This window comes from Hydrogenophaga sp. NFH-34, from assembly GCF_021401345.1.
GTDB lineage: Bacteria > Pseudomonadota > Gammaproteobacteria > Burkholderiales > Burkholderiaceae_C > Hydrogenophaga > Hydrogenophaga electricum.
Map to the genome: position 1 here is coordinate 1 of NZ_JACBGE010000005.1, position 112,063 is coordinate 112,063.

General features: G+C 68.4%; 106 protein-coding genes, 1 other RNA gene and 2 pseudogenes (1 of these 109 cut by a window edge). 65 read left to right on the forward strand and 44 right to left on the reverse strand.

What is annotated here, in order from left to right; all coding sequences use genetic code 11:
- Window positions 1-158 precede the first annotated feature (158 nt).
- On the reverse strand, window positions 159-1,241 hold the full coding sequence (locus tag L0977_RS05850) for an IS110 family transposase (protein ID WP_234263906.1): 1,083 nt from the start codon (window positions 1,239-1,241) through the stop codon (window positions 159-161).
- A 140-nt stretch (window positions 1,242-1,381) separates the two neighbouring features.
- Between L0977_RS05850 and L0977_RS05855 the strand changes: the two genes are divergently transcribed.
- Window positions 1,382-1,678: a hypothetical protein gene (locus L0977_RS05855; RefSeq protein ID WP_234263907.1), complete on the forward strand. Its 297-nt coding sequence runs from the start codon at window positions 1,382-1,384 to the stop codon at window positions 1,676-1,678.
- Window positions 1,679-1,819: 141 nt separating this feature from the next.
- On the opposite strand, the gene rnpB is transcribed toward L0977_RS05855, so the two are convergent.
- The 3 genes from rnpB to L0977_RS05870 form a co-directional block, all read right to left on the reverse strand.
- Window positions 1,820-2,155: RNase P RNA component class A (gene rnpB / locus L0977_RS05860), an RNA gene on the reverse strand.
- A gap of 320 nt (window positions 2,156-2,475) precedes the next feature.
- The gene (locus tag L0977_RS05865) at window positions 2,476-3,840 is read right to left on the reverse strand and encodes an MATE family efflux transporter (RefSeq protein ID WP_234263909.1); all 1,365 of its coding nucleotides are present in this window, start codon (window positions 3,838-3,840) and stop codon (window positions 2,476-2,478) included.
- Window positions 3,841-3,890: 50 nt separating this feature from the next.
- Window positions 3,891-4,487, reverse strand: a complete 597-nt coding sequence (locus L0977_RS05870) for a DUF2239 family protein (protein ID WP_234263911.1) — start codon at window positions 4,485-4,487, stop codon at window positions 3,891-3,893.
- A 122-nt stretch (window positions 4,488-4,609) separates the two neighbouring features.
- Between L0977_RS05870 and L0977_RS05875 the strand changes: the two genes are divergently transcribed.
- A complete protein-coding gene (locus L0977_RS05875) occupies window positions 4,610-6,430 on the forward strand; it encodes an NAD(P)/FAD-dependent oxidoreductase (protein WP_234263912.1) in 1,821 nt (606 codons plus the stop codon).
- 123 nt (window positions 6,431-6,553) lie between these two features.
- The gene (locus tag L0977_RS05880; protein WP_234263913.1) at window positions 6,554-7,144 is read left to right on the forward strand and encodes a glycine zipper 2TM domain-containing protein; all 591 of its coding nucleotides are present in this window, start codon (window positions 6,554-6,556) and stop codon (window positions 7,142-7,144) included.
- 87 nt (window positions 7,145-7,231) lie between these two features.
- On the opposite strand, the gene htpX is transcribed toward L0977_RS05880, so the two are convergent.
- The 5 genes from htpX to L0977_RS05905 form a co-directional block, all read right to left on the reverse strand.
- Complete coding sequence (gene htpX, locus L0977_RS05885; RefSeq protein ID WP_234263914.1) at window positions 7,232-8,101, reverse strand: protease HtpX; 870 nt, start codon at window positions 8,099-8,101, stop codon at window positions 7,232-7,234.
- Window positions 8,102-8,200: 99 nt separating this feature from the next.
- Window positions 8,201-9,586 carry a glutamine synthetase family protein gene (locus tag L0977_RS05890; RefSeq protein ID WP_234263915.1) on the reverse strand — a complete coding sequence of 462 codons (1,386 nt, stop codon included), beginning with the start codon at window positions 9,584-9,586 and terminating at the stop codon, window positions 8,201-8,203.
- Window positions 9,583-10,371: a DUF3025 domain-containing protein gene (locus L0977_RS05895; protein ID WP_234263917.1), complete on the reverse strand. Its 789-nt coding sequence runs from the start codon at window positions 10,369-10,371 to the stop codon at window positions 9,583-9,585. The genes L0977_RS05890 and L0977_RS05895 overlap by 4 nt, the downstream gene beginning before the upstream one ends.
- A 4-nt stretch (window positions 10,372-10,375) precedes the next feature.
- The gene (gene pyrC, locus L0977_RS05900; protein ID WP_234263918.1) at window positions 10,376-11,413 is read right to left on the reverse strand and encodes a dihydroorotase; all 1,038 of its coding nucleotides are present in this window, start codon (window positions 11,411-11,413) and stop codon (window positions 10,376-10,378) included.
- Between the two features lie 9 nt (window positions 11,414-11,422).
- The gene (locus L0977_RS05905) at window positions 11,423-12,370 is read right to left on the reverse strand and encodes a LysR family transcriptional regulator (protein WP_234263919.1); all 948 of its coding nucleotides are present in this window, start codon (window positions 12,368-12,370) and stop codon (window positions 11,423-11,425) included.
- A 120-nt stretch (window positions 12,371-12,490) separates the two neighbouring features.
- On the opposite strand from L0977_RS05905, the gene L0977_RS05910 reads away from it, so the two are divergent.
- Complete coding sequence (locus L0977_RS05910; protein WP_234263920.1) at window positions 12,491-13,837, forward strand: aspartate aminotransferase family protein; 1,347 nt, start codon at window positions 12,491-12,493, stop codon at window positions 13,835-13,837.
- Window positions 13,838-13,858: 21 nt separating this feature from the next.
- Here the strand turns inward: L0977_RS05910 and L0977_RS05915 are convergent, their stop codons facing one another.
- Both L0977_RS05915 and L0977_RS05920 read right to left on the reverse strand, forming a co-directional pair.
- Window positions 13,859-14,290, reverse strand: a complete 432-nt coding sequence (locus L0977_RS05915; RefSeq protein WP_234263921.1) for a GreA/GreB family elongation factor — start codon at window positions 14,288-14,290, stop codon at window positions 13,859-13,861.
- A gap of 285 nt (window positions 14,291-14,575) precedes the next feature.
- Window positions 14,576-15,502, reverse strand: a complete 927-nt coding sequence (locus tag L0977_RS05920; protein ID WP_234263922.1) for a LysR substrate-binding domain-containing protein — start codon at window positions 15,500-15,502, stop codon at window positions 14,576-14,578.
- Between the two features lie 63 nt (window positions 15,503-15,565).
- Here L0977_RS05920 and argB point away from each other — a divergent pair, with 63 nt between their 5' ends.
- The 10 genes from argB to L0977_RS05970 all read left to right on the forward strand — a co-directional run bounded on the left by argB (window position 15,566) and on the right by L0977_RS05970 (window position 27,176).
- On the forward strand, window positions 15,566-16,477 hold the full coding sequence (gene argB / locus L0977_RS05925) for an acetylglutamate kinase (RefSeq protein ID WP_234263923.1): 912 nt from the start codon (window positions 15,566-15,568) through the stop codon (window positions 16,475-16,477).
- Window positions 16,478-16,555: 78 nt separating this feature from the next.
- The gene (locus L0977_RS05930; RefSeq protein WP_234263924.1) at window positions 16,556-17,248 is read left to right on the forward strand and encodes a response regulator; all 693 of its coding nucleotides are present in this window, start codon (window positions 16,556-16,558) and stop codon (window positions 17,246-17,248) included.
- A 19-nt stretch (window positions 17,249-17,267) separates the two neighbouring features.
- Window positions 17,268-18,725 (forward strand): sensor histidine kinase, encoded by a 1,458-nt coding sequence (locus L0977_RS05935; RefSeq protein ID WP_234264124.1) that lies wholly within the window; start codon window positions 17,268-17,270, stop codon window positions 18,723-18,725.
- A gap of 110 nt (window positions 18,726-18,835) precedes the next feature.
- The gene (gene slmA, locus L0977_RS05940; protein WP_234263926.1) at window positions 18,836-19,519 is read left to right on the forward strand and encodes a nucleoid occlusion factor SlmA; all 684 of its coding nucleotides are present in this window, start codon (window positions 18,836-18,838) and stop codon (window positions 19,517-19,519) included.
- Between the two features lie 144 nt (window positions 19,520-19,663).
- Window positions 19,664-20,347 carry a TetR/AcrR family transcriptional regulator gene (locus tag L0977_RS05945; protein ID WP_234263928.1) on the forward strand — a complete coding sequence of 228 codons (684 nt, stop codon included), beginning with the start codon at window positions 19,664-19,666 and terminating at the stop codon, window positions 20,345-20,347.
- 39 nt (window positions 20,348-20,386) lie between these two features.
- Window positions 20,387-22,183: an acyl-CoA dehydrogenase C-terminal domain-containing protein gene (locus L0977_RS05950; protein ID WP_234263929.1), complete on the forward strand. Its 1,797-nt coding sequence runs from the start codon at window positions 20,387-20,389 to the stop codon at window positions 22,181-22,183.
- Between the two features lie 25 nt (window positions 22,184-22,208).
- Window positions 22,209-22,646: a DUF2147 domain-containing protein gene (locus tag L0977_RS05955; protein WP_234263930.1), complete on the forward strand. Its 438-nt coding sequence runs from the start codon at window positions 22,209-22,211 to the stop codon at window positions 22,644-22,646.
- Between the two features lie 25 nt (window positions 22,647-22,671).
- Window positions 22,672-25,071 carry a 3-hydroxyacyl-CoA dehydrogenase/enoyl-CoA hydratase family protein gene (locus tag L0977_RS05960; protein WP_234263931.1) on the forward strand — a complete coding sequence of 800 codons (2,400 nt, stop codon included), beginning with the start codon at window positions 22,672-22,674 and terminating at the stop codon, window positions 25,069-25,071.
- Between the two features lie 9 nt (window positions 25,072-25,080).
- Complete coding sequence (locus L0977_RS05965; protein WP_234263932.1) at window positions 25,081-26,289, forward strand: acetyl-CoA C-acyltransferase; 1,209 nt, start codon at window positions 25,081-25,083, stop codon at window positions 26,287-26,289.
- Between the two features lie 71 nt (window positions 26,290-26,360).
- Entirely contained in the window at window positions 26,361-27,176 is an 816-nt protein-coding gene (locus L0977_RS05970; RefSeq protein ID WP_234263933.1) for an acyl-CoA thioesterase, read from the forward strand.
- Window positions 27,177-27,486: 310 nt separating this feature from the next.
- Here the strand turns inward: L0977_RS05970 and L0977_RS05975 are convergent, their stop codons facing one another.
- A complete protein-coding gene (locus tag L0977_RS05975) occupies window positions 27,487-29,799 on the reverse strand; it encodes a patatin-like phospholipase family protein (protein WP_234263934.1) in 2,313 nt (770 codons plus the stop codon).
- 174 nt (window positions 29,800-29,973) lie between these two features.
- On the opposite strand from L0977_RS05975, the gene L0977_RS05980 reads away from it, so the two are divergent.
- Window positions 29,974-30,738, forward strand: coding sequence for an enoyl-CoA hydratase (locus tag L0977_RS05980; protein ID WP_234263935.1), 765 nt, complete (start codon window positions 29,974-29,976; stop codon window positions 30,736-30,738).
- A gap of 42 nt (window positions 30,739-30,780) precedes the next feature.
- Here the strand turns inward: L0977_RS05980 and L0977_RS05985 are convergent, their stop codons facing one another.
- Window positions 30,781-31,566 (reverse strand): SDR family oxidoreductase, encoded by a 786-nt coding sequence (locus L0977_RS05985; protein WP_234263936.1) that lies wholly within the window; start codon window positions 31,564-31,566, stop codon window positions 30,781-30,783.
- 103 nt (window positions 31,567-31,669) lie between these two features.
- Between L0977_RS05985 and L0977_RS05990 the strand changes: the two genes are divergently transcribed.
- Window positions 31,670-32,581 carry an AraC family transcriptional regulator gene (locus L0977_RS05990; RefSeq protein WP_234263938.1) on the forward strand — a complete coding sequence of 304 codons (912 nt, stop codon included), beginning with the start codon at window positions 31,670-31,672 and terminating at the stop codon, window positions 32,579-32,581.
- 31 nt (window positions 32,582-32,612) lie between these two features.
- On the opposite strand, the gene L0977_RS05995 is transcribed toward L0977_RS05990, so the two are convergent.
- Complete coding sequence (locus tag L0977_RS05995; protein WP_234263939.1) at window positions 32,613-33,005, reverse strand: VOC family protein; 393 nt, start codon at window positions 33,003-33,005, stop codon at window positions 32,613-32,615.
- Window positions 33,006-33,332: 327 nt separating this feature from the next.
- Between L0977_RS05995 and L0977_RS06000 the strand changes: the two genes are divergently transcribed.
- The 3 genes from L0977_RS06000 to L0977_RS06010 all read left to right on the forward strand — a co-directional run bounded on the left by L0977_RS06000 (window position 33,333) and on the right by L0977_RS06010 (window position 36,205).
- Entirely contained in the window at window positions 33,333-34,556 is a 1,224-nt protein-coding gene (locus L0977_RS06000) for an ABC transporter substrate-binding protein (protein ID WP_234263940.1), read from the forward strand.
- 145 nt (window positions 34,557-34,701) lie between these two features.
- Entirely contained in the window at window positions 34,702-35,508 is an 807-nt protein-coding gene (locus L0977_RS06005; protein WP_234263942.1) for an ABC transporter ATP-binding protein, read from the forward strand.
- A complete protein-coding gene (locus tag L0977_RS06010; RefSeq protein WP_234263943.1) occupies window positions 35,501-36,205 on the forward strand; it encodes an ABC transporter ATP-binding protein in 705 nt (234 codons plus the stop codon). The genes L0977_RS06005 and L0977_RS06010 overlap by 8 nt, the downstream gene beginning before the upstream one ends.
- 113 nt (window positions 36,206-36,318) lie before the next feature.
- Here L0977_RS06010 and L0977_RS06015 read toward each other — a convergent pair whose 3' ends face one another.
- On the reverse strand, window positions 36,319-37,182 hold the full coding sequence (locus tag L0977_RS06015; RefSeq protein WP_234263944.1) for an AraC family transcriptional regulator: 864 nt from the start codon (window positions 37,180-37,182) through the stop codon (window positions 36,319-36,321).
- Between L0977_RS06015 and L0977_RS06020 the strand changes: the two genes are divergently transcribed.
- The 5 genes from L0977_RS06020 (at window position 37,181) to L0977_RS06040 (ending at window position 41,708) form a co-directional block, all read left to right on the forward strand.
- Window positions 37,181-38,074, forward strand: coding sequence for a branched-chain amino acid ABC transporter permease (locus L0977_RS06020; protein WP_234263946.1), 894 nt, complete (start codon window positions 37,181-37,183; stop codon window positions 38,072-38,074). The two genes, L0977_RS06015 and L0977_RS06020, sit on opposite strands and share 2 nt — an antisense overlap.
- 122 nt (window positions 38,075-38,196) lie before the next feature.
- Window positions 38,197-39,117, forward strand: coding sequence for a branched-chain amino acid ABC transporter permease (locus L0977_RS06025; RefSeq protein ID WP_234264125.1), 921 nt, complete (start codon window positions 38,197-38,199; stop codon window positions 39,115-39,117).
- 52 nt (window positions 39,118-39,169) lie between these two features.
- Complete coding sequence (locus L0977_RS06030; protein WP_234263947.1) at window positions 39,170-40,000, forward strand: phosphoenolpyruvate hydrolase family protein; 831 nt, start codon at window positions 39,170-39,172, stop codon at window positions 39,998-40,000.
- Window positions 40,001-40,026: 26 nt separating this feature from the next.
- Complete coding sequence (locus tag L0977_RS06035) at window positions 40,027-40,470, forward strand: SRPBCC family protein (RefSeq protein WP_234263948.1); 444 nt, start codon at window positions 40,027-40,029, stop codon at window positions 40,468-40,470.
- Complete coding sequence (locus L0977_RS06040) at window positions 40,467-41,708, forward strand: Tm-1-like ATP-binding domain-containing protein (RefSeq protein ID WP_234263949.1); 1,242 nt, start codon at window positions 40,467-40,469, stop codon at window positions 41,706-41,708. Before L0977_RS06035 ends, L0977_RS06040 begins: the two co-directional genes overlap by 4 nt.
- A 24-nt stretch (window positions 41,709-41,732) precedes the next feature.
- Here the strand turns inward: L0977_RS06040 and L0977_RS06045 are convergent, their stop codons facing one another.
- Window positions 41,733-42,338 carry a hypothetical protein gene (locus L0977_RS06045; protein ID WP_234263950.1) on the reverse strand — a complete coding sequence of 202 codons (606 nt, stop codon included), beginning with the start codon at window positions 42,336-42,338 and terminating at the stop codon, window positions 41,733-41,735.
- A gap of 58 nt (window positions 42,339-42,396) precedes the next feature.
- On the opposite strand from L0977_RS06045, the gene L0977_RS06050 reads away from it, so the two are divergent.
- The gene (locus L0977_RS06050; protein ID WP_234263952.1) at window positions 42,397-42,774 is read left to right on the forward strand and encodes a YciI family protein; all 378 of its coding nucleotides are present in this window, start codon (window positions 42,397-42,399) and stop codon (window positions 42,772-42,774) included.
- Between the two features lie 11 nt (window positions 42,775-42,785).
- Here the strand turns inward: L0977_RS06050 and L0977_RS25670 are convergent.
- From L0977_RS25670 to L0977_RS06070, 3 genes and pseudogenes are all read right to left on the reverse strand, one after another.
- Window positions 42,786-43,750, reverse strand: a pseudogene (locus L0977_RS25670) (Bug family tripartite tricarboxylate transporter substrate binding protein).
- A 41-nt stretch (window positions 43,751-43,791) separates the two neighbouring features.
- Window positions 43,792-44,751 (reverse strand): alpha/beta fold hydrolase, encoded by a 960-nt coding sequence (locus L0977_RS06065; RefSeq protein WP_234263955.1) that lies wholly within the window; start codon window positions 44,749-44,751, stop codon window positions 43,792-43,794.
- Between the two features lie 7 nt (window positions 44,752-44,758).
- Complete coding sequence (locus L0977_RS06070) at window positions 44,759-45,082, reverse strand: tautomerase family protein (protein ID WP_234263956.1); 324 nt, start codon at window positions 45,080-45,082, stop codon at window positions 44,759-44,761.
- Between the two features lie 81 nt (window positions 45,083-45,163).
- Between L0977_RS06070 and L0977_RS06075 the strand changes: the two genes are divergently transcribed.
- The 10 genes from L0977_RS06075 to L0977_RS06120 all read left to right on the forward strand — a co-directional run bounded on the left by L0977_RS06075 (window position 45,164) and on the right by L0977_RS06120 (window position 52,602).
- On the forward strand, window positions 45,164-46,063 hold the full coding sequence (locus L0977_RS06075) for a LysR family transcriptional regulator (RefSeq protein ID WP_326491054.1): 900 nt from the start codon (window positions 45,164-45,166) through the stop codon (window positions 46,061-46,063).
- A gap of 124 nt (window positions 46,064-46,187) precedes the next feature.
- Window positions 46,188-46,664 (forward strand): VOC family protein, encoded by a 477-nt coding sequence (locus L0977_RS06080; RefSeq protein WP_234263957.1) that lies wholly within the window; start codon window positions 46,188-46,190, stop codon window positions 46,662-46,664.
- Window positions 46,665-46,680: 16 nt separating this feature from the next.
- A complete protein-coding gene (locus tag L0977_RS06085) occupies window positions 46,681-47,124 on the forward strand; it encodes an SRPBCC family protein (RefSeq protein ID WP_234263958.1) in 444 nt (147 codons plus the stop codon).
- A 10-nt stretch (window positions 47,125-47,134) separates the two neighbouring features.
- Window positions 47,135-47,554, forward strand: a complete 420-nt coding sequence (locus tag L0977_RS06090; RefSeq protein ID WP_234263959.1) for a VOC family protein — start codon at window positions 47,135-47,137, stop codon at window positions 47,552-47,554.
- A 120-nt stretch (window positions 47,555-47,674) separates the two neighbouring features.
- Window positions 47,675-48,112: a YciI family protein gene (locus L0977_RS06095; RefSeq protein WP_234263960.1), complete on the forward strand. Its 438-nt coding sequence runs from the start codon at window positions 47,675-47,677 to the stop codon at window positions 48,110-48,112.
- Window positions 48,109-48,531 (forward strand): SRPBCC domain-containing protein, encoded by a 423-nt coding sequence (locus tag L0977_RS06100; RefSeq protein ID WP_234263962.1) that lies wholly within the window; start codon window positions 48,109-48,111, stop codon window positions 48,529-48,531. The genes L0977_RS06095 and L0977_RS06100 overlap by 4 nt, the downstream gene beginning before the upstream one ends.
- Before the next feature lie 53 nt (window positions 48,532-48,584).
- Window positions 48,585-48,995, forward strand: a complete 411-nt coding sequence (locus L0977_RS06105; protein WP_234263963.1) for a VOC family protein — start codon at window positions 48,585-48,587, stop codon at window positions 48,993-48,995.
- Window positions 48,996-49,004: 9 nt separating this feature from the next.
- Window positions 49,005-50,276: an RNA polymerase sigma factor gene (locus L0977_RS06110; protein WP_234263964.1), complete on the forward strand. Its 1,272-nt coding sequence runs from the start codon at window positions 49,005-49,007 to the stop codon at window positions 50,274-50,276.
- A 91-nt stretch (window positions 50,277-50,367) separates the two neighbouring features.
- Window positions 50,368-51,189 carry a thioesterase family protein gene (locus L0977_RS06115; RefSeq protein ID WP_234263965.1) on the forward strand — a complete coding sequence of 274 codons (822 nt, stop codon included), beginning with the start codon at window positions 50,368-50,370 and terminating at the stop codon, window positions 51,187-51,189.
- A gap of 129 nt (window positions 51,190-51,318) precedes the next feature.
- Window positions 51,319-52,602: a glycerophosphodiester phosphodiesterase family protein gene (locus tag L0977_RS06120; RefSeq protein WP_234263966.1), complete on the forward strand. Its 1,284-nt coding sequence runs from the start codon at window positions 51,319-51,321 to the stop codon at window positions 52,600-52,602.
- Between the two features lie 102 nt (window positions 52,603-52,704).
- Here L0977_RS06120 and L0977_RS06125 read toward each other — a convergent pair whose 3' ends face one another.
- Window positions 52,705-53,604: a Tim44 domain-containing protein gene (locus L0977_RS06125; RefSeq protein WP_234263967.1), complete on the reverse strand. Its 900-nt coding sequence runs from the start codon at window positions 53,602-53,604 to the stop codon at window positions 52,705-52,707.
- A gap of 264 nt (window positions 53,605-53,868) precedes the next feature.
- On the opposite strand from L0977_RS06125, the gene L0977_RS06130 reads away from it, so the two are divergent.
- The 3 genes from L0977_RS06130 to L0977_RS06140 are packed head-to-tail and all read left to right on the forward strand — an operon-like array spanning window position 53,869 to window position 56,241.
- A complete protein-coding gene (locus tag L0977_RS06130) occupies window positions 53,869-54,546 on the forward strand; it encodes a TetR/AcrR family transcriptional regulator (RefSeq protein ID WP_234263968.1) in 678 nt (225 codons plus the stop codon).
- Window positions 54,547-54,570: 24 nt separating this feature from the next.
- Window positions 54,571-55,743 (forward strand): acyl-CoA dehydrogenase family protein, encoded by a 1,173-nt coding sequence (locus tag L0977_RS06135; RefSeq protein ID WP_234263969.1) that lies wholly within the window; start codon window positions 54,571-54,573, stop codon window positions 55,741-55,743.
- 15 nt (window positions 55,744-55,758) lie between these two features.
- Window positions 55,759-56,241, forward strand: coding sequence for a thioesterase family protein (locus L0977_RS06140; protein WP_234263970.1), 483 nt, complete (start codon window positions 55,759-55,761; stop codon window positions 56,239-56,241).
- Between the two features lie 12 nt (window positions 56,242-56,253).
- Here L0977_RS06140 and L0977_RS06145 read toward each other — a convergent pair whose 3' ends face one another.
- Window positions 56,254-57,315, reverse strand: a complete 1,062-nt coding sequence (locus L0977_RS06145; protein ID WP_234263971.1) for a helix-turn-helix domain-containing protein — start codon at window positions 57,313-57,315, stop codon at window positions 56,254-56,256.
- A 138-nt stretch (window positions 57,316-57,453) separates the two neighbouring features.
- On the opposite strand from L0977_RS06145, the gene L0977_RS06150 reads away from it, so the two are divergent.
- The 4 genes from L0977_RS06150 (at window position 57,454) to L0977_RS06165 (ending at window position 61,162) form a co-directional block, all read left to right on the forward strand.
- Window positions 57,454-59,841 (forward strand): penicillin acylase family protein, encoded by a 2,388-nt coding sequence (locus L0977_RS06150; protein ID WP_234263972.1) that lies wholly within the window; start codon window positions 57,454-57,456, stop codon window positions 59,839-59,841.
- Between the two features lie 47 nt (window positions 59,842-59,888).
- Complete coding sequence (locus tag L0977_RS06155; RefSeq protein ID WP_234263973.1) at window positions 59,889-60,254, forward strand: signal peptide prediction; 366 nt, start codon at window positions 59,889-59,891, stop codon at window positions 60,252-60,254.
- Window positions 60,255-60,351: 97 nt separating this feature from the next.
- The gene (locus L0977_RS06160; RefSeq protein WP_234263974.1) at window positions 60,352-60,516 is read left to right on the forward strand and encodes a hypothetical protein; all 165 of its coding nucleotides are present in this window, start codon (window positions 60,352-60,354) and stop codon (window positions 60,514-60,516) included.
- Between the two features lie 220 nt (window positions 60,517-60,736).
- On the forward strand, window positions 60,737-61,162 hold the full coding sequence (locus L0977_RS06165; RefSeq protein WP_326491055.1) for a hypothetical protein: 426 nt from the start codon (window positions 60,737-60,739) through the stop codon (window positions 61,160-61,162).
- Here the strand turns inward: L0977_RS06165 and L0977_RS06170 are convergent.
- Genes L0977_RS06170 through L0977_RS06185 form a run of 4 tightly spaced genes read right to left on the reverse strand, consistent with a single transcriptional unit; the run spans window position 61,157 to window position 65,020 of the window.
- Complete coding sequence (locus tag L0977_RS06170; protein WP_234263976.1) at window positions 61,157-62,137, reverse strand: alpha/beta hydrolase; 981 nt, start codon at window positions 62,135-62,137, stop codon at window positions 61,157-61,159. The two genes, L0977_RS06165 and L0977_RS06170, sit on opposite strands and share 6 nt — an antisense overlap.
- A complete protein-coding gene (locus L0977_RS06175) occupies window positions 62,134-63,585 on the reverse strand; it encodes a TRAP transporter large permease (RefSeq protein ID WP_234263977.1) in 1,452 nt (483 codons plus the stop codon). The genes L0977_RS06170 and L0977_RS06175 overlap by 4 nt, the downstream gene beginning before the upstream one ends.
- Complete coding sequence (locus L0977_RS06180) at window positions 63,480-63,989, reverse strand: TRAP transporter small permease (protein WP_234263978.1); 510 nt, start codon at window positions 63,987-63,989, stop codon at window positions 63,480-63,482. Before L0977_RS06180 ends, L0977_RS06175 begins: the two co-directional genes overlap by 106 nt.
- Complete coding sequence (locus L0977_RS06185; RefSeq protein ID WP_234263979.1) at window positions 63,989-65,020, reverse strand: TRAP transporter substrate-binding protein; 1,032 nt, start codon at window positions 65,018-65,020, stop codon at window positions 63,989-63,991. Before L0977_RS06185 ends, L0977_RS06180 begins: the two co-directional genes overlap by 1 nt.
- A gap of 74 nt (window positions 65,021-65,094) precedes the next feature.
- Between L0977_RS06185 and L0977_RS06190 the strand changes: the two genes are divergently transcribed.
- From L0977_RS06190 to L0977_RS25415, 4 genes are all read left to right on the forward strand, one after another.
- On the forward strand, window positions 65,095-65,565 hold the full coding sequence (locus tag L0977_RS06190; protein WP_234263980.1) for a MarR family winged helix-turn-helix transcriptional regulator: 471 nt from the start codon (window positions 65,095-65,097) through the stop codon (window positions 65,563-65,565).
- Between the two features lie 101 nt (window positions 65,566-65,666).
- Entirely contained in the window at window positions 65,667-66,983 is a 1,317-nt protein-coding gene (locus L0977_RS06195) for a glycerate kinase type-2 family protein (RefSeq protein ID WP_234263981.1), read from the forward strand.
- A 228-nt stretch (window positions 66,984-67,211) separates the two neighbouring features.
- Window positions 67,212-67,826 (forward strand): TetR/AcrR family transcriptional regulator, encoded by a 615-nt coding sequence (locus L0977_RS06200; RefSeq protein ID WP_234263982.1) that lies wholly within the window; start codon window positions 67,212-67,214, stop codon window positions 67,824-67,826.
- A 120-nt stretch (window positions 67,827-67,946) separates the two neighbouring features.
- Entirely contained in the window at window positions 67,947-68,069 is a 123-nt protein-coding gene (locus L0977_RS25415) for a hypothetical protein (RefSeq protein WP_267966351.1), read from the forward strand.
- Window positions 68,070-68,197: 128 nt separating this feature from the next.
- On the opposite strand, the gene L0977_RS06205 is transcribed toward L0977_RS25415, so the two are convergent.
- The 6 genes from L0977_RS06205 to L0977_RS06230 form a co-directional block, all read right to left on the reverse strand.
- The gene (locus L0977_RS06205; protein WP_234263983.1) at window positions 68,198-69,367 is read right to left on the reverse strand and encodes an ABC transporter substrate-binding protein; all 1,170 of its coding nucleotides are present in this window, start codon (window positions 69,365-69,367) and stop codon (window positions 68,198-68,200) included.
- Between the two features lie 53 nt (window positions 69,368-69,420).
- Window positions 69,421-71,277 carry an AMP-dependent synthetase/ligase gene (locus tag L0977_RS06210; protein ID WP_234263984.1) on the reverse strand — a complete coding sequence of 619 codons (1,857 nt, stop codon included), beginning with the start codon at window positions 71,275-71,277 and terminating at the stop codon, window positions 69,421-69,423.
- A gap of 7 nt (window positions 71,278-71,284) precedes the next feature.
- A complete protein-coding gene (locus L0977_RS06215; RefSeq protein WP_234263985.1) occupies window positions 71,285-72,073 on the reverse strand; it encodes an ABC transporter ATP-binding protein in 789 nt (262 codons plus the stop codon).
- Window positions 72,070-72,930 (reverse strand): ABC transporter ATP-binding protein, encoded by an 861-nt coding sequence (locus L0977_RS06220; protein ID WP_234263986.1) that lies wholly within the window; start codon window positions 72,928-72,930, stop codon window positions 72,070-72,072. The genes L0977_RS06215 and L0977_RS06220 overlap by 4 nt, the downstream gene beginning before the upstream one ends.
- Window positions 72,931-73,201: 271 nt before the next feature.
- On the reverse strand, window positions 73,202-74,278 hold the full coding sequence (locus L0977_RS06225) for a branched-chain amino acid ABC transporter permease (protein WP_234263987.1): 1,077 nt from the start codon (window positions 74,276-74,278) through the stop codon (window positions 73,202-73,204).
- Window positions 74,279-74,289: 11 nt separating this feature from the next.
- A complete protein-coding gene (locus L0977_RS06230) occupies window positions 74,290-75,165 on the reverse strand; it encodes a branched-chain amino acid ABC transporter permease (protein WP_234263988.1) in 876 nt (291 codons plus the stop codon).
- Between the two features lie 151 nt (window positions 75,166-75,316).
- Between L0977_RS06230 and L0977_RS06235 the strand changes: the two genes are divergently transcribed.
- Both L0977_RS06235 and L0977_RS06240 read left to right on the forward strand, forming a co-directional pair.
- A complete protein-coding gene (locus tag L0977_RS06235; RefSeq protein WP_234263989.1) occupies window positions 75,317-76,108 on the forward strand; it encodes a crotonase/enoyl-CoA hydratase family protein in 792 nt (263 codons plus the stop codon).
- A gap of 273 nt (window positions 76,109-76,381) precedes the next feature.
- The gene (locus L0977_RS06240) at window positions 76,382-77,167 is read left to right on the forward strand and encodes a type 1 glutamine amidotransferase (protein WP_234263990.1); all 786 of its coding nucleotides are present in this window, start codon (window positions 76,382-76,384) and stop codon (window positions 77,165-77,167) included.
- 174 nt (window positions 77,168-77,341) lie between these two features.
- Here L0977_RS06240 and L0977_RS06245 read toward each other — a convergent pair whose 3' ends face one another.
- Window positions 77,342-77,629: a hypothetical protein gene (locus L0977_RS06245; RefSeq protein WP_234263991.1), complete on the reverse strand. Its 288-nt coding sequence runs from the start codon at window positions 77,627-77,629 to the stop codon at window positions 77,342-77,344.
- Between the two features lie 104 nt (window positions 77,630-77,733).
- Window positions 77,734-78,168 carry an acyl-CoA thioesterase gene (locus L0977_RS06250; RefSeq protein ID WP_234263992.1) on the reverse strand — a complete coding sequence of 145 codons (435 nt, stop codon included), beginning with the start codon at window positions 78,166-78,168 and terminating at the stop codon, window positions 77,734-77,736.
- Window positions 78,169-78,297: 129 nt separating this feature from the next.
- On the opposite strand from L0977_RS06250, the gene L0977_RS06255 reads away from it, so the two are divergent.
- A complete protein-coding gene (locus tag L0977_RS06255; protein ID WP_234263993.1) occupies window positions 78,298-79,587 on the forward strand; it encodes an MgtC/SapB family protein in 1,290 nt (429 codons plus the stop codon).
- Window positions 79,588-79,591: 4 nt separating this feature from the next.
- On the opposite strand, the gene L0977_RS06260 is transcribed toward L0977_RS06255, so the two are convergent.
- From L0977_RS06260 to L0977_RS06270, 3 genes are all read right to left on the reverse strand, one after another.
- On the reverse strand, window positions 79,592-81,067 hold the full coding sequence (locus L0977_RS06260) for an FAD-dependent oxidoreductase (RefSeq protein ID WP_234263994.1): 1,476 nt from the start codon (window positions 81,065-81,067) through the stop codon (window positions 79,592-79,594).
- Between the two features lie 79 nt (window positions 81,068-81,146).
- Complete coding sequence (locus L0977_RS06265) at window positions 81,147-81,686, reverse strand: hemerythrin domain-containing protein (protein WP_234263995.1); 540 nt, start codon at window positions 81,684-81,686, stop codon at window positions 81,147-81,149.
- Window positions 81,687-81,827: 141 nt separating this feature from the next.
- Window positions 81,828-82,679, reverse strand: coding sequence for a 3-hydroxybutyryl-CoA dehydrogenase (locus L0977_RS06270; protein ID WP_234263996.1), 852 nt, complete (start codon window positions 82,677-82,679; stop codon window positions 81,828-81,830).
- 190 nt (window positions 82,680-82,869) lie between these two features.
- Between L0977_RS06270 and L0977_RS06275 the strand changes: the two genes are divergently transcribed.
- Together L0977_RS06275 and L0977_RS06280 are read left to right on the forward strand one after the other, a co-directional pair.
- Window positions 82,870-84,507: a GMC family oxidoreductase gene (locus L0977_RS06275; RefSeq protein WP_234263997.1), complete on the forward strand. Its 1,638-nt coding sequence runs from the start codon at window positions 82,870-82,872 to the stop codon at window positions 84,505-84,507.
- An 80-nt stretch (window positions 84,508-84,587) separates the two neighbouring features.
- The gene (locus L0977_RS06280) at window positions 84,588-84,887 is read left to right on the forward strand and encodes an antibiotic biosynthesis monooxygenase family protein (protein ID WP_234263998.1); all 300 of its coding nucleotides are present in this window, start codon (window positions 84,588-84,590) and stop codon (window positions 84,885-84,887) included.
- A gap of 21 nt (window positions 84,888-84,908) precedes the next feature.
- Here the strand turns inward: L0977_RS06280 and rocF are convergent, their stop codons facing one another.
- From rocF to icmF, 3 genes are all read right to left on the reverse strand, one after another.
- Window positions 84,909-85,829 carry an arginase gene (gene rocF / locus L0977_RS06285; RefSeq protein WP_234263999.1) on the reverse strand — a complete coding sequence of 307 codons (921 nt, stop codon included), beginning with the start codon at window positions 85,827-85,829 and terminating at the stop codon, window positions 84,909-84,911.
- Between the two features lie 81 nt (window positions 85,830-85,910).
- On the reverse strand, window positions 85,911-89,168 hold the full coding sequence (locus tag L0977_RS06290) for a PAS domain-containing protein (RefSeq protein WP_234264000.1): 3,258 nt from the start codon (window positions 89,166-89,168) through the stop codon (window positions 85,911-85,913).
- 206 nt (window positions 89,169-89,374) lie between these two features.
- Complete coding sequence (gene icmF / locus L0977_RS06295) at window positions 89,375-92,668, reverse strand: fused isobutyryl-CoA mutase/GTPase IcmF (protein WP_234264001.1); 3,294 nt, start codon at window positions 92,666-92,668, stop codon at window positions 89,375-89,377.
- Between the two features lie 256 nt (window positions 92,669-92,924).
- Between icmF and L0977_RS06300 the strand changes: the two genes are divergently transcribed.
- The 4 genes and pseudogenes from L0977_RS06300 (at window position 92,925) to cqsA (ending at window position 95,699) form a co-directional block, all read left to right on the forward strand.
- On the forward strand, window positions 92,925-93,170 hold the full coding sequence (locus tag L0977_RS06300) for a metal-sensing transcriptional repressor (RefSeq protein WP_234264002.1): 246 nt from the start codon (window positions 92,925-92,927) through the stop codon (window positions 93,168-93,170).
- A 20-nt stretch (window positions 93,171-93,190) separates the two neighbouring features.
- Window positions 93,191-93,877 (forward strand): annotated as a pseudogene (locus L0977_RS06305) (MBL fold metallo-hydrolase); the annotation flags it as partial.
- A gap of 24 nt (window positions 93,878-93,901) precedes the next feature.
- Window positions 93,902-94,309, forward strand: a complete 408-nt coding sequence (locus L0977_RS06310) for a rhodanese-like domain-containing protein (RefSeq protein ID WP_442786615.1) — start codon at window positions 93,902-93,904, stop codon at window positions 94,307-94,309.
- A 154-nt stretch (window positions 94,310-94,463) separates the two neighbouring features.
- A complete protein-coding gene (cqsA, locus tag L0977_RS06315) occupies window positions 94,464-95,699 on the forward strand; it encodes an alpha-hydroxyketone-type quorum-sensing autoinducer synthase (RefSeq protein WP_234264003.1) in 1,236 nt (411 codons plus the stop codon).
- A gap of 6 nt (window positions 95,700-95,705) precedes the next feature.
- Here cqsA and L0977_RS06320 read toward each other — a convergent pair whose 3' ends face one another.
- Entirely contained in the window at window positions 95,706-96,692 is a 987-nt protein-coding gene (locus tag L0977_RS06320; protein ID WP_234264004.1) for a response regulator, read from the reverse strand.
- Between the two features lie 26 nt (window positions 96,693-96,718).
- The gene (locus tag L0977_RS06325) at window positions 96,719-97,963 is read right to left on the reverse strand and encodes a sensor histidine kinase (protein ID WP_234264005.1); all 1,245 of its coding nucleotides are present in this window, start codon (window positions 97,961-97,963) and stop codon (window positions 96,719-96,721) included.
- Between the two features lie 146 nt (window positions 97,964-98,109).
- Here L0977_RS06325 and L0977_RS06330 point away from each other — a divergent pair, with 146 nt between their 5' ends.
- From L0977_RS06330 to L0977_RS06340, 3 genes are all read left to right on the forward strand, one after another.
- A complete protein-coding gene (locus L0977_RS06330; protein ID WP_234264006.1) occupies window positions 98,110-98,781 on the forward strand; it encodes a helix-turn-helix transcriptional regulator in 672 nt (223 codons plus the stop codon).
- Between the two features lie 72 nt (window positions 98,782-98,853).
- A complete protein-coding gene (locus tag L0977_RS06335; protein ID WP_234264007.1) occupies window positions 98,854-99,636 on the forward strand; it encodes a type III pantothenate kinase in 783 nt (260 codons plus the stop codon).
- A 93-nt stretch (window positions 99,637-99,729) separates the two neighbouring features.
- Window positions 99,730-99,984, forward strand: a complete 255-nt coding sequence (locus L0977_RS06340; protein WP_234264008.1) for an acyl-CoA-binding protein — start codon at window positions 99,730-99,732, stop codon at window positions 99,982-99,984.
- On the opposite strand, the gene L0977_RS06345 is transcribed toward L0977_RS06340, so the two are convergent.
- Window positions 99,985-101,118, reverse strand: a complete 1,134-nt coding sequence (locus L0977_RS06345) for an aminopeptidase (RefSeq protein WP_442786613.1) — start codon at window positions 101,116-101,118, stop codon at window positions 99,985-99,987.
- A complete protein-coding gene (locus L0977_RS06350) occupies window positions 101,115-103,172 on the reverse strand; it encodes a molybdopterin-containing oxidoreductase family protein (protein WP_234264009.1) in 2,058 nt (685 codons plus the stop codon). The genes L0977_RS06345 and L0977_RS06350 overlap by 4 nt, the downstream gene beginning before the upstream one ends.
- Before the next feature lie 144 nt (window positions 103,173-103,316).
- On the opposite strand from L0977_RS06350, the gene L0977_RS06355 reads away from it, so the two are divergent.
- The 5 genes from L0977_RS06355 (at window position 103,317) to L0977_RS06375 (ending at window position 107,470) form a co-directional block, all read left to right on the forward strand.
- Window positions 103,317-104,543, forward strand: coding sequence for a M20 aminoacylase family protein (locus L0977_RS06355; RefSeq protein WP_234264010.1), 1,227 nt, complete (start codon window positions 103,317-103,319; stop codon window positions 104,541-104,543).
- The gene (locus L0977_RS25545) at window positions 104,540-105,229 is read left to right on the forward strand and encodes a DUF2817 domain-containing protein (protein WP_326491053.1); all 690 of its coding nucleotides are present in this window, start codon (window positions 104,540-104,542) and stop codon (window positions 105,227-105,229) included. The genes L0977_RS06355 and L0977_RS25545 overlap by 4 nt, the downstream gene beginning before the upstream one ends.
- 78 nt (window positions 105,230-105,307) lie before the next feature.
- On the forward strand, window positions 105,308-105,817 hold the full coding sequence (locus L0977_RS06365) for a phasin family protein (RefSeq protein WP_234264011.1): 510 nt from the start codon (window positions 105,308-105,310) through the stop codon (window positions 105,815-105,817).
- Between the two features lie 178 nt (window positions 105,818-105,995).
- On the forward strand, window positions 105,996-106,682 hold the full coding sequence (locus tag L0977_RS06370) for a TetR/AcrR family transcriptional regulator (protein WP_234264012.1): 687 nt from the start codon (window positions 105,996-105,998) through the stop codon (window positions 106,680-106,682).
- The gene (locus L0977_RS06375; protein WP_234264013.1) at window positions 106,682-107,470 is read left to right on the forward strand and encodes a hypothetical protein; all 789 of its coding nucleotides are present in this window, start codon (window positions 106,682-106,684) and stop codon (window positions 107,468-107,470) included. The genes L0977_RS06370 and L0977_RS06375 overlap by 1 nt, the downstream gene beginning before the upstream one ends.
- On the opposite strand, the gene L0977_RS06380 is transcribed toward L0977_RS06375, so the two are convergent.
- Window positions 107,449-109,335: an ABCB family ABC transporter ATP-binding protein/permease gene (locus tag L0977_RS06380; protein WP_234264014.1), complete on the reverse strand. Its 1,887-nt coding sequence runs from the start codon at window positions 109,333-109,335 to the stop codon at window positions 107,449-107,451. The two genes, L0977_RS06375 and L0977_RS06380, sit on opposite strands and share 22 nt — an antisense overlap.
- Before the next feature lie 118 nt (window positions 109,336-109,453).
- Between L0977_RS06380 and L0977_RS06385 the strand changes: the two genes are divergently transcribed.
- Window positions 109,454-110,710: an MFS transporter gene (locus L0977_RS06385; protein WP_234264015.1), complete on the forward strand. Its 1,257-nt coding sequence runs from the start codon at window positions 109,454-109,456 to the stop codon at window positions 110,708-110,710.
- A gap of 4 nt (window positions 110,711-110,714) precedes the next feature.
- A protein-coding gene (locus tag L0977_RS06390; RefSeq protein ID WP_234264016.1) for an AMP nucleosidase crosses the window boundary here: on the forward strand, window positions 110,715-112,063 show its 5' portion. 160 nt of this gene lie beyond the right edge of the window; 1,349 of the gene's 1,509 nt are visible here — the first part of the coding sequence; the start codon lies at window positions 110,715-110,717; its stop codon lies off the right edge, out of view.

Here is a 112,063-nt window from a genome sequence, read left to right on the forward strand (position 1 = left end):
CCTCGATGCTCGAACACCATGCGCACCGCGCGCTCGCGCACCTCGGGCGAAAACTTCACTGACTTCCTCATGGCTCCATCCTCTCAAAGATTGGAGCCTCCTCAAAATCCGGGGCGGTTCATGAGGTGGGGTGGGTGAAGAGATCAGCTCAGACAAGATCAGGCCGGCAGGGCGAAGCTCTGCCGGCTTTGTTTTTGGGTCAGCCTGGCCGTCTCATCAAACGGCACGTGGTCGCGCAGCGTGGCATAGCAGATGCGCGCGAGCTTGTTGGCCAGGGCGCAGGTGGCTTTGTTGTGGTTGCTGCGGCCCTGCACATCCAGCGCCCAGCGGCGGATGCCGCAGACGTCCTTGCCCGCGCCTTCGGCAACCTTGGCCGCTCGCAGCACACTTCGAGCACCGTGCGTGAGCAGCATGCGCAGGTAGCGGTCGCCCTTCTTGGAGATGCGCCCCAGGTAGCGGCAGGACCCCGAGCCGTACTCGCGCGGCGTCAGGCCGAACCAACTGGAGAAGTGGCACGCGTCCTGGAAGTACGTCACTTCGCCCGATGTGGCGGCCACCAGGGCGGTGGCGGTGAGCAACCCGATGCCGGGCACCGACAGCCGCAGCGTACAGGCCGGGCTGAGGCAGGCCACGCTGGCGAGCTCGCGCTCGACCTGGGCGATGCACGCTTCGAGCCGGCTGACTTCAATGAGCAGATCGCCGATCACGGTGTTGGCCCAGCCGGGCAGGTCCTCCAGGCGGGCCAGCGCTTCGCGGCGCACGACGGCGGCCTTGAGGGGCAAGACGATGCCCAGCTCCGAGAGCAGGCCGCGGATGCGGTTGAGCGTGGCGGTGCGCTGTTCCACGAAACCCTGGCGGGCGCGGTGTACGAGCAACTGGCCTTGCTGGTCGAGGCTCTTGACCGGCACGAAGCGCATGGTGGGTCGGGTGACGGCTTCGCAGATGGCGGCGGCGTCGGCCGCATCGTTCTTGCCGCGTTTGCCCGAGAGGCGATAGGGGATGACGAACTTGGGCGCCATCAGGCGCACGGTGTGGCCGAACTTCGCAAATTCACGCGCCCAGCGGTGGGCGCCGGAGCAGGCCTCCATGCCGATCAGGCACGGCGGCAGCGAGGCGATGAGTTCGAGCAGCTTGGCGCGCGCAACGCTCGGGCGCACCAGCGCGGGCTTGCCTGCTTCGTCCACGCCGTGAACGGCAAAGACGTTCTTTGCCAGATCGATGCCAACGGATACGATTGCCATGGCCTTCCCCTTCCAACAAACGAGTGAGTTGATGAGAGTTCGCACTTCCCATCGTGGCACCTGGATGCCGTACCCCGCAAATGCGCGGATCACCCGGGACGGGGAAGTCCCTTTCATTCGTTAGACCTCAGAACCAGCACATGGCCATCATCGGTCGCAAGCCAATCACCATCCCACCTTGGGTGAGGATTGCCATCGCGCTCGTGGTCGCGACTGTGCTCACACTGGTCGCCCTCTCGTTGACGTTCGGCAATTCGGGAAACATCGGTGGAAAGGCCGCTCTAACCGGAGCCGTTCTGGTGCTACCCCTCGTCTTGGCCACAAAGTCCGAGTGGTCCGCTGGCGTGTCCATCGCCTTCGCGTTCGTGACTTACTTTTTTGTGTGCATGACCGCAGTGTGGTTCTTCACGCGCGAAAAGCGTGTCCAAGGTGAGTAGGCAACAGAATGCCGGACGGACTGAGGTCCAACAGGTCGTTCGCCGCAGACACGCGGCGGCATTGCGCCGCCAAGCGGAGGTTCACCAGCATGCCAGACGGAGCAATGCCAATGCATGCGTGATGAAGTGGGGGCAATAAAAGTGTGAAGCGCACCGATAAGCCGGATTCTGTGCATGCAGGTTGCCCCGCATGTGACCGCCATTTCTCTGGGCCGGGGGTCGCCCACCCGGCTCGATGCTACCTACCCGCCAGCTCCGCGGAACCACATCAACGCTGGCCTATTTGGTATTGCTGCGCGTAGAGATTGCCCGTTTCACCCGAACTGAATCGGCTCGTCTCTGTTGCTCTGATCCTCACCTTAGGGTCTTGCGACTGGTCGGTGGAGAGGTGTTACCTCCTACGCTGTCCTGTGCAGTCCGGACGTTCCTCCAGCACACCCTTTCGGGTCTCGTGCCAGCGGCGGTCTGGCGCGCTTCACGGGCCGGATTATCCCGCAACCGTGCGGCGAATTTGCGGGGGGCCAGATTCAAGCGTCGGGAAGCCGTGACGCGTCTAGATTCCCGCCTGCGCGGGCATGACGGAGTTTGGGGCAGCGCCCCGCGTCAGCGGTGGAGCGTGGGGGCAACGGGCCTGCCGCCGGGCCGCCCCAAGGCAGGCCCAGCCCCTCGGGGGGCAGCGACCCGCGCAGCGGCGGAGCGTGGGGGCAACGGGCCTGCCGCCGGGCCGCCCCAAGGCAGGCCCAGCCCCCTCGGGGGGCAGCGACCCGCGCAGCGGCGGAGCATGGGGGCCACATTCATCACACCAGCCGCCGGATCTCCTTGTGGCGCCAGACACCGTGGTAGTACGCCGTCTGCAGCCCCAGCATCACGAGGTAGGCCACCGGGAAGCCCAGCCAGATGCCGGGCAGGCCCATGCGTGCGTCGAGCGCCCAAGCCACCCCGGTCTGCACGACGATGATGCAGAAGATGGTGATGAGGGTGGGCACCAGCACCACGCCGCTGGCGCGCATAAGGCCGCCGATGACGGCCTGGAAGCCGAAGATCAGGATGCTCCAGAGCATGATGTGTAGGAAGTGCTCGGCCTGCGCCAGCACGTTTTCCTGCGTCAGGAACAGGCCCAGGAACACGCGCGACAGCGCGTAACCCAGCAGCACCAGCCCGCCGGTGATCGCCACGTTGAGCCACAGGCCGGTCTTGAGGATGCGCCCCAGCCGTTCGTTGGCGCCGGCACCGATGGCCTGCGCCGCCAGGATGGAGGCGGTGATGGCGATGGACAGCGCCGGGAATTGCACGTAGTTCACCACCTGCGTGACGGCGCCATAGGCCGCGGTGGCTTCGGAGCCGTGCCGGTTCACCAGGGTCAGGATCACCAGTTCCGACACCGAGATCACCACCATCTGCACGCCCGTGGGCAGGCCGATGCGCAGCACCTTGGCAAGCACGGCGCGGTCCAGCCGGAAGGCGGCGAGCAGGTGGCGGTCGGGCGCCATCACGTGGCCGAGCCGGCGCAGGCGCACCGCCAGGAAAGCCAGCGCCGCCAGGGTCGAGATGAAGCCGGCCACCGCCGCACTCAGGATGCCCAGTTGCGGCAGACCCAGCCAGCCGCGGATGAAGGCCGGCGTCAGCAGCAGCCCCAGGCTGGTGGAAATGGCCAGCGCCATGAGCGGCGAGACGGTGTCGCTCACGCCGCGCAGCAACTGGGTGAACAGGATGAACACCAGCAGCACGGGCATCATGAGCATCATCACCCGCGCATAGCGCAGCGCGTCTTCCAGCACGTCGGGCGGGGTGCCCAGGGCCTGCATGGCTTCGCGGGCGAACACGGCGCCCAGCACCGCCGCCACCAGGCCGATGAGGGCGCCCAGCGCCAGCGCGGCGCCCGTGATCTGGCGCACCTTGCCCGGTTCGCGGGCGCCCCAGGCTTGGCCCACCAGCACCGAAGCACCCGCGCCCAGCCCGATGACCAGCGAGATGAAGAAGAACACGATGGGGAACATGCCCGCCACCGCCGCCAGCGCGTGGGTGCCCAGCATCTGGCCGATGTAGATGCCGTTGAGCGTGCCCGACAGCCCTTGCAGGATGTTGGACAGGATCATGGGCACAAGGAAGATGAGGTAGACGCGCCACAGCGGCGGTGGCGTCTGGGGAATCGAAGCGGTCATGAAAACCCAGTCAAAAAAAGTCGGCGGGGTGCCACATGGGGCGGTGTGGGTCAGGGGGCCACGTCAAAGGCGTCGCGGGCCAGCCAGGCGAGGTGGCCTTTCACGTCGGCCGGCCAGCCGGTGGTCTGGCGGTGGAAGCCGGCGCCGTCGCCCGCAAACAGGGCGCGGCAGGCCTCTTCAAACCCGGGCCAGTCGGCCGTCATGGCGCTCATGAAACGGTAGGCGCGCTCGCGCGCCAGGCGCTGGGCGTCGGCTTGCACCTGGCTGCGGCGGGCTTCGTCCACCAGCCGCCGCAGGGTGGCGGATGCCCCCCCGCGCTGTTGCGCCAGCCAGGCCCAGTGGCGCGGCAGCAGCGTCACTTCGCGCGCCACCACGCCCAGCCGCGGCCGGCCGACCGATGCGCCACTGTCCGGCGCGGCGCCGTCTGCCGCAGCGTCCTCGGGCTCGCCGGTGCCGGCGGGCCAGGGGTGGTCGACCTGGGCGCCAGTGCCGTCATCAAACACCAGCAGGCGCTCGTCGGACGCGGGCAGGTCGGCCAGCGCCCGGGCAACGTCGGCATACCGGCCCTGCGCCACGCGGCGCGGACCGAGGAAGGCCGAGCAGGTCGGCCAGGGTTCGGCAGGGGTATCGGGGGTTTCGGTGAGCATGGCGCGCATTATATCCGGGTATTTTATTTTTACCCGGGCTAAATAAAACCTGCGTCCACCGCTGGCACGGCGACAATAGCGGGCCACGACCGTCCTGCTTGATCACTACAAGCCCCACGACCATGATCCGCATTGCCGAACTGAAACTGCCCCTGGCCGAGGTGCCTTTCGAGCACCGCCGCGCCGCCGACGCCCCCACCGAAACCGACGACGACCGCGCGCCACCGCCCCATCCGGTCGAGGCGCTGACGCGCCTGGCGGCGCAGGCCCTGGGGGTCGACCCGGCCGCCATCGCCAGCCTGCAGGTGTTCAAGCGCAGCTTCGACGCGCGCAAGGCCGATCTGCTGGCGGTCTACATCGTGGACGCGACGCTGGCCGATCCGGCGCTGGAGCCGCACCTGCTCGCGCAGCATGCGAAGAACCCGCACATCCAGCCCGCGCCCGACATGGCCTGGCACGCGCCCGGGCAGGCGCCGGCCGGCTGGCCGGTGCGCGAAGAAGACCGGCCGATCGTCGTGGGCCTGGGCCCCTGCGGGCTGTTCACCGCCCTGACCCTGGCACAGATGGGGTTCCGCCCCATCGTGCTGGAACGCGGCAAGCCGGTGCGTGAGCGCACCAAGGACACCTGGGGCCTGTGGCGCAAGAAGCAGCTCAACCCGCAGAGCAATGTGCAGTACGGCGAAGGCGGCGCGGGCCTGTTTTCCGACGGCAAGCTCTACAGCCAGATCAAGGACCCGCGCTTTCTGGGCCGCAAGGTGATGCAGGAATTCGTCGAGGCCGGCGCGCCGCCCGAAATCCTGTACCAGGCCCACCCGCACATCGGCACCTTCAAGCTGGTCAAGGTGGTCGAGACCATGCGCGAGAAGATCGTCGCGCTCGGCGGCGAGATCCGCTTCCAGCACCAGGTGACCGGTCTCCGGCTGGAGGCCGGCGGCGATGGCCGGCAGCAACTGGCCGCCCTAAGCGTGCGGCGCCTGGACACGGGCGACACCGTGGAACAGCCGGCGCGGCGCGTGGTGCTGGCCCTGGGCCACAGTTCGCGCGACACCTTCGCCCTGCTGCACGACGCGGGCGTGTTCCTGGAAGCCAAACCGTTTTCGGTCGGCTTTCGCATCGAACACCCGCAGGGCGTGATCGACCGCGCGCGCTGGGGCCGCCATGCCGGCCACCCGCTGTTGGGCGCGGCCGACTACAAGCTGGTGCACCACGCCCAAAACGGGCGTGCGGTCTACAGCTTCTGCATGTGCCCGGGCGGCACCGTGGTGGCGGCCACCAGCGAACCCGGCCGCGTCGTCACCAATGGCATGAGTCAGTATTCGCGCGCCGAGCGCAACGCCAACGCCGGCATGGTGGTGGGCATCGACCTGGCCGACTACCCCACGCACTTCCCGCAGGACCTGCCGCTGTGGACCGCCGCCTTCGGCGACACCGATGGCCCCCGCTACGCCCAGCAGGCCGAGGCCATGGCGGCGCAGGGCCAGACGCACCCGCTGGCCGGGATCGTGCTGCAGCGCGCGTTGGAAGCGCGCGCTTTCGAACTGGGCGGGCGCAGCTACGAAGCACCGGGCCAGAAGGTGGGCGACTTCCTCGCCGGCACCCCCTCGCGCGCCTTCGGCGAGGTGCAGCCTTCGTACAAACCGGGCGTGAAGCTGGGCGACCTGGCCCCCGCCCTGCCGGCCTACGCCATCGAGGCCATGCGCGAGGCGCTGCCGGTGTTCGGCCGCAAGATCAAGGGTTACGACATGCCCGACGCGATGCTCACGGGCGTGGAAACGCGCACCAGTTCGCCACTGCGCATCACGCGCGGCGAAGACCTGCAGAGCCTGAACACGCGCGGCCTGTACCCGGCCGGCGAAGGCGCCGGGTACGCCGGCGGCATTCTGTCGGCGGGTGTGGACGGCGTGCGCATCGCGGAAGCGGTGGCGCGCGACCTGCTCGGCTGAGCCCCACGCCGTCCCGCCCCTACACGGCGTTACATCTGCCGCACCAGCTTTACCTGCCTATCGGCGCGCCTTGACAGGGCCCCGGCACGATGCAGGCTCCTTCAACCCAAGGAGTTCTTCATCATGAACCTCTCTCGCAAGCCCCTCCTGCTGCCCGTCATGGCGGGCGTGATCGCAGCATCCGCCACCGGCCTGGCCCAGGCCGGCAACGAGAAGGCCCGTGTGGTCAGCAGCACCCCGATCTACGAAACCGTGTCGGTTCCGCGCGAAGTCTGCCGCGCCGAGCAGGTGGTCGTGCCAGGCCGCTCCAGCGGCGCCGGCGCCATCATGGGCGGCATTGCCGGCGGTGCCGTGGGCAATGCCATCGGCGGCGGCAGCGGCCGCGCCATCGCCACCGTGCTCGGGGTCGTGGGCGGCGCCGTGCTGGGCGACCACATCGAAGGCCGTGGCCCGGCCACCACCCAGACCATGCAACGCTGCCAGACCGAATACGTGAGCGAGCAGCGCCCGGCCGGCTACAACGTGGTGTACGAATACGCTGGCCGCCGCTACAGCATGCAGACCGAACAGGCCCCGGGCCGCTACGTGAATGTGGACGTCACGCCCAGCGCCCCGGCCTACCGCCCGCAAGCCGGCTGGCAGCCACCGCAACCCGGTGTGATCCACATTGACGCCCAACCCCAGCCACGCGGACCCGGCCGCCACTGGTACTGACACGCAGAGCCACAGGGCCTGACCAGAAACGACAAACCCCGCCGATGGCGGGGTTTGTTTTGGGGGGGAAAACCGCCTGCCGGTGGATCAGAGCTTCTGCAGAGCGGCGATGCGCTCTTCCATCGGCGGGTGGGTACTGAACAGCTTGCCCAGGCCACCGGCGATGCCCATGGCCTGCATGGTCTTGGGCAGCTCGCCCGGAGTCATGCCGCCCAGACGGGCCAGGGCATTGATCATGGGCTGCTTGCGGCCCATGAGCTGGGCGGCCCCGGCGTCGGCGCGGAATTCGCGCTGGCGGCTGAACCAGGCCACCACAATGGCGGCGGCAAAACCCAGCACGATGTCGAGCACGATGGTGGTGACCATGTAGCCGATGCCCGGGCCGCTGCTGTTGCTGTCGCCGCGGCGCAGGAAACTGTCCACCGCATAGCCGATGACGCGGCTGAGGAACACCACGAAGGTGTTCATCACGCCCTGGATCAGCGTCATGGTGACCATGTCGCCGTTGGCCACGTGGGCCACTTCGTGGCCGATCACGGCCTCGACCTCTTCGCGCGTCATGCCCTGCAGCAGACCGGTGGACACGGCCACGAGCGCGCTGTTCTTGAAGGCGCCGGTGGCGAAGGCATTGGGAGCGCCGTCGTAGATACCGACTTCGGGCATGCCGATGCCGGCCTTTTCGGCGAACTGCTGGACCGTCTGCACGATCCAGGCCTCGTCGGCGGTCTGCGGCTGGTTGATGATGCGCACGCCCATGCTCATCTTGGCCATCATCTTGCTCATCAGCAGCGAGATGGTCGCGCCGCCAAAGCCGATGATCAGCGAGAAGCCGGCCAGCGCCGTCATGTTCAGGCCGTTGGCGGTCAGGTAGCGGTCGACCCCGAACAGGCGGGTCGTGATCAGCAGCACCGCCATGACGGCCACGTTGGTCAGGACAAACAAGAGGATGCGTTTCATGCAGGCTCCGTGGGGTTGAAAACAGGGATGAATGATAGTGGGGGCCGATCTGCCCCGTTTCAAGCGGAACGGCGGCCCATCTGCGGAGCAGTTCGGCGCTCAGACCTGGGGCAGCAGGAAGCGGCGTTCCCAGGCGGTGACTTCGCGCAGGAAATGCTCGTGCTCCAGGGTCTTGACGGCCAGGTACCCGCGCACGAAGCGTTCACCCAGCAAACGGGCAGCGTGCCGGCTCGACGCCATCTGATTCAGCGCCGCGTCAAAGGTTCGCGGCAAGTCGCGCGCCTGATCGTAACCATTGCCCTGCACCGGCTCGGCGGGCTGGCAGCGCTCTTCCAGGCCGGCCAGCCCGGCCGCCAGCGTGGCGGCCATGGCCAGGTAGGGATTGGCATCGGCACCGGCCAGGCGGTTTTCCACCCGGCGTGCGGCCGGGCCGCTGACCGGCACGCGCAGGCCAGCGGTGCGGTTGTCGTGGCCCCACTGCACGTTGGTCGGCGCCTGGCTGCCGGCCACGTAGCGACGGTAGCTGTTGACGGTGGGCGCGTAGACCAGCATCAGGTCGGGCGTGTAGGCCTGCAACCCGCCGATGTAATGCCCGAAGGCCTCGGTCGCCGAGCCATCGGCGGCACTGAAAATGTTGCGCCCCTGCGCGTCGACCACGCTCTGGTGCAGGTGCATGGAGCTGCCGGCTTGACCGGGCACGGGCTTGGCCATGAAGACGGCATTCAACCCCTGCTGCAGCGCGATCTCGCGCGCCGCGGTCTTGAACAGGAAGGCCTGGTCGGCCACGGCCACCGGGTCGCCGTGCAGCAGGTTGATCTCGTACTGGTTCTCGCCCACCTCGTGCAGCCAGGTGTCGGCGCGGATGCCCAGGCCGTCGATGGCGGCGTGAAAGGCGTCCCAGAACGGCGCCAGTTCGTTGAGCGCGTTCAGGCTGAAGGCCGACTGGCCGACCTCGGGCCGGCCGCCCTTCCCGGTGGGCGAGGCCAGCGGCTGGGCCGGGTCGGTCATGGCGGCGGTCAAGTAGAACTCGATCTCGGGCGCGACCACCGGGGTCAGCCCGGCTGCGGCGTAGCGCGCGACCACGTTTTTGAGCACCGAACGCGGCGCGAACTCGCACAGGCTGCCGTCCATTTCATAGGCGTCGTGCACCGCCAGGTAGCGCGGCACGCTGGCCCAGGGCGAGCGTTTGAGGGTGGCCAGATCGGGCACCAGACGCACGTCGGGATCGCTGTCGGGGAAGATGGGGTCGTAGCTGTATTCGCCGGTCACGCACTGCATCGGAATGGCCTGGCAGATGCGCAGCTCGGTGCCGCCGGCAAAGCTCGCGGCGGGCATGAGCTTGCCACGCGGGTAGCCGGTGACGTCGGCGAACAGGCACTCGACGTCGCGCACGCCGATCTCTCGGAAGTGGGCGGCCAGGGTGGCGCGGTCGGCGTCCAGCGCGAGGTTCAGGTGGGACCAGGAAGCGGCGGCGGAAGAAGTCATGTCAGATGGGCGGTGGCGATTCGGGGCGGCCGGAACACGGTGTCGTCGTTGTAGAACGCCGGCTGCTGGTTGGCCGGCCACCAGCCCGGTACGCCCAGCACAGGCAGGGGGGTGAAGGGTTTGGTGGCCAGTTCGGTGGCCGTCAGGCGTGCTGCCAGCCAGTGGTCCCAGGCCGCCAAGTCGTCCCCCAGTTCGGTGGGCACGGGTGCACGGTAGACATGCCCGGTGATGGACTTGTAAGGCAAAACCAGCTTCTCCAGCAGCGCGTGCCCGAACGCTACCAGCCGCGTCTGCGCCCACAGGGGCCGCAGGTCCACGAAGAGCCGGGTCCACTCACGGGCGATCAAGGCGTCCCAGATCTCGTCGGGCGCCTGCAGCAGCACGGCGTTTTCGTCGAACAGGGTGATCGCGTCGCGCACCGGCCCGCGCACCTGGCCCACGCCCGCCTGCGCGATCTGTGCCGCCTGCAAGCGGTTGAGCAGGCGCTTGGTGGCCGGAAACCGTTGCCAGACCAGGCCGTTGAAGAAGTCGTGCAGGCCCTCGCGCGTGGGCACCGCGCCGGTCTCGAAGATGAACTGCTCGTAGGCCATGCCCTCGGGCAGCTCGCCCTGCGGCACGAAGCGTGGGCCGGCCGCCCCGACCTGCTGCGTCAGCGCCTGCGGCAGCGGCACGCCCCGCGCACAGGCCGCGCACACTGCCGCACCGGCGGTGGCAAAGGCGGCGTTCCAGGGCTGCGACCAGTCGGGCGAGGGCCTTGCCTGTTTCGCCCCGGTCGCGGCACACATGGTCTCAGCCCACCAGCTTCCAGGGAAGCGCTTCGCCCGAGCGCAGCGGCTTGAGCTCGGCTTCGCCGAAGGCAAAGCTTGCGGGCGGCGTCCAGCTCTGCTTGCGCAGGGTGATGGTGCCGGTGTTGCGCGGCAGGCCGTAGAAGGCCGGGCCGTTGAAGCTGGCGAAGGCTTCGAGCTTGTCGAGCGCACCCGCAGCCTCGAAGGCTTCGGCGTACATCTCGATGGCGGCGTGGGCGGTGTAACACCCGGCGCAGCCGGTGGCGTGTTCCTTCAGGTGCGCCGGATGCGGCGCGCTGTCGGTGCCCAGGAAGAACTTCGCATTGCCGCCGGTGGCCACGGCCACCAGGGCCTGGCGGTGGGTCTCGCGCTTGAGCACCGGCAGGCAGTAGTAGTGCGGGCGGATGCCGCCGGTGAAGATGGCGTTGCGGTTGTAGAGCAGGTGGTGCGCGGTGATGGTCGCACCCAGGTGGGCGTCGGCCTCGGCCACGTACTGCGCCGCCTCCTTGGTCGTGATGTGTTCCATCACGATCTTCAGGCCCGGGAAGTCCTTGCGCAGCGGTTCCAGCTGCTGCTCGATGAACACCGCCTCGCGGTCGAACAGGTCGATGTCGGGGCTGGTCACCTCGCCGTGCACCAGCAGCAGCACGCCGGCCTTCTGCATGGCTTCGAGCGTCTGGTAGGTCTTGCGGATGTCGGTCACGCCCGCATCGCTGTTGGTGGTGGCGCCGGCCGGGTACAGCTTGCAGGCCACCACGCCGGCGTCCTTGGCGCGCGCGATCTCGTCGGCCGGCAAGTTGTCGGTCAGATACAGCGTCATCAGCGGCTCGAAGGCCACACCTGCGGGCACGGCGGCGCGGATGCGCTCGGCGTAGCCCGTCGCCTGGGCCGCGGTGGTCACCGGCGGCTTGAGGTTGGGCATGATGATGGCGCGGCCGAACTGGGCAGCCGTGTGGGGCACGACGGTGTTCAGGGCGGCGCCGTCGCGCACGTGCAGGTGCCAGTCGTCGGGGCGGGTGAGGGTCAGGGTGTCTGGGGTCATGGGGTCTGCTCAGGAGTCGGGCGGATTGTCCCATGGGACCTGCACGCCGTGCGCCGCCTCCAGGCAGCGCAGAAAGGTCTGTGCCAGCCGGTCGGACGTTGAAGAAGCCCGCGCCACCGCCACGAAATCCACGGTGTAACCCAGCTCGGCCAGCGCCACCCGGCGCATGTCTCCTTGCGCCACGAAGGGGGCGGCATAGTGGTCCGGCAGGAAGCCGACATAGCCGCCCGAGCGCACCAACAAGGCCACGGCTTCTTGGTCGTTGACCATGGCGCTGCGCTTGAGGCCGAAGCGCCGCGTCACCTCCATGTTCGGCGAATGGAAGGCCAGACCGGCACAGTCGGCCGGGCGCACATCGTCCAGCGCCACCGGATCGCGGGCGAACAGGGGATGCTCCCGGCCGCAGTAGAGGTGCATCTGCTCGTCGAACAGCGGTGTGTACTGCAGGCTTTGCGAACGGCGGTGGTCGGGGACCACGGCGAGGTGCAGTTGCCCGTCAATGACGCCAGGTTCGAGCACATTGAGTGCGCCGATGGTCAGCTCCAGCCGCACCTGCGGCGCCTGCGCCCGGAAAGCGCGCAAGGCGCGATCGATACGTGCCGCCGGGTTGGTCACCGTCTTGTCGAACAGCCCCAGCCGCAAGGTCCCGGTGAGTTGACCGTGCATCTGTCCGACATGGGTGCGGAACGATTCGAGCGCACCCAGCAGGTTCAGGGTGTCGGCGTGCACGCGCTGCCCTTCGTCCGTGAGCGCAAAACCGCCCCGGCCGCGCCGGCAGAGCACCAGGCCCAGGCGCTCCTCCAGGTCCTTGACGTGGCGGCTGATGGTCGAACGGCCGATGTTGAGCTCCAGCTCGGCCGCGGCCATGCCGCCGCAGTCCACCACCGCCTTGAACACTTTGAGCAGGCGGATGTCGGTGTCGCCCACCTGCCCCAGCCACGCCTTGGAATGCGCCACGATGCCCACCTTTCAAAGTTTCATGAATCTGCAACTGAACAGCGCCATGTTGCAGTTTAAAGAATGCGGTGAGCGCCGCACAATCGCGAGATTGTTTGCCCCTCCACAGGATTTGCCACCATGGACATGACCGATCTGAAAGCCACCGCCGGCCTGACCGCCGCCCAGCTCGACGCCCACTGGATGCCCTTTTCGGGCAACCGCCAGTTCAAGGCCGACCCGCGCCTCATCACGGGCGCGGAAGGCGTGCACCTGATCGACGCCCAGGGCCGCCGCATCCTCGACGGCCTGTCGGGCCTTTGGACCTGCGGCCTGGGCCATTGCCGCACCGAAATCAGCCAGGCGATCGCCCAGCAGGCGGCCACGCTGGACTACTCGCCGGCCTTCCAGTTCGGCCACCCGGCCGCCTTCCAACTGGCCGAGAAGATCGTGCAGCACATGCCCGAAGGCCTGAACCACGTGTTCTACACGGGCTCGGGTTCGGAATCGGCCGACACCGCACTGAAGATGGCGCGCGCCTACTGGCGCCTCAAGGGCCAGGCCAGCAAGACCCGCTTCATCGGCCGCGAAAAGGGGTACCACGGGGTCAACTTCGGCGGCATCTCGGTCGGTGGCATCGGCGGCAACCGCAAGACCTTCGGCCAAGGCGTCGAGGCCGATCACCTGCCCCACACCCAGCCGGCGGCCGGTTCGTTCGTGAAAGGCATGCCGGCCGAAGGCGGCGAAGCGCTGGCCAACCGCTTGCTGGACATCATCGCCCTGCACGACGCCAGCAACATCGCGGCCGTGATCGTCGAACCCTTCTCGGGCTCGGCCGGTGTGGTGATCCCGCCCGTGGGCTACCTGCAGCGCCTGCGCGAGATCTGCACGCAGAACAACATCCTGCTGATCTTCGACGAGGTCATCACCGGCTTCGGCCGCTGCGGCGCCTGGACCGGGGCCGAAGCCTTCGGCGTCACGCCCGACATCCTCAACTTCGCCAAGCAGGTCACCAACGGCGCCGTGCCCCTGGGCGGCGTGGTCGCCACGTCCGACATCTACAACACATTCCTGGCGGCGGGCAGCCCCGACTACCTGGTCGAGTTCGCGCACGGCTACACCTACTCGGCGCACCCGCTGGGCTGCGCCGCCGGTCTGGCCACGCTGGACCTGCTGGAGCGGGAAGACGCGCCGGCCCAGGTGCGCGCCCTGGCGCCGCATTTCGAGCAGGCCGTGCACAGCCTGAAGGGCGCAAAACACGTCGTCGACATCCGCAACTACGGCCTGGCCGCCGGCCTGTCGATCGCGCACGCACCGGGCGAGCCCGCCCTGCGCCCCTATCAGGTGGCCATGCACTGCTGGAAGCAGGGTTTCTACGTGCGCTATGGCGCCGACACCATCCAGCTCGCGCCGCCCTTCGTCACCGCGCCCGCCCAGGTCGATGCGCTGGTGAATGCGGTGGGCGAAGCGCTGGCCGCCACCGCCTGAGGCGGTCCGGCCAGCCGGTGGTCAGAGCGTGTACTGGCCGTCGGCCTCCGGCTGGAACACCACGCCCAGGATGCGCAGCGTGTCGCGCTGCCCGTCCGGGCCGGTGAGTTCCACCGCATCGCCCTGGCGCCGCCCCAGCAGCGCCATGCCCACGGGCGACAGCACCGACACGCGCCCCGCGGCCATGTCGGCGTCCGGCGGGTAACACAGGGTCAGCCGCCGCTCGCCCTCGCCGGGGGCCTGGCCCAGCACCACCTGCGAGTTCATCGTCACCACGTCGGCAGGCACGTCCTGCGGCGCCACTTCGTCGGCGCTGTCGATCAGGTCCATCAGTTCGGCAGCCAGCGCCTCCGCCGGCAGGCGCTTGAGCCAGCGGTGCAGCCGGGCGCGATCGGTGGCCGTCACCACCGGCCAGTCGGGGGCGGCGGCATTCGAAAGAGAGGGGGCATTCATGAATCACTCCTGTCAGCAAACACCCCGGTAACCATGCCCCGGGGTCGGGCCGAGCGTGGGCGGAACACGGTCCACCCTGTGCAGAAGGCCCGGCGATGGGAAGTGACGCTCAGTTCAGAAAAGGGGGGAGAGGCATCGCCGGGCCAGATCATCTGCGGCGCGGCGTTTCGGTGCGGCCTCCCCCTGGGCGTTCGCACGCGCCGCGGTCTGCACAAAGGCAGCCCGGCGGGTGGGGACGAGGGGGTGGCGGAGATTCATGCCGGCATCATAGCCCGGCCCCGGGGATCAGGCCACGGGATGTGTGCTCAGGTAGGCCTGCAGGTCGCGCCAGAACGCCTCCACCGTGCCCTTGGCTTTGCGCGTGCCGGAGCGCTCGCGGTAGAGGCGGATGTCCAGCCCGGTCTCGAAGCCGTCGCCGGCGCTGACCAGGCGCCGCGCACGCACTTCGCGCCGCACCGCGCTGGCGGGCAGGAAGGCAATGCCGTGGCCTTCCAGGGCCATGGCCTTGAGACCTTCGGACATGTCGGTTTCGTAGATGCGGTCCAGGTGCACCGGGGTGCCGCTGGCGCGCAGCACCTGGTCGACGGCGCGCCCCATGTAGGCGCCCGGCGCGTAGGCCAGGTAAGGCAGCGGGTGCGCGGCCGTGCCGGGCAGTGCGTAGCGGGGCCGGCCCTCGGCGTCGGGTTTCACATACGGCGAGAGCGTCTCGCGCCCCAGGGGCAGCATCTCGTAGCGCGCGGCGTCGAGCTGGATCGGCTGCGATGTGTGGTGATACGCGATCAGCAGGTCGCAACTGCCTTCCATCAGCCGCATCACCGCGTCGTGCACGTTCATCGCGATCAGGCGGCTTTTGATCGGCGCGCAGCTTTCGCGCAGCCCCGACAGCCAGGCGGGGAAAAACGTGAACGCCAGCGTGTGCGGCACGGCGAACTCGATCACGTCCTGCGCCGCCGCCGTATGCGCCCGCAGCATGGCGCGCGTGGTCTGCAGGGCCTGCAGCATCTCCAGCGCCTGGGTGTAGAGCGTCTGTCCGGCCGGGGTCAGGCGCGTCGGGTAGGACGAGCGGTCCACCAGGTCCGTGCCGGCCCAGGCCTCCAGCGACTGGATGCGCCGGGAGAACGCCGGCTGGGTGACGTGGCGCAACTGCGCCGAGCGGCTGAAGCTGCGCGTCTCGGCCAGGCTGACGAAGTCTTCGAGCCACTTGGTTTCCATGGATCGGCATTATGGCGAGCCCTAGAATTCCGTCATCCCCGCATTCCCGCCACCGGAGCCTTCATGACCAGCCCGACCGCCCAACCCACCGACCTCTCCCACGTGCAGCCGCGCGACAAGGCCGAAATCCTGGCCCAGGCCCTGCCCTACATCCGCAGGTACCACGGCAAGACCATGGTCATCAAGTACGGTGGCAACGCCATGACCGATCCGGCCCTGCAGCAGGCCTTCGCCGAAGACGTGGTGCTGCTCAAGCTGGTCGGCATCAACCCGGTGGTGGTGCACGGCGGCGGCCCGCAGATCGAAACCCTGCTGCAGCGCCTGGGCAAAAAGGGCCACTTCATCCAGGGCATGCGCGTGACCGACGCCGAGACCATGGAGGTGGTCGAATGGGTGCTGGCCGGCGAGGTGCAGCAGGACATCGTGGGCCTGATCAACCAGGCCGGCGGCAAGGCGGTGGGCCTGACGGGTCGGGACGGCGCCATGATCCGCGCCCAGAAGCTCCAGCTGTCGGACCAGCAGGACCCGAACGTCAAGCACGACGTCGGACAGGTGGGCGACATCGTCTCCATCGACCCTTCGGTGGTGAAGGCGCTGCAGGACGACCAGTTCATCCCCGTGGTCAGCCCGATCGGTTTCGGCGAAAAGAACGAGAGCTACAACATCAACGCCGACGTGGTGGCCGCCAAGCTGGCCACGGTGCTGCAGGCCGAGAAGCTGCTGATGCTGACCAACATCCGCGGCGTGCTCGACAAGGCCGGCCAGCTGCTGACCGAGCTGACCCCGCGCCGCATCGACGAGCTGTGCGAAGACGGCACCATCAGCGGCGGCATGATCCCCAAGATCGCGGGCGCGCTGGACGCCGCCAAGAGCGGCGTCAACGCGGTGCACATCATCGACGGCCGCGTGCCCCACGCGCTGCTGCTCGAAGTGCTGGGCGACCAGCCCTTCGGCACCATGATCAAGAGCCATTGATGGCACCGTTGCGCCCGCATCGCGCGCCCTGCCGCCTTCTCGCCAGCGCCTCGCCGGCCCCCATCCGCGACTGAAACGATGCGCCTGCTCCTGGTCGAAGACGACGTGATGGTGGCCAGCGGCATCAAGCTGGGCCTGTGCGATGCCGGCTACACCGTCGACTGGGTCGGCAGCGGCGAGCGCGCCGAACAGGCCCTCGACCGGGAGAGCTTCGACCTGGCCATCGTCGACATCGGCCTGCCCGGCATCGACGGCCTGGAACTCACGCGGCGCCTGCGCGAACGCGGCCTGTCGATGCCGGTGCTCATTCTCACCGCCCGCGACGCCCTGCACGACCGCGTGCAGGGGCTGGACCTCGGCGCCGACGATTACATGGTCAAACCGTTCGAGCTGCCCGAGCTGCTGGCCCGTCTGCGCGCGCTGTTGCGCCGCTCCCAGGCCGCCACCTCGGCGGTGCTCAGTTTCGGCGCGCTGGAGATGGACACGGCCCACCGGCGCGTCACCCTGGCCGGCCAGGTCATGGACATCGGTCCGCGCGAATGGACCGTGCTCGAATACCTGCTGATGCAGGCACCCAAGCCGGCGGCCAAGGACAAGCTGCTGGCCGCGCTGACCGGCTGGGACAAAGAAATCACGCCCAACGCCATCGAGGTCTACGTCTCGCGGCTGCGGGGCAAGCTGGAGCCTGCGGGCATTCTGCTGCGCGCCATCCGGGGCTTCGGCTACCGGCTCGAACTGGCCGGGGCGACCGACGATGCCCACCCCGGCTGAGCCCCGCCCGCCCGAGGGCATGATCTGGGGCCTGCAGAAGCGCCTGCTGGTCCTGCTCATGCTGCCGCTGAGCCTGGTCGGCCTGGTCAGCATGTTTTTTCACTACCAGAGCGCGAGCACCGTCGCGCTGCAGAAAGACCAGCAGTTGCAGCGCCTGCTGCCCATGCTGGCCGATTCCATCGTGGTGGTGAGCGACGCCCCCATGCGCGACGAGCTCGACGACGACCCTGGGCTGGTGTTGCTGCTGGCGCCACCGGTGGAAGAGTTCCTCAAAGAGCGCGAAGGGTTCGCCGCCTACGGCATCGCCGACCACAACGGCCGGCAGCTCGCGGGCGAGAGCTGGCTGCCCACCATCCTGCCCAGCACCGACGACGCGGAGTTCGTCAGTGTCGTCGAAGGCGGCATCACCTACCGGGTCATTGCCCAGCGCAACCCGACCGCGGCCGGCGACATGATCCTCATGCTCGCCGACGGCTCCGACGCGCGCCAGCACTGGCTCGACACCGTGCTCGTGCGCGTCATCCTGCCCAACCTGGTGCTGCTGCTGGTCGCAGCGGCTGCCGTGACCTGGGCCGTCGCGCGCGCCTTGCGTCCGCTGCTGACCCTCAAACTGGCCGTCGAACGGCGCTCGCCGCGCGACCTGTCTCCGCTGGACGTTGAGAGTGCCCCGGTGGAGGTGCGGCCCCTGGTGACCTCGCTCAACAGCCTCTTCGGCCTCGTGAACCAGCAGGCCGAAGCCCAGCGCCGTTTCGTCGCGGATGCGGCCCACCAGTTGCGCACGCCGCTGGCGGGCCTGCAGGCCCAGGTCGAGGCCTGGGCCCAGGCCGCCCGCAGCAAACAGGGCGCCGACCTGCTGGCCCTGCGCGTCGATCAGGTGCAGCGCCTGCGCGACGCCACCCGGCGCACCTCCCAGTTGGCCAACCAGTTGCTGGCCCTGTCACGGGCCGACACGGCGAACGCCTCGGCCCAGCCGACCCAGCAGGTCGACCTGATGGACCTGTGCGAAACCATTCTGGCTCTGTACCTCGACGCGGCGGCCGAAAAGCAGATCGACCTCGGGCTGGAAACCGAACCCGCCCAGGTGACCGGCCACGGCTGGCTGCTGCGCGAACTGCTGATCAACCTGGTGGACAACGCCATCAAGTACACCCCCGCCGCGGGGCGCGTCACCCTGCGCTGCGGGCTGCAACAAACCCCGCTGGGCCAGCAGGCCTGGCTGGAGGTCGAAGACGACGGCCCCGGCATTCCCGCCCACGAACTGCACAAGGTGCTGGACCGCTTCTACCGCCTGCCCGGCACGCCCGGCGAAGGCAATGGCCTGGGACTGGCAATCGCCGATGAAATCGCCCGTGCCCACCACACACTGCTGCAGCTTCACCGCGGTGCGCAAGGACAGGGCTTGCGCGTGCGCGTCGACTTCGTTCCGGTGTCTCCGCCGCCCGAAGAACCCGCGAGCGCCCCCATGCCGTTCGCCTGAAGGGTCGCCACGGGGCCGCCACAAGCCTGTGCGAAAATGTTTCTCGAGGAAGACAGACGTGCGGCCGAGACCTTCGGCTCCACAAAGGCCGACCCCCTGACCGAACGCCCATGACCTCCAGCGCCCCCGAGTCCACGCCCCTGGCCGACACCGAGGCCGACCTCCCCACTCCCGCCGCCGATCCATCGCCCGCTCCCGGACGCAAGCGTCCGCGCCCGGGCGAACGCCGTGTGCAGATCCTGCAGACGCTGGCCAGCATGCTGGAGCAGCCCGGGGCCGACCGCATCACCACCGCGGCGCTGGCGGCCCGGCTGGAAGTCAGCGAAGCCGCCCTGTACCGGCACTTCGCCAGCAAGGCGCAGATGTTCGAAGGGCTGATCGATTTCATCGAACAATCGGTCTTCAGCCTCATCAACCAGTTGGGCGAACGCGAACCCGATCCGCTGCAGCGTTGCCGCAAGCTGGTTGCCCTGCTGCTGCAGTTCGGCGAAAAGAATCCCGGCATGACCCGCGTCATGGTCGGCGACGCGCTGGTGTTCGAGAACGACCGCCTGCAGCAGCGCATGAACCAGTTCTTCGACAAGATCGAGGCCGCCCTGCGCCAGGATCTGCGCGAGGCGGCCACCATCGCCGGGACGGCCACCCCCACGGTCGATGCCCAGGCCGATGCCTCCACCCTGACCGCCTTCTGCGTCGGCCGCTTGCAGCGCTATGCCCGCAGCGGCTTCCGGCGCCTGCCTGCCGAAGGCATCGAACACAGCCTGGTGCGCCTGCTCCCGACGGCTCCCCTCTGACCACAAGGGTTTACCCGCAAATCCCGGCACTTCGCCGCAGAAGCGCACAAAAAAACCCGCGATACGACCCCGGCCGATGCGCACGGGGTCTTTTTTTGGGTGAAAATAGCACGATCGTTCGTTTTATTTTCTTCCCAGCGTCCCATGCCCACGCCCCCCGTCTCGCGCAGCCGCTCACGGCCTTTGCAAAAAGGCCAGCAGACCAAAGCCGCTATCGTCGACGCCGCGCTCGGCCTGGCCACCCAGATCGGGCTGGAGGGGCTGTCCATCGGGGCGCTGGCCGAAGTCATGCAGATGAGCAAGTCGGGGGTGTTTGCCCATTTCGGCTCGCGCGAAGAACTGCAGATCTCGGTGGTCCGTGAATACCACGCCCGTTTCGAAGAGGAAGTGTTCTACCCGGCCATGCAGGCGCCACGCGGCCTGCCCCGACTGCGCGCGCTGTTCAACAACTGGATGAAGCGCACCTCGGTCGAAATCGATTCGGGTTGCATCTACATCAGCGGCGCGGTCGAATTCGAAGACCGCACCGGCCCCGTGCGCGATGCGCTGGAATGGTCGGTCAACACCTGGCTCGAAGCCATGCGCCGTGCCATCGCCCTGTCGGTCGAAGAAGGCCACCTGCGCAGCGACACCGATCCGGCGCTGATGGGCTTCGAGATCCACGCCCTCATTCTGGCGCTGCATTACGAGGCGCGTTTCCTGCGCCGCCCCGACTCGCTGCAACGCGCCATCACCGCTTTCGAGAGCATCGTGCAGCGCTACAGCACCGGCACGATCCTCGCGGTCCCCGCCACCACGGGCCGTCCCCGCAGCGGCGTCAAGGCCTGACCCGTTTTTTTGCCTCACCACACCCTCAGGAGTCCACCCATGCCCGTCTACAACCCGCCCCTGCGCGACATGCAATTCGTGATGCATGAGGTTTTCAACGTCGAGGCCGAATTCAAGGCCATGCCGGCCCATGCCGAGACCGACGCCGACACCATCAACGCCGTGCTGGAAGAAGCGGGCAAGTTCGCGGCCGAAGTGGCCTTCCCGCTGAACATCAGCGGCGACACCGAGGGCTGCACGCTGGACAAGGCGACGCACGAAGTCACGCCGCCCAAGGGCTTCAAGGAAGCCTATGCGCAGTACGTGGAAGGCGGCTGGCCCGCGCTCTCGTGCGACCCCGAGTTCGGTGGCCAAGGCCTGCCGTACGTGGTCAACCAGTGCCTGTACGAAATGCTCAACAGCGCCAACCAGGCCTGGACCATGTACCCGGGCCTGAGCCACGGCGCCTACGAAGCCCTGCATGCCCACGGCACCGACGAGCAGAAGAAGACCTACCTGACCAAACTGGTGAGCGGCGAATGGACCGGCACCATGTGCCTGACCGAGCCCCACTGCGGCACCGACCTGGGCCTGCTGCGCACCAAGGCCGAGCCCCAGGCCGACGGCAGCTACAAGATCACCGGCAACAAGATCTTCATCTCGGCCGGCGAACACGACATGGCCGAGAACATCGTCCACCTGGTGCTGGCCCGCCTGCCCGATGCGCCCAAGGGCAGCAAGGGCATCAGCCTGTTCGTGGTACCCAAGTTCAAGGTCAATGCCGACGGCAGCCTGGGTGAGCGCAACCCGATCTTCTGCACCGGCCTGGAACACAAGATGGGCATCCACGGCAACGCCACCGCGCAGATCGCGCTGGACGGTGCCATCGGCACGATGGTGGGCGAGCCCAACAAGGGCCTGGCCGCCATGTTCGTGATGATGAACGCCGCCCGCCTGGGCGTGGGCAACCAGTCGCTGGGCCTGACCGAAGTCGCCTACCAGAACGCCCTGGCCTACGCCAAGGACCGCCTGCAGATGCGCAGCCTCTCGGGCACCAAGGCCAAAGACAAGGAAGCCGATCCGATCATCGTGCACCCCGACGTGCGCAAGATGCTGCTGACGGCCAAGGCCTACGCCGAAGGCGGCCGAGCGCTGCAGATCTTCTGCACGCTGCTGCTGGACAAGGCCCACAACCACCCCGATGAGAAGGTGCGCAAGGAGTCCGACGAACTGGTAGCCCTGCTGACCCCGATCGTCAAGGCCTTCATCACCGACAACGGACACATCAGCACCAACGCCTGCATGCAGGTCTTCGGCGGCCATGGCTTCATCAAGGAATGGGGCATGGAGCAGTACGTGCGCGACAACCGCATCAACATGATCTACGAAGGCACGAACACCGTGCAGTCGCTGGACCTGCTGGGCCGCAAGGTGCTGGGCAACCAGGGTGCCACGCTCAAGAAGTTCGGCAAGCTGATCGCGGCACTGGTGGAAGAAGAAGGCGTGAACGAGCAGATGGCCGAGTTCGTCAACCCGCTGGCCTACCTGGGCGACCAGATGACCAAGTTCACGATGGAGATCGGCTTCAAGGGCATGCAGAACCCCGACGAAGTGGGCGCCGCCGCGGTCGACTACCTGCGCGTGGCCGGCCACCTGGCGTTCGCCTACCTGTTCGCCCGCATGGCCCAGGTGGCGCTGAAGAAGATCGCTGAAGGCAGCACCGATCCGTTCTACACCGCCAAGCTGCAGACCGCGCGCTTCTACTTCGCCAAGCTGTTCCCCGAAACGGCGACGCTGATGCGCACCGCCCGCGCCGGCAGCCGCGTGCTGATGGACACCGAAGCCGCCCTGGCCTGAAGCGCCACCGTCCAGGAGAAGAGCGATGAAGCGGAAAGCCTTGATCACCGCCGCCGTGCTCGGCGGCTGGGTGGTGAGCGCCCTGGCGCAAATGACGCCCGAAGGTCTCTGGCGCAACGTCGACGACAAGACGGGCGAGGCCAAGGCCGAGATCCGCATCGCGGCCGGCGCCCATGGCGTGCTCCATGGCCGGATCGAGAAGACGCTGGTGAGCTCGGGCGAGCCGCTGTGCACCGAATGCACCGATGACCGCAAAGGCCAGCCCAAGCTCGGTCTGGAAATCATCCGCGGCGCCCAGAAGTCGGCCACCGACACGCTGTGGGAAGGCGGCCGCATCCTCGATCCAGAAAACGGCAAGGAATACACCCTGCGTTTGACGCCGCTGGAAGGTGGCAGGAAGCTGCAGGTGCGCGGCTACATCGGCCCCTTCTACCGCACCCAGGTCTGGACCCGCGTCGAGTGACGCGGCCACCATGAACGGAACCCCCATGAAATCATTTCAAGTGAAAAAAGTCGCCGTGCTCGGCGCGGGCGTGATGGGCGCGCAGATCGCCGCGCACCTTGTCAACGTCAAGGTGCCGGTCGTTCTCTTTGACCTTCCTGCCAAGGAAGGCCCGAAGAGCGGCATCGTCATCCGTGCTGTCGAGAACCTCAAGAAGCTCAAGCCCTCGCCGCTGGGCGTGGCCAGCGATGCCGAGCTGATCACCGCCGCCAACTACGAAGAGCACCTGGCCCTGCTGGGCGAATGCGACCTCGTGATCGAAGCCATCGCCGAGCGCATGGACTGGAAGCGCGACCTGTACCAGAAGATCGCGCCGCACGTGGCGAAACACGCCATCGTGGCCTCCAACACCTCGGGCCTGTCGATCACCAAGCTCAGCGAAGCGCTGCCCGAAGCGATCAAGCCGCGCTTCTGCGGCATCCACTTCTTCAACCCGCCGCGCTACATGACGCTGGTGGAAATGATCCCCACGCCCACCACCGAAGCGCAGATCCTCGACGAGCTCGAAGCCTTCGTGACCAGCGGCCTGGGCAAAGGCGTGGTGCGCGCCAAGGACACGCCCAACTTCATCGCCAACCGCATCGGTATCGCCGGCATGCTGGCGACGATGAAGGAGGTGGAGAACTTCGGCCTGACCTACGACGTGGTCGACGACCTCACCGGCAAGCGCCTGGGCCGCGCCAGCAGCGGCACCTTCCGCACCGCCGACGTGGTGGGCTTGGACACCATGGCCCACGTGGTCAAGACGCTGCAGGACAACCTGGACGCAACCACCGACCCGTTCTACGGCAGCTTCGGCACGCCGCCCGTGCTGGCCAAGCTGATCGAGCTGGGCCACTTGGGGCAGAAGACCAAGGCCGGTTTCTACAAGAAGGTCGGCCGCGACGTGCTGCGCTTCGAGCTGGAGAGCGAAGAATACGTGCCCGGTGGCCAGAAGGCCGACGAGGTCTACGGCCGCATGCTCAGGAAGCCCGCAGCCGAACGCCTGAAGCTGCTTCGCAACGCCGAAGGGCCGCAGGGCCAGTTCCTGTGGGCCATCCTGCGCAACAGTTTCCATTACGCCGCCGTGCATCTGGCCAGCATCGCCGACACCGCGCGCGACATGGACCAGGCCATGCGCTGGGGCTTCGGCATGAAGCAAGGCCCATTCGAGCTCTGGCAGGAAGCCGGCTGGCTCGACGTGGCGAAGATGGTGCAGGAAGACATCGACGCCGGCAAGGCACTCAGCAAGGCGCCGCTGCCCGATTGGGTGTTCCAGGGCCCGGTGGCCGAGGCCGGCGGCGTGCACACCGCCGAGGGTTCGTGGAATCCCTCCAAGGGCAGGTTCGAAGCGCGCCGCAGCCTGCCGGTGTATCAACGCCAGCACTTCCCCGAGCTGCTGCTGGGCGAAGCCGGGCCGAAGTTCGAGACGGCCGGCACCACCATCAGCGAAGACCGGAACCTGCGCACCTGGACGCTCGACGGTGAGGTGCTGATCGCCAGCATCAAGACCAAGATGCACACGCTCAGCCCCGAGGTTTGCGAAGGCCTGATGGCTGCCATCGCCCTGGCCGAGGCCGAGTACCAGGGCCTGGTGGTGTGGTCGGGCGACGAGCCCTTCAGCGCCGGTGCCGACCTGCAGGCCCTGCTGCCGGCGTTCATGGCCGTGGGTGTGGCCGCGGTGGAAGACGCCGAAGGCTTCATGCAGCAGATGATGCTGCGCCTGCGTTATGCCAACGTGCCCGTGATCAGCGCCATGCGCGGCCTGGCCCTGGGCGGTGGCTGCGAGCTGGCGGTGCACAGCGCGCGCCGCGTGGCCCACATGGAAAGCTACGTGGGCCTGGTGGAAGTGGGCGTGGGCCTGATCCCGGGCGCCGGCGGCCTGACCTACATCGCCCGCCGTGCGGCTGAGAACGCGAAGACCTCCACCGGCAAGGACCTGCTGCCCTTCCTGACCGAGGGCTTCACCGCCGCCGCCATGGCCAAGGTGGGCACCAGTGCCATCGAGTCGCGCGCCATCGGCTACCTGCTGGAGAGCGACCTGATCGTGCCGCACAAGGACGAGGTGCTGTTCGTGGCGCTAAACGAAGCCAAGGCGCTGTTCCGCGCCGGCTACCGCCCGCCGCACAAACGCCTGTTCCCCGTGGCCGGCCGCGACGGCAAGGCCACCATCCTGGGCCAACTGGTGAACATGCGCGACGGCGGTTTCATCAGCCGGCACGACTTCCACATCGCCAGCCTGATCGCCAACGTGGTCACCGGCGGTGACGTCGATCCGGGCACACTGGTGAGCGAGGAGTACCTGATGACGCTGGAGCGTCAGGCCTTCTGCTCGCTGATCGAGCACCCGAAAACCCAAGAGCGGATTCTCGGCATGCTGAACACCGGCAAGCCCCTGCGCAACTGAGGACGCGACATGAGCAAACAGATTCAAGACGCCTACATCGTCGCCGCCACCCGCACGCCCATCGGGCGCTCGCACAAGGGCTCGTTCAAGCACCTGCGCCCGGACGACCTGCTGGCCCACGCGCTGCGCGCCGCCATGGCCCAGGTGCCCAGCCTGGACCCGAAAGCCGTGGAGGACGTGATCGCCGGCTGCGCCATCCCCGAGGCCCAGCAGGGCCTGAACGTGGCGCGCATCGGCGCCATCCTGGCCGGGCTGCCCAACAGCGTGGGTGGCATCACCGTCAACCGCTTCTGCGCCTCGGGCCTCTCGGCCGTGGCGATGGCGGCCGACCGCATCCGCGTGGGCGAGGCCGACGTGATGATCGCTGCCGGCGTGGAGAGCATGAGCATGGTGCCCATGATGGGCAATAGCCCCAGCCTCTCGCCCACGATCTTTCGCAACACCGATGACATCGAGAGCTACGGCATCGCCTACGGCATGGGCCTGACGGCCGAGAAGGTGGCGCAGCAATGGAAGGTGAGCCGCGACGCGCAGGACGCGTTTGCCGTGCAATCGCACCAGCGCGCCGTGCTGGCGATGAAGAACGGTGAGTTCACCGACGAGATCACGCCCGTCACCGTGCAGGAACGCAGCGTGGACCTGGAATCGGCCGAGGTGTCCATCAGCGAGCGCACCGTGAGCCTGGACGAAGGCGCGCGCCCCGACACCACGCTCGAAGGCCTGGCCAGGCTGCGCACGGTGTTCGCCGCGCGCGGCTCGGTCACGGCCGGCAACAGCTCGCAGACCAGCGACGGCGCGGGTGCGCTGATCCTGGCCAGCGAAGCCGCCGTCAAACGCTTCGGGCTGACGCCGCTGGCGCGCTTCGTGAGCTACGCCAGCAAGGGCGTGCCGCCGCACATCATGGGCATCGGTCCGATCGAGGCGATTCCGGTGGCGTTGAAGTACGCTGGCCTCACGCAAGACCAGATCGACTGGTTCGAACTGAACGAGGCCTTTGCCGCGCAGTCGCTGGCGGTGATGAACACCCTGGGCCTGGACCCGGCCAAGGTCAACCCCATGGGCGGCGCCATCGCGCTCGGTCACCCGCTGGGCGCGACCGGGGCCATCCGTTCGGCCACCGTGGTGCATGCGCTCAGGCGGCACAACAAGAAGTACGGCATGGTCACCATGTGCGTGGGCATGGGTCAGGGCGCGGCGGGCATCTTCGAGCGGGTATGACCCTGTGCGGGGCGGGGTGCTGTCGCCCGACAGACCACCCGGCCCCGTCTGTGCGGGCACACTGCAGCCCGATGAACACCCCCGCCACCTCCGCCTTCGACGAAGCCATCGCGCTCTCGGAAACCGCTCCCGGCCGCTACCGTGGCCAGACCCACCCGGGCTACGCCAACATGGTCGGCCCTTTCGGCGGCATCACCGCCGCCACGGCGCTGGCCGCTGTGTGCCGCCACCCGGAGCGCCTGGGTTCACCGGTTGCGCTGACCGTCAACTTCGCCACCGCGCTGGCCGACGGGGCCTTCGAGCTGGAGGCCCGGCCCGTGCGCACCAACCGGTCGACCCAGCACTGGGTGATCGAGTTGCGCCAGAACGGCGCCGTCGCGTTCACGGCCACGGCCATCACCGCCACGCGCCGCGACACCTGGGGCGTCGATGACGAAGCCAAGCCGGCGGTGCCCGCGCCCGACAGCGTGCGCCAGATGGCCATCCCCTCGCCCGTGCAGTGGGTCAAGCGCTACGCCATGCGCCCCATCGAAGGCCTGCTGCCCATGAAGTGGGACGGCAGCGGCATCGGCAGCCGCTCGCGCCTGTGGGTGCGCGACGAGCCGCCTCGCCCCCTCGACTTCGCCAGCCTGACCGCACTGGCCGATGTGTTCTACCCCCGGGTGTGGTTGCGCCGCGCGACCATGGTGCCGGCCGGCACGGTGTCGATGACGGTGTACTTCCACGCCGGCCCTGAGGAATTGGCCGCCACCGGCACCGGCTGGCTGCTCGGCCAGGCCCGCGCCCAGGGCTTTCGCAACGGCTTCTTCGACCAGACCGCCCAGCTCTGGAACGAGGCCGGCCGCCTGCTGGCGACCACGCACCAGGTCGTTTACTACAAGGAATAACCGGGCCCCGCGCAGCGCCAGCGCGGCGTTGGAGGCCGATGGGCCGCCCCCGGGACCGCCATAGCGTTGCGGGATTCCCGCCTGCGCGGGAATGACGGCGTCTGCGCCCCAGCGACCCGCGCAGCGGTGGAGCGTGGGGGCCCAGAACCCTGCGCCGGGCCGCCCCAAGCGGGGGTCACGCCCCCTCGGGGGGCAGCGACCCGCGCAATGGCGGAGCGTGGGGCCCAGAACCCTGCGCCGGGCCGCCCCAAGCGGGGTTCACGCCCCCTCGGGGGGCAGCGACCCGCGCAGCGGCGGAGCGTGGGGGCTTTTAAGGCCGCCCGAGGAACAGGTACAGCCCGGTGTAGCCACGCGGCGCGCTGACCACGCTCAGGTACAACGGCCCCAGCGCGGTGTCGGCCCCCACGAACAGGCTGCGGCCGACCAGCAGGTCGTTCCAGCTCGCGTCGCGCCGACGCAGCCAGGCGTTGCCGGCCTCCAGCGAGCCTCCCACAAACAAAGCCCGTGTCAGCGGGCTGTTCCAGGGCAGGCGGTGGTAGTAGGTCAGCCGGCCGAACGCCAGCATGTTGCCCGAGACCTGGCCGATGCGAAAACCCGAGAGCTGCTGGAAGCCCCCGAGCGAAAACTCGTCGATCGAGCCGATGGCCAGGCGGCTGGCGCGCGCCGCCCGGAACCCGAGGTTGAGCGTGTCGCGGCCCCAGGTGATGGCGCCGGTGGCGGTCAGGTCCATCTTCACGAAGCTGGACGATGGCTGGCCACTGACGAGGCGGCGCCCGCCGATCAGCTCGCCACGCAGCCGGTACCCCGAGGTCGGGAAGTTGGCGTAGTCGAGCTGGTCGGACACCAGGCTGAAGCGCAGGCCGTTGTCGCGCCAGCGCTGGCGCCAGATGGCCGGATCGATGTCCGACAGCGAGGTGCTGATGATCTTGGGCGAAGTCTGGCGCCAGGCCGACAGCAGGCCCACCCGCGCCTCGCCCAGGTGGCCGAGCACCCCCAGCGGCCAGCCGTAGTCCAGCCCCAGGTCCACGTGCGTGCGCGACAGGCTGGCCGCCGCTTCGCCGCTGCCTTCGAACAGGTCGACCCGGCGCAGGCTGCTGCTGAGATAGGCCGACAGGAACTGCGTGCCGTCGCGGCCCAGCGGCTGGTAGAACTCGGTCGACGCCACCGAGGTCTGCCCCAGTTGCAGCAGGTTGCGCCACTCGGCGCCATAACGGTTGATCCAGCGCCGGTTGTGGCTCAGACGCAGGTTGAAGGCCGACTGGCCCTCGAAGTCGGTGCGCAGGTCCAGCCCCATGCGCAGGTAGTTGGGGCCCCAGTCGTTTTCGCGCAGGCGGATCACCAGCGCCTCGCCGCTTTCGGCATGCAGGCGGTCCAGCCGGTAGTCGACCCGGTCGAAGTCACCCGTGGCGGCCAGCGTGCGCAAATCCTGCTCGACGCGCTGCACGTCCAGCGGCTGGCCGGCCTCGCTGTCCACCAGTTGGCGCACGCGGTCGATACGGTCCTGCTCCACCCCTTCAAAGCGCACCTGAGAAACCCAGCTGTCGGCGCCCTGCTCCTGGGTCAGCCGCGTCTGCCGGTGCGCCTGCCACGCGGCGTAGGCCTCGGGCGTGACCGCAAAACGGTCCAGCGCCTGCCGCACGGATTCGGCATAGTCGCGCCCGATCTTCACCAGGTCTTCGGCCCGGTCGAAGCTGGCCGAGGTGATGGTGCCCAGGTCGGGCAGCAGCAGCAGGTCGGACTTGGTGAGCATGTCCATGCTGCGCCGCACGTTCTGCTCGGTCAGGATGTTCACCATCTGGGTGGTGATGCCCACCAGCGTGCCCAGGGTCTCGCGGCCGGCCAGCGGCGTGCCGATGTTGACCGCGATGATCACGTCGGCCCCCATGCGGCGGGCCACGTCCACCGGCAGGTTGTTGACCAGCCCGCCGTCGCCCAGGATGCGGCCGTTGACCTCCAGCGGCGAAAACACCCCTGGCACCGACATGCTGGCGCGCAGCGCGGCCGCGAGGTCGCCGTGGTCCATCACGATGGGCTCGCCGGTCTCCATGTCGGTGGCCACCGCGCGGAAGGGAATCGGCAGGCCGTCGAACGACGCGAGATGGCGCGCGCCCAGCGTGTAGCGGCGCAGCAGCAGCTCCAGCGACCGGGTCGACACCGCACCGGTGGGCAGGCGGAATTCGCCATCGCGAAAGCCGAGTTCGATCAGCGGAGCGAGCTCGAAGTCCTCTTCCTTGCGGCGCTGCGACAGCAACTGGCGCGGTTCGCTGCGCTGGAAGATGCCGCCCCAGTCGAGCGACACCACCTCGTCCTGCAGGGCCTGCGGGCTCATGCCCGCCGCGTAGAGCCCGCCGACGATCGCCCCCATCGAGGTGCCCACCACCATGTCCACGGGCACCCGCGCGGCTTCCAGCACCTGCAGCACGCCCACGTGCGAAAGGCCCCGCGCCCCGCCACCCGACAGCACCAGCGCCACCTTGGGCCGGGCCGGGTGCAGCAGGCGCGAAAGCGGGGTTTCCGCCGCGGCGGCGGTGGCGGGCCAGCCCGCCAGCAGGGCCAGGCCGGCCAGCAGGCCGGCGCACCGCGGGCGCGCAACAAAACAGGACAGAAGACGGCGGAGAAGCATGGCAGCCATCAGGCGGAAAGTGGCATCGAACCGCAGTGTAGGCGCCCGCGTGAGTGCAGGCAGCCCGTGTCGCCCCAGGCGCACGCGATGCCCCCTGCGACCGCCCTTTCGTGGTAACTTGGCGACCCTTCCGAGCGGTCCCCGCGACCGGCCCCTTCACCGCATCCCAGCACCATGAGCGACATCCTGACGCACACCGACGGCGGCGTGACCACGCTGACCTTCAACCGCCTCGACAAGAAGAACTCCATCACCAGCGCCATGTACGCCGCGCTGGCCGACGCCATCGAGGCTGCAGCGGCCGACCCGGCCGTGCGCTGCGTGCTGATCCAGGGCCACGAGACCGTGTTCTCCGCTGGCAACGACATCGCCGACTTCCTGAACCACCCGCCGGCCGGGCAGGACTCGCCCGTGTTCCGTTTCCTGCGTGGCATCGCCCAGTTTCCCAAACCGCTGCTGGCGGCCGCCTGCGGCCCCGCCGTGGGCATCGGCACCACGCTGCTGTTCCATTGCGACCTGGTCTACGCCGGCGACAACGCCGCGTTCTCGATGCCGTTCGTGAACCTGGGCCTGTGCCCCGAAGCGGCCTCCAGCCTGCTGGTGCCGCAGATGCTGGGCTACCACCGCGCCGCCGAAGCCCTGCTGCTGGGCGAACCCTTCATGGCCGAAGCCGCGCTGGAAGTCGGCCTGGTCAACCGCGTGCTGCCCCCCACCGAAGCCAACAGCTACGCCCAGGGCGTGGCGCGCAAGCTCGCGGCCAAGCCGCTGGCCTCGCTGGTGGAAACCAAGCGCCTGATGAAAAAGGGCCAGACCACCCTGGTGATGGACACCATCGCCGAGGAAGGCGCGAGCTTCGGCCGCATGCTGCGCGAGCCCGCCGCGCGCGAAGCCTTCGGCGCCTTCATGGAACGGCGCAAGCCCGACTTCTCGAACCTGTAAGCCGCTACCGGCCGGCACGCCCTGCGACCGCGCGGCGCTGCCTCACAGGGCCACGGCGAATTCCTGTCGCCCGTCGGCGAACAGCGGGTTGCGTGCCGCCAACGCAACCGCGTCGGCGCCGGCCGCGTACCGCAGCCGCGACGAGGCATCCTGGGCAGCCGCCCACACGGTTTCGGCCACATCGGTTTCGCGCGTCACGGCGCCGTGCTGGCCGAACTGCGCAAAGACCGACTGCGCATAGGCCGCATAGGGTTCGGGAATCAGGCCCTGCATGCGCTCGGCGCCGTTGGCCGTGAACCGCGTGGTGGGCGCGTAACCTGGCTCCACCAGCTTCAGCCGCACGTTGAACGCTTCCAGCTCAAACGCCAGCGATTCGGTGAATCCTTCCACTGCTGTCTTGCTGGCGGTGTAGGCCGCCACCAATGGCATGGGTGCCAGCGTGGCGCTGGAGGTGACGTTGATCACCATCCCCGTGCGACGGGCGCGGAACTGCGGCAGCACCGCCTGCGTCATGGCCATGGTGCCGAAGGTATTGGTCTCGAAGATATCGCGCACGGTGCCCATGGGCGTCGCCTCGAAGGCCCCGAACAGGCCTAGGCCCGCGTTGTTCACCAGCACGTCGATGGGGCCAGCGGCTTCCAGGGCGCTGGTGATGCTGTCGGGGCGGGTCACGTCCAGCGGCAGCACCTGCAGGCGGGCGGACGCAGGCAACAGGTCGTGGCGCGGTTGGCGCATGGTGGCCACCACCCGCCAGCCCTGGGCGAGAAAGTGGCGGGCGGTTTCGAGGCCGTAGCCGGACGAACAGCCGGTGATCAGAACGGTTTTCATGACAGAACTCCTAGGTCGGGTTGAGGAATGGCACCAACGATACCGGCTGAAAACAGGATTAACTACAATTAATAGTCCATATTTGATTTGCAGGAGTCCGGTTTTGATCGACCCCATGGCCGAAGTCATCAGCCTGCTGAAACCGCGTGCGGTGTTCGCCAAGGTGATCAGCGGGGCCGGCGCCTGGGCCGTGCGCTACACGGCGTTCGGGCAGCCGAGCTTTTGCACCATGCTCGAAGGACAGTGCGTGCTCGCGGTGGACGGGGTACCCCCCGTGGATCTGCAGGCCGGCGACTTCGTGCTGCTGCCAGCCACGCCTGGCTTCACCCTGTCCAGCCAGGCGCCTGCGGCGCCGGTGCTCCTCGACCCCAGCGCCGCGCCCGGCTCGGTGACCGAGTTGCGGCATGGCCGGCAGACCGGTCCGGCCGACATGCGCATGCTGGGTGGCGGCTTCGCCTTCGACGCGCCCGACGCCGCGCTGCTGGCCTCGCTGCTGCCGGTGCTGGTGCACGTGCGCGGGGTGGAGCGCCTGTCGCTGCTGGTGAAGCTGGTCCGGGACGAGTCGCTGGAAACCCGCCCCGGTCGCGAGCTGGTGCTGGACCGGCTGGTGGAGGTGCTGCTGATCGAGGCCCTGCGCGCCCACCCGCCCGCGGGGGCGCCGGCCGGCCTGCTGCGCGGCCTGGCCGATGCGCGGATCGCCGCGGGCCTGCGCCTGATGCACGGCGACCCCGCCCAGCCCTGGACGGTGGAGGCGCTGGCCCGGGAAGCCGCGCTGTCACGTTCCACGTTCTTCGAACGCTTCTCGCGCGCCGTGGGCATGCCGCCGATGGAGTACCTGCTGGTGTGGCGCATGGCGCTGGCCAAGGACCTGCTGAGCCGCACCAGCCTGGCCATCGCCGATGTGGCCGCGCGCGTGGGCTACGGATCGGCCAGCACCTTCAGCACGGCCTTCAGCCGCCACGTGGGTCTGCCCCCCGGGCGCTACGCGCGCCAGCGCAGCACGGCAACGGGCTGAGCCCCGGCCGGCGTTTCAGAAAACGGCCGATTTACCGCGGCCGATGCATGGCGCAGAGCTTGTTCCCGTCCGGGTCGCGCACATAGGACAGGTGCATGGCGCCCAATTGGCCTTCACGCAATCCTGGCGGGTCCTCGATGGACACCCCGCCGTGCGCCACCGCCACGTCGTGAAACTGCTGCACCTGCTCCGGCGACAGGCACTTGAAGCCGACCGTTCCGCCATTGGCGAAAGTGGCCGACTCCCCGTTGAGGGGCTCGCTGACACAGAAGGTGCCGCCGTCGTGCCGGTAGAACAGGCGGTCCTGGCCGGTGGCGTTGCGGTTGCGGTGCGGCTCGCCCACACCCAGCACGCCCAGCACGGCGTCGTAAAACCGCTTCGAACGCTCAATGTCGTTGGACCCGACCATCACATGGCTGAACATGCCTTTGTCTCCTGGAAACTGGTTTGATCAAAGCCCCTGCCGGCGTCTGAGCGCCGCCGGGACCACTGACAGCCCGCATTCTGACGGAGCGACCCGGCGGAGGCTGTCGCCACCGCACCAGCCCAGGTGCCCAGGCGGAATGCGGATGGACGGGTGGCAGCACGCCCCGCTGAAAGGAAGCACGTGCTCGTCGGCAAAGAAGCCCATCATGTGCATCTTGAGTAGATCCCTGTGCCTCCCGCCCATGGTTCCCGGACGTGTGCTCTCCTAGCATTGGCCCGACTCGAACACCGAGTTCGGGGCAATAACCCAACAGGAGACAAGCACATGGATCTGAAACAGTGGGCAGCCGCGTCCGTTGTCGCCGCTGCAAGCCTGGGCGTGGCCCAGGCACAAGGCACCCAGCCGGGCAAACTCTCGAACAACGTACTGCGCATCGGCGTGCTGACCGACATCTCCGGCGTCTACGCCGACATCTCGGGCAAAGGCGCGGTCGAGGCGGTGAAGATGGCTGTCGAAGACTTCGGCGGCTCGATGTTCGGAAAACCGATCGAGGTGGTTTTTGCCGATCACCAGAACAAGGCCGACGTGGGCGCCGCCAAGGCGCGCGAGTGGTACGACGGCGGCGTCGACATGATCAACGACCTGGCCAACTCCGGTGTGGCCCTGGCCGTGGCCGGTGTGGCCAAGGAGAAGAAACGCCACGCCATCGTGAACAACGCGTCCAACGTGGGCGTGACCAATGCGCAGTGTTCCCCTTACACGGTGCACTATGCGTACGACGCCTATTCGCTGGCGCACGGCACCGGCAAGGCGATTGCCGAAGCCGGCGGTGACACCTGGTTCTTCCTCACGGTGGACTTCGCCTTCGGCATCGGCCTGGAGCAGCAGGTGGGTGACGTGGTGCGGGCCAACAAGGGTCGCGTGGTGGGCGCTGCGCGCCACCCGCTGGGCACGACCGACTTCTCCTCCTACGTGCTGCAGGCGCAGGCTTCCAAGGCCAAGATCGTCGGCCTGGCTTCCACCGGCAACGACACCATCAACGCCATCAAGGCGGCCAACGAATTCGGCATCACCAAGAACCAGAAGCTGGCCGCGCTGCTGCTGTGGATCCAGGACGTGCACGCCCTGGGCCTGCCCACCGCGCAGGGCCTGCAACTGACCAACGCCTGGTACTGGGACATGAACGACGAGTCGCGCGCGTTCGCCAAGCGCTTCCAGCAGCGCGTGGGCGGGCAGATGCCGAACATGGCGCACGCGGGTGACTACTCGTCCACCATGCACTACCTCAAGGCGGTGCAGGCAGCGGGCACGGACGACCCGGATGCCGTCTCGGCCAAGATGCGCGAGCTGCCCATCAGCGACATGTTCACCAAGGCCGGCAAGATCCGCGAAGACGGCCGCATGGTGCACGACATGTACCTGTGGGAAGTGAAATCGCCCGCCGAATCCAAGGGACCGTGGGACTACCTCAAGCTCGTGAAGACGATCCCGGGCGAGCAGGCCTTCATGCCGCTGGCGCAGAGCAGCTGCTACCTGGTCAAGAAGTAGCACATAGACGCCCCCCGTTGCTTGCGCACTGCGTGCAGCCGCATACCCCCTGCGGGGGGTGGGCCGGCCGCTTCGGGGCGGCCGTGCGCAGCGGCCCCTGGCCCCAAGCCGCTGCCTGCACCCACATTGCAACCTGGTATCCATCATGTCTTTCATTCTTGAAACGCAGGGGCTCTCGCGCAGTTTCAACGGGTTTCACGCCGTCTCGAACGTGAACCTGGCGGTGCGCGAAGGCAGCATCCACGCGCTGATCGGCCCGAACGGTGCCGGCAAGACGACCTGCTTCAACCTGCTCACGCGCTTCATCGACGCCACCGCTGGCCGCATCCGCTACCAGGGGCAGGACATCACCCGCACGCCGGCCGACGCCGTGGCCCGCATGGGCCTGGTGCGTTCGTTCCAGATCTCGGCCGTGTTCGGCCAGCTGAGCGTGTTCGAAAACGTGCGCCTGGCGCTGCAGCGCCGCCGGGGCCATTCCATGGACTGGTGGCGCAGCGACCGCGCGCTGGCTGCCTACGACGAACAGACCCACGCGCTGCTGGCCGGTGCCGGCCTGGCCGAGTGGTCGTCGCACCTGGCGGGTGAACTGCCCTACGGCCGCAAGCGCGCGCTGGAGCTGGCGACCACGCTGGCGCTGGCGCCCCAGGTGCTGCTGCTGGACGAGCCCATGGCCGGCATGGGCGCCGAAGACATCGCCCACGCGGCCGAGATGATCCGCCAGGCCGCGCGCGGGCGCACCGTGCTGATGGTGGAGCACAACCTGTCCGTGGTGGCCGATCTGTGCGACCGCATCACCGTGCTGGCGCGCGGCGAGGTGCTGGCCGAAGGCGACTACGCCACCGTCTCGAAAGACCCACGCGTGGTGGAGGCTTACCTGGGCTACGGCCACGCCGGGCAACGCCAACACAACGACCACACCGCCGTGGCCAACGGGGAGGCAAGCCATGGCTGAGCCCCTGCTGACCCTGCGCGGCGTGAAGGCCTGGTACGGGCCGAGCCAGGCGCTGCACGGCGCCGACTTCGAGGTGCACGAAGGTGAGGTGGTGACGCTGCTCGGGCGCAACGGCGCGGGCAAGTCGACCCTGCTCAAAACCATCATGGGCATGATGGGCCGCCGAGAGGGCTCGATCCGCTTCAAGGGCCATGAGCTCATCGGCCTGGCGCCGCACCACATCGGGCGCCTGGGCGTGGCTTTCTGCCCGGACGACCGCGGCATCTACGCCTCGCTCACGGTGCGCGAGAACCTGCGCCTGCCGCCCGTGGTGGCCGAGGGCGGCATGAGCGAGGCCGAGCTGTTCGCGCTGTTCCCCAACCTGGCCGAGCGCGCGAAATCGGCCGGCACCCACCTCTCGGGTGGCGAGCAGCAGATGCTGGCGATCGCGCGCATTTTGCGCACCGGCGCGCGCCTGCTGTTGCTGGACGAGCCCACCGAAGGCCTGGCGCCGGTGATCGTGGACCGCATCGGCGAGCTCATCCGGCAGCTCAGGGGGCGCGGCTACACCATCGTGCTGGTGGAGCAGAACGTGCACTTCGCGGCCGAGCTGGCCGACCGGCACTGCCTGATGGCCTCGGGCCGCATCACCGACACCTTCGACGCGGCGACGCTGATGCGCAACTTCGATGCGATCACCTCAAGGATCGGGGTATGAGGAAGCACCGTTTCCGGCGCGACATGCCGCCGTCCAGAAACACCGCGGAACTGGCTCTGCCAGGCCGCTGGTGTTGCTCCCTTGAGGGGGGGCCGTGCAGCGCGGCGGGGGGATCACTTTTTCCGGTAGTCGGAGGGCCGGAAGCCCGTCAGGCGTTTGAAGGTGTTGGAAAACGCGAACGGGTTGACGTAGCCCACGCTGTGGGCGATGGCCTCGATCTTCTCGCTGGTGGTGGCCAGCAGGTGCGCGGCGTGCGCGATGCGCAGCGTGGCCAGTTGCTTGCCGGGGCTGCGGCCCAGGTTCTTCTGGCACAGGCGGCGCAGGTGCTCTTCGCTGGTGTTGGCCAGGCCGGCGAGATCGGCCAGGCTCCAGTCGCGCGCCAGGTCGGCCTTCACCGCGTTCCACACCGGCAGCAGGCGCGGCTCGCGCTGCAGCGGCTCCAGGATGCGCGAAAGGTAGCGCTCAATCACGTCGACCCACACGGCACAGGTACCGGGGTCGGCGGCGCCCTGCATCTCGCCCGAGAGGCCGAGGATGGCGTGCTCCAGCACGCGGCCGTCGAACGGGCTGAGCGTGGGGGCCATGGCGCCGTCCACCGAGCGCATCGAATCGGACCGAAACCGCACCCACGCCATGCGCCAGCGCTTGCCAGGCACCGCGTGGAAGGCGTGCAGCACGTGGGCGGGCGCAAAGCTCACGGTGCCCGGCTTGTGCGCGTACCAGCGGCCGTCCAGCAGGGTCTGGCCTTCGCCGGCGAGGCACACCTGCAGGAAGGCACCGCTCAGGTTCGTTCGCACGATGGTGTACGGCGCAGCCGCGTCCACCACCGCCACGTGGGCAATGTGGCGCGCCGCGAGCGCGTCGCACTGCTCCGCCCGCACCACCGTTTGCACGGTGTCATCGCCCAGCACATGGGTTTCTTGGGAGATATCGGGATGCTTGATCGGCATGGCCTGCGCATCATAGGGAGCGCACATGGTTGAGGTATTCGGTCTTCCCCTGCCTGTGCTGGCGGGTCAGCTCATGCTGGGGCTGGTCAACGGCTGCTTCTACGCGGTGCTCAGCCTGGGCCTGGCGGTGATCTTCGGGCTGCTGCGCATCGTCAACTTCGCGCACGGCGCGTTCTTCATGGCCGGCGCCTTCGGTGCCTGGATGCTGCAGCACTTCCTGGGACTGGGCTACTGGGCTGCGCTGCTGGCGGTGCCGCTGATCGTGGGTGCGCTGGCCGGTGTGTTCGAACGCGGACTGCTGCGCCGGCTCTACGGGCTGGACCCAATCTACGGCCTGCTGCTCACTTTCGGCCTGGTGCTGGTGCTGGAAGGGGGCTTTCGCATTGCCTTCGGCACCTCGGGCCAGGCTTACCCGGTGCCTTCGCAGTTGCAAGGGGTGTTCAACCTCGGCTTCATGGTCCTGCCGATCTACCGCGCCTGGGTGATCGTGGCAGCGCTGGCGGCCTGCGTGCTCACCTGGTGGCTGATCGAGCGCACGCCGCTGGGCGCGAGGCTGCGCGCGGCCACCGAGAAGCCCACGCTCACGCAGTCGTTCGGCGTCAATGTGCCGTTGCTGCTGACCATCACCTACGCCGGCGGCATCGCGCTCGCGGCCTTCACGGGGGTGCTGGCCGCCCCGATCCTGCACGTGAATTCGGGCATGGGATCGAACCTGGTGATCATCGTGTTCGCCATCGTGGTCATCGGCGGCATGGGCTCGGTGTTCGGCTCCATCGTCACCGCGCTGGGCATCGGCGTGATCGAGGGGCTGACCAAGGTCTTTTACTCGGAAGCCTCGACCACGGTGATCTTCGTGGTGATGGCCCTGGTGCTGCTGCTGCGCCCGCGCGGTCTGTTCGGTAAGGAGGGCGCAGCATGAGCGTCGATCAACAACCCCCAAGCGCCACCGCCGCGCAGGTGGCGGGTTCTCCGGGGCGTGCGGCTCGCCCTGAGGCGTCCAGACGGCGGGAACACATGCTGGCGCCCTGGCAAAAAATCCTCATGGTCACCGTGGTGCTGGCCCTGCTGGTGGTGCCCTGGGTGCCGCAGGTGCTGTACCCGGTGTTCGTGATGAAGCTGCTGTGCATGGCGCTGTTCGCCTGCGCCTACAGCCTGCTGCTGGGTTTCGGCGGCATGATGTCCTTCGGCCACGCGGCCTTCTTCGGCAGCGCGGCCTACATCACCGGCCTGGTCACCAAGTACTGGGGCCTGCCGCCCGAAGTGGGCCTGCTGGCGGGCACGCTGTTCGCGGCGGCGCTGGGCGCGGTGTTTGGCGCGCTGGCCATCCACCGCCAGGGCATCTACCTGGCCATGGTCACGCTGGCGCTGGCGCAGATGGTGTATTTCATCTTCCTGCAACTGCCCTTCACCGGTGCGGAAGACGGCTTGCAACAGATCCCGCGCGGCACGCTGCTGGGCTTCATCGACCTGCGCAACGACTTCAACCTCTACCACCTGGTGCTGCTGCTCACGCTGGCGGGGTTGTGGCTGATCCACCGCGTGGTGCGCTCGCCGTTTGGCCATGTGGTGGTGGCCATCCGCGAGCACGAGCCGCGCGCCCGTTCGCTGGGCTACCCGGTGAACCGCTACAAGCTGATGCTGTTCGTGCTTTCGGCCGGCCTCTCGGGTCTGGCCGGCGCCATGAAGGCGCTGGTGTTCCAGGTCGCTTCGCTCACCGACGTGCACTGGCACCTGTCGGGCGACGTGGTGCTGATGGCCTTGCTCGGTGGCATGCACACGGTGTTCGGTCCGGCCATCGGCGCGGCCGTGGTGGTGGGCCTGCAGTACTACCTCGATGCCTTCGGCGGCTGGGTGACGCTGGTCACCGGCCTGATCTTCATGGTGTGTGTGCTGTCGTTCCGCAGCGGCATTGCTGGTGCGGTCCTGGCGCTCACAAACCGGTCTCCCCGCAGCGGGGCCTGAACCCGCCGCATCCCCCTTCACGACCGACTGTTCCGTTTCAAGGAGACATTTCATGCCGCGTTTTGAACGCCAAGCCCTGATGGCGAAGTTCCAGGCCATGGTGCGCGAGCGCCAGCCCATCATCGGCGGGGGCGCCGGCACCGGCATCTCCGCCAAGTGCGAAGAGGCCGCCGGTATCGACCTCATCGTGATCTACAACTCGGGCCGCTATCGGATGGCCGGGCGCGCCTCCTCGGCCGGCCTGCTGGCCTATGGCAATGCGAACGACATCGTGCTGGAAATGGCCGGCGAGGTGCTGCCGGTGGCGAAGAAGACGCCGGTGATCGCGGGCGTGAACGGCACCGACCCCTTCATCGTCATGCCGGTGTTCCTCAAGAAGCTCAAGGAACTCGGGTTTTCCGGCGTGCAGAACTTCCCGACCGTGGGCATCATCGACGGCACCTTTCGCCAGAGCCTGGAGGAGACCGGCATCAACTACGCGACCGAGGTCGAAATGATCGGCCAGGCCCACGCCATCGACCTGCTGACCACGCCGTATGTGTTCTCCGCCGAGGAGGCCGTGGCCATGACCGAGGCCGGCGCCGATTTCATCGTGCCCCACATGGGCGTGACCACCGGCGGCACCATCGGCGCCACCACGGCCAAGTCCCTCGAACAATCGGTGAAACTCATCGACGAGTGGGGCGAGGCGGCACGCCAGGTGCGCAAGGACGTGATCGTGATCGCGCACGGTGGCCCCATCTCCAGCCCGGAAGACGTGGCCTATGTGCTCCGGCACAGCCGGCACTGCAACGGCTTCTACGGCGCCAGCAGCATGGAGCGGCTGCCCACGGAAATCGCGATCAAGGCACACGTGGAGCGTTACAAGCAAGTGAGCTTCTGACACCCGACAACCACAGGAGACGAGACATGGCCAGGGTTTATGTGAGCGCGGTGATGAACGCGACGATCGATCAGGCGTGGGCCTACCTGCGCGACTTCGGCGCACTGGGCAACTACCACCCGTTCTTCGAGAAGTCTTACATCGAAGACGGCAAACCGGCCGACCAGATCGGCTGCGTGCGCCACTTCACCGTGCGCGATGGCGGCGGCTTCCTGCGCGAACAGCTGCTCGCGCTCTCCGACGACGAGCACCGCTGCCGCTACAAGATCCTGCACATCGATGCGCCGTGGACCAACTACGTGGCCGAGATGCACCTGCTGCCCATCACCGAAGGCAACCGCTGCTTCGGCGAATGGTGGGCCGAGTGGGACGTGCCGGCCGATCAGGAAGCCGAGGCGGTGGAGCGTGTGAAGGGCACCTTCCGCACCTTCTTCGAGTGCGTGAACGCACACCACGGCGGCCGCCCATGAGCGCCGTGCCCCCCACCGCCTGGGTGGTCGGCACTTTCGACACCAAGGCCGCCGAACTGCACTACGTGGCCGACTGCCTGCGCGCGGCCGGCGTGCGGGCCGTGACGGTCGACATCGGCACCCGCGCGCCGGCAGGTCACATCGACATCGGTGCACGCAGCGTGGCCGCCCACCACCCGGCCGGCGCCGATGCGGTCTTCGCCCACAGCGACCGGGGCCAGGCGGTGATCGCCATGGGCGAGGCACTGGCCGAGCGGGTGCGCGCGGGCCTGGCCGCCGGGGAGCTGCAGGGCATGATCGGTCTGGGCGGGTCGGGCGGCAGCTCCATGATCGCGCCCGCGATGCGCCAGTTGCCCATCGGCTGCCCGAAGCTGCTGGTGTCGACCATGGCGGCCGGCAACGTGTCGGCCTATGTGGGGGTGACGGACATGAGCCTGATGTACCCGGTGACCGACATTGCCGGGCTCAACCGGCTCTCGCGCACCGTGCTGGCCAATGCGGCGCACGCATTGGCCGGCATGCTGAGGCACCAGCCACCGCCCGCGCCCGAGCGGGAAAAACCCGCCATCGCGCTGAGCATGTTCGGCGTCACCACGCCCTGCGTCGACGCCGTGCGGGCCCAGTTGCAAGACAGCTTCGATACCCAGGTGTTCCACGCCAACGGCGCCGGCGGCCGCACGCTGGAGGCGCTGGCCGCCTCGGGCCTGCTGCAGGCGGTGGTGGACATCACCACCACCGAAGTCGGCCAGCACCTGGCAGGCGGCGTGTGCGACGCCGGCCCCGACCGGCTCGACGCCGCGGCCCGCCACGGACTGCCCTGGATCGGATCGGTGGGCGCACTGGACATGATCAACTGGGGTCCGCTGCCCACCGTGCCCGAGCGGCACCGGCAGCGCCGCTTCCACGTGCACAACGCCGATGTCACGCTCATGCGCAGCCATGCGCGGGAGCTGGAGGCAGCCGCCCACCGAATCGCCGAGCAGCTCAACCGGGCCCCCGGTCCTGTCAGCCTGCTGCTGCCGCTGGGCGGGTTGTCCCTGCTGGATGTGCCGGGCCAGCCCTTTCACGACCCCGAAGCCAACCGGGCGCTGTTCGACACCCTGGAGCGGCGGTTTCGCACCAGCGACACGCACCGCCTGGTCGCCCTGCCCCTTGCCATCAACGACCCGGCCTTCGCCACCGCGGTGGCCGACGAGGCCCGGCGCGTGCTGCACCCATTGGGCGCGACGGCCGTCTGAGTGGCGGCGCAGAGGCGCCCCGGCTCAGACGCCCGTCAGTGCCCGGTAGGCGTCGCGCGTGGCGGGCGAGACCCCCGCCAGCACCTGGGCGTAGGCGGTCTTGTGCAGGGCCAGCAGGCGGGCCGAGGCCACGGCGCGGGAACGGCAGAACCAGTGGCAGCTGTGCTGGAACAGCAGCAGTTCGGCCGTGGTGCGAAAGGCGCAGTCCTTGCGGCTGAGCCCCTCGTCGTTGCGCAACACCCGCTCCAGCGCCTGCGCATGCAGCAGCACCAGGGCGCGAAAGTCGAACGACGCCTGCGGGAAAAACCGCGTGGCCATGGGCACGCCCACGGGCCAACGGCTCACGCGCAGGCGCTCGCCCCACACGTCCTTGAGATCATTGGCCAGTTGCGACAGCTCCTGCTGCAGCGCGGCTTCGGTGCCGGCCAGCATGCGCCAGATGGGGTCGGCCCGCTCGGGATCGGACTCGCCCAGCGCGCGCAAGTAGCCGTCGGTCAACTGCGCCATGCGCGGCTCCAGCTGGTACTTGCGCAGAAAGCCGCCCAGCAGCAGGATACGCTGGCGCTCTTCCGAACGCTTGAGCACCTGGAAACCGACCAACATCAAAATCAGGCCAAACAGAACATCCATGCGCGGTATTGTCCGTGCTTGGCCGTCGCCCGGCGTCCCACCCCCCGCATTCCCTGCCATGTCCTACCTGCTGTTGATTCACGAACCCGTCGGCCAGCGCGCCACCCGCACCGAAGCCGAACGCCGTGCCGCCTACGCCGCGATGGTCGCGTTCGGTGAACGCCTGGCGGCCGAGGGCAAACTCAAGGCGGTGGAGTCGCTGGCCTCGCAGGCCAGCGCCGTGCGGGTCAGCCACGCGCAGGGCCGGCCGCAGACGCTGGACGGGCCCTTCGCCGAAGCCAAGGAAATGGTCGGTGGCTTCTTTCTGCTGCAGAACGTCGACCGCGAGGAGGCCATCGCGCTGGCGCACGCCTGCCCGGCCGCCCAATGGTGCACGGTGGAGGTGCGGGGCCTCGCACCGTGTTTCGACGACGATGCGGCCCGCGCGCCGGCCTGAGTTTTCAGGGATTACTGGGGCGTGGCGCCCGTGCGGCGGATCACCTGGCCCCACTTCTGCATTTCGCTGCGGGTGAAGTCGGCCAGTTCTGCGGGCGTGCTGGTGACGGGCTCCAGGCCCAGCGTGCCCAGGCGCTCGCGGAATGCCGGCCGCGCCTCGGCCTGGGCGATCTCGCGGTTCAGCCGCTCGATGATGGCCGCAGGCGTGCCCGCCGGCACGTACATGGCGTACCAGGCCAGCAGCTCGAAGCCCGGCAGGGTGGCCGCGATCGGCGGCACGTCGGGCATCAGCGGCGACGGCTTGAGGCTGCTGATGCCCAGCGCCTTGACGCGGCCGGCCCGGGCCTGCATGGCGCCCGTGGCCATATCGGTGAACATCATGTCCACCGTGCCCCCATCACGTCCTTGAGGCCATCGGGGATCGACTTGTAGGGCACATGCACCATGTCGATGCTGGCCTCGAAAGTCAGCATGGCGCCGGGCACCAGGGTGCCGGCGCTGCCCGAGCCGTAGGTGAATTTGCCCGGTTGCGACTTGGCCAGGGCGATCAGTTCGGGCAGGTTCTTGGCCGGCAACGACGGACGCACCACCAGCAGCGCCGGGGTGTTGGCGATGCGGCCCACGGGCGCGAAGTCCTTGATCGGGTCGTAGGGCAGTTGCTTGTACAGGCTGGGATTGGCCGCCTGCGTGGTGTTGGTGGTGACGAACAGCGTGTAGCCGTCGGGCGCGGCCTTGGCCGCCGCCGCGGCGCCGATGTTCCCGCCCGCCCCGGCCTTGTTCTCGATCACCACCGGCTGTCCGAGCGACGTTGCCAGTTCCTGCCCGATCAGGCGGGCCACCTGGTCGTTGCCACTGCCGGCACCGAAGGGCACGATGATGGTGAGGGGCTTGCTGGGCCAGGCCTGGGCCGACGCCGCGCTGGCGCACACGGCCAGCAGGCAGGCCAGGGCACGGCGGAAGGATCGAAAGGCATGCATGGGATGTCTCCTGGGTTTGGAATAGAAAGAGAAAGGCGGGTTCAGCGGGAAGCGCTGTCGAGCAGCCAGTGCGCCACCAGACGGCCCACCGCGTCGCTCTGGCGGTCGAGCATGGGGAAATGGGAATGGCCGGGCAGGCCGTGCTCGCCCAGCACCAGCGGTGTCACGGGCACGCCCTGTGCCTGCAGGCCCTGCGTGTACGCGTCCACCGTGGCGCGGTAACGCTGCCATTGCGGGTGCTGGTCGAAAAAATCGCCCCAGACCACCAGGTGCGGCACCTGGCGCAACCCCGCGCTGGCGCCCTGCAACGCGGGTGCCCCCGAAGGCTCCAGCGCCACCACCGCCTTCACCCGGTCGGGCCATTGCGCGGCAGCGCGCAGCGCAAAACCGCCCCCCTGGCTGTGGCCCACCAGCAGGCACGGCCCCACCTTGTCGAGCAGTTGCCCGTAAGCGGCCATGATGGGCTCGTCGTGCCCGGTCCAGCGCGGCACCCACTGGCAGGCGAACTGGTCGAAGGCGTCGACCGGGAACTGCTGGCCCGGGTGGGCGCGTCGCGCTTGCGGCGCCGAGTCGTAGCCCGCCGCCGGCCCGATGCGGAACATCTCCCAGCCTTCCTGCAGGCTGCGGCTGATGGGCGCGGTGGTGTACAGCTCGGGCCAGGGCGCCCAGGACGAGCGGCCCCGCTCCATGGCGTCGGTCACGATCACGTCGAAGCCGGCGGCCAGCCATTGCTGCAGCCAGCCGTCGCGGCCGTCGGGCGTGGTCTCCCAGTTGGCACCGGTCATGCCGCCGCCGTGCCACAGCACGACCGGCCAGGGCCGCACCGGCGCCACCTGCCGGTAGTGCTGAACGTACATCTGCCCCACCATGTGGTCGCCGTTCATGTCGATCGGCCGCGGCGCGCTGCCCTGGGCCAGCACGCGCTGCTCCACCGGCCGGCCCTGCAAGGACCGGCGTTCGCCGCCGATGTGGTAACTGCGGATCGAATGCAACTGCAGCATGGTCACCTCAATGCAGCGCGTGCAGCAGCCGCTGGTCCACCGCGATGCAGCGGATGCGCGGCGTGGCGCCGAACACGGCCTGCGACTGCGCCGCCAGCACCTGCATGAGCTGTGCCATCACCGGCGCGTTGCGGTGCGGCTGTTCGCGGTACAGCACCTCGATGTAGACCGGCTGTCCGCACAGCACCCGGCTGGGCACGATCAGCAGCTGAATGGCATCGGGCTGCGCCTGCAGCGCGCCCACGCAGACTTCGTGGATGCGGTCGGCCATCTGCGCCAGCGCCTGGTCGTCGGCCGGGTGATCGGGAACGTGGAATTTGATGATCGGCATGGGGGTCTCCGGAGCGCGAATGTAGGTGCGGGGGGCGCTCAGGTAAATTGATGAATTTTTTGGAATTGATCAGCCATACGCATCAATTACAACCTCGACGCGCTACGCGCCCTGATCGAGCTGCACCGGGCACAGAGCTTCGTCCAGGCCGCCCGGCAGTTGCACATCACCCAGCCCGCGCTGACCCGCCGCCTGCAACTGCTGGAAGAGGCGGTGGGCGGCCGCCTGGTGGACCGGACCACGCGCTCGGTGGCGTTCACCACGCTGGGCGAATGGCTGGTCGGCCGTGTGGCCGAGCAGGTGGCCGGCCTCGACCAGCACCTGCTGGCCGCCAGCCGCATGGCGCGCGGCGAAACCGGCTCGGTGCAGTTCGCCTGCCTGACCACGGTGGCCTACGCCATCGCGCCCGAGGTCATCGCGCGCTTTCACCACCACTACCCCCAGGTCCGGGTCACCGTGCTCGACGACACCGGCCAGCGCGTGATCGAGTCGGTCGGCAGCGGCCGTGCCGAATTCGGCGTCGGCCTGTGGAGCGACGAGCTGCACGGCATGGAAGCCGATGTGATCGGCGAAGACCCGTTCGTGCTGGCCATGTCGCCAGAGCACGCCCTGGCGCGCCGCCGCCGCATCCGCTGGCAGGAACTGGCCTCGGAAAAGGTGGTGGCGCTGCGCCCGACCTCGGCCAACCGGCGCCAGATCGACGCGGTGCTCGACGCGCACGGCATCGCCCCGCCCTGGTTCGACGAGGTGGAACACCTGTCCAGCCTGCTCGGCTGGCTGCACGCCGGCCACGGCATCGGCGTCATTCCCCGGCTGGCGATGCGCACCGCCGAAGCCCGCTCGCTGCGCTGTGTGCCCCTGGTAGAGCCCGACATCCACCGGCGCATTGCCCTGCTCAAACGCCGTGGCGCGACCCTGGGCGGGCCCACACAGGGCCTGTGGGACCTGTTCCGCCAGGCCCTGGCGCAGCGCGCTACCTGATACCCAGGGTTTCCCCTGATCCGGAGCCTGTCGATTTTGCGCAGGCTGTTTCGTCGTCCCCCTGAAGACGCCGCCACGCGGCGGGCATGGTGCCCCGCCCCGGCGTCGACACGGAGACCGCGCCATGACCGACCGCATCCACACCTGCCTGTGGTTCCACACCCAGGCTGAGGAAGCCGCCCAGTTCTACACGGCGGTGTTGCCGAACGCGCGCATCACCGGGGTGCTGCGCCATGGCCCCGGCGAGCCGCTGCCCGAAGGCACCGCCCTGCTGGTCAGCCTCGACCTGGACGGCCACGCCGTCTCGCTGCTCAATGGCGGCCCGCACTTCACGCTCACACCGGCCGCCTCGCTGGTGCTGCGCTGCACCGACCAGGCCGAGTTGGACCGCTACTGGGCCGCGCTGTCCGCCGTGCCCGAAGCCGAGATGTGCGGCTGGCTGGTGGACCGCTTCGGCGTGTCGTGGCAGGTGATCCCCACGCAGCTCATGGAGCGCCTGGCCGGCCCGCCCGGCCCCGGCGTGCAGCGCATGACCACCGCCCTGCGCCAGATGCGCAAGCTCGACATCGCCACGCTCGAACGCGCCTACCTCGGCGCCTGACACCCCGGAGCCCCCCATGCCCACCCTGCATTTCGAAATCACCGTGGCCGCGCCGCGCGAACACGTCTGGCGCACCATGCTCTACACGCCCACCTACGAACAATGGACGGCCACGTTCTGCGAAGGTTCGCGCTACGAGGGCAGCTGGGAAGCCGGCACCCGCATCCGGTTCTGTGCCCCGCATGGCGACGGCATGCTGTCGGAAATCGCCGCCCACCGGCCGGCCGAATTCGTCTCGATCCGCCACATCGGCATGATCAACCAAGGCGTGGAAGACACCACCAGCGACGCCGTGCGCGCCTGGGCCCCGTGCTACGAGAACTACACCTTCACCGATGAGGCCGGCGGCACCCGCCTGCGCATCGACTGCGACGTGTTTGGCACTTACGAAGACTGGATGAACCAGACCTGGCCCCAGGCGCTGCAGGCGCTGAAGGCCCTTTGTGAAACCCCTGCCTGAAAGGCTCCCCATGACCACCGCCACCGTCCCCATGTGCGCCGTCGTGCACTTCGAAATGCCCTACAAGGACCGCGAACGCGCGGCCCGCTTCTACGCGGCCGCCTTCGGCTGGACGCACCAGTTCCTGGGCCCCGACATGGGCAACTACCTGCTGGTCAACACCGCGCCCGCAGGGGCCCGGCCGCCCATGCCGCCCGAGGCCGCGCTCGGCTCGATCAACGGCGGGCTGTTCCCCTTTCACGCCGACTGGCCGATGCAGCACCCCTCGGTGGTGATCGGCGTGCCCGACGTGCGCGCCGCGATGCAGCGGGTGCGCGAGGCCGGCGGCGAGGTGATGGGCGAACCCATGGCGATTCCCGGCGTCGGTCAGTACGTCGTGTTCCGCGACACCGAAGGCAACCACAACAGCATGATGCAGCCGACGATGTGACCACCCCGTTGCTTGCTCGCTGCGCGTAGCCGCATACCCCTCAAGGGGCAACACCAGCGGCCCGGCGAAGCCGGTTCCGCGGTGTTCTGGCCTTGCATTCACATTCACACAGGAACCACCATGCGATTCATGATCATCGTCAAAAGCTGCCCTGAGTTCGAAGCCGAGGTCACGCCCGAGGCGCCCGAAGAACTGATGGCCGAGATGGCCGCGTACCACGAGGAACTGGCGCGCGCCGGCGTGCTGCTCGACGGCAGCGGCCTGCACCCCAGCCGCACCGGCTGGCGCATCCACCACGACGAAAACGGTGGACGCAAAGTGATCGACGGCCCCTTCGCCGAAGCCAAAGAACTGATCGCCGGCTACACGCTGATCCAGGTGCGCACGCGCGAAGAGGCCCTGGAATGGAGCCGGCGCTTTCCCAACCCGGCCGGCAAGGGCAAGGCCGCCGTGATCGAGTTGCGGCAGCTGATCGAGCTCGACGAATTTCCGCCCAGCGCCGCGCTGGACCAGATGAAAACCCTGCAAAGCCAGCCCCCCGCGGCGGAAAACACATGACCCCGTTCCGCCACAGCCGCGAGCTCGCCGCCCCACCATCCGCCGTCTTCGACGCCCTCCGCAACCCGGAGCGCCTTGCCCGCTGGTGGGGGCCCGATGGTTTCACCAACACGTTCGAGCATTTCGACTTCCAGCCCGGCGGGCGGTGGACCTTCACCATGCACGGGCCGGACGGCCGGCACTACCCCAACGAGGCCACGTTCACACAGATCGAGCCCGACCGCAGCGTCCGCATCCGCCACACCTGCGCGCCGCTCTTCGACCTGCACATCGGCCTGGAAGCCATTCCGGCCGGCACGCGGGTGACCTGGGTGCAGCAGTTCGACGACCCGCAGGTGGCCGATGCCGTCCGCCACATCGTCGAGCCCGCCAACGAGCAGAACCTCAGCCGCCTGGCCCGCGAACTCGCCGCCGCGTAAACCCGCACACAGACCTCCACCCATTCGTTCCACCCACCTCATAGGACAGCCCCATGTTCCGCCAGATCTTCGTCAACCTGCCCATCCAGGACATGGCCCGCTCCCAGGCCTTCTTCAAGGCCCTGGGCCTGAACTTCAACCCGCGCTTCACCAACGACCAGGGCGCGTGCCTGGAAATCGGGGAGAACTTCTACGCCATGTTGTTGGTCGAGCCCTTCTTCCAGGGCTTCACCAAACTGCCCGTCAGCGACGCCAGGAAGGCCACCGAGGTGCTGATCGCGCTGTCGGTCGACAGCCGCGCCGAGGCCGAAGAGGTGGTGCGCAAGGCCGTCGCCGCCGGGGCGACCACGCCCAATGAGCCCAAGGACTATGGCTTCATGTTCCAGCACGGTTTCGCCGACCTCGACGGCCACCAGTGGGAGGTGTTCTGGATGGACGAAAACGCCGCGCCCGCGCAGATGTAATCTGCGTCTGTGCACAGCGCTGTCCACGACACCATCGCCACCGTCTGGCGCCTCGAATCCGCCCGCATCGTGGCGGCGGTGGCGCGCCGTGTGCGCGACGTCGGCGTGGCCGAAGAGCTGGCGCAGGACGCGTTGATCGCTGCCCTGGAACACTGGCCCGTGAACGGCCTGCCCGACAAGCCTGGCGCCTGGCTCATGACCACGGCGCTGAACCGCGCACTCGACCACCTGCGCCACCGCCAGATGGCCGAGGCGCGGCACGGTGACCTGGCCGCCGACCTGGAAGCCCTGCAGGCGCACGTGGTGCCCGACTTCAGCGACGACCTCGACCGCCAGCGCGAACACGCGGTGCTGGGCGACGACCTGCTGCGCCTGATCTTCACCGCCTGCCACCCGGTGCTGCCAGCCGACGCGCGCGTGGCGCTCACGCTCAAGCTGCTGGGCGGCCTGAGCACCGGTGAGATCGCCCGCGCCCATCTGGTGCCCGAAGCCACGGTGGCGCAGCGCATCGTGCGCGCCAAACGCACGCTGGCCGACGCGCAGGTGCCGTTCGAACTGCCGCAGGGGGCCGAGCTGGCGCAGCGGCTGGCGTCGGTACTCGAAGTGGTCTACCTGATCTTCAACGAGGGCTACACCGCCACCAGCGGCGGCGACTGGATGCGCCCGGCGCTGTGTGACGAGGCCCTGCGCCTGGGCCGCATGCTGGCCGAGCTGGCCCCGCAGGAAGCCGAGGTGCACGGGCTGGTGGCGCTGATGGAAATCCAGGCCTCGCGCACCGCCGCGCGCACCGACGCCGCGGGCGAGCCCATCCTGCTGGCGGACCAGGACCGCATGCGTTGGGACCGGCTGCTGATCCGGCGCGGCCTGGCCGCACTCGAACGCGCCCAGGCCCTGGGCCAGCCGGCACGCAGCTACCGCCTGCAGGCCGAAATCGCGGCCGGCCATGCGCGCGCGCACCGCGCTGCCGACACCGACTGGCCCCGCATCGCCGCGCTCTACGCCGAACTCATGCGCGTGGCGCCGTCGCCCGTGGTCGAACTCAACCGCGCCGTGGCGGTGGCCATGGCCCAGGGCCCGGCCGCCGGGCTCGCCATCGTCGGGCCCCTGCTGGCCGACAAGGCCCTGCAGCGCTACCCCTGGCTGCCCGCCGTGCAAGGCGACCTGCTGCGCAAGCTGGGGCGCGAAGACGAAGCGCGCGCGGCGTTTGCCCGCGCAGCCGACCTCACGACCAACGAGCGGGAACAGCGCTTGCTGCGTCAGCGCGCCCGTGGCGCCGCTTGAATCGACGCCTGGCTGGCGCCTGCGTGACTGCCCGGTCTCGGGCTTGCCCGTTCAATGGAGGGCGCCCTTCACCGCCAGCAAGCCCCACGCCATGAACACCGACACCCCAGAAACGCCCACGCCGTCCGCCGCCTACCGGGTGCATTCCCCGCGCGAGGTCGAAGCCACCGGCCTCACGCGCGGCCCCTGGGATCCGGGCCAGCAGCACGCCGGCCCACCCATCGCCATGGTCTGCCGCGCCATCGAAGCGGTGGCCCGCGAACACGGGCTGACACACATCGGCCGGCTCACGGCCAACCTGCTGCGCCCGCTGCCCATCGGCAAGCTGGAGATCGAGGTCGTCACGGAATACGCGGGCCGCAACGCGGCGCACTACGCGGCGCGGATCTGGGGCCACGGCAAGGAGCTGGCGCGCTTCACCGCCCTGGCCCAGCGCGAAAGCGACCTGCCCCTGCCCGAGGGGCTGGACGGCCATCCCCTGCCGCAGGCGCCGCGCGCCCCGGCCGACAGCCCGGTGCAGCGCATACCGTTCGGGCAAGGGCTGCCGGGCTACGCCGACCTGGTCGAAACCCGCGCGGCCGGCGGCCGCATGTTCCAGGGCCGCTCGGCGGTGTGGTTCCGGCTGGCGGCCCCGCTGGTCGAAGGCGAAACCCCCAGCGGCTACCAGCGGGTCGCCGTGGCCGCCGACTCGGGCAACGGCGTTTCCGCCGTGCTCGACATCACCCGCTACAGCTTCGTCAACGCCGACCTCAGCATCCACCTGCTGCGCCGCCCGGTCGGCGAATGGATCTGCCTCGACGCCCGCACCCTGCTCGCGCCCAACGGCTGCGGCCTGGCCGAATCGCAGCTCTTTGACGAAGCCGGCCTGATCGGCCGCGCCACCCAGAGCCTGGCCGTGCGCGCGCGCGGCTGAGCCCGGGCGCGACAACGCGCCGTCACGCCGTTTTCACACACCCTGCCGAAGATGCGGCCGTCGCCAGCCCCACCCTGGGGCTGCGGCTTTTCACGCACCATTCATTCACCATTCCCGGAGGGTTTCATCATGGCGTCGTCGCCCCGTCTGTCCGCGCGCATCCTGCTGCCGCTGCTGCCACTGGTCATCGTCCTCAGCGGCTGTGCGTCCACCGGGGGCCGCCCGGCGCCCGACGCGGCCGCCCCGCTCGCCCCGCACCACGTGCAGCTGGGCCCGCGGCCCTTCTTCCTGGTCGACGACATGGCCGACGGCGCGCTCAAACAGCAGTTGCAGCAGTGCGCGACGCGGGGCCACTTCCGGCCCAGCAGCTTCTCCATCGGCCACCGCGGCGCGCCGATGCAGTTCCCCGAACACACGCGCGAGTCCTACCTGGCCGGCGCACGCATGGGCGCCGGCGTGCTCGAATGCGATGTGGCCTTCACCAAGGACCAGGAACTCGTCTGCCGCCACGCGCAAAACGACCTGCACACCACCACCAACATCCTGCTCACGCCGCTGGCGGCCAAGTGCACCCAGCCCTTCGTGCCCGCCGTGCTCGATGCCGACGGCAAGGTGGTCAAACCGGCGCAGGCCGAATGCCGCACCAGCGACATCACGCTGGCCGAGTTCAAGACCCTGCGCGGCAAGATGGACGCCTTCAACCCCGCGGCACGCACCCCGGCGCAGTACGTCGCCGGCACCGCCAACTGGCGCACCGACCTGTACGCCGGCCCTACCAGCGGCACGCTGCTGACGCACGCCGAATCGATCGAACTGTTCAAGCAGCTGGGGGTGAAGATGACGCCCGAGCTCAAGAGCCCCAGCGTGACCATGCCCTTCAACGGCTTCACGCAGCAGGCCTACGCGCAGAAGATGATCGACGAGTACAAGCGCGCGGGCGTGAAGCCGCAGCAGGTGTTCCCGCAGTCGTTCGACCTCAACGACGTGCTGTATTGGGTGAAGAACGAACCGGCGTTCGGCCAGCAGGCGGTGTTCCTCGATGACGCCGACAGCCCCAAGGACCTGCCTGACCTGGCCACCCTGCGCCGCTACAAGGCCCAGGGCGTCAACATCTGGGCGCCGCCCACCTTTGCGCTGCTGGCCGCCGAAGGTGGCCAGATCGTGCCGTCGCAGGCCGCGCGCAACGCCAAGACCGCCGGCCTGCAGCTCATCACCTGGACGCTGGAACGCTCGGGGGTGCTCGCCGACGGCAACAACGGCTGGTACTTCCAGACCTTCGACAGCGCCGTGAAGCGCGAAGGCGACACGCTGCAGGCGCTGCACGTGCTGGCCAAGGAGGTGGGGGTGATGGGCGTGTTCTCCGACTGGCCCGCCACCACCACCTTCTACGCCAACTGCATGGGCCTGCGCTGAGTCCCGCCGCCGGTGCTGCGCCACGGCCGGCACCGGCAAAAAAAACCCCGGCGCGGGGCCGGGGCAACGAGGAGTTCCTGAGACAGGAACGAGGGGTTCTTTTCAGGCAGCAGCCTGCTGGATACCGGCCAGCACCCAGCCACCTTGGCCATGGCGGGGCTTGGTCAGGTGCCAGATCTCGTCGACCGGGCCCACCGCACCGTCTTCGTTCAGGGTGCCGGTGAAACGCACGCTCACCACGTAGCGGCTGCCGTCTTCCAGCACCTCGATCACGTCGGCGTCGAGCTGCTGCACTTCGGTCTGCTGGGTGGCACCGGCGCGCTCACGCAGGTCCATCTGGATCTCGGCGAACATCTCCGGTGAGGTGAACTCGCGGATGTCGTCCAGGTTGCCGGCGTCGTAAGCGGCCTGCAGGCGGATGTAGTTGACCTTGGCGTTGCGCACGAAACCCGCGACGTCGAAGTCCGACGGGATGCGGGCCTGCGACGGCTGGCCGCCACCGAGCGCGCTGCCGATCATCGAGCCGCCTGCGGCGCTGCCCCCCGCAGCGGGCGTGGGCATGCGAAAGACGTTGGCTTGTTGACCCGCACCGGCCCCGGCGCCGGCACCGGCGTAAGCCATGCCCCCGTTCTGGGCGGCCTTCTTGCGCATCAGGAAGCCCACCACGGCCAGCCCCGCCATCACCAGCAAGCCGATCATCAGCATGTTGGCAAAGGCCTCACCAAAGCCCAGGTGCGAAGCCAGCGCCGCCAGGCCCAGGCCAGCGGCCAGGCCGGCCACCGGGCCCATCCAGTTGCGCTTGGGCGCGGCAGCGGCCGCACCGGCACCGGCACCGGCCATGGCCGGGGTGGCGGGCGTGGCATTGGGGGCCTGCGGCGGGGTCGCCTGGCGTTGCATGCCGACCGAACGGCCACCGCCGATGCGCTTGGCCTCGGCATCCAGGTGCACGGCACTCAGGCCGAGCGTCATCACGACGGCCAGCAGCGAAAGCAGTTTTTTCATGGGGCTGTCTCCACAAAGGGAAGTTGATACAGACGCGCAGGTTAGCGCGCACAAGGCTTCTTAAAAAGCAGAATTCAATGAAGCATGATTCAGAAAAATCCTGATCATCGAAAACTTAAATTCACTTAAGGATGATAAGACACCCACTCAGAGCGCGAGTTCCCGCCAACCTGTTGCACGCGGGTCCGCCCCGCGACACAGGCCACACATTTATGCCAAGCATTTGATTGCTAAAAATCGATGCCGCTGTTATGGTGCGCTCCCATGAACCCGCCCCACACCGAGCCCGGCCCGCCGGCCGAACCGCGCCGCGCCCGGGGCCGCCCACGCAAGACCGCCGACGAGCGCGATGACGGCAACCGCCGCCAGTTGCTGTTGCAGACGGCCGCCCGGCTGTTTCGCCAACAGGGTTTTGCCGCCACCAGCACGCGCGACATCGCCGCCGCCGCCGGCATGCAGCCGGGCTCGCCCTTCTACCACTTCGAAAACAAGGAAGCCCTGCTCGCCAGCGTGATGCTCGAAGGCATGCAGCGCGCCCTGGCCACGCAGGCCCAGGCGCTGGCCACCCAACCTGCCGACGCCACGCCCGAACAGCGCCTGCGCCGGCTGGTGCAAGCGCACTTTGCCGTGCTGCTCGGGCCCGACAGCGACTTCATCCCCGTGATGCTGTACGAATGGCGCTCGCTTTCGGACACCCAGCGCGGCGACGTCATCCGCCTGCGCACCGCCTACGAGGCCACCTGGGTGCCGGTGCTGCAGGCGCTGCAGGCCGCCGGCCGCCTGCGCGGCGACCTGCACCTGGTGCGGCTGATGATCTTTGGCGCGCTCAACTGGTCCGCCCAGTGGTACGACCCGCAGCGCGTGGCCCGGGGCGGCGCCACGCTGGACGACCTGACCGACACCGCGATGGACCTGTTCCTGCAGGCCCACGCCGCGCCCTGACACCCCCTACCGAGGAGCCCCCCCATGCAGTTCACACACGAACACCGCGAGATCCAGAAGACGCTCAAACGCTTCATCGACGAGCAGATCAATCCCCATGTCGACGAATGGGAAGCGGCCGAGATCTTCCCGGCGCACGAGGTGTTCAAGCAGATGGGGCAACTGGGCCTGCTGGGCCTGACCAAGCCCGAGGCCTACGGCGGCATGGGGCTGGACTATTCCTACAGCCTGGCCATGGCCGAGACCCTGGGCCACATCCACTGCGGCGGTGTGCCGATGGCCATAGGCGTGCAGACCGACATGTGCACGCCCGCGCTGGCCCGCTTCGGCAGCGACGAGCTGCGGGCGCAGTTTCTGGCACCGGCCATCGCGGGCGACATGGTGGGCTGCATCGGCGTGAGCGAGCCCGGCGCCGGCAGCGACGTGGCCGGCATCAAGACCGTGGCGCGCAAGGACGGCGACGACTACGTCATCAGTGGCCAGAAGATGTGGATCACCAACAGCCTGCAGGCCGACTGGATGTGCATGCTGGTCAACACCAGCGACGGCCCGGCGCACAAGAACAAGAGCCTGGTGATGGTGCCGTTGCGCGAAAACGGCAAGACGGTCAAAGGCTTCGAGGTCGGCCAGAAGATCAAAAAAATCGGCATGAACAGCAGCGACACCGGCCTGCTGTTCTTTGACGAAGTGCGGGTGCCGCAGCGCTACCGCATCGGCCAGGAAGGCGCCGGCTTCATCTACCAGATGCAGCAGTTCCAGGAAGAGCGTCTGTGGTGCGCTGCCAGCACGCTGCAAAGCCTGAACAACTGCATCCAGTGGACCATCGACTACGCCCACGAGCGCAAACTCTTCAGCGCCACGCTGGCCGACCAGCAGTGGGTGCAGTTCAAGCTGGCCGAGCTCAAGACCGAGGTCGAAGCCCTGCGCGCCCTCACCTACCAGGCCTGTGAGCACTATGTCGCCGGCGAAGACGTGACCGAATGGGCCACCATGGCCAAGCTCAAGGCCGGGCGCCTGAACCGCCAGGTGCCCGACACCTGCCTGCAGTTCTGGGGCGGCATGGGCTTCACCTGGGACAACCAGGTCTCGCGCATGTACCGCGATGGCCGGCTGGCCTCGATCGGCGGTGGCGCCGACGAGGTGATGCTGGGCATCCTCACCAAACTCATGGGCATCGCCAAACGCCCGACCCGCTGACCCACCCTGTCCATCATGAGCAAACTCCCGCCGTCCCCGGTCGCGTTCGAACCCGAGTTCGTCGCCGGGATGAAACACATCTTCGAAGACCAGATCGTCTTCAACCAGGTGATCGGCCTGCGCATCACCGACCTGCGGCCCGAGCGCGTGAGCGCCCGCATCGACATGCGCCCGCAACTGGTGGGTCACCCGGCCTACAACCGCCTGCACGGCGGCGTCATCAGCGCCGGCCTCGACGCCATGGGCGGCCTGGCCTGCCTGGCCGCCATCGGTGCCCGCCACATGGACGAAACCCCGGCGCAGCGCCTGCACCGGTTTGCCAAGCTGGGCACCATCGACCTGCGCATCGACTACCTGCGCCCGGGCATCGGCCAGCACTTCGACCTCACGGCCGAGGTGCTGCGCCTGGGCTCGCGCGTGGCCTCCACCCGCATGGAACTGCACGGCCCCGACGGCACCCTGCTGGCGTGCGGGTCGGGCGCCTACATCGTGTCCTGACACGGTGCGCGCTCAGGCGCGCGGTCCCGACCACTGCTTGCGGCTGGCGCGCAGCTGGAAGCGGCGGCGGTAGGCGCCGGGCGTGGTGCCCGCGTGGCGCTGGAACACCTTGCGGAAACTCCCGGTATCGCCATAACCGCACTGCTGCGCCACCGCCTCCACCGTGAGGTAGGTGGTCTGCAACAGCGCCTGGGCCTGCGCCACGCGCAGCCCGTGCAGGTAGTCCAGCGGCGTCTGTCCGTGCACCTGCGCAAACCAGCGCAACAGCGTGCGCGGGCTGGTGGCCGCGGCCCGCGCCGTGGCCGCCAGGCTGTAGGGTTCGTGGTGGTGGGCCTGCAGCCAGCGCCGCGCCCGCTCCAGGGCCCCCGCCATCAGCGGCTGGTTGGTGGGCGTCTCCAGGGCCGCCGTCGCGGTCAGTTGCCGCTGGGGGTCGTACAGCAGCGCGGTGGCCACCGCCTGTGCCCATTCGGCCGCAGGGGTCTGGGCCAGCAGGTCCAGAAACGCGGCCGCAGCGTCCGGCACGGCGGCGGTGGTCCACAGGCTGCCGTCGCCCCACCAGGCGCGGTCGCGCCGCCACGCCACCGTCTGCCCCGCCTGGAACACCACCGAGGGCGCAAACACCCAGGGCAGCGCGACCTCGCGCCCCGCCAGGAGGCCGGCATCGGCGAGCAGCGCCGAAGCGTTGAACAACGCAGCCACCCGGCCGCCCTGCGCCACATGGCTTTGCAGCCACGGCGCCAGGTGCTGCGCGTGTGCGGCGCTGATCTCGCGCAACTGCGGCCCGGTCGGCACCAGCCAGCCCGGCAGCACCACCACGTCGACCGCACTCAGCGCCACCGCGTCCGGCACCTCGGGCGGCGGGCCGTCGCCCAGCACCGGCAGCGCCAGCCAGCCCCACTGCACGGGCGGCGGCGCGTCGCGCGCCGTGGCCAGCATCGACACGGCGCGCAGCACTTCGACCACGGCCCAGACGTTGGCGGCCAGGCTGTGCGCGCCCCAGAGAATGCCCACCCGCACCGGCAGCGAAGCGGCAGAACGGGCCGACGGTGAGGGGCGTGGGGGCGATGACGTCATGGTGAAGATGGCGATATTGCCACCACTGACGGCCAGATTGCCACCACCAGGACCCCGCACACGCCGGTAGCATGAAAAAGCACGCGCGTGCTGCCCAGCGCACGGAGCGCGCCGCCCCATTTCACCGAGGAGACAACCATGACCGTTACCCCGTCCCGATCTTCCCCGCGGGCCATTCCCCTGCCCGCCAGCGCCGCCGCGCTGGCCCTCGCCGCCCTGCTGGCCGGCTGCGCCAGCGGCCCCGGCATGCCCGGCGAGCGCAGCGTGACCGTGACCCGCACCACCTACGGCATTCCGCACGTCACCGCGCGCGACCCCGAATCGCTGGCCTACGGCGTGGCCTACGCCTACGCACAGGACAACGTCTGCATGACGGCCGACAGCCTGGTCACCGCGCGCGGTGAGCGCAGCGCCACCTTCGGCCCCAAGACCACCGGTCTGCTCGGCCGCCGCTACCTCCCCAACCAGCAGATCGACCTGTTCGTTGCCGCGCACATGAACGACGCCGCGCTGGAAGGCGCCTGGGCGCAGACCAGCGCCGAAACACAGGCCCTGGCGCGCGGCTACGTGGCCGGCTACAACCGCTTCCTGGCCGACAACGCCGCCACCCTGCCCGAAGCCTGCCGCGGCAAGCCGTGGGTCCAGCCCATGACGCTGCCGCAGTACCGGCGCCTGGCCGAAGTGGTGGCGGTGCAGGCCGGCATTGCCGCGCTGGCCGACGGCATGCTGGGCGCGCAACCGCCCCGGCCCACCCCCAAGACCGCACAGGCACCGGCGGCCGCCGCGCCGGTGGACCTGGCCGACGCCGCCCAGGCCCTGCGCGACGTGGGCCTGCTGGATTCGCCGCTGGGCTCCAACGCCTGGGCCTTCGGCAAGGACGTCACCGCCAACGGCAGCGGCATGCTGCTGGGCAACCCGCACTTCCCCTGGAGCGGCCCCAACCGCTTCTACGAAATGCACCTGACCATTCCTGGCCAGATGGACGTGATGGGCGTGGGCATCGGCACCTACCCCATGGTGTCCATCGGCTTCAACAAAGACGTCGCCTGGTCGCACACCGTGTCGACCGGCAAGCGCTTCACGCTGTACGAGCTGACCCTGGTCGACGGCGACCCCACCAGCTACCTGGTGGACGGCCAGCCCGAGAAGATGAGCGCGCGCCAGGTCAGCCTGACGCTGCCCGGCGCCGACGGCAAGCCGCAGACGGTGCAGCACACCGTGTGGTCCAGCCGCTGGGGACCGCTGGTCATCATCCCGCGCGCCGGCCTGACCTGGAACGCCAAGACCGCCTACGCCCTGCGCGACGCCAACACCGGCAACACCCGCATGATGGACACCGCCCTGGCCTTCGCGCGCGCCCGCAGCGTGCAGGACCTGCACCGCGCGCAAAAGAACCTGGGCATGCCCTGGGTCAACACCCTGGCCGCCGACCGCCAGGGCACCGCGATGTACGCCGATGTGAGCGTGGTGCCCGACGTGGACGCCGCACAGCTGACCCGCTGCACGCCCAGCCAGGCCGCCGCCGCCCTGCGCGCAGCGGCCGGCCTGGTCGTGCTCAACGGCGCGCGCGCCGACTGCGCCTGGCAGCAGGACCCGCGCTCGCCCGTGCCGGGGCTGATTCCCATCGAGCGCATGCCCGTGGCCTTCCGCAGCGACTGGGTGCACAACAGCAACGACAGCTTCTACTACACCCACCCGGGGCAGACCTTCGACGGCATCTCGCCCATGGTGGGTGACACCAGCCTGAGCCGCCCGCGCACCCGCGCCGGTCTGACCGAGATCCCCGAGATGCTCGGCCGCGGCAAGGTGACGCCAACCGCCATCCAGAGCCAGCTGTTCCAGAACCGCAACTTCATGGCCTCGGTCATCGTGCCCGACCTGCTGCGCGCCTGCACCCAGGCGCCGACGCCCGAGTCGCGCGACGGCTGCGCCGCCCTCAAAGGCTGGGACCGCCACAACCACATCGAATCGCGCGGCGCCCACGTGTTCCGCGAGTTCTGGCGCACGGCGCGCAACATCCCCGGCATCTACCGCGTGCCCTTCGACCCGCAGCAACCCGTGGCCACCCCGGCCGGCCTGAACATGGCCGACGCGGCCACCGCCGCCAAGGTGTGGGCCGCGCTGGACAGCGCCGTCAAGGCCATCCGCGGCAGCGGCTTTGCGCTCGACGCCACCCTGGGCAGCGTGCAGCGCCCCGACATCACCGAAGAAGCCATCGCCCTGCATGGCGGCGAAGAGTTTGAAGGCGTGCTCAACAACCTGGGCCGCCAGGAACCGGCGCCCATCACGGCGCGCGGCCTGCGCATCGACTACGGCACCAGCTATGTGCAGACCGTGACCTTCGACAGCAACGGCCCGGTGGCCCAGGCCATCCTGACCTACGGCCAGTCGACCAACCCGGCTTCGCCACACGCCAACGACCAGTTGCGCGAATTCTCGGCCCGGCGCTGGCACAGCCTGCCCTTCCATCCGGCCGACATCGCCCGCCAGCGCGTGGGTGACACCCTGACCCTGGTGCGGCCATAACCCCGCGCCGACGCCGCCGCACCGCCGCTGCCACCCTGCAGCGCTGGGTGCGGCGCGCCTGGGCCGCGCCCAACACGCTCATCGGCCTGGCGTTCGGGCTGCTGCTCATGCCCGCAGGCGCGCGCCTGCGGCGCGTGGGCGGCGTGCTCGAAATCACCGCCCTGCGCCGCCCGCCGCGGCACCGCTGGCCCTTCGCGGCCATCACCTTCGGCCATGTCGTCATCGCCACCCACGACCACGCCATGCGACAACTGCGCGCCCACGAACGCGTGCACGTGCGCCAGTGCGAACGCTGGGGCCCGCTGTTCCTGCCCGCCTACCTGCTGGCCGGCGCCTGGCAATGGCTGCGCGGCCGCGAAGCCTACCGCGACAACCCGTTCGAGGTGGAAGCCCGGCGACTGGGCGGTGGCTGAAAAGGGCCCATTGCCCCCGATTGGACCAGCCGCCACGCCCCGTTGATGTACGCTGGTGGCCACGCCCCCCGCGCGCCGACAAAGACCTGCCCGCAGCATGAAAAAGCTCAACGCCGAATGGCACCAGCAACACCCGATGCCCGCCAAGCCCACCACGGAGCAGCGGCTTCAGTGGCACTGGGAGCACGCACAGCACTGCGCCTGCCGCCCCATTCCGCCTGCGCTGCTGGAATTGCTGAAACAGCGCGGGCTGGTTCCCTGATTCGGCAACCGCGCTGCGGACGCATGCATCGGTTGTGGTGCTTGGGCGTGGTGGGTTCTGGTAGGACTGCATGCGACATGCTCAGTCCGGCAGCACAGTCCGCGGGGTTTCCCAGGACGCCTCAGAGCTGTCGGCTCACTCTGAAAAAGAAGGGCGCTCTGGAAACTGAGCGACGAGGTCTGCTGAGCGGCGGTTGCACACTTCCGACGCGCACGCATCCGTGGGCGGCTCCCGGCCAGGAGCGGTCTTCGCCTATCTGTTAAAGCAGTCGCGCAGCGTCCCCTGCACCACAGAGTTGGGCCTCGCGTTACCAATACGATGGCCTCTTGTCGGTTCGGTATGTATTGGTGCCACGAAACTGCACCCCATGGCCAAGGTGGCGCTCAAGACCTTGGGTGTGACCACTGGCGAAGACCTCGCACGCATCATCACTGCAGTGGGACTGGCGCAAGACTTCTCGGCCATGAAGGCCCTGGCCACCACCGGCATCCAGAAAGGCCATATGGCCCTGCACGCGCAGAAAGTGGCCATGATGGCCGGCGCGGTGGGCGACGAGGTCGATCACGTGGCCCAGGTGCTGGTGGCCAGCGGCACGGTGCGCATCGATGTGGCGGAGGCGGAGCTCGGCCGCCTGCGCGGGTCATGAACCGCGGCGGAGGAACTGGAGCACCGCCGAATGCAGGCGCGGAGCATTGCGCTCGGCCTGCATGAAATGCCCGGCGTCGGGAATCGTGACCCAGGTCTTGTCGTGCGTGCCCAGGCGGGCGTGGATCTGAGCCGCGTCGGCTTCGGTCGCGGTCAGGTCATGGGCCCCCCGCACCAGCAGGCAGGGCATCTGGATCGACTCCGGGCGGTACAGCGAGCGCCCATTGAAGACCTCGAACAATTCGTGCAGGGTGCCGTTCGGCGAACGGAAGGCCCCGACCGCGGCGGCCATTGGATCCGCGGCGACCTCGGCATCGAACATGGCGCGCACTACGGCGGGATCGCGGCGGCGTTCGAAATCGCCGTTAGGAACCTCCGGGTCCCACCGGTCCAGGATGTCGTTCAGTGAGGTCCACCGGTAGCCACCGAGGTCGTCCCGCAGCCGTCCGGGGTCGGCTGCGGTGGCCAGGGCCTGCTGCCAGGACGGATTCCGGGCACCAAACAGCGGTGACATCAGGATCAATTGCCTGACGATGTCCGGATGCTGGATGGCAAATCGCGCCGTGGTCAGGCTGCCCCAGGAACTGCCGGCCAGCGTGATGTGATCCTGCCCGGTGTGGCGCAGCACGAACGCCGCCGCCACGCCGATGTCGCGCAGCGCGTCCTCGCCGGTGCACAGGAGCGGGCATGACTGTGGAGGCGCCGACATCGACACCGGCCGCTCCGACCGGCCGTAGCCGCCCAGGTCCAGTGCGAAAGACCACCAGCCTGCGTCCGCCCCCGCCTCCAGCAGCGAGTAGCCAGAAATGGGCAGGTCATAGAACACGGAGCCGACGGTGGCGCCATGGATGTAGAGCACCGCGCCGCGCGGCGTGGAAGAAGGTCGCCGTTCACGAAGGGACAACGAGCCTTCGCCAATGCGGTGAAAGACGGTGGCGGTGCCGGTGGCGTCGATGGGGTGGGCCAGACGGCTCATTTCAGGAGTCCTGGAAGAAAGGTGATGATCTGGGGGGCGGCGGTCATGATGGTCATGCCGCACACGACGGTGGCCACGATCGGCCAGCTCGCGGCGAACACCTGCTGGATGTTCAGGTGCTCGGGTGCCGCGGCCCGCAGCGCGAACAGCGTGTAGCCGAAGGGCGGCGTCAGGGAGGCCAGCGTCATGTTGATCGAGAACTGGGTCCAGAACCAGATGGGATCAAAGCCCATCGCCGCCACGATCGGGGCATAAAGCGGGATCGCCAGCAGCATGAAGGCGAACTGGTCGATGAACATGCAGAGGACGAAGGGGATCAGCATGAGGAGGAAGAACATCACCAGCGGATGCACGGTGAGGTCCGTGACGGCCTGAACGAGGTCCGTGGTCGCGCCGGTGAAGGCCAGCAACTGGCCGAACAGCACAGCCGTCGACACGATGATCAGGATCATCCCGCTGATGCGCACGGAGCTGGCAATCGCGTCGCGCAGCATCCGCAGGTCCAGCTTGCGGTAGCAGGCCGCCGCGAGCAGGGCGCCCACCACGCCGGTGGCGGCGGATTCCGAGGGCGTGGCGATGCCCAGCAGCATGAGGCCCATGACCGACGCGATGATCAAGGTGAATGGCAGCAGGCTCACGGTCGCGCGCAGCACGTCGGCCAGGCGCGGCCTCGGCCCCGCCTCCTCCACCGGTGCCAGGGTCGGGTCGCGCGCGATGCGCCAGTACACGTAGACCACGAACAGGCCGGCCAGCATCAGGCCGGGCAATATGCCGGCGATCAGCAGGTCTGAAATCGACACGTTGGCCAGCGAGCCAATGACGACCGCCAGCAGGCTTGGGGGGATGATGGGCGCGAGCGACGCGCCGCCCTGGATCACCGAGGCCGACAGCTGCGGGTCGTAGCCGCGGCGCACCATGGTGGGCAGCACGGAGCGCCCCAGCATGGCCACGACCGCCACGGCCGAACCGCACAGTGCGCCGAAGATGGTCGACAGGATCACCGTGAACACATAGAGGCGCCCGCGGATGCGGCCGATCATCTGGTTGACGGCATCGAAGACGACTTCGACCGCACCGGACCGAAAGAGGATTTCTCCCATCAGGACGAACAGAGGAATCGTCGTCATGTTCAGCGAGGTGAGCGAGTCCACCACGCTGTTGACGAGCAGGCCCACGCCGCTGTTGCCGAAGAAGTACCAGATGCCGATGCCGTTGAGCAGGAGAAATCCCAGGTAGATCGGCACACCGGTGAGCAATACGATCACCAGGATGAGCAGGCCTCCTGAGAGGGCGGATGCGGGTTCCATCGCGTTGTTTCTTTCGATGAGGACGTTCAGCGGGGTCAGTGCGGGGAGGAGGGCGCCGAAGGGCTGGGCACGCCCACCGCCAGCCACACCAGGTGCAGCGCCGCGTCGGCAAATCCGCAGGCGACGACGGCCGTGATCCACCACTTCGGAATGGCCAGGGCGGAGACGGTCTCCAGGCCTTGGCGCGCCTGGTCCACGGTCACACCGATGAAGACCGCCGTGAGCGCGAGCAGGCAGGCCGCGGCGCCTGCGTGGATCCAGCGCTGCAACACGGCTTGGTGCCGCGGAGTGAGCCGCTCCACGAGGGAGGTGATGGCCACGTGCCCCCGGTTGCGCGTGATGTCGGGCAACGCCAGCGCGACGGAGGCACACAGCGCGTACTGCGCGGTCTCCGATGCCCAGAGCGTCGGTGCGCTGAACACGTAGCGACAGACCACCTCGACGAGGTATGCGCTGGCCAGTGTCACCAGCGCCAGGCACGAGAGGCTGAAGGACGCCGACGTCCAGCGGTCGTGCCAGCGCCTGAGCGGGTGAAGCACCTGCATCAGCGGGCCAGGCCGGCGGCTTTCACCAGGGACCGCATCTGGTCGGCTACAGCGCCGTTCTTGGCTTTGGCCAATTCCCAGAGGCCATCCGCCCACCACGCCTCCAGTTGCGGAACATCTGCCGCGTCGAAGCGGGTTTCCTGCATGCCGCGTTTTTTCAGCTCCACCAGCTCCTCCTGAATCAACTGGTCGAACCGCGCGATGGTTTCCGTCTCCAGTTGCACTGCCTGCGCGGTCAGCACTTCCTGATGCGCCTTGGGCAGCGCGTTCCAGGCCTTGAGGTTCATGAGCAGAAAGGTGTTGCCCGAGCCGAACATGGGACGCATCACGTACTTCGCCACCTCGTACCATTTGAAGTCCACGATGCCGGTCGACCCCCACGCGGCCGCGTCGATCACGCCCTTTTCCAGCGCGCTGTAGACGTCACCCGCCCCGAGCACGACCGGTGAGCCACCCAGGGCTCGGATCATCGGGTGGTAGGAGACCGTGCCGCGAACCTTCATGCCCCGCAGGCCCTGGGCGCCCTTGATCGGCTGCTTGCTGACATATTGGTAGCCCTGCGTCCCCGTGGCCGCAATGGCGATGACCTTCAGGCCGAACTGGCGGTAGTGGGCGTCGACGAAGTCCAGCAGGCCGCTGCTGCGGCGCAGGGCCGGGTCCGGTGCCACCGCATCCATGGCCAGGCCCACGGCGGTGGTACCCGAATGGTAGGCCGCGTGCGTGAACAGCATGTCGAATGCGCCGGCCGCCACAGGCTGGAACTGGTCGGTGAAGGGCACCACCTCCGGGCCACTCAGGCGCATGCCCAACTGGCCACCGGAGGCCTTCTGCACCCGGTCCATGTAGACGTTGATGATGTCGCGGCTGAACGGGATGTTGGGGGCATAGCCCGACAACAGCTTCAAGGATCGGGTCTGCGCGCTGGCCGCGCCATGCAGGCCGGGGAGGGCCACGCCCGCCGTGACCAGGGCACCGGCGCCCAGCAGGCGGCGACGCGCCTCGGAGGTGACTTTCACTTGGGATGCTGTCATGATATGTCTCCAATTTAAGTTCTGCGAAGAACCAATGTAGTTCTTTAAAGAACTAATGTCAATACTGATGCACCATGACTGAACTCAGCATTTCCATACTTTCCCATTGCGCGGTGAACACGGTGTTCCGGCTGAACTACCTCTCGAACTTCTTCTTGGAGCCGATCTACAGCGAGATGATGCGCGACGTGGGCATGGCCCGCTCGGAGTTCGTGGTGGTGTTCACCCTGAAGCAATTGGGAACCCTGACGGCGCAGGACATCTGCGACATCACGGGCAGGCCCAAGAACAGCATCAGCCAGGCCGTGACCAAGCTGGATGCGCGCAAGCTGATCCGCAAGGGCGTGGATGAATCGGATGCCCGGCGCACCTTGCTGAGCCTCACCGCGGCAGGCCTGGCAATGTACGAGCGCGTGATCAAGCCTTTCGAGCGCCGCGAAGAGGCCATGCTGTCGGTGCTCACCGCGAAGGAGCGGGCCCAGTTTTCGGCCCTGCTGGGCAAGCTGACCATGCGCGACGATGGCTGGGCGACGGGCACGCGCTAGCCAGAAAGTGGCGCCAAGGCCGTGCGCGCCATTGTGCCGACAATGTCAGGCATCTCAACGTTCTTGCCCGCACCGCACCCCGGTGCCATCTCCCCCCGCCCATGACGAAACCCGATCTGCACGACAACCCCACCGCCTTGCTGCGCCACCTGTACGAGGTCGCCGTGCAGCGCGCACTGCCCCTGCACAACACCGCGGCCTACCTGCCTTCGCCGCCCAAAGGGCGCACCCTGGTGCTCGGTGCGGGTAAGGCCGGTGGCGCGATGGCCCAGGCCGTTGAAGCCCTGTGGCCGCAGGACGCACCGCTTTCCGGGCTGGTGGTCACGCGCTACCACCACATCCCGCCCCGCCCCGAAGGGCTGCCTGCGCGCATCGAGGTGGTGGAGGCCGCGCACCCGGTGCCCGATGCCGCCGGGCTCGATGCCGCCCGGCGCATCCTGCAACTCACCGAAGGGCTCACCGCGGACGATCTGGTGCTGTGCCTGATCTCGGGCGGCGGCTCTTCGCTGCTCACGCTGCCGTGCGAGGGGCTGACGCTGGAAGACAAGCAACGCATCAACCGCCAACTGCTCGAAAGCGGTGCCAACATCCTGGAGATGAACACGGTGCGCAAGCACCTCTCGGCCATCAAGGGTGGGCGCCTCGCCGCAGCCTGCGCGCCGGCCCAGGTGGTCACGCTCACCATCAGCGATGTGCCCGGTGACGAGGTGAGCGTGATCGCCAGCGGCCCCACCGTGCCCGACGCGACCACCTGCGCCGATGCCCTGGCCATCCTGCGGCGCTACGGCATTGAAGTGCCTGCGGCCATGCTTGCCCAACTGGAGAGTGGCGCGCTGGAAACACCCAAACCGGGCGATGCCTTGTTTGATGGCCACCGGGTCGAGCTGATCGCCACACCGCAGCAAAGCCTGGAAGCCGCTGCCGAGGCGGCCCGTGCGCTGGGCCTGCAGGTGCACGTGCTGAGCGACGAGATCGAAGGCGAATCGCGCGAGGTGGGCAAGGTGCACGCGGCGCTGGCCCGCTCGACCGCGAATGGGCGCAGCACCTTTACCAAGCCCTGTGTGATCCTCAGCGGCGGAGAAACGACGGTGACGGTGCGGCCGCGCGCCGAGGGCCAGCCCAAGGGGCGGGGTGGGCGTGCGGGCGAGTTCTGCCTAGGCCTGGCACAGGCGCTCGACGGACAGGCCGGCGTGTGGGCGCTGGCCGCCGACACCGATGGCATCGACGGCGTGGAAGACAACGCGGGCGCCATCGTCACGCCCGACACCCTGAGCCGTGCGCAGGAGCGTGGTCTGAAAGTGGCGGACCACCTGGCCCGCAACGACGCCTACGGCTTCTTCGAAGCGCTGGGCGATCTGGTCATCACCGGGCCAACGCACACCAACGTCAACGATTTCCGGGCTGTGCTGGTGAAGTAAAGGTGCACCCCCTGCGCCGCTTTGCAGCTTCCCCCTCTGTTGCGCGCCTTCGGCACTTCGAGGGGGGCGGCACCTGTGGCCTGGCCAAACCAGTTCCACGGCGCCCCTGGACTGGACTTCACCTCGTTGGCCTTCAGGGGTGGTGGGACGGCGCTGGCTTGACTTTATTAACCATTCTGTGAACTATGGCCGCATAGTGCCACCACGATCCCTGCCGGCGAAGAGCGTTTGCGCGACGCAGACCGCTCCCAGAACGCCATCCTGCTTGCGGCCCGCGGCGAGTTCGCCGAGCACGGACTCGGCGGTGCGCGCATGGACCGCATCGCCGAGCGGGCCGGGTTGAACAAGCGGCTGATCTACTACTATTTTTCGGACAAGGAGAGCCTGTTCCAGGCGGTGCTGGAGCAGGCCTACCGGCACATCTGGGAGAAGGAGCAAGAGCTCAATTTGCTGGAGCTTCAGCCCAAAACCGCCGTCCGCAGGCTGGTGGAATTCACCTGGACCTACTACCTCGAAAACCCCGAGTTTCTCACCCTGCTCAACAGCGCCAGCCTGCACCGCGCGCGGCATCTGGAGCAGTCCGAGCAGGCGCGCCAGCTCAACTCCCCGCTGATCGCCATGCTGGGCGAAGTGCTCGTGCGCGGCCGCGCGGCGGGGCGCTTTCGGGGCGGGGTCGATCCGGTGCAGCTGTACGTGTCGATCGCGGGCCTGTCGCACTTCTATCTCTCGAACAACTCCACGCTCTCGACCATCTTCGGGCGCGACCTCATGACGCCCAAGGCGCATGCCGAGCGGCTTTCGCACATGTGCGATGTGATCCTAGGGTATGTCCTGAGAGGCTGAGTCCGGGCGGCCGTTGACGCTGCCAGGGGCTCTCCTCATTATTCACTTTTCAGTTAATTAATACAGGAGACATCGCATGCAAAGCCCGTTTCGCGTCGTGCCGCTCTGGTCGCGGCTCTGTTGTCCGTCGCTGCCGGTGGCGCCATGGCGCAGTGGAAGCCTGATCGCCCGATCACCCTCATCGTGCCCTGGGCGCCTGGCGGCTCTACCGATCAGGTCACGCGCGTGACCGCGGCCGGATGACTGCTACGGGTCGAAAGCCCCCCTCCCCACCCAGAAAAAAGCCGCACGCGCACAGCGCGGCGGCCGAAGCGCCGGGCCTGCCTGGGCAGGTCCGGCGAACCTGGGTGACAGCAGGAATAGGGTCTGGTTCAGTTCTTCACGTAGTCGGACACCACTTTCCAGCGGCCGTCCTGGATCTGCGACAGGCGCGAGGCGTTGCTGCCCAGGCGCTTGGTGGCCGAGAAGGTCTGCTCGGCGCCGCCGAAGATGTCGGGCGGCACGGTCATGCTGTCCATCGCCTTGATGAAGCTGTCGGTGCTGAGGTTGGCACCTGCCTTGCTGGCGGCCTTGATGAAGATGTCCACCGCGTTGTAGCCGTAGACCGAGAAGACGGTCGGGTCTTCGTTGAACTTGGTCTTGTACTTGTTGGCCCAGAAGCGGATGGGTTGCGAGGCCTCGTCCAGGTACGGGTGTTGCACCGTCATGGTGGCGTACAGGCCGTTCATGGGCGCACCGCCGAGTTTGTGGATGAGGTCGGTGTAGGCCGCGCTGGAGCCGATGAAGGTGGGGTTGAAGCCCAGGCGGCGGGCGGTGGCGATGGCGCCGATGGTCTCGCGGATGATGGTGCCGAGCACGACGAAGTCGCACTGTGCCGAAGCCAGCTTCTGCACCTGCGAGGCGAAGTCGGTGGCGCCGCGCTTGTAGGTGGTGACTTCGCCCATCTGCATGCCGGCGGCCTTCAGGCCGTCTTCGGCGCCGCGGAAGACTTCCAGGCCGAATTCGTCGTCCTGGTACAGCGCGCACACCTTCTTGGCGCCTTTTTCCTTGGCCAGCTTGGGCACGGCGTCCTTCATCTGGTCGTAGTAGGTGGCGGCGAAGGAGTACTTGAGCTTGTGCAGCGGTTCGTACATTTCGCGTGCGGCGGTCACCGGGAAGAAGTTGATCACGTTCTTCTGGAACTGCACGGGCATGGCGGCCATGTTCTGGGCGGTGCCGATGTGGCCGACCATGGCGAAGATCTTGTCCTGGTTGACGAGTTTCTGCGCCGCCAGCACAGCCTTGCGCGGGTCGTAGCCCGAGTCTTCCACCTGCAGCTTGAGCTTGCGGCCGTTGACGCCGCCCTGCTCGTTGGCTTCATCCACGCGCAGCATCATGCCCAGGCGCACCTGCTTGCCGAAGCCGGCCAGCGGGCCCGAAAGGTCCTGGATCGAGCCGATGGTGATCTCGGTCTTGCTCACGCCCTGGGACTGCGCCATCGCCGCTCCGGCGGACAGCGCCAGCGCCAGCGCGGCGGCGGTCAGGGTAAGTCGGGCTTTCATCATGATGATGTGTCTCCTTGGAGGGATCGGGAAGGGAACCGGGCCGCCGCGCCTCAGCCGTACATGGCCTCGATCTGCGGCGCGTATTTCTGCTGCACGAGCTTGCGCTTGAGCTTCATGGTGGGGGTGAGCTCTTCGTCCTCGGCGGTGAGCTGGGTGTCGAGCAGCCAGAAGGTCTTGATCTGTTCGACGCGGGCGAACTTCTTGTTGGTGGCGTCGATCACGCCCTGGATGAGCTGCTGCACTTCCGGCGCGCGCGTGAGGCTGGCGTAGTTGGAGAAGGGCACGTCGTTGTCCTGCGCGTATTTCTCCACGTTCTCCTGGTCGATCATGATGATCACGGTGAGGTAGGGGCGCTTGTCGCCGATGACCACGGCGTCGGTGATGTAGGGCGAGAACTTGAGTTCGTTCTCGATCTCGCTGGGCGTGATGTTCTTGCCGCCCGCCGTGATGATGATGTCTTTCATCCGGTCGGTGATGCGGAAAAACCCTTCGTCGTCGACCACGCCCACGTCGCCGGTATGCACCCAGCCGTCGGCGTCGATGGTTTCGGCGGTTTTTTCGGGCAGGTTGAGGTAGCCCATGAAGATGTTGGGGCCACGCACCAGGATCTCGCTGGTCTGCGGGTCCAGCCGCACTTCGTTGTACTGCGCGGCCGGGCCGATGCTGCCGGGCTTGATGCGCTGCACCGGCACGCCGGTGGACGCCCCGCAGGTCTCGGTCATGCCCCAGACCTCCAGCATGGGCACGCCCAGCGCCAGGTACCAGCGCACGAGTTCGGGCGAAATGGGTGCGGCGCCGGTCACGAGGAAGCGGCTGCGGTGGATGCCGATGAGCTTGCGCACGTTGTCGAGCACCAGCAGGCGCGCGGCGCGGAACTGGAGCCTGAGGCCCGCCGGCACCGCCTCGCCCTTGAGCACGTGGTCGGCCACGCGCTGGCCCACACCGATGGCCCAGGCGTAGGCGGCCTGCTGCACGGCGCCGGCCTCCTTGAGCGCGATCATCACGCCGGAATAGAACTTCTCCCACACGCGCGGCACCGCGGTGAACACCGTGGGCGCAATCTCGCGCACGTTTTCCGGCACGGTCTCGGGGTTTTCGACGAAGTTGAGCTTGGCGCCGGTGTAGAGCGAAAAATACTCACCGCCCATGCGTTCGGCGATGTGGCACAGCGGCAGAAAACACATGCATTCGTCGCTGTCGAAGCGCGGCAGGATGGCGTTGTAGCCGCGTGCCGTGTAGACCAGCCCGCGGTGGCTGTGCATGGCGCCCTTGGGCTTGCCGGTGGTGCCCGAGGTGTAGACGAGGATCGCCAGGTCGTCGGGCTGCACCGCCGCCACGCGCTCGCTCAGCGCCTGCGGGTGGGCCCGGTGGTGCTCGCGGCCACGGGCGCGCAGCGCATCGAGGCTGATGACCATGGGGTCGTCGAAGTCGCGCAGGCCGTCCATGTCGAAGACGATGATGTGGCGCAGCAGCGGCAGTTGATCGCGCACGGCCAGCGCCTTGTCGAGCTGTTCGTCGTCTTCCACGAACAGCACCGTGGTGCGCGAGTCCTGGCAGAGGTAGTGCACCTGCTCGGCGGCGTCGGTGGGGTAGATGCCGTTGGAGACGCCGTGGGCGCTGAGCACGGCCAGGTCGCTCAGCACCCATTCGATGTTGGTGTTCGACAGGATGGAGGCGGTCTCGCGGCTGCCGAAGCCCAGGGCCAGCAGGCCGTGGCCGATCTCGCGCACCGCGTCGCCAACCTGCGTCCAGCGCCAACTGCGCCAGATGCCATAGTCTTTCTGGCGCAGCCACACGTCGGGGCCGCGCCGTTCGACCGCGTTCCAGAACATCGCGGCCAGGTTGTCGCCGTCGAGCACGCTCTCGGTCTGCGGCTGGATGTGGGCCAGGTCCCAGAGGTAGCTCATAACAGGGTCATCTCCAGGTTTTCTTTTTCTTCCAGCGCCGGTCGGCGCGCACACCGGCTTCCTTCATGCCCAGGTAGAACTCCTTGATGTCCTCCTTCTCGCGCAGGCGGGCACAGGTGTCTTCCATCACGATGCGGCCGTTTTCGAGCACGTAGCCGTAGTCGGCGGCGTTGAGCGCCATGCTCGCGTTCTGTTCGACCAGCAGCAGCGTGGTGCCCCGTTCGCGGTTGATGCGCACCACGATCTCGAAGATTTCCTTGGTCAGCTTGGGCGACAGGCCGAGGCTGGGTTCGTCGAGCAGGATCAGGTCGGGGTTGGCCATGAGCGCGCGGCTGATGGCCAGCATCTGCTGCTGCCCGCCCGAGAGCAGGCCGGCGTCCTGCGCGGCGCGTTCCTTGAGGATGGGGAAGTAGCTGAACACCAGTTCCATGTCGCGCGCCACGCCGTCGCGGTCGCTGCGCGTGTAGGCGCCCATGAGCAGGTTGTCGCGCACGCTCAGCAGCGGGAACACCTCGCGCCCTTCGGGCACGTGCATCAGGCCCTGCTGCACGATGAAGGCCGGGTCCTGCGCGGTGATGTTCTCGCCCTTGAACTCCACCGAGCCCTTGCGCGGGTCGATGATGCCGCTGATGGTCTTGAGGATGGTGGTCTTGCCGGCGCCGTTGCTGCCGAGCACGGTGGCGATCTCGCCGCGCCGCACCTGCAGGCTGACGCCGCGGATCGCCTTGATCGGGCCGTAGGCACTCTCGACGTTGAGCAGACTGAGCACGGCGTGGTCGGTCACGGGCGCCGTCATGTCCGCACCCCTTCGCGCACCGCGCCACCGGCCTCGCGGCGCAGGCTGGACACGTCGTCCACCGTGCCGAGGTAGGCCTCGACCACGCCCGGATGGCGCTGCACTTCGGCCGGCGTGCCGGTGGCCAGCTCGGCGCCCATGCTCATGGCCAGCACGCGGTCGGACACTTTGGACACCAGCCCCATGTCGTGCTCCACCATCAGCACCGTGATGCCCAGCTCGTTCTTGATGTCGCTGATCCAGAAGGCCATGTCGTCGGTCTCTTCCACGTTCAGGCCCGACGAGGGTTCGTCCAGCAGCAGCAGGCGCGGTTCGGTGCACAGCGCGCGCGCCAGTTCCACCACCTTGCGCACACCGTAGGGCAGGCCCGCCACCAGCGATTCGCGGTGGTGCTGCAGGTCGAGGAAGTCGATCACCTGCTCGACCTTTTCGCGCGCGGCGATCTCGGCGCGGCGCGTGCGGCCGGTGAACAGCATCTCGCTCCACAGGCCGCTGCGGCGGTGCGTGTGCCGGCCGATCAGCAGGTTCTGCAGCACGGTGGCGTGCTCGAACAGCTCGATGTTCTGGAAGGTGCGCGCGATGCCCAGCCCCGCGATGCGGTGGGGCGGCTGCTCGGTCAGGCGCAGCGAGCCGTGCGGGCCCTGGTACTGAATCTCGCCACTGGTGGGCGTGTAGATGCGGCTGATCAGGTTGAACACCGTCGTCTTGCCGGCACCGTTGGGGCCGATGAGCGTGAACACCTCGCCGCGCTTCACGTCGAAGCTCACGTCGTTGACCGCCAGCACGCCGCCGAAGCGCACGCTCAGGTGCTTGGCCGACAGCAGCACCTCGGTCGATTGGGGTTGTGCGTGGGTCATGTCAAGGCTCCCGGACCCCTGGCAGGGCGGGTGCCGGCGCGTGGGCGCCCCTGGTGCCCGCTGCCCCGGGAGTTCCCACCAGCGCGGACATTCAGCGCAGCGTGGGCGCGGTGCGCCGTCCCGGGCCCGCGATGCGGCACCCCGATCCCGTCATGCCCGCGCAGGCGGGCATCCAGGCACGAACCCACCAGAAGGGCGTGCATCCCGCCATGCACTACCCGCCTGCGCGGGAACGACGCGGCAGGCGTGGGCCGAGACAACAGGAAGTGCTTCATTTCAGGCGGTCCGATTTCTGGAACGACTTCTGCCGCTTGAACATGCCCTTGCGGTAGAACGGGAACAACTGGAACCAGGTGCGCACCTTGAGCCAGCGGCCGTACAGCCCCATGGGCTCGAACAGCACGAAGGCGATCAGCACCAGGCCGTACACCGTGCCCTGCAACCCGGTGGACTGGCCGATGGCTTCGGGCAGGTAGTCCTTGCCGAGCGCGATGAGCTGCGGCATCACGATCAGGAAGATCGCGCCCAGGAAGGCACCGTGCACCGAACCGAGCCCACCGATCACCACCATCAGCAGCAGGTCGATCGACTGGATGATGGAAAACTGCTCGGGCGAAAGAAACTGGATCTTGTGCGCATACAGCGCCCCGCCGATGCCCGCCAGCGCCGCCGACAGCGCAAAGCTCAGCGTCTTGTAGCGCGCCAGATGGATGCCCATGCTCTGCGCCGAAATCTCCGAATCGCGGATCGCCACGAAGGCCCGCCCAGTGGGGGCGCGCAGCAGGTTGACGATGGCCAGCGTGGCCCCCACGGCGAGCACCAGGCACAGGAAGTAGAACGACTCGGTGGTGTCCAGCGTCCAGCCCCCCAGCGACGGCGGGTTGACCAGCAGGCCGGAATTGCCACCGGTCACCGACTCCCAGCGCGCCATGCCCTCTTCCACGATGAAGCCGAAAGCCAGCGTGGCCATGCCCAGGTAGATGCCTTTGACACGCAGGGCCGGCAACCCGACCACCATGCCCACGGCGGCCGAGAGCAGGCCGGCGCAGGCGATGGACACCGGGAACGGCCAGCCCGCGTTGCTGAGCACCGCCTCGGTGTAGGCGCCCACGCCCAGAAAAGCCGCGTGCCCGAGCGAAAACAACCCGGTGAAGCCGGCCAACAGCATCAGACCCAGGCCGACGATGGCGTAGATCAGCACGAAGGTCAGTTGCGCGAGCCAGTACTCGGGCAGGGCCCAGGGCGCGGCCACCAGGCCCAGCCCCAGCAGGCCATACCAGAAGCGGTGGCCACCGTGTTTGGCGAGCCGGATGTCCTGGTCGTAATCGGTCTTGAAGATAAAGCGCATGCGGACTCCGGTCAGACTTTCTTGCGCAGCTTTTCACCGAACAGACCGTTGGGCTTGAGCACCAGCATCAGCAGCACCACGATGTAGGGCGCGATGTCCTTGACGCCTTCGGGCAGGTAAAACCCCGACAACGCTTCGACGATGCCGATCACCAGCCCGCCGACGATCGCGCCCGGCAGGCTGCCGAAGCCGCCGACCACCGCGGCCGGAAAGGCCTTGAGCCCGATGAAGCCCATGTTGGCGTGCACGAAGGTGATGGGCGCCAGCAGCAGCCCGGCGATGGCCGCCACCCCGGCCGCCAGCCCCCACACCAGCCCGTTGAGCCGCTTGACCGGAATGCCCATGTAATAGGCCGCCAGCTGGTTCTGCGACGAGGCCTGCATGGCGATGCCCAGCTTGCTGTAGCGAAACAGCGCGAACAGCGCCACGCACAGCGCGGCCGTCACGCCGATCACCATGAGCTGCTCCACCGCGAGCACCAGGTCGCCCAGGCGCAGCACCTCGCCTGCGTAGGGCACGGCCAGGGTGTGCGTGTCGGTGCCGATGTTGGGGATCATGGTGATCACCCCGCGCAGCACGTAGCCCACGCCGATGGTCAGCATCACGATGGAAAAAGCCGGCTGGCCGAGGATGGGCCGGATCACCAGGCGCTCCAGCCCGATGCCGAACAGCCCCATGCCGATCACGGCCGCGGGCACCGCGAGCCAGAACGGAAAGCCCAGCAACGTCATCGTCAGAAGCCCGCCGAAGGCGCCGACCATCATGAGGTCGCCCTGGGCGAAGCTGACCGTTTCGGTCGCCTTGTAGATCAGCACGAACCCGAGGGCAATCAATCCGTAGATACAGCCCTGGGCCACACCGCTGATCAGCAGTTGCAGCAGTTGCACGCCGTGGTCTCCTGTGGGTGCGGGGAAGGTCATTGCCACCCGCGCAATGGCGCGGCCCCGGCCTCTGAGCGGGTTATAGCTGTCGACCCGGAGACTCGCGCTAGGGGTTGTCCCCGAGCCGCAGTCGCGAAGGTGCCAGCACCATGCCGGCATGCCCGTGCACACCGAACAGATCGACGACATCACTGTCGTCACCCTCGACCGCCCCGCCGTGCGCAACGCGGTGGACGGCGACACCGCCCGCGCCCTGCATGCGGCGTTTCTGGCTTTTGACGCCGATCCCCACGCCAGGGTCGCGGTGTTTCACGGCGCTCATGGCCACTTCTGCGCCGGCTGGGACCTGCAGCACGGCGCCCGCCTGGCCGCCCGCGGCGAAGCCGGACCGCTGGCCGATCTGGACTTCGACAGCGCCGACCCGCAGGCCCTGGGGCCCATGGGGCCGTCGCGCCTGCGCCTGGGCAAGCCCGTGATCGCAGCCGTCAGCGGTGCGGCGGTCGCCGGCGGCATGGAACTGGCGCTGTGGTGCGATCTGCGCGTGATGGAAACCGACGCCTACTTCGGCGTCTACTGCCGCCGCTTCGGCGTGCCGCTGATCGACGGCGGCACGGTGCGGCTGCCGCGCCTGATCGGCATGGGCCACGCGATGGACCTGATCCTCACCGGCCGCCAGGTGGGCGCCGACGAGGCGCTGCGCATCGGCCTGGCCAACCGCGTGGTCCCCACCGGGCAGGCGCGCGACGCCGCCATCGCGCTGGCCCGGCAACTGGCCGCCTTCCCGCAGGCCACGATGCGGGCCGACCGCGAGAGCGCCTACGCGCAGTGGGATCTGCCGCTGGGCGACGCCCTGCAGCAGGAATGGCAACGCGGCAAGACCCGCATCCCCGACGCGCTGGACGGCGCCACCCGCTTCGCCCAGGGCCAGGGCCGCCACGGCCGCTTCTGAGCCGGCCCGGCGCCCCTTCCCACCCCTGCATGCGGAATCCCCCAGACAACCCAGACAACCCAGACAACCCAGACAACCCAGACGCCCCAAGCCCCCCGACCCACCGCCACCCCGTCATGCCCGCGCAGGCGGGCATCCAGGCCGGGCGACGCCGATGCCGAAACCCCGGGTTCCTGCCGGCGCAGGAACGGCCGATGGTCCGCCCCCGTGTGCCGGTCTGTCCAGCAACCTTTGGCCCCATGCGGATCGACGAAACTTCCTATCATGGGGCGGATGACCGCCGCCGACCTGCCCTCTCCCGATGACGCCCCAGCCGCCGAAGTGCTGGTGCTGCAGCACACCCGCGAAGACACCCCCGCCTACCTGGGCGAGTGGCTGGACCGGCAAGGGGTGCGCTGGGACCTGCGCTGCGCCGAGGCGGGCGAGCCCTATCCGGCCTCGGTCGCGCGCTACCGGGCGTTGGCCGTGCTGGGCGGCGAGTGGAGCGCCAACGACGAGCGCGCATCGCTGCGGCAGGCCGAAGCCCTGATCCGCGAGGCCGACGCTCTGGGCATCCCGGTGATCGGGCATTGCCTGGGCGGGCAGCTCATGGCACGCGCACTGGGCGGGCGGGTCCAGACGCTGCCGCAACCGGAAATCGGCTGGCTGCCCGTGCAGGTGGGCCGCAGCGAGGCCGCCCGGCGCTGGCTGGGCGACGGACCGACCGCCACGGTCTACCAGTGGCACTCCGACAGCTTCGTGCAGTTGCCGCCGCAGGCGGAGCTGATCGCCGCGTCACCGGCCTGCCCGCACCAGGCGTTCGCCATCGGGCCGCACCTGGCGATGCAGTTCCACATCGAGATCACCCCCGCCAAGATCGACGCCTGGCTGGGCCATCCCGGCACGGTCTACCCCCAGGCCATGGCCCGGCACCCCGACAGCGTGCAGGACCCGGACACCATGCGCGCCGCCACCCGGCAGCACCAGGCCGGCAGCGAAGCCCTGGCCGACCACATCTACAGCGCCTGGCGGGCGCGCTGGCCAGGCCATCGGGCGCCCAGCCAGGGGCTGCCCCCCTGACAGAATGCCCAGCGAATGCCCGCCTGCGCGGAAATGACGGGTTTGCGCATCGGCGACCCGCGCAGCGATGGCGCGTGGCGACCAGGAATCCAGCGCCGGGCCGCCCCAAGCTGGATTCGCACCCCCTCGGGGGGCAGCGACCTGCGCAGCGGCGGCGCGTGGGGGCCCTGCCCCTTAATCCACCCAGCACACCACCGGCCCCAGGCGGCGTTCGGCCAGAAACACCGCTTCGCGCAGCGACAGCGCCACGCCCCCGTTGAACCAGGGCGGCACCGGCTCTGGCGTGTGGTAGCGCACGTAGTAACACTCCACCTGCCGGTCCAACGCGAGTTCGGGCGGGTCGTCGCTGTCGTCGGAGCCGAGCAGCGTGTGGTGGCACACGATCTCCACCGCGCACGGCGAGACGCCGGCGTGGTGCCAGAAACCCCGTTTCACCGGGGGCAGGTCGTCGATGACACGCATGGCCGCACACCTCCCGGACCAGCCTGGGCCCGTGGACACCATGATAGGAAATCGCCCCGTTTGCGCCAAGCGGGCCAGCCCGGGGTGGGCGGGCGCCCCGGGTCTCAGTCCGGCAGGGCCATGCCTTCGCCTCGGGGAATCGGCCGGGGCCGGCCGCTGTCGTCGATGGCCACGTAGGTCAGGCTGGCTTCGGTCACCTTGACGTACTGGCCCTGGGCCCGGAAGCGCTCGGCAAAGACCTCGACCTGCACCGTGATGGATGTGTTGCCCAGGCGGGTGATGTGCGCGTAGAAGCTCAGGATGTCGCCCACCCGCACGGGCTGCTTGAAGATGAACTGGTTGACCGCCACCGTGGCCATGCGGCCATTGACGTACCGCGCGGGCAGCACGGAACCCGCCAGGTCCACCTGCGCCATGACCCAGCCGCCGAAGATGTCTCCGTTGGCGTTGCAATCGGCCGGCATGGGTATGACTTTGAGCACCAGTTCGCGCCCTTCGGGCAGGCTGGTGTGCGGGCGGGTGGGCGTTTCGGCGGACATGGGTGGGGCAACAGGCGCCGCGCACGAGGGCCGGCAACGCATCGGTGGACAGACAGGCGGCTATTGTGCGACGACTTGCGCCCCGCTGCGGGCGCTGGCGCTAAAGTCCCGCGCAGGAGATCCACGCCCATGCCCGCATTCGACGCCACCGCCACCGTCAGCACCGCCACCGCCCTGGCCGTGGCGCTCGGCGCCGGCCTGCTGGTGGGCGTGGAGCGCGAGCGGCGCAAGGGCAGCGGGCCGGACCGGGCGTTTGCCGGCATGCGCACCTTCGCGCTAGCGGGGCTGATGGGCGCTGCGGCAGCGCTCACCCGGCAGCCGGGCATCATGGCCGTGGGAGCCGCCTTCGTGGCCGGCCTCGGGCTGCTGGCCTACCAGCGCGACCGCTCCGGCGACCCGGGCGTGACCACCGAAATCGCGCTGCTGCTGACCTACCTGACGGGCATGCTCGCCACCTGGAGCGCGCCGCTGGCCGCCGCCCTGGCGGTGACCATGACCGGCCTGCTCGCGGCGCGGGCGCGCCTGCACCACTGGGCCGTGCAGTGGCTGCGGCCGGGTGAACTGCGCGACGGCATCCTGCTTGCCGCCCTGGTGCTGATGGCCCTGCCGCTGGTGCCGGACCACGCCCTCTGGGGCGGCAGCTTCAACCCCCGCGTGGTGATGCAGCTGCTGGTGCTGCTGCTGGCGGTGCAATCGGTGGCACACATCGCCAACCGGCTGCTCGGCGCCCGCCAGGCGGTGGGACTCTCGGCGCTGGCCTCGGGGTTTGTGTCCAGCACCGCCACCATCGCCACGCTGGGCCTGACCGCACGCAACGACCCCGGGCAGGCCCGCCTCATGGCCGGCGGCGGGCTGCTGTCCTGTGTGTCGACGCAATTGCAGATGCTGCTGGTGGCCTCGGCGGTGCAGCCCGCCTGGCTGCCAGTGACCTGGCTGCCGGCACTGGCCGGTGCGCTGCTGGCGGCCGCCTGGGGCACCCTGCTGCTGCGCGGCGGCGCCCCTCACCATGTGGAAGAAGCTCCGATCGCCTCGCCCCATGTCGAGGGCCTGGCCGCGGCCCAGGGCGACCACCTGTTCAGCCTGGCGGGCGCAGCGGCCGTGGCCGCCCTGCTCGCCGGTGTGCAGGTGCTGGTGCACCTGCTGCGCCAGTGGCTGGGCGATGCCGGTCTGTTCACGGGGTTGCTGGTGGCGGCGCTGGCCGACCTGCATTCGGCCCTGGCGGCCGCCTTCGCAGCGGCCACGCCGGACAGCGGGCAGGCCGTGGTCTGGGCCGTCATGGCGGCGCTGCTGGTGCACGCGGCCAGCAAGAGCCTGACCGCGGGGCTGGTGGGTGGCTGGCGCTACCTGGCCTGGCTCGCGCCCGGCCTGTGGCTGCACACGCTGCTGGTGGTGGCCGGCCTGGGCTGGCTGGCCGGCTGAGGCTTCAGCGCCGCACCGGTTCGCGCATCGTCACGAACTCTTCGGCGGCGGTGGGGTGGATGCCGATGGTGGCGTCGAACACCGCCTTGGTCGCCCCCGCCTTGAGCGCCACGGCAAACCCTTGCACGATCTCGCCCGCCTCGGCCCCCACCATGTGCAAGCCGACCACGCGGTCGCTGGCGGTGTCGACGATGAGCTTCATCAGCGTGCGCTCGCTGCTGCCCGACAGCGTGTGCCGCAAGGCCTTGAATTCGCTGCGGAACACCGTGATGTCGCCATGCCGCTCGCGCGCCTGCGCCTCGGTCAGGCCCACGGTGCCGATGTTCGGGTGCGTGAAAACGGCCGTGGGGATGAAGTCGTAGCCCATGCTGCGCGGCACCTTGCCGGCGGCGGGGCCGAACAAGGCGTCCACCACGACCATGGCCTCGCCCAGTGCCACCGGGGTGAGCTGCACCCGTCCCGTGACGTCGCCCACCGCGTAGATGGAAGGCACGTTGGTGCGGTAGTGCTCGTCCACCCGCACCTCGCCCTTGGCCCCCAGGGCCACGCCCACGGTGTCCAGGCCCAGGCCCTGCACATTGGGCACCCGGCCCGTGGCGTACAGCACCGCATCGGCCAGCACCTGGCTGCCGCCTTCGAGATCGACCCGCAGGCCTTCGCCGGTCTGGTGCACGCACACCACGTCGGCGTTCAGGCGCAGGTCGATGCCCGACTTGACCATCTCGGCCGCCGCGAAGTGGCGGATTTCGTCGTCGAAGCCGCGCAACACCTGCTCGCCGCGGTAGAGCTGCGTCACCGCCGCCCCCAGGCCGTTGAAGATGGAGGCGAACTCGCAGGCGATGTAGCCACCGCCGACGATCAGCAGCCGGCGGGGAAAGGGCTCCAGATCGAACACCGCGTCCGAGGTGATGACGAACTCGCGCCCGGTGAAATGCGGCACGTGCGGTGTGCCGCCCGTGGCGATGAGCAGATGCGCCGCCGTGAACGTCTGGTGCCCGGGCGAGCCGTCGGCGTTCAGCGTGGCCAGGCCCACGGTGTTCGGCCCTTCGATGCGGGCAAAACCGTTGAGCACCGTCACACCGGAACCCCGCAACAGGTTGTCGTACACACCGTTCAGGCGCGCGATCTCGTGGGCGCGGTTGGCCTTGAGGCGGGCCCAGTCGAGCACCGGTTTGACGCGCTGATCCGCCGAGCCACAGGCAACGGCGCCGGGCAGCGCACCCTGCGCAGCGGGAAGCGGGAGGGCCGGGAACTCCCAGCCGTAGCCGTGCGATTCCTCGAACGCGGCGGCGTAGTGCGCGGCGTAGCTGTAGAGCTTCTTGGGAATGCAGCCCACGTTGACACAGGTGCCGCCCAGGCCGTCGGGGCCCAACATTTCGGCCAGCGCCACACGGGCACCGCGCTGGGCGGCCATGCGGGCGGCGCGCACGCCACCGCTGCCACCACCGATCACAAAAAGGTCGAAGTCGAATGCGCTCATGACATACCCCGGGGGACTCCCCCGCATGCAGGAATCCGCATCTTACGGGTGTGGGCGCGCCAGTGCCCGCGCAGGGGCATCAGGCGGCGCGGCGCACCTCGTCCTGCTGAAGGGTGCGGCGGCGCGCCATCTCGCGCCCCATGCCGGCGGTGTCCAGCGCGGCCAGGCGTTTGCGCGCCTCGGGGTAGGCCAGAGACTCTTCCAGCAGGATGTGGTCCAGATAGAGCGCCTCGAACACGTCGAGCGCGTGGCGCAGCTCGGCCGGGTCGAACCAGAGGTTGCCGTTCATGGCGGCCTCAATCGAAGGCGCGATCTGCAGCCAGTTTTCTTCCAGCCAGCCGTGGTCCTGGATCAGGTGTTCGGTGGCCTGCACCACGTCCGCGTCCTGGCTGCCGAGCAGCGGGGGAAAGATGTGCTTTTCTTCGTCCAGGTGGTGCTGGCGCGCCTCGCCATTGAAATAGTCGAGCACAACCCGCGCGGTGCGGCGGTTGGCCTGGTTCAGGCCCTCGGTCTCGATGGCATCCACCAGCCCGGCGAGCACGCGGATCTGGGCCTGGATTTCCCGGTGGGTGTCGTCAAGAAACTCGAAAACGGCGATCGATACGGGGACGGCACTCATGATGGGCTCCTGCTCGGTGACAAATGAGCCCATTGTGGAAAAGCGCCGCCAGGGCCCCTTGATCTGTCGCAAGAAAAAGGCCCGCCGAAAGGGCGGGCCGATGAACGACGGCCGGGCAGCGCCCGGGCGGCGGCGGCAGGCTCAGTAGGTGTAGACCCCGCGACCGGTCTTGCGGCCCAGCCAGCCGGCGGCCACCATTTCCTTGAGCAGCGGGGCCGGGCGGTACTTGCTGTCGTTGAACTCGGCCATGTAGACGTTCATCACGGCCAGGCACACGTCCAGCCCGATCATGTCGGCCAGCGCCAGCGGACCGATCGGCTGGTTGGTGCCGAGCTTCATGCCGGCGTCGATGTCTTCCGGCGTGGCGATGCCTTCGGCCAGCACGAAGAAGGCTTCGTTGATCATGGGCACCAGGATGCGGTTGACGACGAAGCCGGGCGCATTCTTCACCGTGATCGGCGTCTTGCCCAGGGCTTCGGCCAGGGCCTTGACGGCATCGTGCGTGGCGTCGCTGGTCTGCAGGCCACGGATGATCTCCACCAGCGCCATCATGGGCACCGGGTTGAAGAAGTGCATGCCGATGAACTTGTCGGCGCGCTTCGTGGCCGCCGCGAGCTTGGTGATGCTGATCGAGCTGGTGTTGGTGGCGACGATCACCTCGGACGCCAGGATGCCGTCGAGCTGTTGCAGGATCTTGACCTTTAGGCCTTCGTTTTCGGTCGCGGCCTCGATAACGAGCTGTGCCCCCTTGAGGTCGTCGTAGCTGGTCGAACCTTTGATGAGCGCCAGCGCGGCGGCCTTGCCCTCGGCGGTCAGTTTCTCTTTCTTGATCAGGCGGTCCAGGCTGCCGGCCACCGTGGCCAGGCCCTTGTCGACCGCCGTCTGCGCCACGTCGACCATGACGACGCGGATGCCACTGACCGCGCAGGCCTGCGCAATGCCGTTGCCCATGGTGCCGGCGCCGATGATGCCGACGGTCTGGATGCTGCTCATGAAGGGTTCTCCGGAAAATAGGTGCACTGAAAACGGGTCGGTCCCGGTCGCACAGGGGCGGCACGCGCAAGCCCGGTGGCAGGAATCGCGGCCCTGTGCTACCGTCACCGCGCATTGTCGCGCAGCCAGGCCCGGGCAGGCCACCAGGCTGTCGCCTCGGCGGAGCCGGCCTCCAAAATCTTCCCTTTCCATGTACGACCACATCATCATCGGCGGTGGATCGGCCGGCTGCGTGCTGGCGGGCCGGCTCAGTGAAGACCCGGCCGTGCGTGTGGCCCTGGTCGAGGCCGGCCCTCCCGACCGCAGTGTGCTCATCCACTGCCCCGCAGGCCTGGCCGCCATGGCGCACCAGCAGCAGCTCAACTGGCGCTACGCCACCACGCCCCAGCCGGGTCTGGGCGGTCGCCGTGGCTACCAACCCCGGGGCAAGGTGCTCGGCGGCTCCAGTTCGGTCAACGCCATGATCTACACGCGGGGCCATCCGACCGACTACGACCGCTGGGCCGCCGCCGGCAACCCGGGCTGGTCGTGGGCCGAGGTGCTGCCCTATTTCCGGCGTGCCGAACACAACCAGCGCGGCGCCGACGCCTGGCACGGCCAGGGCGGCCCGCTCAACGTGGCCGACCTGCAAAGCCCCAACCCGTTCGCCCGCGCTTTCGTCCAGGCGGGCGTGCAGGCCGGCCACCCCGCCAATGCCGACTTCAACGGCGCCGAGCAAGAGGGGGTGGGCCTCTACCAGGTAACGCACAAGAACGGTGAACGCTTCAGCGCCGCCAAGGCCTATCTCACGCCGCACCGTGACCGCCCCAACCTCCAGGTGTTCACCGAAGCCCTGGTCACCCGCATCGTGTTCGACCCGGCAGCGGGGCGCCCGCGCGCGACCGGCGTGGCCTGGCGGCCGCAGGGTGGGCGCGGGGCCGAACAGGTGCTGGCCCTGAAGCCCGGCGGCGAGGTGCTGCTCAGCGCCGGCGCCTTCGGCTCGCCGCAGGTGCTGATGCTGTCGGGCATCGGGCCTGGCGAGCACCTGCAGGCCCTGGGCATTCCGGTGCTGCTCGACCTGCCCGGCGTGGGCGCCCACCTGCACGACCACCCCGACGTGGTGCTGGTGGCCGATGCCCCCGGCGCCAACGACCTCTTCGGCCTCAGCCTCCGGGGTGTCGGCCGCATGCTGCAGGGCGCGTGGGAATGGCGGCGCCAGCGAACGGGCCTGCTCACCACCAACTTCGCCGAGGCCGGCGCCTTCCTGCGCAGCCAGTCCGACGAGGCCGTGCCCGACCTGCAACTGCACTTCGTGGTCGGCAAGCTGGTGGACCACGGCCGCCAGACCGCCTTCGGCCACGGCTATTCCTGCCATGTGTGCCTGCTGCGGCCGCGCAGCCGGGGCACGCTGCGGCTGGCCCACACCGATCCGCAGGCCGCGCCCCTGATCGATCCGGCCTTCCTGCAGGACCCGGACGATCTGGCCCGGCTGGTGCGCGGTTTCAAACTGATGCGCCACCTGCTGTCGCAACCCGCGCTGGCCAGCCGGGGCTGCCGCGAATCGGCCGTCTCGCGCGATGCCCAGAGCGACGCCCAGATCGAACAGTTCATCCGCCGCCACGCCGACACCATCTACCACCCGGTCGGCACCTGCCGCATGGGGCCCGACCCGGCGTCGGGCGCGGTCACCGATGCCCGCCTGCGCGTGCATGGCGTCGACGGCCTGCGCGTGATCGATGCCTCGGCCATACCGACCATCGTCGGTGGCAACACCAATGCCCCTGTGATCATGATGGCCGAAAAGGCCGTGGATATGATCCGGGAATCGTCCTCCCCGCGCCACGCCTGACGGCGCATCCACCCCAGTCGGCCACCGCAGCGGCCCGGTCACGCCGGTTCTGCGGGGCCCCTCGACCCACCAGCCCACCCATGATTCTTGAACACGCCGACATCCGCATCGACCCGGCCCGCGCCACCGAATTCGAAGCCGCCATCGTGCGCGGCGCCAGCACCGTGATCGCCCAGGCCCGGGGGTTCCAGGGCTATCAGGTCCGCCGCAGCATCGAAAGCCCTGGCCGCTACCTGCTGACCATCCGCTGGGCCACGCTGGAAGACCACACCGTGGGCTTCCGCCAGTCCGAAGCGTTCACCCAGTGGCGGGCCATCGTCGGCCCGTTTTTTGCCCAGCCCCCGGTGGTGGAACACCTGGAGCTCGTCGGCGAAGGCTGAGCCTGCTCGCCAGCGCGAGCCTCACTTCTTGCGCATCAGCGTCGATTTGCCGAACAGGCTTTCGATGAGATCGACCGCCAACATCGCGGTGCGGTTGCGCACGTCAAGCGCCGGGTTGAGCTCCATCACATCGAGCGACGCCAGGCGCCCGGTGTCGGCGATCATTTCCATGCACAGCTGCGCTTCGCGGTAGGTCGGGCCACCCGGTACGGTCGTGCCCACGCCCGGCGCGATCTCGGGGTCGAGGAAATCGACATCAAAGCTCACGTGCAGGTGGGTGTGATCGTCCACCCCCTTGAGCGCCTGCTCCAGGGTGTGGCGCATGCCCATCTCGTCGATGTAACGCATGTCGAACACCTCCAGGCCGGCTTCGTGCACCAGGCGTTTTTCCCCCGGGTCCACGCTGCGGATACCGATCTGCCGCACGGCATCGGGTGTGATGGCGGGGGTGTGCCCGCCCAGCCCCGTCAGCGTCGGCGGGCCGTAGCCACACAGGCAGGCCACGGGCATGCCGTGGATGTTGCCGCTGGGGGTGAGTTCGGCGGTGTTGAAGTCGGCATGCGCATCGAGCCAGAGCACGCGCAGCGTGCGCCCGGTTTCGCGGCAATGGCGCGCCACGGCGCTGATCGACCCCAGCCCCAGGCAGTGGTCGCCCCCCAGCACGATGGGCAGGCGCTCGCGCCGCAGTTCGGCCAGCACCGCGTCGTGCAGCGCGGTGTTCCAGGCCAACACCTCGGGCAGGTGCCGGTAGCCCGCCACAGGTGGCTGCCAGGGGTTGCCCGGCCCCTGCAGGTTGCCCCGGTCCTCGACGGCCAGGCCATGGCTCTCCAGCACCGCCTGCAGGCCCGCCACCCGCAACGCTTCGGGCCCCATGGAGGCACCACGTGCACCGGCGCCGATGTCGGTGGGCACGCCCAGCAGGCTGATGGCGGTGGTGGTCATGGCAAAACCTCCGGGGAACGGTTGAAACGGCGCGCCACCGATGGTAGCGACGAACCATACTGCCTGCCGCTCGCGCGGCGCTCAGGCCGCCGGCAGATCGATCTCGAACCGCGCGCCCTGCCCGGGCGCGCTCTCGGCGCGGATCTGGCCTTCCATGCGCTCCACCGCCTTGTGCACCAGCGCCAGGCCGATGCCGGTGCCGGGGATCTGGTCCTGGCGGTGCAGGCGCTGGAACATGCCGAAGATGCGGTCGTGGTACTTCATGTCGAAGCCCACGCCCTGGTCGGCCACCGTCAGCAACGCCCTCGCTCCCTCGAAGCGGGCCGCGATGCGGATGCGAGGCGCCTCGTCGGCCGGTGTGAACTTCAGGGCGTTGTCGATCAGGTTGCGCAGGGCAATGGCGAGCCCCTGCGGATCGGCCCGCACGGCCAGGTCCTCGGGAACGTCCACGGTGACCTGGCCCTCACGCGCCGCGATTTCGTCCTGGAAGGGCTGCAGCACCGCCTGCACGCTCGCCGCCACGCCAATCGGGCCGACATGTTCGGTCATCTGCTGCAGGCGCGAGTACGCCAGCAGGTCGCTGACCAGTTCGGACATGTGCAGCGTGGCCCGCTGGATGCGGCGCAGGTATTCGCGGCCCTGTTCGTCGAGCTGCGCGGCATGCTCTTCCAGCAGCAGCGAGCTGAACCCCTCGATGCCACGCAACGGGGTGCGCAGATCGTGCGAGGCGGAATAGTTGAAGGACTCCAGCTCGCGATTGACGGCCTGCAGGCGCCGCACGCTGTCGTTGAGCTGCCGCGTCCGCTCCTCGACTTTCTGTTCGAGCTGGTCAGTCATCAGGCGCATCTGCTCGGCCGCCTGCACCCGCAGTTGCATGTTCACGATCATCTGGGCAAACAGCTCCAGCAAGGTGATCTCCTCGCTGCCGTGGTCATGCACCTCGCCCAGTGATTCCAGCCCCACGAAGCCCAGGCACAGCTCGCCCTGCATGAGCGGCAAGGTCACGAGGCTGTGCACCCCCTGCCCGGCCAGCATGTCGCGCAAAGGCCCCGGGGACAGGGCCTGCACATCGGGCACCCGCAGCTTTTCACCATGGCAATGGCCGCAGTATTCCGCGGGAAACTGCTGGATCGGCAGGTGCTGCTGGCGCGCCTTCCGGGACTCGACACCCGGTGCGCACCACTCGTGGGTGTTCGTCACGGTTTCGGTCTGTGCATCAAAAGCGAACAGGTAGGCACGGTCGGCCCGCACGAAGCTCCCCATGTCACCCAGGGCCGCATCGATGGCCTCGTCCATCTGGGACAGCGGCAGGTTGATGAAGCGGCTGGACAGCCGGAACAGCAGGAACACGAAGTCGTTGAGGCGCTCCTTGGCCTGGTGACTGGCCTGCTGCTCGGTGATGTCCCGCACCAGGAACAGGCACTGGCGCGCCCCGGGCAACCAGGCCAGCCGGGCACTGAAGTGCCGCTGCCCGCCCGGCAGATCGAGGCGGTACTGCACCTCCTGGGTACCGTGCTGGCGCGCGCGCTGCATGGCCGTGCGCATCATCTGGACCAGATCGGCCGGCATGACATCGGCCATGTTCCGGCCCAGAAAGGCATCGGGTTGCCGGTGCAGCAGGTGGGTGGCTCCGCCCTGGAAGAAGACAAAGGTCTCCGACTCGTCTACAAGAAAAAGCAGATCCTGCAGCACGCCGAACACCCGTTCCAGAATGTCGCCACGCTCGCGCGCCGTGTCTTCAGCCTGGCGAAGTTCGGTCACGTCGAGGCACGAGCCCACGTACCCGATGAAGCGGTTGTCGGCGTCGCTGCGCGGCTGCCCCTGCTCCAGCACCCAGCGGTACTGGCCATCGTGGCGCAGCAGGCGGTATTCCATGCTGTAGGGCTCACGGGCCGCAAAAGCGGTGTCGAAAATGACGGAACAACGTTCTCGGTCGAGTGGATGCAGGTCGTCCAGCCAGGGCGTGTGGCACTCCACCTCCAACTCGCGCCCGGTGAACGCCAGCCAGGCCCGGTTGACCCACTCGGGCTGCGCGTGCGCATCGGTGGTCCAGAACAGGGCGGGCGACGCATTCGCCACCGTGTCCAGGTGCTTGAGCGTCTGGCGCTGGGCCTCTTCGAGTTCCTTGCGGTCGGTCACCTCAAAGATGGTGCCCGCCATGTAATGGACCCGGCCATCCGCACCGGTCTGCCCGCTGCCCTGGATGTCGAACCAGCGGTAGCGGCCCTGCGCGTCCCGGGCCCGGAATTCGGCACGGTAGTGCCGCTCACCGTTGAAAAACCGCAACAGCACCTCCCGCAGGCGCGGACCATCCTCCGGGTGCAGCAGACCCATGAAGGTCTGTGCCATCTGGCTGACTGGCGGCGCGGGGTACCCCAGGTACTGAAAAAACTCGTGACTGGGCTGGATGTTGCCTTCGCCAAAATCCCATTCCCAGACTTGGCCCTGCGACGCCGCCAACCGAAAGCGCAGTTCGCTGCGACGCAGCGCCTGCAGCGACCGGTCCAGGCGCCAGGCGCCATAAGCCACAGCCGCCGCCACCAGCAGCGTCAGCGCGACGGCCAACGGCAGCACACTGTTCCACGGTGCCAGCACCCCCTGTGTGGGCAGCGCGTACACCACCACCAGCCGCCGGGCACCGCCGTTCAGGCGCTGGTAGCCGACGATGCGGCGCACGCCGTCGATCTGCGCCTGGGCGTCGAACACGCCGGAGTCCTGCTGCCGGACCGCATCGGCCACATGCCCCATCAACCGGCGTCCCTGCTCTGCCGCCACCAGCGGGTGGCGGACCAGTACCGTGGTGGCCCCGTCGTCCTCCAGCCGGAACAGGCTCATGCTGCCCCCGGCAGGCAACCCTTCCGAGGCAAAACGCGCCAGCAACGCTTCGCGCGACAAGGCGACCTCGTACATCGCCGGGTCGTCCTGCTGCGCCGATGCGTCGCGCCAGCGCAGGGGCAGCACCCAATGCCCGGCCTCTTCCCGGGCCAGCCCGGGCTGCCACACGCCTGCGGGCCAACCGATCTCCAGCCCATCTCCCTCTGGCAAACGGCGCCAGGTAAAGGGCAGGCTGAGCGAATCCACCAGAGGACGGTGCAGGCGCTGCAAGGCCTCCGCATCCGACCCCACCTCGCGGCCGGATGCGGCAATGCTGGCCTGCGCCAGCCTCAACGACTGCTCCAGTTCGGCCGCCAGCCGCAGCACCTCGCGATGGGCCTGGGCACGGGCACGGTCCAGCGCTGCTCCGCGCTGCACCCCCAGCAGGCCCGCCGAGAGCGCCACCAGAAGGCCCATGACGCAGCCCGCCAGGGTGAGCAGCCAGCGCCGTCCAAGCGGAGACACCGCATCCCCCCCGGCCGCCGGAAACGCCGATACAGGCGCCCGCCCGCTTTCTTCGCGGTGTTCTGGTTTCGATGGCATCAAGGCTGGGGCGGATGGACCGACGGCTCGCGGAATGGCGTTGCACCAGTCTAGCAGCGGCGAGCCGCCTCGGTGCTCCCCTGAGTACCTCCGCGGCGCACTATCCGGCCCCGGCGGGGCCCTCTGCCTTACATGCTGCGCCGGTATTGGCCGCCCACCTCGAACAAGGCCCCGGTGATCTGCCCCAGGCTGCAGCAGCGCACCGCATCCATCAGCACCTCGAACACGTTGCGGTTCTCGATCACCGCCTGCTTCAAGCGGGCAAGCTGAACCGGCGCCGCCGCCGCGTGGCGGGCATGGAAGTCGGCCAGCCGCGCCAGCTGCGACTGCTTCTCGTCTTCGGTCGAACGCGCCAGCTCGATGGACTCGGGCACCGGGTCGCCCTTGGGGTTGCGGAAGGTGTTGACGCCGATAATGGGGTACTCGCCGGTGTGCTTGAGCATCTCGTAGTGCATGCTCTCTTCCTGGATCTTGCTGCGCTGGTAGCCGGTCTCCATCGCACCCAGCACGCCACCGCGCTCGGCGATCTTCTCGAACTCGGCCAGCACGGCTTCTTCGACCAGCTCGGTCAGCTCGTCGATGATGAAGCTGCCCTGGTTGGGGTTCTCGTTCTTGGCCAGGCCCCACTCGCGGTTGATGATGAGCTGGATCGCCATGGCGCGGCGCACGCTGTCTTCGGTCGGTGTGGTGATGGCCTCGTCGAAGGCGTTGGTGTGCAGTGAGTTGCAGTTGTCGTAGATCGCAATCAGCGCCTGCAGCGTGGTGCGGATGTCGTTGAACTGGATCTCCTGCGCGTGCAGGCTGCGCCCCGATGTCTGGATGTGGTACTTGAGCTTCTGACTGCGTTCGTTCGCGCCGTACTTCTCCTTCATCGCCACCGCCCAGATGCGGCGCGCCACGCGGCCGAGCACCGTGTATTCCGGGTCCATGCCGTTGCTGAAGAAGAAGCTCAGATTGGGTGCGAAATCGTCGATGTGCATGCCGCGTGCCAGATACGCCTCCACGAAGGTGAAGCCGTTCGAGAGCGTGAAGGCGAGCTGGCTGATCGGGTTGGCACCCGCCTCGGCGATGTGATAACCGCTGATCGAGACCGAGTAGAAGTTGCGCACGTCGTGGTGCACGAAGTACTCGGCGATGTCGCCCATCACCTTGAGCGAGAACTCGGTGCTGAAGATGCAGGTGTTCTGGCCCTGGTCTTCCTTGAGGATGTCGGCCTGCACCGTGCCGCGCACATTGGCCAGCACCCATTCCTTGATTTTGGCGGCCTCGGTGTCGGTCGGCTCGCGGCCGTTCTCGGCCTGGAACTTCTCCAGGTTCTGGTCGATGGCGGTGTTCATGAACATCGCCAGGATGGACGGCGCCGGGCCGTTGATGGTCATCGAGACGCTGGTGGTCGGGTTGCACAGGTCGAAGCCCGAATACAGTACCTTCATGTCGTCCAGCGTGGCCACGTTCACGCCGCTGTTGCCGACCTTGCCGTAGATGTCCGGCCGCAGGTCGGGGTCGTTGCCGTAGAGCGTGACCGAGTCGAAGGCGGTGGACAGGCGCTTGGCCGGCATGCCTTCGCTGACCAGCTTGAAGCGGCGGTTGGTGCGGAACGGGTCGCCTTCGCCGGCGAACATGCGCGTCGGGTCCTCGCCCTCGCGTTTGAAGGCGAAGGTGCCCGAGGTGTAGGGGAAGCTGCCCGGCACGTTGTCCAGCATCAGCCACTTCAGGATCTCGCCGTGGTCTTCGTACTTCGGCAGCGCGACCTTGCGGATCACGGTGCCCGAGAGGCTCTTGGTGGTGAGCGCGGTACGGATCTCTTTGTCACGGATCTTCACCACGTACTCGTCGCCCGCGTAGGCCTTCTGCATGTCGGGCCACTGGGTCAGCAGCTTGCGCGCCGCAGGGTCCTGCCGCGCTTCGCGCTCGCTGGCCAGTCCAAGCACGGCGTTGCGCGCGTTCTGCTTGTCGGGGTTGGCCTCGTGCAGCATGCGGGCGCTGGCCTGCAATTGCTGCACTTCGCGCGCCAGGCGGGCCTGCACCAGCGCCTTCTGCTTGTAGCCGCGCACGGTGTCCGAAATCTCGGCCAGGTAGCGGGTTCGGGCGGGCGGCACGATGGGCGTCTGGTTGGTGCTATGGCGCACGCTCACCAGCGGCAGTCGGCCCTCGGCGAGCTTCAGGCCTTTGTCGCTCAGCCGCGCCTTGAGTGCCTGGTAGAGCGCGGTCACGCCGTCGTCGTTGAAGCGCGCCGCCATGGTGCCAAAGACCGGCATCTGGTCGGGCATGACCGTGAAGGCCTCGCGGTTGCGCTGCACCTGCTTGGCCACGTCGCGCAGCGCGTCGGCCGCACCCTTGCGGTCGAACTTGTTGATGGCCACGAACTCGGCAAAGTCCAGCATGTCGATCTTTTCGAGCTGGCTGGCGGCACCGAATTCGGGTGTCATCACGTACATCGGGATGTCCACGTGCGGCACGATGGCCGCATCGCCCTGGCCGATGCCCGAGGTCTCGACGATGATCAGGTCGAAACCCGCCACCTTGCAGGCCGCCACCACTTCGGGCAGGGCGGCGCTGATCTCGCTGCTGGTGTCGCGCGTGGCCAGGCTGCGCATGTAGACGCGCTGCCCCTGCTGCCACGGTCCGATCGCGTTCATGCGGATGCGGTCACCCAGCAGGGCGCCACCGCTCTTGCGCCGCGAAGGGTCGATGCTGATAACCGCCACGCGCAAGGCATCGTCCTGGTCAAGCCGCAGTCGGCGCACCAGTTCGTCGGTCAGGCTGGACTTGCCCGCGCCACCGGTGCCGGTGATGCCCAGCACCGGCGTCGACGTGCCTGCGGCGGCCGTGCGTATGGCCTCGACCAGTGCCCGGTCGGCCTGGCCGTTCTCCAGTGCCGTGATCAGTTGCGCCAGTGCGCGCCACTGCATTTCGCCGTGGCCCTGGATGGCGTCCAGCGTCTTCGGCGCATGGGCGCTGATGTCGCGGTCGCAGCGCATGACCATTTCGCCGATCATGCCCTGCAGGCCCATCTTCTGGCCGTCTTCGGGGCTGTAGATGCGGCCCACGCCGTAGGCGTGCAGTTCGCGAATTTCGGCCGGCACGATCACGCCACCGCCACCGCCGAACACCTGGATGTGCTCGCCGCCGCGCTGGCGCAGCAGGTCCACCATGTACTTGAAGTACTCGACGTGGCCGCCCTGATAGGAACTGATCGCGATGCCCTGCACGTCTTCCTGCAGTGCGGCCGTCACCACGTCGTCCACCGAGCGGTTGTGGCCCAGGTGGATCACCTCCGCGCCCATGCCCTGCAGGATGCGCCGCATGATGTTGATGGCCGCATCGTGGCCGTCGAACAGGCTCGCCGCGGTGACGAAACGCACCTTGTTCGTGGGGCGGTAGCTGGCCAGGGCCTTGAAGTCGGCGGACAGGTCGGTCATGGTGTCTCTCTCGGGTGGATCGTCGACGTCATTCAACGCGATAGGGCTGACGCCTGATTGACGTTTACGTAAACGTCAATTTGAAATATTACCCCATGCCGCCCCGCAGCGCCATGGAGCACAACCCGGTATCCTCCCTGTCACTGCGGCCTTGCCCGGCCCCCTAGAATTTGGCGACACAGGCGCCTACCCGGCGCCGACTCCCTGCTGGCCCCGGCGCATCCACGCCACCCTGCCACCTCTGGCACCCCATCCCATGACCACTGTTCACGACCCCGACCGCAAGAAAGCCCTCATTCTTCGCCTCAAACGTGTGGAGGGTCAGTTGCGCGGCATCCAGAAGCTGATCGAAACCGAAGCCGAGTGCGAAAAGGTGGCCCAGCAGCTCGCAGCGGCCCGCAAGGCCCTGGACAAGACGTTCTTCAGCATGGTCGGATGCGTCATCGCCCAGGGCGACCTGCCGGCCGACGATGTGGCCGAAATGCTCTCGCGCTTCTCCTGATCCGCCTGGCGAAACGCACCATGGCCCATCTGCCCATCCAGCTGTTCGACCCCGCCTCCAGCACCTACACCTATGTGCTGTTCGACCGGGCTTCGCGAGACGCGATCATCATCGACCCGGTGGACGAGCAGATCGAACGCGATCTGGCCACCTTGCGTGAATACGGCCTCAAGCTGCGGTGGACGCTGGAAACCCACGCCCACGCCGACCACATCACCAGCGCCGGCAAACTGGCCGAACTGGCCGGAGCGCGCACCGCAGCACCGGTCGGCTGCGGCATCGGCACCGCCGCCGTGCAACTGCAGGATGGCGACACCCTGCAGTTCGGTGGCGAAACCCTGGTCGCCCTGCACACCCCCGGCCACACCGCCGGCAGCATGAGCTACCGGTGGCGCGACCACGTGTTCACCGGCGACACCCTGCTGATCAACGGTTGCGGCCGCACCGACTTCCAGTCGGGCAACGCCAGCGACCTGTACCGCAGCCTGACCCAGGTGCTGTTTGCCTTGCCCGACGAGACCACGGTGTGGCCCGGCCACGATTACCAGGGACGCACGCACTCGTCGATCGGCCAGGAAAAGACCACCAACGCCCGCATCGCCGGCAAAAGCGAAGCCGCATTCGTGGCACTCATGGAAGCGCTGAACCTGCCCAAACCCCGCCGCATCGACGAAGCGGTGCCTGCCAACCTCGCATCTGGCCTGCGGCACGACGCGGACGGGGCGCTGCTGCTGCAACCCCGCCCCGGGCAGGGTGGGTATGCGGGGGATGTGTCACCCCAGCTTGCCTGGCAATGGGTGCAGGCCGGCGATGCCGTCATGGTCGATGTGCGCACCGATGCCGAGCGCGAATGGGTGGGCTTTGTGCCCGGCGCGCTCCCCGTGGCCTGGAAACAATGGCCCGGCATGGCCCCCAACCCGGATTTCGACCAGGCCGTGCGCGCCGCCGCCGGCGACCGCAAGCTGGTGCTGCTGTGCCGCAGCGGCGTGCGCTCGGTCGCTGCGGCCAAGCGCGCCACCGAACTGGGCCTGGAGGCCTACAACATCCTGGAAGGCTTCGAGGGCGATCCCGACGCCGATGCCCATCGCGGACGCCGGGGAGGCTGGCGGTTTCACGGCCTGCCCTGGCGACAGAACTGACCCGCCCGCCCCGATCAGCGCTCCGCTTATCGGAAAGCCAACAGCAAACTTGAGTAAAAAGCGTGAGCACCCCTGTCAAATCTGACAGGGTGTGTGTGATTTTTCACGCATTTCTTTTTTCAATGGGGTTTTCTTTTCCCTTCAGGAGAACCCCATGGAAATGCTCGAGGTCACGCGCGTCAACACCCCTGCCAATCCCGCGCTCAGCGCCCACCTTTGCAACCGCATCGAACGTGACTTCATCCAGCGCTGGAACGGCACCTGGGGCGGGCGTTCCCTCGTGCACGGCCGCGACCCCGGCCCCGATGCCGTTCGGCTGAACGGCAACGACTACCTGGCGATCACCGGCGATCCCCGCATCATCGAGGCCCAGACCGCAGCCATCCGGCAAGACGCCGAATTCGTCATCCAGTCGGGCTCTTTCCTGCTCGAAACGCACCCGGTACGCGCACTCGAAAAGCGCCTCGCCCAGTGGATCGGCAAGGACGACGGCATCCTTTGCCAGTCCGGCTACGCCGCCAACGTGGGGCTGCTGCAATGCATCACCGACGCCCAGACGCCGGTCTACATCGACATGCTGGCCCACATGTCACTCTGGGAGGGTGCCCGACAGGCCGGGGCGCCGATCCACCCGTTCCGGCACAACGACGCGGACAGCCTGCGCAAGACCATGGAACGCCACGGCCCGGGCCTGGTGGTCGTCGACTCCGTCTACAGCACCACGGGCGCGGTGGCACCGCTGTTGGAAATGGTCGACATCGCCGAAGCCGCGGGCAGCATGATCCTGGTCGACGAATCCCATTCCCTGGGCACCCACGGCCCGCAAGGCGCCGGACTGTGCCAGCAGTTGGGCATCAGCCACCGGGTGCACTTCATCACCGCCAGCCTGGCCAAGGCCTTCGCCGGCCGCGCAGGCTTCTTCAACATGCCCAGCAAGCTGCGCAACTACGTGCTCAGCACCAGCAACAACAACATTTTCAGCTCCTGCCTGCTGCCCCACGAGGTGGCAGCCCTCAACGCCACGCTGGATGTCATCCGCGACGCCGACGAGGCCCGGGCACGCCTGGCCGAGCTGACCCGTCGGGTGCGCACCGAACTGACCGACATGGGTTACCCGATCCAGCAAGGCACCGAGCAGATCATTGCGCTGGAAGCCGGCTCGGAGCCCGACACCATGGTGCTGCGCGACCACCTGGAGTCGCGGGCGGTCTTCGGCGCGGTCTTCTGCGCGCCGGCAACGGCCAAGAACCGCACCATGGTGCGCCTGACGCTGCACGCCGCGCTGACCGAGGCCGAACTGGAGCACTTCTTCGCGGTGGCGCGCGAGATCGCCCCCATCGTCAAACCCTGGGAGTGGCCCATCGCGCGCCGCCTGCGCACCCGCGCCTGAGCGGGTTCAGACGTCCAGGATCTGGCGGTCGCTCTGCGCCTCCAGCACCTGGCGGTAAGCGGGAATGGGCTGGGGCATGTCGGCCGGCGACAGGGGAAAAACCGCCGCGAGCAGCAGACCGTCGTCCCCGACGGCAATCGCCTCGGCCGTGCGGATGGCGCCGCCCAGCTGCAACTGCTGCTGCATCTCCACGGCGGCCAGCAGGCGCGCGTTGCGAATCGCGCGGACCACGTCCAGCCCGGCGCCGGCCGAGCTGGCCAGCTCGGCCAGATCGCCCAGTTGCGAGGCGAGTTCGAGCTGCAGCCATTCGCAGCGCCCCTCGGCATCCACGCCCAACACGCCGAAGGGCTGGCCCAGCACCACGTATTCCACCCAGCGTTTGCGCGCGTGGTCCTGCAACTGGCGGGCCACCGAAGGGATCTGCAACAGCGAATGCTGGAGCGGCTGCAACACGCCCCGCCACAGCGTGTTGAGCCGGGGATGGGGCGCATGGGCCAGTTTTTCGAGCGTCTCCAGCAGACGGCGGGTGATGTCGTCGGACTGCTTGGGGATGAAGCGGTCGATCAGCCCGCTGTTGAAGGCCTGGATCGCCACCTGCTCATCGGCCTGCCCGGTCAGCAGAACCCGGGCGCCCGGCCAGTCCAGCAGGGTGTTGAGCACCGCCAGCCCATTGGTGCCGGGCATGGCGTAGTCCACCACGCAGACCTGGGCCAACTGGTAGCGCCCCGGATTGAGCGCCCAGTAATCCAGCATCTGCGGCAGCAGGGGTCGCCCTTGCCGCCAGCGTTCGATGATCTGGGTCTGCCGGGCAGCGTCCGCCTCCCAGAGCGAGGGCTCGTCGCGCATGCGTTCGCAGAACGCCGTGGGACGTGCGTACAGGCCGATCTGCCACTGGGGAGGCATGACCATGCCCAGCATGTCAAGGTAATCGGGATCATCGTCCAGGAACAGGATGCTGCCCGGTCGCTGGATCAGGGGTATCGTGAGGGCCATGGCTGATAAGGGCTTGCGGTACCCGGTCAACGACTGTCGAGAGGCACGTCGATCATGAACACAGCGCCGAAGCCAGGCTCCGAATGCACGCTGAGTTTGCCGCCCGCCGCCTCCACGACGTTTTTGCAGAAAGTCAGTCCCAGACCACTGCCGACGCCGGACTGGGTGGAGTAAAAGGGTTCGAAGATGCGCTGCTGCTTTTCGTGCGGAATGCCCACCCCTTCGTCGGAGACGGCGATGCGCCCCATGCCTCGGTGAATCCCCACGTCCAGACGCAGATCGCCCGGTTGCGGCGCGCGCCCCGAAGAAGCGAGCGAATGCAGGGCGTTTTTGACGAGATTGCTCAGCACCTGGGACAGCAACGCACGGGACCCCTCGAAAACGAAGTCATTTTGCACCTGCACCTGCACACAGTCGCGTTCCTTGGTTGTGCGGTAGGGATATTGCTGGATCACGTCGTGCACCAGATCGCCCGCGCCGATGGCGGCCTTTTCGCCAGGCAGGCGCTGCAATTGCGCATTGGCGATCTGGGTATCGATCTGCCGGTTCATGCTGCGCACGAGGTTGTGCAGCCGCATGCTGAGTTCTTCCAGCTTCTTGCGTTTTCCCTCCGGCACGTCGTGCTGGGCAAGATTGCGCAACACATCGCCCATCAGGTGCACCGTGGCCAGCGGTGTGCGCAGCTCGTGCGCCATCACACCCATGGTGCTGAGCGTGTTCAACAGCCGCGTGCGCCGCAGATTGGCGCTGGACAGCCCCAACAACAGCGCCGTCCCGAGCGAAAAACCGATGACCCAGACACTCTCGGGCGGGATGCGGGCAAATGTGGTCTCCACCGGGGCCACCAGCCAGGCCAGCCAGGCGCTGACAGCCAGGGCCACCACGATGCCCAGAGAGGCCAGGCGCCAGTCGGTGAGGTGGTAATAGATCAGCACCATCGCACTCACGCTGGCCAGCCAGACCCCGTTGCCCCCGTTCATCCAGTACATCCAGAAGAACATCGCCGGCAGGGTGATCCAGCACACCAGCGAGAACACCCAGGCGCTGGTGCGCGAGCCAATGTCCTTGTAGAGGCCCGGCCAGAAGAACAGCACGCCAAGGCCCGCCCCGACCATGCGCAGCGGCACACTTTCGTAGGGTTGTGGGAAATAAACCGTCCAGACATGGTGAAAAAGCAGATGTCCGAGCAGAATGGAGAGACCCGCCCAGCGCAAACGCGCCGGAGACGGGTGCAAAATCGGCTCCAGCGGTGCGTGGATGACTTCATCCATCAGCCACTGACGAATCCGCGCTTTGGCGCTTTTCAGCCTAAGACGGTCCAACGACACATGTTCTCCTGCGATCACCTACCTCCTGGCGCCGGCGTGGTTCGGGGTAGTCTGTCGCCCATTGTCCCCGGATTGCGAAGGACACACCCATGACACTCCCTGTCAACTTTGACAGTGTGGGGGTGGATGCCATCCTCGCCGACTGGGTGTGCGCTCTGCACGAACAGGGCGTGGAAGCGCTGGTCGTGCTCGGGCCCAACCCCTTTGGCGGCCAGGACGAGCGCGAGGTGCTCGCGGTGCACCCGCCCCGCATGCATGCACCCGCCAACGACCTGGCCGAAAGCCGCGACTTCGGGGCCAGTTGGCGTGAAAGCGATGCCCCGCTGGTGGTCTGGCAGGAGATATCCAAGGCCGCAGCCTCCGAGCACGGTGGGCGCTGGCGGCGCATGTGGCTCGCTCACGGCTACCAGACCCTGGTACGGGTGGCGTTCTGCCTACCGGCCGGCCGTGCCTTCGAATGCTTCATGTTCAGTTCGCGGCTGTTCGGCTCGCGCAACGATGCCGCCGCACTGGCCTGGTCGGCCTACAACATCTGGCCGCTGCTCAAGCGCGCCATCGCCGAGCAGCGGCTGAGCCTGAGTCCCCGGGAGCGGGAAAGCCTGTTCCTGGCCTTCGAGGGCCTGACGGCGCGGGAGACCGCTGCCCGCATGGACTGCTCGGAACGCACGGTCAACTACCACCTGGCCAACGCCATGACCAAGCTGCGCACCGACAGCAAGCTCGCCGCCATCCAGCGTGCCTGCTGGCTCGGCCTGATCTGAACCCTGAACCACGATCCGGATTCATGCTGCATCGCAACACAGCACAGGATTCCGCGTCGTCATAATGCCCGCATGACTTTTCTGGCCCTGGATGTCGGCAACACGCGCCTGAAATGGGCGCTCTACGAAGCCCCCCGACCCGGCGCGCGCCTGCTGGCCCACGGTGCGCAGTTCCTGGAGAACATCGACAAGCTCGCCGAGGGTGACTGGAGCACCCTGTCGCCGCCCGACCATGTGATCGGCTGCGTCGTGGCGGGCGACGCCGTCCGGCAGCGGGTGCAGGAGCAGCTCGAGATCTGGGACGTCACGCCCCAATGGGTGGTGTCCAGCAACGAAGAGGCCGGCCTCGTCAACGGCTACGACCATCCCGCCCGGCTGGGCTCGGACCGCTGGGTCGCCATGATCGGCGCCCGCCACCGCCTGCTGGGCCAGGGCCCTGCCCGGCCCTGCGTGGTGGTGATGGTGGGCACGGCGGTCACGGTGGAAGCCATCGACGCTGATGGCCGCTTCCTGGGCGGCATCATCCTGCCGGGCCACGGCATCATGCTGCGCGCGCTCGAATCCGGCACGGCCGGCCTGCACGTCCCCACCGGGGAGGTGTGCGACTTTCCCACCAACACCAGCGACGCCCTGACCAGCGGCGGCACGTTTGCCATCGCGGGGGCGGTGCAGCGCATGGTGGACAACCTGCGTCAGCACAGCCACGAAGAACCCAAGGTCTACATGACCGGCGGCGCGGGTTGGAAAATGGCCCCCAGCATGTCCATTCCTTGCGAACTGGTCGAAAGCCTGATCTTCGACGGCCTGCTGGAGATTGCCCAGCAACGCCTGCCGGTGCTGAAAATGGCGGTGTGAGCACAGGCTGCTCCCCCCCAGTCCCGCCCAACATTCCCTTTGCCGTGTGGCCGCCCATCCTGGGCTGCCGATCTTTTTCTTCGAGAACCGTTTATGTCCGACCTCACCGCCCGCTTCGAAGCCGCCGTCGCCAACTCCTCGAAATTGTCCGAACGCCCGGACAACGCCACGCTGCTGAAGATCTATGGCCTCTACAAGCAGGCCACACAAGGTGACGTCACCGAAAAGAAGCCCGGTTTCGGTGACATGGTCGGCCGCGCCAAGTGGGACGCCTGGAACAGCGTCAAGGGCACGTCGGCCGACGACGCCATGCAGCGCTACATCGACCTGATCGAATCGCTGAGCTGATCAGCGCGGCGCCGCGCCGTCGCGATCCGGCTGCTTCGCTGAGGGCGCCGGCATGAGCGCCTGCAAGGCCGCCTGCCGCTCGGCGGCGGGCTCGGCCGCCAGCGCCTTGGCCGCAGCATAGAAGCGCGCAAAGTCGCTGCCCTCGCGCGCAAACAGCGCCTCGAACGCCGGCACCCATTGGTCGTAGGCAGCCTGGGCGCCGAACAGGGCGTTGTTGGCCTGTGCCACCCAGGCGTCGTAGCCAGCGTACCCGCCCCAGGCGGCCTTGAGCGCGCCGTAACGGCGGCGGAAGTCGGCCATCACGTCGGCCTTGCGCGCACGCTGGCCGGACTCGGACAGGGCGCGGTGCGCGTACACCGCCGCCAGTTGCTCGCGCGTGTGCAGCGTGAGCGTACGGAATGCCTGGCGGCGGCGGTCGAACTGCTCGTAGGCCGCGCGGCTGTCCGGGCTGGCATCCCGGGACAGCCAGCGCTCACCCCCCAGGCGCTCGACCGCCGTGGCAAACGACTCGTTGAACGCCATGTCGCCCGCCACGTACACCACCTGATGCGCCAGTTCGTGAAACACCAGCCGGGCCAGTTCGCCGTCGGGGTAGCCGATGAAGGTGTTGAGCAGCGGGTCGCCGCCGAACCAGTCGAGCCAGCCCAGGGTGGAGTAGGCCTGCACCGGGTACACGGCCACATCCATGTCCGCCGGCAGCGAGGCCGCAAACGCCTGCGCGGCGGCCTCGTCGTAGTAGCCGCGGTAACCCACACAACCCGCCACCGGAAAACACCATTGCCGGAGTTGGAGCGACAGCGCCGGGGCGGCGACCACGTTGAACACCGCGGCACGGCGGCCCAGGTCGGCATAGCGGGTGTAGCTGCGGTTGTCGGGCAGGGCCAGCTGGGTCACCGCAAAGCGGCGGATGTCACGCGCCGTGGCGAGCTTTTGCCGCAAGGCCGGCGGCGTGTGCTCATCGGCCAGCCAGTCGGCCACCGGGCGGGCCGAGCGCATCAGTTGCCAATGGCCGGTGACCGATTGCCAGTAATACCCCAGCCCGGCGTCGGTCGAGGCACACCCGGCGAGCAGGACTGCCGCCACCCCCAGGGCCAGCCGGCGCCGCCCCACCCCAACACGGTGCCACAGGCTCACGCCCGCTCCACCTCGACGAGGCAGTCGTAGAACACCGGTGCCCGGCCCAGATCGGTCAGGCGCTGGCTCGTGAGCTGATTGACGTTGGTGCCGTCGGGCCCGAGCTTGCGCCACCAGATGCCCAGACCGTTGACGACCCCGGGCCGGGCCCGCGTCGACACGTCGGCCTTGCAGCGGTATTCGCCCCGGGCGTTGAACACGCGCACCATCTGCCCGCTGTCGATGCCACGCGGGGCGGCGTCGTCAGGATGCAGCTCCAGCAAGGGTTCGCCCTCCACGCTGCGCAGGCTCTGCACGTTCACGAAAGTCGAGTTGAGGAAATGCCGTGCGGGCGGCGAGATCATCGCCAGCGGATGGCGCGGGTCGCTGCCCGCGGCCTCGTGGTTGGGCAGGTGGTCGGGCAGGCCATCGAGCCCCTGGGCCACAAGGCGTGCGCTGAAGAACTCGCAACGGCCGGAGGGCGTGGGAAAGCCGCCGTCGGCGAAAGGCGCATCCGGCACGGGCAGCGTGGCAAACCCCTGCGACAGCAAGGTGTCGAAGTCCACCGCGTCGCCAAAGGCCTGCCGGCACATGGCCTCGTCGCTGTCGGCGAAACAGGGTTCGTCGAAACCCATCCGCTCGGCCAGGGCGCGAAACACCGCGCTGTTGGCCTTCGCCTGGCCCACGGGGGCAATCGCCGGGCGGTTGAGCAGCACATCGGTGTGGCCGTAGCTGGCGTGGATGTCCCAGTGCTCCAGCTGGGTGGTGGCGGGCAGCAGGTAATCCGCGTAATCGGCGGTATCGGTTTGGAAATGCTCCAGCACCACCGTGAACAGGTCCTCGCGTGCAAAGCCCTGCACCACTTTCGCCGATTCGGGTGCCACCGCCACCGGATTGCTGTTGTAGACCACCACCGCCTCGATCTTCGGGCCGAAGCCGGTCGACGCCTCGCTCAGCAGGGCGTCTCCGATGGTGCTCATGTTGATGGTGCGCGGCGTGCGCCCCGCCAGCAAGTCGGGCCGCTGCAGCGCGGCCCGCTGCGCCGGGAAATACCCCGAGGCCGACAGCAGCAGTCCGCCGGCACGGTGGCGCCAGGCGCCCACCAGGGCGGGCAGGCAGGCAATGGCGCGCACCGCGTTGCCGCCGCCGCGCACCCGCTGCATGCCGTAGTTCAGCCGGATCGCGGCCGGCTTCGTGGTGCCGTAGTCGTGCGCCAGCTGCCGGATCTGCGCCACCGGCACGCCACAGATTTCGGCGGCGCGCTCGGGCGGCCATTGCAGGGCACGCTCGCGCAGCGCGTCCCAGCCCAGGGTGTGGCGTTCGAGGTAATCGTGATCGAGCCAGTCGTGGGTGATGAGCTCGTGCATCAGCGCCAGCGCCAGCGCGGCGTCGGTGCCTGGGCGCAGGGCGATGTGCTCGTGGCACTTGTCGGCGGTTTCGGTGCGGCGCGGGTCGATACAGACCAACCGGGCGCCGTCGCGCTTGGCCTTCTGGGCCAGCCGCCAGAAATGCAGGTTGGAGCCGATGGAATTGCTGCCCCAGACCAGAATCAGCTTCGATTCGGCGAAATGCTCCACCTTCATGCCCACCTTGCCGCCCAGGGTCTGCACCAGGGCTTCACCTCCCGCCGACGCGCAGATGGTGCGGTCCAGCAGCGACGCCCCCAGGCGGTGGAAGAAGCGGGCCGCCATGCCATCGCCCTGCACCAGCCCCATGGTGCCGGCATAGCTGTAGGGCAGGATGGCCTGGGGGTCGCGGGCGGCAATGGCGCGCAAGCGGGCAGCGATGTCGTCCAGCGCCTCGTCCCAGCTCACGGGCTCGAACTGGCCGCTGCCCTTGGGGCCGCCGCGGCGCAGCGGTGTGAGCAGGCGCTCGGGGTGGTACGTGCGCTCGGGGTAGCGCGACACCTTGGTACACAGGGCGCCGTCGGTGTGCCGGTGGGCCGGGTTGCCCTGCACACGCCGGGCCACACCGCCTTCGACCGTGGTCAGCAGGGCGCAGGTGTCGGGACAGTCGTGCGGGCAGGCGCCCAGCACCTGGACGGCATCGGAAGGCGGGTTGGCAGATGGGGTCATGGGGCACCGGGAAAACGGGTCCGTGGCAGGATAGCAGCCCCGCCCGCGGGGCGAAAAGGTGCGCCTGAGCGCCATCTTCGCTACCATGGCTTTGCGCCAGCCATTGCGGTGCGCCGGGGCGCACCGCCCGAACGCCGAACGACCATGAAGCTCATCGACTCCCTCCTCACCGAAGCGGCCAGCATGACCGCCCTGCGCCGCGATCTGCACGCCCATCCCGAACTCTGTTTCAAGGAAGTGCGCACCGCCGATCTGGTGGCCGCCAAGCTCACCGAATGGGGCATCCCGGTGCACCGGGGCCTGGGCACCACCGGCGTGGTCGGCACCGTGCATGGCCGCGACGGCGGCGCCAGTGGCCGGGCCATCGGCCTGCGGGCCGACATGGACGCGCTGCCCATGACCGAGCTCAACACCTTCGCCCACGCCAGCACCGAGCCCGGCAAGATGCACGCCTGCGGCCACGACGGACACACCGCCATGCTGCTGGCCGCGGCCCAGCACCTGGCCAAAACCCGGCACTTCGACGGCACGGTCTACCTGATCTTCCAGCCGGCCGAAGAAGGCGGTGGCGGCGCCCGCGAAATGATCCAGGACGGCCTGTTCGAGCAGTTCCCGGTCGAGGCCGTGTTCGGCATGCACAACTGGCCGGGCATGCCGGTCGGCAGCTTCGCCGCCAGCCCGGGGCCGGTCATGGCGTCGAGCAACGAATTCCGCATCACCATCCGGGGCAAGGGCTCGCACGCGGCACTGCCGCACAACGGGATCGACCCGATACCTGTGGCCTGCCAGATGGTGCAGGCCTTCCAGACCATCATCACGCGCAACAAGAAACCGGTGGATGCCGGCGTCATCAGCGTGACCATGATCCACGCCGGCGAGGCCACCAACGTGGTGCCCGACAGCTGCGAGATCCAGGGCACGGTGCGCACCTTCACCTTCGAGGTGCTCGACCTCATCGAGCGGCGCATGCGCGAAATTGCCGAACACACCGCCGCCGCATTCGGCGCCCGCGCCGAGTTCCACTTCCGCCGCAACTACCCGCCCACCGTCAACCACCCGGCCGAGACGGCGTTCGCGCGCCGCGTGCTGGCCGACATCGTGGGCGATGACCAGGTGCTGATGCAGGAGCCGACCATGGGCGCCGAGGATTTCGCCTTCATGCTGCAGGAGCGGCCGGGCTGCTACCTGTTCATCGCCAACGGCGACGGCGCGCACCGCGCCGCCTACGAGGGCGGTGGCCACGACGTCGGCCCCTGCATGCTGCACAACCCGCACTACGACTTCAACGACGACCTGATCCCGCTCGGCGCCACCTACTGGGTGCGGCTGGCCGAAACCTGGCTGGGGCAGCCACGCCCCCCATCCGCATGATCGGACCGGCGGCCGCTTTTGCCCCCGCCTACGCGCGGGCCCGGGTGCAGTTTCTCGAAGCGGCCGCCACCGCCGGCACAGCCCTGGGCAGCCATCCGCTGCCCGGGACGGGCGCCGATGGCGAGACCCTGGCCATCGACACGGCGCGGGACGGTGCCGCCGACGCGGGCGCGCTGCTGATCCTCAGCAGTGGCCGTCACGGCACCGACGGTCGGGTCGGATCGGGCGTCCAGGTGTTTGCCCTGCACGACGCCGCCTGGCGCGAACAGGCCCACACGGCGGGCGTCGCGGTGCTGTACGTGCACGCGCTCGACCCCGAGGCCTGCTCGTTCCAGCGCCCGCCCCGGCCGGCACCGGCCGAAACCGCTGCCGGCGGATCGCTCACCGGGCGCTGGCTCCAGATCCTGCAGGCGCATGGCCGGCATGCCCGGCGCGTGCTCTGGCTCGATCTCTGCACCAGCGACACCCCTGATCCCGGCATCACCGGGCTGCAGGCCTTGCTGGAACAGGCCTGCCCGCAGGCCAGCGTTCGCTGCCGTTCCCTGCCTTGCGGGCCGGTGCCAGCCCACAGCATCTGGACCGACGCCGACTGCGCTCCCCTCATCGTGCACGCGCGGCAGGCCCTTTTCGCGGGCGTGGCCGAACTGGTGGCTCCCTCGGACAACGCCCTCGCAGCGGACGTTTAGACCCCGGCCCCTACCGCGAGCGTGCCGCGCGGCCTACAGTTTCCGGGCCGTTCTCCTCCTCACTCAAGGAACCCGATCATGGTCACGCGCAAAACCCCGCCCCCTGACGCAGCAGACACCGCCCACCACATCCGCGATTCGGCCCAGCAGATCTGGCTGGCTGGCCTGGGCGCCTTCGCCAAGGCCCAGGCCGAAGGCAGCAAGGCCTTCGAAAGCCTGGTCAACGAAGGGTTGAGCATGCAGCGCAAAACCCATGCCCTGGCCGAAGAGCGCATGGCCGAAGCCACCCAGCGCGCCAACGCCCTGGCCGGTGAATTCAGCCACCGCGCTGCCGGGCAATGGGACAAGCTGGAAAACCTGTTCGAGGACCGCGTCGCCAAGGCGCTGCGCAAGCTCGGGGTGCCGGCAGCCCGGGACATCGATGCCCTGGCCGAACGCATCGAAGCGCTGAGCCAGCAGGTCGAGCGCCTCGCCCAGGCACAGCCCTCCACGCCGGGCACCCCCCGGTCGCCGGCTCCGGCCCGCAAACGCCCGGCCGCCCGCAAAGCCGCAGGCCCCAAAACCGGCGCGGATCCCGACGCCAACTGACCCGGCCAGCGTCGTTCGCCAGGGCGCTGGCATGCTGCATCGCAGCATGCCAGCGCGTCCCAGTGGTCTACACTGATCCGCAAGAGGTGCCCACGATGGCGCACCCCAACCCATTGGCCAGCGCCCGGCGTGCCAGCACGTCGCCGACCGGCCACCATGGAGACTGCGGAGACAAGCCATGCCCAGAAAAGCCCCTCGCCGAACAGCCGAGCGCATTCTGGAAACCACGCTGGTCCTGTTCAACCGCTTCGGCGAGCCCAATGTTTCCACCACGCTGATCGCCAACGAACTGGGCATCAGCCCCGGCAACCTGTATTACCACTACCCGGCCAAGGACGAACTGGTCAACGCCCTGTTCGAGCGGTATGAGCAGGCGCTGACGCCGGTGCTCGACGCGGCGGGCGGCGTGCGTGACGTGGAAGGCGCTTGGTTCTTCCTGCACACGCTGTTCGAGACCCTCTGGGAGCATCGCTTCCTGTACCGCGACCTCAACGACCTGCTGTCGCGCAACCGCCTGCTGGAAACCCGTCTGCAGGGCGTCATTGCCCACAAGACCCGTGCCCTGCGCGGCATGCTCACGCACCTGGGCCTGCACGGCGCGGTCGACATGGACAGCCGCGAGGTGGCCCCGACCGCCGACAGCATGGTGGTGCTGCTCACCTACTGGCTGAGCTTTGAATTCGTGCGCGCTCCCCGACAAGCACTGGAGCCCGAACACGCCGGGCAGGCCCTGTGGCGCGGGGCCTGGCACGTGCTGCACCAGCTCACCCCCTACCTCGAACCCGCGCAGCGCCAACACCTGCGCCAACTGGCCGACGCCTACCGCCCTGCAACCGCGTCGACCGAACGGGAGGAAACCGCCTGATGGAAGCCACCGTCTCCGAATCCTGGCCAGCCTGCCCTGCCCACGCGCGCACCGCGCTCGAAGCCGACGACGTGGTGCGGCTGTGGCCGCGCCTGCACGGCGGCGACGCCGAGCCCCTGCCCGATGACCCCGCCCTGTTGCAAGCCTGGGTGCTCTACCACCAGGGCCGTTTCGAGGCCGCCGCGCGCGCCGGCCTGGCGCTGGGGACGCCCGGTCTGTCGCTGTCGCACAAGGCCACCTGCATGCAGGCCATCTATGTCGAGCCCAGCGAGCCCCGCCGGCTGGCCATGCTGCTCGACGTTGCCGAGCGAGCCCGCCGCCAGCAGGAATTGGCGCCGCAGCAGCCGGCCGGCTGGTACTGGCAGGGCCATGCCCTGGGGCGCTACAGCCAGGGCGTGAGCGTGGCCAAAGCGCTGGCCCGGGGCCTGGGCGGTCGCGTGCGCAGCAGCCTGGAGCGCACGGTCGCGCTGGCGCCCGCCCATGCCGACGCCCACCTGGCGCTGGCGAACTTTCACGCCGAAGTGATTGACAAGGTCGGCGAGCTGATCGGCGGCATGACACACGGCGCGCGCAAATCGCTGGGCCGTCTGCACTACAGCCAGGCTCTGGCCCTGCAACCCGAATCCCCCGTCACGCTGCACGAATGCGCACAGGGCCTGGTCATGCTCGACGGCACCGCCGCCGAAGCGGAAGCCCGCCGCCTGCGCGAGCGGGCGGCGACACTGCCGCCCGTCGACGCGATGGAGCGGCTCTACCTGGAAGCCGTTCAGGCCGGGCTCGACGGCTGAGCCGCCGCGGGCAGGGGCTCCGGGGAGGCGGCGGTTGTCGCATCGCGACCGCTCTGCTGCAGTGCCCACATGCCCGCATACACGCCGCCCAGCGCCAGCAGTTGCGGGTGCGTGCCACGTTCCACGATGTGGCCATGCTCCAGCACCAGGATCTGGTGCGCGTCCACCACCGTGGACAGCCGGTGCGCGATCACCAGCGCCGTCTTGCCCTGCGCCACGCGCTGCAGCTCCGCCTGGATGGCCCGCTCGTTGGCCGAGTCCAGCGCCGAGGTGGCCTCGTCAAAAATCAGCACCGGCGGGTTCTTGAGCAGGGTGCGGGCAATGGCCACGCGCTGCTTTTCCCCGCCCGACAGCTTGAGTCCCCGCTCGCCGACCATGCTGCCATACCCCTGCGGCAGCCTGTCGATGAAGGTGTGGATGTGCGCGGCCTTCGCCGCCGCCACCGCCGCGTCGTGCCCGGCATCCGGGCGACCGTAGAGGATGTTGTATTCGATCGTGTCGTTGAACAGCACCGTGTCCTGCGGCACGATGCCGATGGCCTGACGCAGACTGGCCTGCGTCACCTGCCGGATGTCCTGCCCGGCCAGGGCGATGGTGCCGGCGTCGATGTCATAAAAGCGGTACAGCAGCCGCGCCAGCGTCGACTTGCCCGACCCCGAGGGACCGACCACCGCCACCGTCTCGCCGGCCGGGATTTCGAAGCTGATGCCGTGCAGGATCTCGCGCCCGGCTTCGTAGCCGAAGCGCACCTGGTCAAAACGCACCGCCGGCGGCCCGTCGAGGCGCAACGGCCGCGCGTCCGGCGCGTCGGCAATCTCGCGCTCCTTTTCCAGCAGCGTGAACATCTTGTCCAGATCGGTCAGGCTCTGCTTGATTTCCCGGTACAGCACACCCAGGAAATTCAGCGGGATGTACAGCTGGATCATGAACGCATTGATCATGACCAGGTCCCCCAGCGTCATGTGGCCGGCGGCCACCCCCTGTGTGGCGCGCCAGAGCATGGCCACCAGCGCCACGGCGATCATCATCTGCTGCCCGGCATTGAGCATCGACAACGTGGTCTGGCTCTTCAGGCGGGCCTTGCGCAGGCGTTCCAGCGCCTCGTCGTAGCGGCGGGCCTCGAAGGCCTCGTTGTTGAAGTACTTGACGGTCTCGTAGTTCAGCAGCGAGTCGATGGCCCGAGTCTGGCTGCGCGACTCCAGCTCGTTCATTTCACGGCGGAAACGGGTGCGCCACTCCGTCACCGACACCGTGAAACCCACGTACACCACCAAGGCCGCGAGCGTGATCCACACGTAGCCCATGTCGAACTTCGTGCCCAGCAGCGTGAGCACCAGCACCACCTCGATCAAGGTGGGGAAGATGCTGTAGAGCGAGTACGAGATGAGCTGCTGCACGCCGCGGGTACCGCGCTCGATGTCGCGCGTCATGCCACCGGTCTGGCGCTCCAGATGGAAGCGCAGCGACAACGCGTGCAGGTGGCCGAACACCTGCAGGGCGATGCTGCGCGTGGCCCCCTCGGTCGCCTTGGCAAACACCAGTTCGCGCAGCTCGGTGAACACGCTGGTGGACAGCCTCAGCAGCCCATAGGCCACCAACAACCCCACGGGCACCACCAGCAAAGCCTGGGCGCTGCCGGGCGCGATGCTCATGGCATCGACCAGTTCCTTGAGCAGCAGCGGCACCCCCACGTTGGCCGCCTTGGCCGCGACCATGAACGCCAGGGCGGCCATCACGCGCCACTTGTAGCCCCACAGGTAGGGCAGCAGCCGGGCCAGCGTGGCCCAATCGGAACGGGAGTCGGGCCGGGCATGGGCCGGGCTGTCGGGCAGCACCGCAGTGCTGGCGGGGGACGATGAGCGCATTTTTCTGTGAGGACCGGCGGGGCAGGAGATGGAGTATCGGCCAAGGCCCGGCAAGACCGCGGGAACACCCGCAAAATCGGGGTTCCCAACAGGGCCGACATGGCCCGGGCCATCCCGCATGAATCTCCCGTCCTCTCCCTCCCGGCTGGTCTGGCCGATGTTGCTGGCCCTGACCAGCGCCTTCACCCTGAGCCAGGCCTTCCGCACGGTCGCGGCCATCATGGGCCCGCCGCTGGCGCAGGAACTGGCGCTGTCCAACCAGCAACTGGGGCTGTGGGCCGCAGCCTTCCACTTCTCCTTCGGCATCATGCAACTGGTGTTCGGGGTGACCATCGACGTCTTCGGCGTGCGCCGCACCATCCTGGCCGCCTTCCCCGTGGCCATCCTGGGTGCCGTGGTGTCTGCCCTGGCTCCCGGCTTTCAGGTCCTGCTGCTGGGCCAGGTGCTCATCGGCACCGGCTGCTCGCCCGCCTTCCTGGTGTGCACGGTGTTCATTGCGCGCCACTTCGGCCCCGAGCGGTTCACGCCCACCTCCGGGCTGATCATGAGCCTGAGCGGCCTCGGGGTGCTGCTGACCGCCACCCCACTGGCCGCCATGATCGAAATCTCGTCCTGGCGCTGGTCGTTCGGGGTGCTGGCGCTGCTGGGCATCGCCGCCTGGCTGGCCATCTTCTGGCGCGTGCGCGAGCGCTCGCTCGGCGCGCACTCCGTACAGGCGCCGGTTGCACGCCCCCAGCTGAAGCAGGCCTTCGGCGGGCTGCTTGACCTGTTCCGGCTGCCGCACACGGCCGGCCTGGTGCTTTACGCGGCGGTCGCGTACGCCGGCTTCATCACGCTGCGCGGCCTGTGGCTGGGCCCGGTGCTGATCGAACGGCACGGCCTGACGCTGGTACAGAGCGGCAACGTCGCCCTGCTGGTGACGCTGGGCAGCATGCTCAGCCCGGCCGTGTTCGGCCGCATCGACCCCGGCGGCGAGCGGCGTGTGCACTGGCTCATCGGTTTTTCGCTCGCGGCGGCCACGCTGCTGATGGGCATGGCCCTGACCCACAGCCTCTGGCTGGACGTGGCGCTGCCCATCGTCTATGGCCTGCTGTCCGGTTATGGACTGCTGCAATACGGCTACGTGCACGGCGCCTACCCGGCCGCGGCACGCGGGCGGGCCCTGTCGCTGTTCACCATGGCGATGTTTCTTGGCATCTCGCTCATGCAGTGGCTCAGCGGCCTGGCCGCGACGCTGGCACCCGCGGCTGGCCTCGATCCGCTCTCCGCCGCCCTGGCCACCATGAGCCTGATGCTGGTGCTCGGCGGCCTGGCTTTCTGGAAACTGCCCCGCGCGCCGGGCGAGCCCGTGCAGACACCACCCACACGACAATAAGCCCATGCACCAGACACCCGAATTCACCGCGCCCCAGTTCTTCGAAGACCCCGCTGCCGCACTGGCCCAGGCGCAGCGGCTGTACGACCAGAGCATCGACTTCCTGCGCGCGGCGCTGCGGGAGTTCGTCGCCGGCCGGCCCTTCGAGGGCCAGCGCGTGCGCGCCTGCTACCCCTTCGTGCGCCTGCACTCGCACAGCGTCTCGCGCCAGGAGGCGGGCCTGCACAACCGCCTGAGCTATGGCTTCGTGGCCGGGCCGGGCCGATACGAAACCACGCTGACCCGCCCCGACCTGTTTGCCGACTATTACCTGGAGCAGTTCCGGCTGCTCATGGCCAACCATGGCGGCCGGCTCGAAGTGGGCATCAGCGCCCAGCCGATCCCCATCCACTTCTCGTTTGCCGAACACGACCACGTCGAAGGCGAGATGGATGCCGCGCGGCGCGCCCTGATGCGCGACGTGTTCGACCTGCCCGACCTGGCGGTGATGGACGATGGCATCGCCAACGGCACGCACGAACCCGCGCCCGGCGAACCCCTGCCACTGGCCCTGTTCACCGGCGCGCGCGTCGACTACTCGCTGCAGCGCCTGCGCCACTACACCGGCACCGCGCCCGAGTGGTTCCAGAACTTCGTGCTGTTCACCAACTACCAGTTCTACATCGACGAATTCATCCGCCTGGGCCATGCCGAGATGGCCGACCCGGCGAGCGACTACATCGCCTTCGTGGAGCCCGGCAACCTGATCACGCGCCGCACCGGCCTGGGCGCCGAGGCCATCGACGCGCTGGGCAAGGCCTTGCCGCGCCTGCCCCAGATGCCGGCCTACCACCTGCTGCGCGCCGACCGCAGCGGCCTCACCATGGTCAACATCGGTGTGGGCCCCGCCAACGCCAAGACCATCACCGACCACATCGCCGTGCTGCGCCCGCACGCCTGGCTCATGCTCGGCCACTGCGCCGGGTTGCGCAATGGCCAGCAACTGGGCGACTACGTGCTGGCACACGCGTACGTGCGCGAAGACCACGTGCTCGACGAAGAACTGCCCCTGTGGGTGCCGATCCCGGCGCTGGCCGAGATCCAGGTGGCGCTGGAAACCGCCGTGGCCGACGTGACCGGCATGCCCCCGTCCGAACTCAAGCGCATCATGCGCACCGGCACCGTGGCCAGCACCGACAACCGCAACTGGGAACTGCTGCCCACGCGCAACGTGCCCAGCACGCCGCAACGCCGCTTCAGCCAGAGCCGGGCGGTGGCTCTCGACATGGAGAGCGCCACCATCGCCGCCAACGGTTTCCGCTTCCGCGTTCCCTACGGCACCCTGCTGTGCGTGAGCGACAAGCCGCTGCATGG

Coding starts and splice junctions, on each gene's coding strand:
- L0977_RS05850 (WP_234263906.1), bottom strand. CDS start 1,241: ATGGCAATCGTATCCGTTGGCATCGATCTGGCAAAGAACGTCTTTGCC.
- L0977_RS05855 (WP_234263907.1), top strand. CDS start 1,382: ATGGCCATCATCGGTCGCAAGCCAATCACCATCCCACCTTGGGTGAGG.
- L0977_RS05865 (WP_234263909.1), bottom strand. CDS start 3,840: ATGACCGCTTCGATTCCCCAGACGCCACCGCCGCTGTGGCGCGTCTAC.
- L0977_RS05870 (WP_234263911.1), bottom strand. CDS start 4,487: ATGCTCACCGAAACCCCCGATACCCCTGCCGAACCCTGGCCGACCTGC.
- L0977_RS05875 (WP_234263912.1), top strand. CDS start 4,610: ATGATCCGCATTGCCGAACTGAAACTGCCCCTGGCCGAGGTGCCTTTC.
- L0977_RS05880 (WP_234263913.1), top strand. CDS start 6,554: ATGAACCTCTCTCGCAAGCCCCTCCTGCTGCCCGTCATGGCGGGCGTG.
- htpX (WP_234263914.1), bottom strand. CDS start 8,101: ATGAAACGCATCCTCTTGTTTGTCCTGACCAACGTGGCCGTCATGGCG.
- L0977_RS05890 (WP_234263915.1), bottom strand. CDS start 9,586: ATGACTTCTTCCGCCGCCGCTTCCTGGTCCCACCTGAACCTCGCGCTG.
- L0977_RS05895 (WP_234263917.1), bottom strand. CDS start 10,371: ATGTGTGCCGCGACCGGGGCGAAACAGGCAAGGCCCTCGCCCGACTGG.
- pyrC (WP_234263918.1), bottom strand. CDS start 11,413: ATGACCCCAGACACCCTGACCCTCACCCGCCCCGACGACTGGCACCTG.
- L0977_RS05910 (WP_234263920.1), top strand. CDS start 12,491: ATGGACATGACCGATCTGAAAGCCACCGCCGGCCTGACCGCCGCCCAG.
- L0977_RS05915 (WP_234263921.1), bottom strand. CDS start 14,290: ATGAATGCCCCCTCTCTTTCGAATGCCGCCGCCCCCGACTGGCCGGTG.
- L0977_RS05920 (WP_234263922.1), bottom strand. CDS start 15,502: ATGGAAACCAAGTGGCTCGAAGACTTCGTCAGCCTGGCCGAGACGCGC.
- argB (WP_234263923.1), top strand. CDS start 15,566: ATGACCAGCCCGACCGCCCAACCCACCGACCTCTCCCACGTGCAGCCG.
- L0977_RS05930 (WP_234263924.1), top strand. CDS start 16,556: ATGCGCCTGCTCCTGGTCGAAGACGACGTGATGGTGGCCAGCGGCATC.
- L0977_RS05935 (WP_234264124.1), top strand. CDS start 17,268: ATGATCTGGGGCCTGCAGAAGCGCCTGCTGGTCCTGCTCATGCTGCCG.
- slmA (WP_234263926.1), top strand. CDS start 18,836: ATGACCTCCAGCGCCCCCGAGTCCACGCCCCTGGCCGACACCGAGGCC.
- L0977_RS05945 (WP_234263928.1), top strand. CDS start 19,664: ATGCCCACGCCCCCCGTCTCGCGCAGCCGCTCACGGCCTTTGCAAAAA.
- L0977_RS05950 (WP_234263929.1), top strand. CDS start 20,387: ATGCCCGTCTACAACCCGCCCCTGCGCGACATGCAATTCGTGATGCAT.
- L0977_RS05955 (WP_234263930.1), top strand. CDS start 22,209: ATGAAGCGGAAAGCCTTGATCACCGCCGCCGTGCTCGGCGGCTGGGTG.
- L0977_RS05960 (WP_234263931.1), top strand. CDS start 22,672: ATGAAATCATTTCAAGTGAAAAAAGTCGCCGTGCTCGGCGCGGGCGTG.
- L0977_RS05965 (WP_234263932.1), top strand. CDS start 25,081: ATGAGCAAACAGATTCAAGACGCCTACATCGTCGCCGCCACCCGCACG.
- L0977_RS05970 (WP_234263933.1), top strand. CDS start 26,361: ATGAACACCCCCGCCACCTCCGCCTTCGACGAAGCCATCGCGCTCTCG.
- L0977_RS05975 (WP_234263934.1), bottom strand. CDS start 29,799: ATGCTTCTCCGCCGTCTTCTGTCCTGTTTTGTTGCGCGCCCGCGGTGC.
- L0977_RS05980 (WP_234263935.1), top strand. CDS start 29,974: ATGAGCGACATCCTGACGCACACCGACGGCGGCGTGACCACGCTGACC.
- L0977_RS05985 (WP_234263936.1), bottom strand. CDS start 31,566: ATGAAAACCGTTCTGATCACCGGCTGTTCGTCCGGCTACGGCCTCGAA.
- L0977_RS05995 (WP_234263939.1), bottom strand. CDS start 33,005: ATGTTCAGCCATGTGATGGTCGGGTCCAACGACATTGAGCGTTCGAAG.
- L0977_RS06000 (WP_234263940.1), top strand. CDS start 33,333: ATGGATCTGAAACAGTGGGCAGCCGCGTCCGTTGTCGCCGCTGCAAGC.
- L0977_RS06005 (WP_234263942.1), top strand. CDS start 34,702: ATGTCTTTCATTCTTGAAACGCAGGGGCTCTCGCGCAGTTTCAACGGG.
- L0977_RS06010 (WP_234263943.1), top strand. CDS start 35,501: ATGGCTGAGCCCCTGCTGACCCTGCGCGGCGTGAAGGCCTGGTACGGG.
- L0977_RS06020 (WP_234263946.1), top strand. CDS start 37,181: ATGGTTGAGGTATTCGGTCTTCCCCTGCCTGTGCTGGCGGGTCAGCTC.
- L0977_RS06015 (WP_234263944.1), bottom strand. CDS start 37,182: ATGTGCGCTCCCTATGATGCGCAGGCCATGCCGATCAAGCATCCCGAT.
- L0977_RS06025 (WP_234264125.1), top strand. CDS start 38,197: ATGGTCACCGTGGTGCTGGCCCTGCTGGTGGTGCCCTGGGTGCCGCAG.
- L0977_RS06030 (WP_234263947.1), top strand. CDS start 39,170: ATGCCGCGTTTTGAACGCCAAGCCCTGATGGCGAAGTTCCAGGCCATG.
- L0977_RS06035 (WP_234263948.1), top strand. CDS start 40,027: ATGGCCAGGGTTTATGTGAGCGCGGTGATGAACGCGACGATCGATCAG.
- L0977_RS06040 (WP_234263949.1), top strand. CDS start 40,467: ATGAGCGCCGTGCCCCCCACCGCCTGGGTGGTCGGCACTTTCGACACC.
- L0977_RS06045 (WP_234263950.1), bottom strand. CDS start 42,338: ATGGATGTTCTGTTTGGCCTGATTTTGATGTTGGTCGGTTTCCAGGTG.
- L0977_RS06050 (WP_234263952.1), top strand. CDS start 42,397: ATGTCCTACCTGCTGTTGATTCACGAACCCGTCGGCCAGCGCGCCACC.
- L0977_RS06065 (WP_234263955.1), bottom strand. CDS start 44,751: ATGCTGCAGTTGCATTCGATCCGCAGTTACCACATCGGCGGCGAACGC.
- L0977_RS06070 (WP_234263956.1), bottom strand. CDS start 45,082: ATGCCGATCATCAAATTCCACGTTCCCGATCACCCGGCCGACGACCAG.
- L0977_RS06080 (WP_234263957.1), top strand. CDS start 46,188: ATGACCGACCGCATCCACACCTGCCTGTGGTTCCACACCCAGGCTGAG.
- L0977_RS06085 (WP_234263958.1), top strand. CDS start 46,681: ATGCCCACCCTGCATTTCGAAATCACCGTGGCCGCGCCGCGCGAACAC.
- L0977_RS06090 (WP_234263959.1), top strand. CDS start 47,135: ATGACCACCGCCACCGTCCCCATGTGCGCCGTCGTGCACTTCGAAATG.
- L0977_RS06095 (WP_234263960.1), top strand. CDS start 47,675: ATGCGATTCATGATCATCGTCAAAAGCTGCCCTGAGTTCGAAGCCGAG.
- L0977_RS06100 (WP_234263962.1), top strand. CDS start 48,109: ATGACCCCGTTCCGCCACAGCCGCGAGCTCGCCGCCCCACCATCCGCC.
- L0977_RS06105 (WP_234263963.1), top strand. CDS start 48,585: ATGTTCCGCCAGATCTTCGTCAACCTGCCCATCCAGGACATGGCCCGC.
- L0977_RS06115 (WP_234263965.1), top strand. CDS start 50,368: ATGAACACCGACACCCCAGAAACGCCCACGCCGTCCGCCGCCTACCGG.
- L0977_RS06120 (WP_234263966.1), top strand. CDS start 51,319: ATGGCGTCGTCGCCCCGTCTGTCCGCGCGCATCCTGCTGCCGCTGCTG.
- L0977_RS06125 (WP_234263967.1), bottom strand. CDS start 53,604: ATGAAAAAACTGCTTTCGCTGCTGGCCGTCGTGATGACGCTCGGCCTG.
- L0977_RS06130 (WP_234263968.1), top strand. CDS start 53,869: ATGAACCCGCCCCACACCGAGCCCGGCCCGCCGGCCGAACCGCGCCGC.
- L0977_RS06135 (WP_234263969.1), top strand. CDS start 54,571: ATGCAGTTCACACACGAACACCGCGAGATCCAGAAGACGCTCAAACGC.
- L0977_RS06140 (WP_234263970.1), top strand. CDS start 55,759: ATGAGCAAACTCCCGCCGTCCCCGGTCGCGTTCGAACCCGAGTTCGTC.
- L0977_RS06145 (WP_234263971.1), bottom strand. CDS start 57,315: ATGACGTCATCGCCCCCACGCCCCTCACCGTCGGCCCGTTCTGCCGCT.
- L0977_RS06150 (WP_234263972.1), top strand. CDS start 57,454: ATGACCGTTACCCCGTCCCGATCTTCCCCGCGGGCCATTCCCCTGCCC.
- L0977_RS06160 (WP_234263974.1), top strand. CDS start 60,352: ATGAAAAAGCTCAACGCCGAATGGCACCAGCAACACCCGATGCCCGCC.
- L0977_RS06170 (WP_234263976.1), bottom strand. CDS start 62,137: ATGAGCCGTCTGGCCCACCCCATCGACGCCACCGGCACCGCCACCGTC.
- L0977_RS06180 (WP_234263978.1), bottom strand. CDS start 63,989: ATGCAGGTGCTTCACCCGCTCAGGCGCTGGCACGACCGCTGGACGTCG.
- L0977_RS06185 (WP_234263979.1), bottom strand. CDS start 65,020: ATGACAGCATCCCAAGTGAAAGTCACCTCCGAGGCGCGTCGCCGCCTG.
- L0977_RS06190 (WP_234263980.1), top strand. CDS start 65,095: ATGACTGAACTCAGCATTTCCATACTTTCCCATTGCGCGGTGAACACG.
- L0977_RS06195 (WP_234263981.1), top strand. CDS start 65,667: ATGACGAAACCCGATCTGCACGACAACCCCACCGCCTTGCTGCGCCAC.
- L0977_RS06205 (WP_234263983.1), bottom strand. CDS start 69,367: ATGAAAGCCCGACTTACCCTGACCGCCGCCGCGCTGGCGCTGGCGCTG.
- L0977_RS06210 (WP_234263984.1), bottom strand. CDS start 71,277: ATGAGCTACCTCTGGGACCTGGCCCACATCCAGCCGCAGACCGAGAGC.
- L0977_RS06215 (WP_234263985.1), bottom strand. CDS start 72,073: ATGACGGCGCCCGTGACCGACCACGCCGTGCTCAGTCTGCTCAACGTC.
- L0977_RS06220 (WP_234263986.1), bottom strand. CDS start 72,930: ATGACCCACGCACAACCCCAATCGACCGAGGTGCTGCTGTCGGCCAAG.
- L0977_RS06225 (WP_234263987.1), bottom strand. CDS start 74,278: ATGCGCTTTATCTTCAAGACCGATTACGACCAGGACATCCGGCTCGCC.
- L0977_RS06235 (WP_234263989.1), top strand. CDS start 75,317: ATGCCCGTGCACACCGAACAGATCGACGACATCACTGTCGTCACCCTC.
- L0977_RS06240 (WP_234263990.1), top strand. CDS start 76,382: ATGACCGCCGCCGACCTGCCCTCTCCCGATGACGCCCCAGCCGCCGAA.
- L0977_RS06245 (WP_234263991.1), bottom strand. CDS start 77,629: ATGCGTGTCATCGACGACCTGCCCCCGGTGAAACGGGGTTTCTGGCAC.
- L0977_RS06250 (WP_234263992.1), bottom strand. CDS start 78,168: ATGTCCGCCGAAACGCCCACCCGCCCGCACACCAGCCTGCCCGAAGGG.
- L0977_RS06255 (WP_234263993.1), top strand. CDS start 78,298: ATGCCCGCATTCGACGCCACCGCCACCGTCAGCACCGCCACCGCCCTG.
- L0977_RS06260 (WP_234263994.1), bottom strand. CDS start 81,067: ATGAGCGCATTCGACTTCGACCTTTTTGTGATCGGTGGTGGCAGCGGT.
- L0977_RS06265 (WP_234263995.1), bottom strand. CDS start 81,686: ATGAGTGCCGTCCCCGTATCGATCGCCGTTTTCGAGTTTCTTGACGAC.
- L0977_RS06270 (WP_234263996.1), bottom strand. CDS start 82,679: ATGAGCAGCATCCAGACCGTCGGCATCATCGGCGCCGGCACCATGGGC.
- L0977_RS06275 (WP_234263997.1), top strand. CDS start 82,870: ATGTACGACCACATCATCATCGGCGGTGGATCGGCCGGCTGCGTGCTG.
- L0977_RS06280 (WP_234263998.1), top strand. CDS start 84,588: ATGATTCTTGAACACGCCGACATCCGCATCGACCCGGCCCGCGCCACC.
- rocF (WP_234263999.1), bottom strand. CDS start 85,829: ATGACCACCACCGCCATCAGCCTGCTGGGCGTGCCCACCGACATCGGC.
- icmF (WP_234264001.1), bottom strand. CDS start 92,668: ATGACCGACCTGTCCGCCGACTTCAAGGCCCTGGCCAGCTACCGCCCC.
- L0977_RS06300 (WP_234264002.1), top strand. CDS start 92,925: ATGACCACTGTTCACGACCCCGACCGCAAGAAAGCCCTCATTCTTCGC.
- cqsA (WP_234264003.1), top strand. CDS start 94,464: ATGGAAATGCTCGAGGTCACGCGCGTCAACACCCCTGCCAATCCCGCG.
- L0977_RS06320 (WP_234264004.1), bottom strand. CDS start 96,692: ATGGCCCTCACGATACCCCTGATCCAGCGACCGGGCAGCATCCTGTTC.
- L0977_RS06325 (WP_234264005.1), bottom strand. CDS start 97,963: ATGGATGAAGTCATCCACGCACCGCTGGAGCCGATTTTGCACCCGTCT.
- L0977_RS06330 (WP_234264006.1), top strand. CDS start 98,110: ATGACACTCCCTGTCAACTTTGACAGTGTGGGGGTGGATGCCATCCTC.
- L0977_RS06335 (WP_234264007.1), top strand. CDS start 98,854: ATGACTTTTCTGGCCCTGGATGTCGGCAACACGCGCCTGAAATGGGCG.
- L0977_RS06340 (WP_234264008.1), top strand. CDS start 99,730: ATGTCCGACCTCACCGCCCGCTTCGAAGCCGCCGTCGCCAACTCCTCG.
- L0977_RS06350 (WP_234264009.1), bottom strand. CDS start 103,172: ATGACCCCATCTGCCAACCCGCCTTCCGATGCCGTCCAGGTGCTGGGC.
- L0977_RS06355 (WP_234264010.1), top strand. CDS start 103,317: ATGAAGCTCATCGACTCCCTCCTCACCGAAGCGGCCAGCATGACCGCC.
- L0977_RS25545 (WP_326491053.1), top strand. CDS start 104,540: ATGATCGGACCGGCGGCCGCTTTTGCCCCCGCCTACGCGCGGGCCCGG.
- L0977_RS06365 (WP_234264011.1), top strand. CDS start 105,308: ATGGTCACGCGCAAAACCCCGCCCCCTGACGCAGCAGACACCGCCCAC.
- L0977_RS06370 (WP_234264012.1), top strand. CDS start 105,996: ATGCCCAGAAAAGCCCCTCGCCGAACAGCCGAGCGCATTCTGGAAACC.
- L0977_RS06375 (WP_234264013.1), top strand. CDS start 106,682: ATGGAAGCCACCGTCTCCGAATCCTGGCCAGCCTGCCCTGCCCACGCG.
- L0977_RS06380 (WP_234264014.1), bottom strand. CDS start 109,335: ATGCGCTCATCGTCCCCCGCCAGCACTGCGGTGCTGCCCGACAGCCCG.
- L0977_RS06385 (WP_234264015.1), top strand. CDS start 109,454: ATGAATCTCCCGTCCTCTCCCTCCCGGCTGGTCTGGCCGATGTTGCTG.